Raw genomic sequence first — 115343 nt, 5'->3', positions numbered from 1 at the left:
TTGAGCTGTGGAGGTTCGAGGGCGACCACCTGGAACTCCCTGTGGAGAACTCCCTGACCCGCCGCACCATGTTGCGTCAGGACGCGGTGCGAGGCACGGTTCAGAGGCATGGCCTGTCTTGGCCCACTATCGAAAACATGTTCGCGGACCACGCCAGCGACATCGATTTCGACATCGACATCGTTTTCTCGTGGGTGGACGGCAGCGACCCCGAGTACATCGCCAGGAGGCGCGCACAGCAAGCCGACGCCGTCCTCGGCGAGGGCGATGACCACGAAGCCCGTTTCCGGCAAATCAACGAGCTGAAGTACGCGCTGCGCTCAGTGCATATGTTCGCTCCGTGGATCCGGCGGATCTTCATCGCAACGGACTCCCCCGCACCGGAATGGCTGGCCGACCACCCTTCGGTGACCATCGTCCGGAGCGAGGAATTCTTTGCCGACCCCTCAGTTCTGCCTACCCACAATTCCCAGGCCGTGGAATGCCAGCTGCACCACATCAAGGACCTCTCGGAGCACTTCCTGTACTCCAACGACGACATGTTCTTTGGCCGTCCCGTGGGTCCTGACATGTTCTTCACGCCCGGCGGCATCACCAAGTTCATCGAGGCCGACACCCGGATCGGCCTGGGTGAGAACGACGCCGAACGCAGCGGTTTTGAGAACGCAGCCCGTGTGAACCGCAAGTTGCTGTGGGAGCGCTTTGGCCGAATCACCACCCGGCACCTTGAGCACACGGCCGCGCCGCTGCGCAGGAGTGTGGTGGCACAAATGGAGAAGGAATTCCCGGCCGAGTTCGCGAAGACCGCAGGTAGCCGGTTCCGGGCCGCGGACAACATTTCCGTGACCAACTCGTTCTATCACTACTACGCCCTGCTCACGGGCCGCGCCGTCACGCAGACCAGCGCAAAGGTCAGGTATGTGGACTCCACCATGTGGGCCGGGCTGCACTATCTGCCCAAGCTCCTGGCAAAGCGCCACATGGACTTCTTCTGCCTCAACGACGGCAGCTTCCCCGAGGTTGAAGCAAACGAGCGCGCAGACCTGGTGACCGACTTCCTGGAGAAGTACTTCCCGGTTAAGGCGCCTTGGGAGAAGTAGGGCCGGAGGAAACCATCGGAAGCGAAGAGGTGTGCGTGCCCGGCGATGTGTGAGCCCCTACCCGGGACTCGTACGGAATGCGGATACCGGCTTCGGCCAAGCGCCGCTGAACCTCGTCGGCATCCACTGGCTCACCTACAGTGACTCCTCCGGACATCGGGACCACTGAATGCACGATCGTGTGCTCGTAAACATGGATCATGTTGTACGACTGCGCTCCGTCGCGCCCGCGCTGTCCGCCGGCACGCACCGCCAGGTCCTGGGTGTAACACGTAGCTGAGGCGACCGATACCGGGATGCCGGCGAAGCTCGCCGTCGTCGAGTAATGCAGGTGACCGCCAAGGATGGCGCGGACGTCAGTATTACGCACGACGGCGGCCAGTGCGGCTTGGCCACGCAGCTCCACCAGGACGGCGAGGTCCTGCACGCACGGGACGGGCGGGTGGTGGAGGGCCAGGATGGTGCCGTCCGGGGCCGGCGTTGCCAATTCAGCTTCCAACCACTCTAGCTGCGATTCCGACAGTTCGCCGTAGTGGTGGCCGGGGACCGTGGTGTCCAGGGTAATGATGCGGAGCCCGTTGACGAAGTAGCTGCGGTCCACGGGGTCCTGGGGCTTGCTGGCTGCAGAGGCGTCGGCGAATGCTGAACGGAAGTTTGCCCGGTTGTCATGGTTGCCCATGGCCCAAATAGCTTTGGCTCCAAGTGACGCACACAGGGGTTCAATCATTTCGCGGAGGTGCTCGTAAGCTTCCAACTCACCTTTGTCGGCAAGGTCTCCGGTGAAAATGATGGCCTCGGGCCGGATCCTTGAGGCGATGATTTGCTCACAGATCTCCCGGAGCCTGGCTGAGCTGTCCACCGAGCCGTGGAGCGTGCCCGGACCACCCACCAGGTGAAGATCGCTCAGGTGCAAAAGCACATGACCTGGTTTGGGGTATTCGGCCTCGATGAGCTCCATAGCTTCGCCTTAGCGTTTGGTGGGAGACGGCTTCTCCCGTATCAATCCAGTAGTCCCAATCCAACCAGACAACAAGCCAACAACTGGCTAACATCCGGCGGAATGTTGGAAAATTACTTTTCTCCCTTCTGGATCAGCGGCGTCTATGCCAGCGCCTCTTCCACTGCTTTCATGAGGTATTCGGAGTCGGGCTCCACTGCGGATGGGAACCTTGCTACAAGTTCTCCCTTGCGGTTTATGACGAACTTCTCGAAGTTCCACTTGACCTTGGCCGACTGCCCATCCTCGTCCCGGGTCAGCTCCGCGAACAAGGGATGTTGCTGCTTTCCCAGGACGTTGGCTTTGCTGGTCAACGGGAAGGACACACCGAAGTTCCGTTCGCAGAATTCAGCGATCTCGTGGTCCGCGCCGGGCTCCTGCCCGCCAAACTGGTTGCAAGGCACCCCCAGGATCTCCAAGCCCTGGCCGCGGTACTTGCCGTACAACTCCTCGAGGCCTGCGTACTGGCGCGTGAAGCCACACTCTGAAGCGACGTTTACCACCAGGACCGCCTGGCCTTCGAACCGGCCGAAGTCTGCTTCGGTGCCATCGTTGAAGGTGAGGGGAATGCTGTACAGGCTGGTCATGGGATTCGCTTCCTGACGACGTCGTCTGGCGGTATTGCCGCCATCGAGCTTACGGGAGCCGGCTTGGGTGGCGAAACCTAGGGCGTGGGAAGGATGAGCGAGGACAACGGCACCAGCACACCGTCCGGCCGCTGGACCAGGTCCGGGGCGATCAGGATGTATCCGGGCGGAAGGACTACTGCCGGCAGCGACGTCGGGAGGACTGCAACAGGCGAGGGTGCCGGAGCCACGGGAGGCGCCGGAGCCACTGGAGCAACGGCTTGGCTCACCACCGGCGCGGGTGCAACATGTACTGGCGCCACAACCACCGGCGCGGGTTCCACCACAACAGGCGCTACGGGGGCCGGTGCAGCCGGAGCGGGTGCTACCAGAGCCGGCGCCACAGGAGCCGGCGGGACTATGTTGGTTTCCGGCGCGCTGGTTGACGGCGATGGTGTTGTGGAGGCAGTCGGCGTCGGTGTCGCAGTGGTGGTCGGCGTCGGTGTCACTGTAGCCGTAGGGGTCGGCGTGGGGGTGGCGGTCGGAGTCGGAGTAGCCGTCACGGAAGGTGAGGGCGTCGGCGTCGTGGTTTGAACCGGCGTCGTGGTTTGAACCGGCGTCGTGGTTTGAACCGGCGTCGTGGTGGCAGGCGGGGTGGTCTGGGTAACGCCAGGGCTGCTGGGTGGGTTGGTGGCAGGCGGGGTGGTGCCCGAGGGAGCTGCGGGGGGAACCGGAAGCGGTTCGTCGTTTTCGTGCTCTCCGCCGATGACGGCCCGGGTGGTGCCATCCGATACGGGAACGGCCCACTGCGGTGTTGCCGAGGTGCCGGTGCCAACACCGGGCTGGTAGTTCACCATGGCGATGGTTTGCAGCGCATCAACCTGCCGGATGGGCAACAGCGTCCAGTTGGCGGGATCAGTGTGAAGGCCGTTGACGATCGTCTCGAAGTGGAGATGGCAGCCGGTGGACCATCCGGTGGTCCCAACCTCCGCAATGACCTCGCCCACCCGCACTGATTGGCCTTGAGTGACGCCGATCGCCTGGAGGTGGTTGTAGGTGGTGACCAGGCCGTTGCCGTGCTCGATTTCAACCCGGTTCCCACCGCCCCATACGTGCCACCCGACAGCCCGCACCACGCCGGCGTCGGCAGCGTACACACGCGTACCGCAGGCGGCTGCGTAATCCTGGCCCCAGTGGAATTCTCCGGCCAGGCCCGTCAAGGGGCTATAGCGGTAGCCGTAGGACGAACTCTTGTTGAGGACCTCAAGCGGCGAGTAGAGGCTCCCTGCAGGGGGTCGTGACAGCCCTGCGGAGGCAACGGTCAGGCCTGTGGAGCCGTCTTTGCTGACTGTGCGGATCATGGCGCGGTCGAAGTAGACCATGGGCGTACCGGCAACCTGCTGGGGTGGTTCCATGGTGGGGTCGATGACCAGGGTTTCGGCTTCCGGCGGCACCAGGGTGCCCAGGGCTGTCGGTTCCACCACCCCCTGCGCCAGTGCTCCGCCCACGGAACTGCTGGAGACAGCGTTCAAGGGTTGGAAGCCAAACGCGAAGAAGGCGAGGACCGCGAGGCTCCCTGCGATCAGAACGCGGTGGAAACCTACGGTGCGGATCAGTTCTACTGCCCGGTCTGATTCATGATGCTTGCCCACAAAACACTCCCCAAAGCCAGCGGCACCAAACCCCAGCCTGGCGTGCAAGCACCATTGTTGCGGGTATCAGGGGAGAAATAAAGGCTTCCCGGGTCCCTTCTACCGAAAGGTTGCCTCAGTTTTGGCTCAAGAATCTTGAGCTTGGACTTCTGCGGCTAGGAGCCCAGGTTTTCCTTGAGCAGGGCGCGGTGTTCGACGGCGGCAGTGGCGTGAAGTGCGCGGCCCGCCTCGGTCAATTCCAGGAAGAGGGACCGGCGATCGTCGGCGCAGGTTTCGCGGGACACCAGGCCCGCTTTTTCCAGGCGATCCACCACCTTTGACACAGCACTCTGGGTCATGGGGGTGCGCTCCCCCAAGGCCTTCATGCGGCACGCGGACTCTTCGCTCTCGGCCACCAGGTCCAGGATTTCGAACTCGTTGAGGCCAATGTCGAACTTGGCTTCGAGCGCGCGGTCGATCGCTCCGGCGGTACGGAAGTAGGAGTTCTGGATGCTGCGCCACTGCTCCACCAATTGGCGGTCCTGCAGGTGACGGTCACGCGTCGTTGCCATGCTGCCCTCCATCGGGCAGGAACTCAATCTCGGAACCGACTCCCTGCAGTGGATCGTCTCCGCCTACGTCCTTGGTTACGGGAGCCTCCTGCTCCTGGGCGGCCGACTCGCGGACCTGTTGGGCCGCCGTCGAATCTTCCTTATCGCTTTGGCCGTCTTCGCCGCGGCATCCTTGCTGGGCGGGCTGGTTGACGACCCCGCCATCCTGATCGCTACCCGGTTCATCAAGGGACTGGCCGCCGCGTTCACTGCACCCACGGGGTTCTCCATCATCACCACCAACTTCGCCGAAGGCCGCGAGCGCAACAAAGCGCTGTCCATCTTCACCACGTTCGGCGCCAGCGGTTTCTCACTGGGCCTGGTGGTGGGCGGCCTCATGACCAGCCTGAGCTGGCGTTGGACGTTCCTGGTCTCGGTTCCCATCGCGGTGGTGGTTGTCCTCCTGGGCATGAAATTCATCCCCAAGGACAAGCCCTCAGCGGAGAACAGCGGGCACGATATCTGGGGTGCCGTTACCCTCGCACTGGGCATGCTTGGCCTGGTCTACACCTTGGTTTCAGCACCGGAGCAGGGCTGGGGATCTGTGGCAACAATCGCCGGATTCGCAGTGTCCATCGCCGTGCTGGCAGCCTTCGCGGTGATCGAAAACAAGGTCAAGCATCCGCTGATCCGCTTCAGCATCCTCAAGGAAGGCTGGGTGGCCAGGGCAAACCTCAGCGCCTTGGGGCTGTTCGGCTCCTACCTCAGCTTCCAGTTCATCGTCACCATGTACCTGCAGTCGGTGCTGGGCTGGACACCGCTGGGAATGGCGCTTGCCCTGCTGCCGGCAGGTTTGCTGGTCATGGGCAGCGCGCCGTTCGCGGACCGCCTCATTGAAAAGTTCGGTGCCACACAACTGATTCTCAGGCGACTACCGGCATTCGCGATTCCGAGCAGGGGCTGGCTGCCGGGCTGATACAAACGAGCACCCAAGTGGGCGCCGCACTGGTTTTGGCAGTCACCACAGCCCTCGTCAGCGGACACGGTCAGGCCGCCGGAACCGTCAGCGCCCAAGCCATGCTTGAACAGTACCGTCCGGGCCTGATCCTTAGTGCCGCCGTCGCCATCGCCGCGCTCTTGGTGGCGGCAGCACCGAAACGGCGACGCGTGCGCAGCTGATCTCCCCTGTACAGGCGAGCCAAAGCGAGGTCTCATGGGATCTATGAGGAATTACCTCACGGAGTATAGGCATGAGCTGCAGCGCACGTTCACAGGGACGTCGGGCACGCCTCCGGAGTGGGTACCGCGCCTTGCTGAAGGGAACGACGCCGGCTATCACCTTCCGGGATCGGCGGTCTGGGCGGTGCATGGTCATGTGGCTACCATTGTGGCCGGGATCAGGGTCCTGCTGATGCAGGCCCTGCATCCCGGCGCTCTGGCAGGGGTTTATGAGCACTCGGGATTTCAGAAGGACCCTCTTGGCCGGTTGGCAAACACTGTCCGCTGGATTTTTACGGTGACGTACGGTTCCACGGAGGCCGCCGAGGCAGCCACCGCCCGTGTGCGGAAGATCCATGAGCGCGTCCGGGGGACGTACGTGGACGGCAACGGGGTCACGCGCGGGTATGCCGCCAACGATCCCGAGCTTCTCCGCTGGGTTCACGTCACCTACGCGGATTCCTTCATCACCGCCAACCGCATCTGGGGAAGGCCCATCCCGGGCGGTCCTGATGCCTACGTTCGTGAATGGGCGGCCGCGGGGAGGCTCATGGGAGTTGTAGACCCGCCGCTCACTGAGGCTCAGGTCCGTGACGAACTCGAACAGTGGTACGCCTCCGGGATACTCAGGGCCGACGAGCGGCTCGCCCAGACGGTGTCCTTTATCCGCTATCCGCCCCTAAGCCCACTCCTCAAGCCCGGCTACACCATCCTGTTCGCGGCCGCCGTCGCAAGCCTTGAACCCAAGTACCGCGAGATGCTCGGCATCCGCCGCCCCGAGGTGGGTCCGGTTCCCTTGCCCGTCATCACCGCCGCCCGGGCAGTGCTGGGCATGGTCCGCTTTGCCTTGGGCTCCCACGGGCCCAGTGAGCTGGCCGCCCGGCGAAGGTTGCAGAGGCTGGGATACGCGGAGGCTTAAAGCCGAAAGCCAACCCCTCCGCGCAAGTGAGTATCGCAGAGGGGTTGGCTTTCAACCTGTTCTCGCGTGCTAGATCAGGTGGTCCGAGAGGTGGTTCGGGGTGCCGAAACGGTGCGCGGTGATGGAAACGGCCTGCTCGCGGAGGAACGGCAGCATCTCGATCCGGCCGGCCTGGGTCACAGCGCCGTGGTAGACCGCCACGTCCGGACGGCCACCCATGGCTGCGCTCAGCGCGGCGAAGTCGCCACCGATCAAGCGGATCCGGCCGGCGTCGAACCGTGCCGCCCGGGCCAGCCAGGCGGCGTCGTCCTCGATCCGGACGCTGACGCCCAGGTTCGCGAACACGCTCACCACAGCATCAGGAAGTACGACGGCGGAGCTCACCGTCAGCTTCGAGCCAGCCACTGCACCGGCTGCCACGACGCGGAGCAACTCAGCGAGTCGCTCGCCTTCGGAGAGGCGGACCGTGACGGGGAGGGAACGGTAGCGGAAGACGTTGCGCTCAGCCGACAGGGCGGAAACATCCTTCGCGGTGCCGAACTCGGATTCCCACGCTGCTGCGTCGCTGAAGAGTGACTGCTGGAGGGTGTGGAGTTCCTCGGCGGTCACCTCAGCAGACTTGGCTGCAGTCAGGATCTGTGCGGCAGCGCCCTGAAGCACGGTGCCGCGCTTGGCCTTGGCCTCGGCGGGGAGCCAGCTGCCCAGGCCGATCAGGTAGTTCGGTCCACCGGCCTTGGTTCCGGCACCGACGGCCGACTTCTTCCATCCCCCGAATGGCTGGCGCTGGACGATCGCACCGGTGATGCCGCGGTTGACGTACAGGTTTCCGGCCTGGATGGTGTCCAACCAGACGCCCATTTCAGCGGAGTCCAGGGAGTGCAGTCCGGCGGTGAGGCCGTACTCGATCTCGTTCTGGATGGCGATGGCTTCCTCGAGAGTCTCGGCGGTCATGACACCGAGCACCGGGCCGAAGAACTCGGTCAGGTGGAAGTAGGAGCCACGCTTGACGCCCGAACGGATGCCCGGGGACCACAAACGGCCGGTTTCGTCGAGGCGCTCGGGCTTGACGGCCCACGTTTCGCCGTCGCCCAGGGTGGTGAGGGCGTTGAGGAGCTTGCCGTTGGCCGGTTCGATGATGGGCCCCATCTGCGTGGTGGCGTTCTCCGGGTAGCCGACGGACAGCGAACGGGCAGCGTCGATCAGCTGATTGTGGAAGCGGGCGCTCTTGGCCACCGAGCCCACCAGGATCACCAGCGAGGCAGCCGAGCACTTCTGGCCTGCGTGGCCGAATGCCGAGTAGACGACGTCCTTGGCAGCGAGGTCCAGATCGGCACTCGGGGTGACGATGATGGCGTTCTTGCCCGAGGTCTCCGCGAGCAGCGGGAGGTCCTGGCGGAAGGAACGGAACAGCTCAGCCGTTTCGTAGCCGCCGGTGAGGATCACGCGGTCAACGCTGGGGTGCGAGACCAGCTGGGTGCCAAGCTCACGCTCTTCGAGCTGAACCAGTGCCAGCACTTCACGGGGCACACCGGCTTCCCAGAGGGCATCCACCATGACAGAACCGGAGCGGCGGGCCTGCTTTGCAGGCTTGATCACGACGGCGGAGCCTGAGGCGAGAGCTGCGAGAGTGGAGCCTGCGGGGATCGCCACCGGGAAGTTCCACGGGGGTGTCACCACGGTGAGGTTGGCTGGGACGAACGTGGCGCCGTCCACCGTTTCCAGGTCTTTGGCACGCTCGGCGTAGTAGTGCGCGAAGTCGATTGCTTCGCTGACCTCGGGGTCGCCTTGGTCGATGGTCTTGCCGGTTTCGGACGCCATGACCTCGAGGAGTTCGGCGCGGCGGGCTTCGAGGACCTCGCCGGCGCGGTGCAGGATGGCTGCGCGCTCGGCGGCGGGGCGGGCGCCCCAGGCCTTGCCGTGGTCTACGGCGGTGGCGATGATCCGATCCAGCTGGGCAGCGTCGGAGACCTTGGTGGACTCTACGATCTTGTTGCCGGCGGTGGAACCGGGGATGCGCTTGAGGATGTCGCGGCCCCAGGCACGGTTTGCCGGGAGGGCAGGGTCCGTGTCAGGGGTGTTGCTGAAGCCCTCAAGCGGTGCCGGGTCCGCGGGGAGGCGACGGTCCTGCTGGCGGTTGGGCCCGGGAACCTCGTCCGTCATTCCGGCCAGGGAGTCCAGGAAGCGCTGCTGCTCGCGCTTGAACAGCGCTTCATTTTCGCTGAGTTCAAAGACTGCGGACATGAAGTTTTCCTGGCTGGCGCCCTCTTCGAGGCGGCGGATCAGGTAAGCGATGGCGACGTCGAACTCACCCGGGTGAACCACGGGTGTGTAGAGCAGGAGGCTGCCAACGTCCTTGCGGACCGCGGTGGCCTGGCCCGTTGCCATGCCCAGGAGCATTTCGAATTCAATGCCCTTCGTTACGCCTCGTTCCTTGGCGAGTAGCCAGGCGAAGGCTACGTCGAACAGGTTGTGGCCGGCGACGCCGATGCGAACAGCATCGATGTGCTCGGGGGTGAGGGCGTAGTTGATGACGTTCTTGTAGCTGGTGTCCGAGTCCTGCTTGGTGCCCCAGGTAGCCAACGGCCAATCGTGCAGGGATGCTTCAACCTGCTCCATGGGAAGGTTGGCACCCTTGACCACGCGGACCTTGATGGGAGCGCCACCCTGGGCACGTCGGGCAGACGCCCACTCCTGCAGTTCCTGCATGGCACCGAGAGCATCAGGCAGGTAGGCCTGCAGGACGATGCCGGCCTCGAGGTTCTTGAATTCGGGCATGTCAAGGATTCGCTTGAACACCGCGATGGTCATGCTGAGGTCCTTGTATTCCTCCATGTCCAGGTTGATGAACTTGGGCTTGGGGAAGGAGGCAGCGAGGCGGTAGAGCGGGGTGAGCTTCTCCACGACGTGATCCACGGCTTCGTCGAAAGCCCACGGGGAGTGCGGTGCCACGGTGGAGGATTCCTTGATGGAAACGTAGTCCACATCTTCACGAGCAAGGAGCTTCAACGTGCCATCCAGGCGGCGCTGGGCTTCGTGCTCGCCCAAAACTGCTTCGCCCAGGAGGTTCACGTTGAGGTGAACACCGTCCTGGCGGATCTTGGCGATGGCCGGGCCAAGCTTGGCGTCGGTGGCGTCAACGATCAGGTGGCCCACCATTTCGCGGAGCACGCGGCGGGCGATCGGGATGACAAGCTGCGGGACGATCGGAGCCATGACGCCACCCACGCGGACAGCGCTGCGCATGTACCACGGGAGGAACTTCGGCACCTTCGGAGCCAGCTCGGCCAGCTTCCGGCCGGCGACGGACAGGTCCTCGGGGCGGATGACGCCGTCGACGAATCCGACAGTGAAGTCAAGGCCGTTCGGGTCCTTCAAGACGCCGGCGAGGCGCTGCGCGGACACGTCCACGGGGATCTTGCTGGCTTCGGTAAGCCAGTGGCGGACCAAGGCAATGGCTTCCTGAGCCAAAGCATCGAACTGCCCGGAATCCTGGGTGCGCGGGGCGGTGGCATCCGGGAGGGTGCTGGTCATGGGGGCTCCTTCTGAGGCGGAGAAGTTTGTTTGTTTCCATCAGTATGGATCTACAATCACGTTAGGAAAAGCGATCTTTTCTGATGAATATTCATTACTCATCCCGAATCTTTGGAGGCTGCCGTGCTGGACGTCCGCAGGCTGCGTTTGCTGCACGAATTGAAGATCCGCGGAACCCTCGCCGAGGTAGCCGATGCGATGCAGTACAGCCCCTCTTCGGTGTCGCAGCAGCTGACGCTATTGGAGAAGGAAGCGGGGGTGGAACTGCTGCGAAAAGCGGGGCGTCGGGTGCAGTTGACTCCGCAGGCGGAGATCCTGGTGGCCCACACCGCTGCGCTGCTGGAAACCTTGGAGCGAGCCGAAACTGAGCTCGCGGCATCGCTGTCCACGGTGACCGGGACCGTGCGCCTGGCGGTGTTCCAGTCCGCGGCACTGGCGTTGCTGCCTGAGTTCCTCACCATCATGCGCCAGGAGTATCCCGAGGTACGCGTGGAGATGACACAGCGCGAACCGGAGACCGCACTCTACGAAACGTGGGCGCGGGACTTCGACCTTGTGGTGGCCGAGCAATACCCGGGCCACGCGGCCCCGCACCATAGCGGCCTGGACCGGGTTACCCTTACCAGCGACGCCATCCGGCTGGCCACTCCCCCCGTAGGACTTGGCGGCGAAACCGTAGCCACCCTCGCTGACACGGCGTCCATGCCGTGGGTCATGGAACCCCGCGGCGCAGCATCCCGGCATTGGGCAGAGCAGGCCTGCCGGTCCGCGGGATTCGAGCCGGACGTGCGCTACGAAACAGCCGACCTCCAAGCCCAAATCCGGCTCATCGAATCCGGGAACGCCGTGGCACTCATGCCGGACCTCGTGTGGACCGGCCGCAGCCGCACAGTCCAACTCCTGGACCTTCCCGGCCTGCCGGAGCGAACCGTGTTCACCTCCACCAGGACGGCCGGCCGGATCCACCCGGCAATTCTGGCCTGCCGGGAAGTGCTGGAACGGGTGGCCGCCGCTCAGCAGAAAGATACCGAGCAGCAGGCTGACGGCTAACCCACAAGCCAGCGGCGGAGCGGCGACCGGAGCACCAGTAAGGCGAGAGCAAAGGGCACCGCCAAAGCTACAACGGCGTCCAAGATCGCTCCCGACGCAGGCGTGTTGAGCAGGTAGAGGAAAAATGCGTGGGTGAGAACAACCACCAGCCCGGCGGAGGCCAGCTGGATCGTCAGGCGATTCACTGCCGGGCCAACCCCGCGGTACAGCGCTGCGAAGACAAGAATCAGCCCCAGGCTCATTGCTGATGCGTTGACCACGCTCAACGCGACCGTGCCGAAGTCGCCGTCTTTCATGTTCAGCGGCCGCACCGCACCGCCCACCGTCAGGGCAACGCCGGCAAGTACCAGACCCACGCCCACGGCGGTTCTATAGCGAACGCGTGGGACCATGGCAGGCAAAGCGCGACCGACGAGGACGAACACCAGGCACGGCACTGCCAAAGCTATTCCCAGCGGCGTCCTTGCCATCACCTCCCCCGCAATAACGCTTGCTGCCAGCCCCATTCCAGCGATGATCCACGCAACCCACGCCGGAAAGCGTTCCAGCCAGCGGCACAGCACAGCCGTGAAAAAGAGGACCGGTACAAACCAGAATGCGGAGTATGGTCGCACCGCGAAAGCTCCGCCGTAGACTGCATTTCGGAGTGCTTCGACGGGTAGGGATCCGCCGCGCAGGTACTCCACGGAAGCGAACGCGACACTGATGACGGCCAGCCAAGCAACGTACGGGACCAGGAGCGTCTTGGAGCGGCGGGTGATCTCATCGCGCACCGTCCGGCCCGGTTTCCATAGATAGCCCGTCAGGATGAAAAATACGGGGACATGCCACGCGAACAGGGCGTCAGTGAACGGCCCGGCCGTCCAGACATGCCCAACCACTACGGCAGCGATTCCGATAAGCCTGATTGCGTCCAGGTCCGCCGCCCGAGCCCGACTCGGCAGGGCCGCACTAAGGTCCGACACCGGATCCCCTCTGGTTGCGAACAAGTCCACGCAATCCTAGGAGGGCATAGAGGTCCGGCAAAGCGCGTCATAGGACAAATGGCGTGCTCGGAATGTGCGGACCTTATGCCGGAAAACCATCATGGCGGGAGCCGAATTTTGGGCAAAGAGAAAGGCTCCGGGATCACGTGGATCCCGGAGCCTTTTTCGGCGGAGAATGGGGGATTTGAACCCCCGAGGGCGTTAACCCAACACGCGTTCCAGGCGTGCGCCATAGGCCGCTAGGCGAATTCTCCTTGCTTCCGATTCGAAAGCAGATACTACTGTACCTGAGAATTTCGGCATCGTGTAATCGGGCTGATTTGCCACGTCCAAGCACCCTCGAAGGAGGGCTCGTTAACGGAAAAATGGACGCCCCCAACGCGCCCATTCTTGCGGTACAACGTTGAGCTGCCGGGTCCGGCCCCTCGCTCCCAGGCCCCGCAGCTCACAATCTTGAGATTGCCCCAATCGGTGTACATACCCATGGTCCGCTGAGGCCGGGTGATTTGCAATGGTTGAGACCTGTTTGTAGCCGAAGTTTGTTGACAGGATGTCCCCATGACGCAGCTCCACGCCTTGGTGGTTTACGTACCAGAGACCCACAGTGAAGAGGTCCTCCTGGCCATCGGCGACGCCGGCGGGGGCCGAATAGGGAACTACTCGCACTGCGCCTTCACCGCACCGGGCACGGGGCGCTTCACGCCTCTGCCGGGAGCACGGCCCGCTATCGGCGAGGTTGGGATTGAGGAGCAGGTGCCCGAAGTACGTGTTGAGTGCGTGGTCGAGGAGGACAGGCTCGACGGCGTGGTGCTGGCTCTGCGGGCGGCGCACCCTTACGAGGAGCCGGCTTTCATGACGTGGCCGGTGAATGGGTGGCGGTGATTTACGCATCCTAACCACCCGCCGTCGAGCCTTATCCACAGCCCTTCGAGCCGATTCGAACCCCAACCCAAGTTCGGGTAAGCTTGTCGACGGCCCCTCATGTGGCGTCATCCTGTTGAACTCCCCCAGGACCGGAAGGTAGCAAGGGTAGATGGGCTCTGGCGGGTGCATGAGGGGTCACTTATTTAAATGTCAGTCTCTATAGGTAGGTTTCACTTGTGACTGTTACAACTGCCCTGTATCGAAGGTATCGCCCGGACTCTTTCGCGGACGTTATCGGGCAGGAACACGTCACGGAGCCGCTGATGACGGCGCTCCGCAAGAACCGTGTGAACCACGCCTACCTCTTCTCCGGCCCCCGCGGCTGCGGCAAGACCACGTCCGCACGCATCCTGGCCCGCTGCCTTAACTGCGCCGAGGGACCCACCGACACCCCCTGCGGCCTGTGCCCCAGTTGCATCGAACTCGCACGCGGCGGCTCCGGCTCGCTGGATGTCATCGAGATCGATGCCGCCAGCCACGGTGGCGTTGACGACGCCCGCGATCTCCGCGAACGCGCAACGTTCGCCCCGGTTCGTGACCGCTACAAGATCTTCATCATTGACGAGGCCCACATGGTCACGTCGGCCGGCTTCAACGCACTGCTCAAGATCGTCGAAGAGCCGCCGGAACACATCAAGTTCATCTTCGCCACCACGGAGCCGGACAAGGTCATCGGGACCATTCGCTCCCGCACGCACCACTACCCCTTCCGGCTGGTGCCACCCGAGCCGCTCATGCAGTACCTCGAACTCCTTTGCCAGCAGGAGAATGTTCCTGTCGCTCCCGGCGTTCTTTCGCTGGTCATCCGCGCAGGCGGCGGTTCCGTTCGCGACACCTTGTCCGTCCTGGACCAGCTCATGGCCGGCGCCGGACCAAACGGCCTGGATTACGAGCTCGCTGTTGCCCTGCTCGGCTACACGCACGCTTCCTTGCTGGATGACATCGTGGACGCCGTCGCAGCGTCCGACGCCGCAGTGGTCTTCAAAGCCGTGGACCGCGTCATCCAAACCGGCCACGATCCCCGGCGCTTCGTTGAAGACCTTCTGGAGCGTTTCCGCGACCTCATCATTGTCCAAGCGATGCCCGAGAGCGCGCAGGCCATCCTCCGCGGTATGCCGGCGGACCAGATCGCCCGGATGCGCAACCAGGCAACCAACCTTGGGGCAGCCGAGCTGTCCCGGGCTGCAGACGTCACCAATACCGCGCTCACGGAAATGACCGGGGCCACATCGCCGCGCCTCCACCTTGAGCTGTTGTGTGCCCGCATCCTCCTGCCCAGTTCCGAGCAGACGGAGCGGGGTATCGCGGCCCGCATCGACCGCGTGGAACGGCGCCTGAATTACGCGGGCGACGCCGGCGCACCGGCTGTCGCTGCCGGCCCACCCGCAGCTGCGGCTACCTCGCAGGCAGCTGCGCCGCTCGCCCCGGCAACTCCGGTAACTCCGGCGCCAGCGGAAGCCCCTGCCGCCGCGGCCCCCGCCGCTCCCGAGCCGTCAACCAGTAGTGGATCACGCGACGCCATTACAGCACCGCGAGTATCCACCAGCGATTGGCCCATCGAAGATCGTCCGGCTGCTGAACGATCTTCCCGGGCTGCTGCACCGGAAGCTGCTGCGGCCCAAGCCGCTCCTGTCCCGGCACCAGCACACCAAACCCCACCTGTTCAAGCTCTCACCCCTCCCCCGTCGCAGGCAGCTCCGCAGGTTCAGCGGGCAGCCCCGGCGCAGGCAACGGCGACGCACCAGGCAGCGCCGCAGCCTGCCGTTCAGGCGCCAGCTCCGGCTCCAGCTCCGGCGCAGGCCCCAGCACCAGCTCCAGCTCCGGCGCAGGCCCAGGCTCCGACCCCAGGTGGCAGCGGCGACGTGGAGGCTCTGCGCCGTGCATGGCCGGACGTTCTTCAGACGCTGACCAAGATCAAGCGCAGTACCTGGGCTCTCGTGGAACCGAATGCCCAAGTGGCCCAATTCGACGGCCAGGTGCTGACGTTGGCATTCACCACGGGCGGTCTTGCTGGTGCGTTCGGGCGTGCGGATCACTCCGAGAACCTTCGGCAGGCGATTCATAAGACCATCGGCATCGACTGCCAGATCGTCGCGGTCGCTGGCGGCAACAGCTCAGCGAGCTCTGAGCCAAACCCAAAAGCACCTACTAGCCGGGACATTCCGGCTGCTGCGGCACCAGCAAGCGCCCAGGCGTCGGCTGGTGCCGGGTCCCCTGTGGAAACAGCAGCAGATGTTACGTCAGCCACCGCGGACGCAGCCTCGACGCCGGCGCCGGTGTCAGCTGTCGACTCCGCCTGGGGTCTCGCACCCGCTTCGGCGACGGCGGCATCCGCACCGGCCGCCACGCCAGTAGCTCCCCCACAGGCTGCTGCACCGGCAGCTGCAGTGGCACCGGAAGCCGTCCCGGCCCCGGCTCCCGAGCCCTCCGGCGATTACTCGTACCCTGACGACGATTGGGGTCCGCCGCTGGACGAAGACGCGCCGCCTCTGGATGAAGAGCCTCCTGCGGATTGGGAGCCGCCTTCGGGCTACGGCCGTACCAGCACGCAATCGGCTGCCCCCGCAGCGGCCAGCCCGTCCCAGGCAGCACGTGGCAACGCGTCCGAGGATCCGTGGTCCCGTGCAGTCGAGCAAGCGCCTGGGACGTGGGTTGTAGGCACCGAGTCCAATGTGGGCAGGAAACCCGCCGAAGCGGCCCAAGATGTCGCCCCGGCAACGGACGCCCCTGACTACGAACCCGCCGCAGCGCAGGTGCCGGAAGCAGCCACCGCTGCCTACGGCCATCCCACCAACGCGGAGCAGAACCCGAGCTCCAGCTGGGACGTCGCACCGGCGTCGAGCTGGCCCGCGACCCAATCGATGCCCGCCCCGGCAAGTAGCGCCGCCCCGTCTGCCAGCAACGCACCGGCAACCTGGCCATCCTTGGCGACGCAACCCGAGGAAGCGCACGGTTCGGTAGCCACACTGGAGGAGGCCGCGCCGTCGGGAAGTCCGAATGGTCGCCAGAGCCTGTACCAGCGGTTGACCAACAGCCCCGAAGCCCAAGCGGGCCGTGTTCAGGCACCCGCACGGACCCAGGCAGCCCCCGCCTCCGTGACGGAGGACATTCCCAGTCCGGAAGACGAAACCATCGAAGAATCCCGTGTCTTTGGGCGGGCTGCCGTGGAGCGTATTCTGGGCGGGAAGCTGATTGAAGAGCGCGCCTTGGACGGTTCTCCCCTGCAGCCCCGCTGACTCCAGCATTGATTTCAACCTAACGAGGACATTGTGTACGAAGGTGCAGTTCAAGAGCTGATTGATGAGCTCGGCCGGCTTCCCGGTGTGGGCCCCAAATCAGCGCAGCGCCTGGCGTTCCACATTCTTGAGGCCGATCCTGAGGATATGAAGCGCCTGGTCACGGCCATCACCACGGTCAAGGAACGGGTGAAGTTCTGCACCGTGTGCTTTAACGTGACCGAGCAGGAAACGTGCAATATCTGCCGCGACCAGCGTCGTGATCCGTCGGTCATCTGCGTCGTGGAAGAGTCCAAGGACGTCCTGGCCGTTGAGCGCACGCGGTCCTTCCGCGGCCGTTATCACGTGCTGGGCGGGGCAATTAATCCCATCGCAGGCGTCGGTCCGGAGCAGTTGCGCATTCGTGAACTCCTCACGCGCCTCAACGACGGCGCCATCCAGGAAATCATCATCGCCACGGACCCCAACCTTGAGGGCGAAGCTACAGCCACTTACCTTGCCCGCATGCTCAAGTCGATAGGCATCACCGTGACTCGGCTGGCCTCCGGCCTTCCCGTAGGCGGGGACCTGGAGTACGCGGACGAAGTCACGCTCGGCAGGGCGTTCGAGGGCAGGCGCAACGCGCTGTTGTAGTCTCGCAGTCACAACATCAACCGTGATTGGGGTCCCGTGCGAGAACTTGTGTACTACGTTGCTGTGAGCCTGGACGGCTATATTGCCGGCCCTGGAGGCGAGTTTGACGCGTTTCCGGTGGAGGGCGACCACATGGCCGCCTTGAATGCGCGGTTCTCAGATGCCATTCCCACTGCGATTGCCGACGCCTTTGGCATCGAACGCACCGGGACCATGTTCGACACCGTGGTGATGGGCTGGAATACCTACGCGGTGGGCCTGCCGGTGGGCATGACAAGCCCGTATCAGCATCTGCAGCAGGTGGTTTTCTCGCGGACCCGGACTGGGGCAGACATTCCTGGCGAGCACCCGAACCTGACGTTGACGTCCGAGGACCCGGTGGAAGTGGTGCGCCGGTTGAAATCCGGGCCGGGCAACTCCATCTGGCTGTGCGGCGGTGGCACGTTGGCCACCCGGCTTTCCGGGGAGATCGACAGGCTGGTGCTCAAACGCAACCCGCTCCTCTTTGGCGACGGCATCCCACTGTTTGCGCCCGGCGCCTATCAGCCCAGCGCCTTCGATGAGGTTTCGACGACGGCGTTCGGCTCGGGCGTGGTGGTTTCCGAGTACGTGCGACGGGGCTAGCCGGAACGCGGACTAGTTCGCAGCCTCCTCGCAGCCAGCCAGCGTCCCGGAACCAGCACCAGCGCGGCCGTGAGTGCCTGCAGCACCAAGCCTGTCAGCGCCACTGGCATGGACGGCGCACGGCTGGTGCTTGATTCTCCGCGGAGGCACGGCACTTCTCGTGATGGACCGTCGGCTGCAGACTGCAGCCCGGCCAGGACCCAGCCCAGTTCGTTGTCGTTGGAGACAAAGTCCGCCCCGATGCTGCCCAGGAGCAGGGCGGGATTCGCGGCAGAGATCCATGCCACCCGTTCGGTGTGGGATACCTCCACAGGCCGGAGCTCGCCCACACATTCGTAGGCAATGACCCGCCCCGCACCGTCCCGCTCCACATTCACCGGTACTGACGCCTGGTCCATTCCGGTGGTGCCAGGAAGCAGCAGGGCCGTGACAACAACGTTGCCTAAGCAGAGGAATGCCACCACTACGGCGGCCAACGCCGCACCCGGCGCCGCTGTGGCAAAGCACGTCCGTGCACCTGCACCGATCAGCCCGAACAGGGCTACTTCGAGGACAATCACCACGACGGCGGCACCGGTCAGCGCGGTCGGCCCACCCACACTGCTGCCCACCCCGAGCAGGAAACAACCGGCCAGTGCAGCCAACGCCATCCCTCGCATGGCGCCTGACAGCAGAAGAACGGGTATGCGCCCATGGGAATGACGGAAGCCCCACATCGCGCCTAACACGGCGGCGGCAAGTGCCAGGAACACCGCCGTGATCAGGTAGATGGCGCTTGGAACCCTGACGTCGAACCACCCGTTGGCTTCCCCTACCGCAATCACAGCGGCAGCTGATCCCCAAGCGGCCGCAATCCCCAAGGCGCAGGCCACCCAGAACCTCCACGAGGTAAAAGATGTCCGGGCGCTGTGCCATGCAACGGCCACGGCTGTCCCGAACTGCGGGGCGGGTCTGCCCGGAGACCCAGTCCTTGGACTGGTGCGATCAAAGCCGGAGGGCTGATCGTCGATCACGCCGCCGATCACTTCGTATTCGGGTTCATGGGTTGGACCCGGACCGCGTGGGCGGTCAGGAACGCCGGCCATCGCCACTCGCACTCCTCATGAATGGATGGTACGCCGGGCACGCTGCCACGGATACGCCCAAAACTTCACGGGGAGATCCCAGCCAAGCGTGCCACTATGGGACATGGTCTCCAGTGGCAGAGTTTCCGGCGTCTTCCGGCGCCCCCGTCCCATCAAGCCGGCCCCCGGTCAGGAATCGGTGTGGGACTATCCGCGCCCGCCCCGGGTTGAGCCGCGTGCCGAGCGGGTTGTGGTGCGGCTGGGAGGTCAGGTGATCGTAGACACCACCGATGCTGTGAGGGTGTTGGAAACCAGCCATCCTCCTGTCTATTACGTGCCGTTGGATGCCTTCCCGGAAGGTGTTCTTATTCCTGTTGGGGGCACCACATTCTGCGAATTCAAGGGGCAGGCGAGCTATTTCACTATCGCTGCCGGCGGGACGGTTGTTGAGCGCGGCGGTTGGACGTACCCACACCCGACCCGGGGCTTCGAGGCCCTGAGCACACGGGTGGCCCTGTATCCGGAAAACATGGAAGCCTGCACGGTGGACGGTGAGCAGGTGACGTTCCAGGAAGGCGGCTTTTATGGCGGCTGGATCACCCGGCAGATTGTGGGCCCGTTCAAGGGCGGTCCGGGCACGGCCGGATGGTAGAGGGATGGGGTGGCCGCTATGTGGTCACAATTCCTACCAGCCCTGCACACGGCGATAAACTGGGCAAATAAGCTACGCAGGCGTGCTCAAATTTGGATTTGGCACGCCGCGTTCGAACCCTATTGATGCAGTGAGGGTGCGCGCATGACTATGCCCACTACCGAAGTGAAGATCGACGAGCTCTCCAACGAGGCTGCCATTACCAAGCAGCTGATCGTTCAAAAGTTCGGCGGTTCCTCGGTTGCCGATGCTGATGGCATCAAGCGGGTCGCTCAGCGCGTCGTGGATGCGCAGAAGGCCGGCAACGAGGTTGTGGTTGTTGTTTCCGCAATGGGCGACACCACTGATGAACTCCTGGACCTTGCAAGCCAGGTCACCGACTCGGCTCCAGCCCGTGAAATGGACATGCTGTTGTCCGCCGGTGAGCGAATTTCCATGGCCTTGCTCGCCATGGCCATCAACAAGTTCGGCGCCTCAGCGCAATCGTTTACAGGCTCCCAGGCCGGCATGATTACCGACGGCATCCACGGCAAGGCCCGGATTATTGATGTCGATCCTCACCGCATCCGCACCGCTCTGGACAAGGGTCACATTGCGATTGTGGCAGGTTTCCAGGGCATGAGCCGCATCACCAACGAGATCACCACCTTGGGCCGCGGTGGCTCGGACACTACCGCTGTTGCCTTGGCTGCGGCTCTCGAAGCTGACGTCTGCGAAATCTACACGGACGTGGACGGCATTTACACCGCCGACCCCCGCGTCGTCAGCAGCGCCCAGAAGATCGAACGTATCTCCAGCGAGGAAATGCTGGAGTTGGCCGCTTCCGGTGCCAAGATCCTGCACCTGCGTTGCGTGGAGTACGCCCGCCGTTTCGGTGTGCCCCTGCACGTCCGCTCGTCATTCAGCCAGAACGAAGGCACCTGGGTCATCCCCGGCGCCGACGAAAAGTTCACTATTCAAGAGGGAGTTGCCTTGGAGCAGCCAATCATCTCCGGCGTTGCACACGACCGGTCCGAAGCCAAGGTCACTGTGGTGGGCGTACCGGACATCCCCGGCAAGGCAGCTGCAATCTTCCAGGTGATCGCAGATGCGCACTCGAACATCGACATGATCGTCCAGAACGTCTCCACCCACGGCACCGGCCGCACGGACATCTCGTTCACCCTTCCCATTGTTGAAGGTGCGGACGCCCTGGCCGCCCTGCGCGCCGCCGAGGGCCAGATCGGCTTCGAGAGCATCGAGTACAACGAGCACGTGGGCAAGCTCTCCCTCATCGGAGCAGGCATGCGCTCACACCCCGGCGTTTCGGCCACGTTCTTCAAGGCCCTCTCTGACGCCGGCATCAACATTGACATGATCTCCACCTCGGAAATCCGTATCTCCGTGGTTACCAGCGCTGACGCCTTGGATGATGCCGTGCGCGCCATCCACAATGCGTTCGAGCTCGACGGCGACGCTGAGGCTACCGTCTACGGCGGCACCGGCCGCTAGGGAACCACGGTAACGCCCCCCAGTACGTAGCAGATAAGGCCGTTCTGAGCTCTCAGAACGGCCTTATCTGTCACTCAGTTGGGTGGGTGGGCGCCAGCAGGACATCCACCAACTGGGTCAGCCCTTGGGCCATATCCACGGATTTGTCATAGAGCCACTGCAGCTGCAGGCCGTCAAAGGCGGCCACTGTCAGCCTGGCCAGCATCACGGCGTCGACGTCGGTGCGTACCTCGCCGGCCTTCTGCCGCCGCTCAATGTCAGCAGCTACGTCCCGAATCACGGTCTCGTAACGGTCCTTGAAGTACGCGTGGGAGTCGTGCCCTGGGTCATTGGCAGTTGCCGAGGCAACCGCGTAGAGGGTAGTCAGCCCCGGCTCCCGCTCGTTCCGCTCGGCGATGCCCGGCATAAGGGCCAGCCCCACCTCGGATTCGCCGCCAAGGGCCAGGGAGCGACGATCCCGTTCGGCCAGGACCGCAGTGAGAAGTTCCTGCTTCCCTTTGAAGTAGTGGAACAGCGTTGCTTCCTTAACGCCCACCAGCTCGGCGACGCGTTTGAGGGCTGTTCCCTCAAATCCTTCGGTTGCGAAGACGTCGGTGGCGGTCTGGATGATCTGTTCGCGGCGTTCCGCTCCCTTGGCGTATTGGCCGCGGGCCCTCGAAGTTGGCATTGGCTCAGTCTATTTCAGGGGCACTTGAGCTAAAAACCTAGTCACACTAGATTTTAGCGGTTAGAGTTCTAGGTAGACCCAACGACGGGCATAGAAGGAGCAGCCACCCATGAATCCCACACTCGCAGCTGCCGTCACGGCACCGCAGGCCGGATCCCCGGACGCCGAAGCGAAGATCCGTGAACTCGCCACGAGTCTGTCCCTTGAGCAGCAGGTCCAATTGCTGACCGGAGCGGACGTCTGGTCCACCCACGCCATCCCGGAGATCGGCCTGTCCCGCATTGTGATGTCTGACGGCCCGGCAGGCGTCCGCGGCGAAGACTTCGATGAGCGCCACGACTCAGTCTCCTTGCCGTCGTCGTCCGCCTTGTCCGCCACCTGGAGCGTGGAAACCGCCCACCGCTACGGCCAAATCCTGGGCCAGGAGGCCCGCCGCAAAGGCGTCCACGCCGTCCTGGGCCCCACCATCAACCTGCACCGCTCCCCGCTGGGCGGCCGCCATTTCGAATGCATGAGCGAGGACCCCCGGCTCACCGCCACCATGGCTGCCGGCTACGTTGCCGGCGTCCAGTCCATGGGTGTGGGCGCCACCCCCAAGCACTACCTCGCCAACGAGGCTGAGACCGAGCGCTTCACCGCAGACTCCATAGTGGACGAGCGCCCGCTCCGCGAGCTGTACCTAGCCGCCTTCGAGGACGCGATCACCGAGGCCCGCGCCTGGTTGGTGATGAGTTCGTACAACTCCATCAACGGCACCACCGCCAGCGAGAACAAGCTGCTGGAAACGCCACTGTCCACCGAATGGGACTTCGACGGCGTGGTGGTGTCCGACTGGACCGGCGTCCGCTCGATCGACGCAGCCAACGCCCACCAGGACCTGGAAATGCCGGGACCGGTAGGCCACTGGGGACCCAAGCTGCTGGCCGCCGTCAATGATGGCCGCGTGAGCCGTGACGCCATCCTGGAGAAGGTCACCCGCATCCTGCGCCTGGCGGCCCGTGTCGGTTCACTCGAGGGATTCGCGCCCGCAGTCACCCAGCTCCCCACACAACTTGACGGTGCCGCCGTCGCGCGTGAAGTAGCCGTCCGCGGCGCCGTGCTGGTCCGCAATAAGGGGCTCCTGCCTCTGGATGCCAAAATGCTAAGCAGCGTGGCCGTGATCGGCCACAACGCTGACGAAGCCCGCACCCAGGGCGGCGGCAGCGCCACGGTGATGCCCAAGTACACCGTCTCGCCGTTGGAGGGGCTGCGGAAGGCACTGCCCGACGACGTCACGGTCGCCTACGCGCGCGGCGCCAAGTTTGCCGAGGGCATCCAGGCGTTCCCCCGCGCCTCCCTGCACAATCCGGTCTCCGACGTCCCCGGAATCCGCGTGACCTTCCTAGCGGAAGACGGCTCGGAGATTTCCGGCGAAGACCGTTTGGCTTCGCACTTGATCTGGTTCGGCATCGGAATTCCCGACGGCGCGGCCTCCATCCGCATGGAAGCGGACTGGACAGCAGAAACAGCAGGTGTCCACCACCTTGGCGTCGGCACAGTGGGCCAGATCCGCTTTGTCCTGGACGGCACGGAAGTCTTCAACAGCGAGCTTGAGGACGATACCGAAGTCCTGGGTGCGGCGCTGTTCGATCCGCCCAAAACCGTTCACGCGATCGAAACCACGGCGGGCCAGACGGTCCGCATCGAAGCCGAGTACCAACTGCCAGCCGAACAGATCATCCCGTTCACTGCCATCCTGCTGGGCGAGGAAACCATCGTCACGGACCCGCAGGCGGAAATCGACGCCGCCGTTGAAGCGGCCCGCACGTCCGACGTCGCCGTGGTGGTGGTGGGCACCAACGCCGCCATCGAATCCGAAGGCTTCGACCGCAAAGACCTGAACCTTCCGGGTTACCAAAACCAATTGGTCGACGCCGTTGCCGCAGCCAACCCGCGCACTGTTGTGGTGGTCAACTCGGGCTCCCCGGTACTGATGCCCTGGCTGGACAAGGTGGACGCGGTCCTGCTGGGCTGGTTTGGAGGGCAGGAATTCGGCAACGCAATCGCGGACATCCTCCTGGGTGCCCAAGAGCCGGGAGGACGTCTGCCCACCACCTGGCCTGCCGCATTGGAAGATGTCCCCGTCCTGAACACCACGCCAGTTGCGGGAAAGGTGGTCTATTCCGAGGGCATCCACATCGGTTACCGGGCATGGTTGAAGCAGGAAGCCGAAGGCGGGGCCGCTCCGGCACTCCCGTTCGGTTATGGCCTTGGCTACACGACGTTCGAGTTCGGCAAAGCCCACGCACCCCAGGCGGTGACCGCCGGTAAGGACGTCGTAGTGCACGTCCCCGTCAAGAACACCGGCACCCGCACCGGGCGGGAAGTAGTCCAGGTTTACCTGGAACGCCCCGAATCCGGCGTGGAGAGGCCTGTGCGCTGGCTTGCCGGTTACGCCGGAACCCACCTGGCAGCTAACGGAACCGAGAGTGTGGAAATAAGCATCCCGGCCAAGGCGTTTGCACATTACGACGCCGGCTGGCAGTTTGAGCGGGGTACGTTCCGGTTGTTGGTCGGTCGCCACGCGGCGGACCAATTCCAATCATTGGACATCGAACTCCGGTAACAGATGGGCGAAATCACGCTTGGTGGCGGGTTTTTCTGCCCGTCACCCACGTGGTTTTCGCCACAAGCCGCATAACTGGGGTATGGTATGGAATTTTCGTGGCATGCTGTACGTTGCATACCCGGTAACCCCCTAACACGAAGAGGCATTAAAAAGTGGCAGCCGATTACGACGAACTCCGTACCGATGTAAAAGAGAACCAGGAGCAGTCCCTCCAGGCTCTCCAGTCCGCCAGCGCTCCCACGGCCAAGAGTGTCGTGCTTGAACTGGACGAAACCGATGGCCTCGACGCCAGCGGCCCCGGCGGCGAAATCGTCGCCGAAGAACTGGTCATCCAGGTCATCCCGCAGGCAAATGACGAGTTCACTTGTCACTCCTGCTTCCTGGTTCGCCACCGCTCGCAGATCGCCCGCGAAAAAGATGGCGTCGCCTACTGCACTGACTGCGAAGGCTAAGACGACCCACCACCCCGGCGGACCTAGAGCGTCAGGGAGTGCCGCCGTCGGGATTAAATTGCGGAAGGACCGGAGCAAGCGCTCCGGTCCTTCCGCAGTTCATGGGGTGCTTCCACTGTCCCCCTACAGGCTGTAGTCAGTGGTGGTTGGGCCGGGATCATTGTTCCGGACTGCGTAGTGATGGCCCTCAGAGTCGGTCTCGACGTCGAAGTTCTTCAGATCCGCCTCGGAAGCGGTCTCGAAATCATCGTGCCTGTGCACCACGGGGCTGTCCGTATCGCCGTGGGTTGCCGGTCCAAAAACGGACTGCAGCCGCTCGGTCACGTGGACGAAGCCTTCCATTCTGCGTCCCATGTTTTCCACCTCCTTTCTTACCGGAGAGCGAAAAAGCGGCAGGGCTGGTGCGTGCCGTTCAGTGAGGCAATTTTACGCCCAAAATCCCCGTCGCGGGCGTTACCGCAGGGACTTGTCTTCCGGATTGCGGGGTACCACGTAGGTGCTGCCATCGGGACGGCGGAGGGTTTCCCATTGCTGCGTCTCGGCTTGGCGCTGGGCGAGCAACTTCCGGTTGTCCTCGGTCATCTCATGGTCGAGGGAGCTGCTGTGCGCGGGGCCGAAAATTACCCGGAACTTCCCTGTCGCGCGCATGAATTTCCGTGTAAAGGATTCCTGGGCCACGCGGATCGACTCCTCTTTTAGGCGGTTCAATAAGCACATAGTACGCTAATCATTAGTGCACTAACTAATTGATCTGTGTGCGCTATAGATCTGGCAGCAAGCACAGGAGTCAGCCATGACAGCCACAAAAGAGCCCACCCAGGAGACCGACGACCTCCTCCTCGAACGCCAGCTGTGTTTTGCCCTGACCGTGGCCTCGCGAAGTGTTGTGGGCGTCTACAAGCCTGTGCTGGAACGGCTCGGGCTCACCCATCCCCAGTACTTGGTAATGCTTGCCCTCTGGGAGCGGAGCCCACGGACGCTGAAAGACATCAGCGACAGCCTCCTCCACGACCCCGCCACCCTCTCCCCGCTGCTTCGCCGCCTGGAGGAAGCCGAACTCATTACCCGCGAGCGCGTTCCGGGCAACGAGCGGGCATTGGCCGTCAAGCTGACAGATAAAGGCGCTGCACTCCGCGATCAGGCCACAGCAGTTCCGGGCGAGATCCGTGAGCGCCTGCAACTCAGCCGCGAAGAAGTGGCTGAGCTCCACCAGGCCATGACGGGTTTGATCGCCGCCACCCAACGGCATAACTCGCTTTAACAAACCCGCGCGGCCACTAGCCAAGCACGCTCCCCCGGTGGTCTTCTTGAAGCGAACACGGAAACAGGCACCACTAGTGCCACGTAAAATGAACGCAACCTAGGAGATTCCATGCGCATGCGATTTGTTCGGCCCCTGTTGGCAGTACTGGCCGTCGCCGGCCTCGCCGCATGCTCGGGCACCCCGACACCAGGTTCCACAGGCAGCGCAAGCCAGGCACCGTCGTCGTCGGCCCCCTCCAGCAGCAGCCCCGGCAAGACCGCAACTCCCAGCGCGTCAGCAGCCGCCGGCGCGGGCAACGCCGAGCTGTCCATCACGCTCGTCGAAACCCCGGAGTCCGCTCCCCAAACATTTACGCTCGTCTGTAAGGATGGCGCACCGGCGGCCGAAAGCAGCCACCCATCAGGAGCCGAGGCCTGCAGCACCCTCAAGAGCGGCCCCTCCATCCTGAGCCCGGCCCCCACCCGGACGGACCAAGCCTGCACCATGCAGTACGGCGGCCCGGCAACAGCCAAGGTGACCGGTTCAGTGGACGGCAAGGAAGTCAACGCGTCCTTCAAACGCACGGACGGCTGCCAGATCGCCCTGTGGGACGCCGCGAAGAGCGTCCTCGGATCAGATGGCGGCCTCTAGGCTGCGGCACCTCCCCCAAGAGCAATGGCTCGGGCTGGAGGCAGCCCACCATGCTCGCGTCGCGCAGTACGCCGATCCGTATCTGGCCAGGCGTTCGGCCGGCAAGAAGCACCCCGTGGAGGATTTCCTCTTCACTTACTACACGCAGAAGCCGGGGCAGTTGCAGCGCTGGCACCCCGGACACGGCGTGGTCCTTAGCGGCGAACGCGCCCTTGACCGTGTGACCTGGAAGTTCTACCGAACGCTCGACGACGGCGAACTCGCCTCAGTGGGGCTGGCTCCAGGCACGCCGGCGGTCACCTTTGACCGCGGCGGCTTCCTGGCCGACCGCGCCGAAGCTGTCCGCTTCGCGGGAATCATCCTCTCGGGAACGGCCAAGCGACCGGCACAATTCGGGTGCTTTGGGCTGCACGAGTGGGCCATGGTGTACCGGCAGGAAAAGTTCGAGCTACGGCACGAATACCTGAAGCTGAGGCTCGGCGGCGAGGGCACTGACTCCGTTGTTGAAGAGAACCGCATCCGGTGCTCGCACTTTGACGCTTTCCGCTTCTACACACCGGACGCCACCGCGTTGAATGAGCTCACGCCCACCCGGGAGAACCAGCGCACCATGGAACAGCCAGGTTGCCTGCACGCCAACATGGACCTCTATAAATGGGCGTACAAGTTGACGCCTGCCCTGCCCAGCGAGCTGGTGATGGACGCTTTCGAGTTGTCGTGGCGGATCCGGGCGATGGATATGCAGGCCTCACCCTACGATCTTGAAGAATGGGGCTACCCACCCATCAGGATTGAGACACCGCAGGGCAAGTCCGAGTACGTTGAATACCAGCGGGCTTTCGCGGCCGAATCCCAGGAGCTGCGGGCCCGTGTGCTCCAGGCAGTAGGGCCTCTCTTGGACGAGCTGAGCGGCTTGGCTGCCTGAGCACCCGCCGCCACCAGCGAAAGGTAACCATGGTTTCCGCTAAAGAGAACGACTCCGCCACCAGCGACCCAAACGACAAAGAATACGACGTCGACCTGACTGTCACGCTGACAGAGGCACCTGATGCTGAGCCGCGGGAGTTCCGCCTGCGTTCGATGAACGGTGTGCTGTCCGCGAACGCCGATTCCGTTGATTCAAACCTGCCCGACGCCACGGCAGCGCTGGCCGCCGTGGAGCAGTTCGGCGAGGAAATCTTCTTCCCCGAGCCCCGCCCGGACCGAATCTGCACGCAGCAGTACGGTGGGCCGCAGGTAGCGGTTGTGACGGGCTGGTTCCGTGGCCGGAAGGTCCACAGCCAGTTCAGCAGGACCGATGGCTGCGAGATCGCACGTTGGAAGACGATGGCGTCGCTGTTGGGGAACACCGGTGGTTCTACGGGGGCAAGCTAAGCCCAGTAATAACGGCAGTGGCCGGTGGGAAACCCCACCGGCCACTGCCGTTATTGGATCAAGCGGGAACTAGCCGGCGTTGTTGCTCTGCGTCGGCTCGTCAGCGCGGATCTTGCCGCGGGGCTTCTTGTCCTTTTTGTCCTTCTTGGGGTCTTCTTCATCCGGGACCACGACGGTGCCGCCCGGGTTAACCAGGACGGTGACGAAGCTTGGCTCGCTGGTCCCTGCGAAGGTCAGGCGGCCAATGTAGGAGCCGGGCTCCAGGTTCTTCCAGTTCAGCGAGATCTGACCGGTCTTGCCGTTGGCGAGGCGGATCGGATTCGGCGTCACGGTGGCGTTGCCCTGGTTGGCTCCCAGGACTGCAGCGTCAACAGTGGCCTTGGTGGGCTGGTTGTTGGGGCTCGCGTACAGGTTGGCGTAGACGTAGTAGTCGCCGGCTGCCGGGTTGGGGACGGACAGGGTTTCGCTGGCAGAGGCCGTGGCGGCAGGCAGTTGCTGACCGGAAGGCGTCACCACCAGCATGTCGAAGTCCGCGGCCTCGTTGGAGGAGATAACCGAGAACTTGGCCAGCGCGCTGTTGGCGCCAACGGTCACCTTCTTCACGTAGTTGGACGCGTTGGTTTCGCCGGCAAACGGACCAGGAACCAGCTCGACTGCCGAGGAATCCGCCTTGGACAAGCCATCAATGGTCACACCCACCGGCAGGTTGGTGCCGGAGGTGATGTTGATGGTTGCCGAGCCATTGGGGCCCGTTCCGGTGAAGGCGAGCGCCTTGTCCGCAATGACGGATTGCGGCCGGACGGCGATCGGCGAGGTGACGGTCTTGTTGGCACCCTGCCAGTTCAGCGAACCCATGGCGAACTTGCCCAGCTCGGCGTTCTTGTTTTCGAACTGAACCTTGAACGTCTTCTTCTCACCGGGAGCACCGAACGTCAGTACGGACGGTGTGACCTTGACGTTGACACCCGGGACGTTGGCTGTTGCCCGGTAGGTTCCCGCCGTCAGCGCCGTGAGGGTACGCGTGACTTCGATCTTCCCGGCCAGGTTGCCCAGGGCGAAGGAAGGTACGTTCATGTCGCGGGCAGCTGTGGTGCCGAGCCCCTCCATGCCCAGGTCCATGCCCGTGCCTTGGATGAACTTGAGATAGTCCTCGGTGGTGGCGTCGTACACGAGGCCCGGTGAAAGGACCTTGGCCGGATCAACCTGCCCCGCGCCGGTGGCGAAGACGTCCTTGTTGACGGCGCCGTTGGCCAGCTTGACCGGGCCTGCGGTGGTCATCATGGCGGACTTCACCGTGGCCGGGGACCACTGCGGGTTCTTACCCAGAATCAGTGCGCCGAAACCGGCTACGTGGGGTGAAGCCATGGACGTTCCGGACAGGAAGCCGAAGTTGTCTCCACCGGTTCCGATCGGCGAGACGCCCGCGAGGATGGCGACGCCGGGAGCGGACACGTCAGGCTTCAACAGGTCAGAATCCGTAGCAAGCAGCGGTCCACGGGAGGAGAATCCGGCGATCTGCGGCTGCGCTTCAGCAGGCAGTCCCGTGGTGTCGCGGTTCAGCAGGGACACGGTGACGCCCGGGTTGGCCGTGACCTTGTCCTTGATGGTCTGCGTTGCAGGCGGGTTCACGTGGACGGTGGGGATGACGTGCTTGTCAGTGTCCAGCGAGGATTCCGTGAGGTTCACCAGGATCATGCCCACGCCACCGCCGCGCAGGACCTCGGCGCTCTTGGCCGTTCGGTCAACAACACCACGGTCGCAGACAACAACCTTGCCGGCTACCTTGGCCGGGTCCAGTGAGCCCGGAGCACACAGGGCCGCATTTCCTTGGCCGCTTGCAGCGCTGGTGGACAGCACGACGCCGGCCCCGGTCACCTCGCGGTTCATGATGGACGCTCCGCGGAACTTGCTGCCATCGGAGAACTCAACAGTGCCCTGGAGCTCCTGCGAGAAGGAGGTGGCGGCTACCGTGGTCAGCCACGGCGCTCCGTGGTTCACGGTGCTGGCGGTCGGACCGGAGTTACCGGCCGAGGTTGCCACGAAGATCCCTGCGGAAGCTGCTGAGAGGAACGCCAAGGAAACCGGATCCGTGGTGGTGGTGGTTGAACCCGAAATGGAGTAGTTCAGCACGTCCACGCCGTCCAGGATGGCCTGCTCGATCGCGTCAACTGAAGCGGAGCCGTAGCAACCACCGGTGGCGGGATCGGTGTCTTCCCAGCAGACCTTGTAGACGGCGAGTTTGGCGGCGGGTGCGATCCCGCTGGTGGTTCCGAAGCTGCGGCCATCCACTACGGCGTCAACGTTGGCGTTGCCCGCTGCCGTGCTTGCCGTGTGGGTGCCGTGGCTGTCCACGTCCACAGGAGAGATGACTTCCTCGGAAGCGCGGTTTTCCGGTGGGACTGTTTCCAGGAAGGCGTCCGCGAAGTAGTGGGTGCTGAGGACCTTGGAGTTGCAGGCGCTGCCATCGTAATCCGCGCCGGTATCGGTACCGGGCTGGCATTCGCCCACGAAAGTATCGCCGTCGGCCTTAAGCATGGCGATCTTGCCGTCAGCGGTGCGGTACGGAACCCCTACCTGGGGGTTCCCCACCAGCGGACCAACGGGCTCCCCGGCGAAGAACGGGTTGGAGGGGGTGTACCCGGTATCGATCACGCCAACCACGGTGCCCTTGCCGGCGTTGTCCTGGCCGCCGTATTGGGTAGCCCAGGTCCCGTTGGGGCCGCTGAGCTTGAGGAAGTCGGTGGTGGAGTAGTCCGGAGCGTACTGCGTGTCCGGTGCAACCATGAGGACCTTGGGGTCCTTGGCAAGGTTGATGGCCTGGTCCGCCGTGAGGTTGGCACTGAAGCCGTTGACGGCGGTAGTGAAGTCACGCTTGATGGTGACGTTTTCCTGCTGGGCGACTTCCTGCTGCTTTTGCTGGAGGTGCTGCTGGTATTCCTTTACCTCGGCGCTGTCTGCGTCGAGCTTCTTGCCTTCCTCCGGCTTGGTGGGCGCGAGGCCTGCCGTGCCGCCGTCGTAAGTAGCTGCAGGTTTCTCGGCCAGGACCACCATGTAGCGGCCGTCCTTATAGGCGCTGGGGTCAAGGTTCTTCTTGGCCACGCCTGCACCATTCCCGGGCGCCTCCGGCGCGGGAGCGGCCTGGGCGGGCATCGCCATGGACGAGAGCAACAACGGCAGGCCGACGGCGAGCGCCGCAGCCTTCCGGAGTCCCCCGCTTCTGACGAAGCTCTTTCCTTGTGATTTCACGAGTGGTTGCACCTTTCACTGAGGGAGGACCGGGCTCCATCGCCCAGGCCTGTCAACTTTAAGTTGGTTGAACCTTTGACAGTTCTTGTCAAAGCAGCGCAACCAGCCGAGTCACAGAGTACCTAGTGAGAGCCGAATATGACATACAGCACATTTCAAGATTTTTGTCTTGTCACAGCGAGGGTGATTCGTCAGGGAATGACAAACGGCGGACCGCTGCAGAGTACTGCGGTCCGCCGCTTACTTCCGAGCCAATGAGCTAGCCCTTCGGTGTCACCTGCATCCGGTCAAAGGAGACCTGGACGCCGTTCTGATCCAGGACCACCACGTCATCCCGGCCGTTCTTCACGTCGGCGGGAAGCGTGAACTTCACCGTGTTATCCGCCCCCGGAAAGTTCCAGCCAAGGCGGTAGCCCGTTTTGTTCAGGTACAGGTAGTACCACTGACCATGGTCAAGGCCGTTCAAGACCACTTCCTGGCCCGTCCGGTATTTCTCTGCCGTACCCAGGTCGAACGCCGGCGTGCCGAGTTCCTGGCGCGCGATGGCCGGTTCCGTGTCCGGTTTGGTCCTCAGCTCTACCGGGTCACCATTCACGGTGATGATCTTGGTGGTCTGCCCCGCCGAGCTGACTTCCCAGGTGGTCTTTGGAATGAAGAACCCCTGCTCAGCTTCTTCGGCAGTGACGGTGTGGCGCGGGGTGGCGCACTGGTAGCTCTGGCCGGCCGGCAGCACGCTGTAGCGGCAGTTGCCCGGCCCTTCCGGCAGGAACGGGCTGAAGTTGCCGGCGGTGGGGACCACCTTCTCCACCAGCGGGCTCGTGTTCTTCACCGTGAAGGTGTACGGGACCTGGTCACCTGCCGCGTAGGGCTGGGCTGCAAGGTCACGTCCGACGTCGGCACGCGCCCCGCTGATATCGGCTGTCAGCAGTCCGTCGCGCAAGGCGACCGCAGCGCCGGTAAACGGCACCGTTTTGGTGAGCGACGGCGTCGTGCTGGCTGTGATGCTGAAGCCCGCCTCGGGCACGAAGTAACCGCGCTCAATATCGGCCGCCGTGATCACGTGCTTGGCCGTGGTGCAGGTGTAATTCGCACCTGCAGCCAGGTTGTTGTACCGGCAGTTGGGGGCCGACGGCGGAAGGAACCCGGAGTCAAAGCTCCCGGAAACCGGGACCGCGTTGGCCGTGACGTTGGCGGTGCTCTTGACGTTGAGCGAGTAGCTGAGGACGTCGCCTGCTTGGTAGGGACTGGCCACGACGTCACGGGCCGGTGCCGTTCCCGTGATGCTCAGGCCCACCTGCGGGGCAACCGGCACGGTGGCGGTGAAGGTGAACTGCGATACCCGGCCATCCGCCGTCGTGAATGCTGCATTGAGGTTCTGCGGACCGCTGGCGTTGGCCGGTGCCGTCAGGGCAACATTGACGGTCACCGAAGCGCCGGGGGCGACGTCGGGAACCGGCACCGTGGTGGCAGACCAGCCGCCGGGTGTGTAGACGGTGGCCGTTGCGCCGGACAACGTGCCGGCCTCTTGGTTGGTGACGGTGACAGGCACCTGCTGCGTAGCGCCCGGCGCAGTGGTGACAGCCGGGACGGACAGCGGCGCGCAAACGTAGTTCAGCCAGGCGTCGTCGAACTTCGCGAACGGCATGTTGTCCGTGTAGTTGCCCTCGTACAGAACGCCAAATTTGCCCTCTTCCAGACGGGTCACCGTGGAGTACGCGGAGAAGCCGGAACGGATGGTGCGGACGCCGGGCCAGGTGGCGCCGTCGTCGCAGGAGACGCGGGCCGAGACGTTTTCGCGGCCGGTTTTGGAGTTGGCGTTGGTAAAGATGAGCTTCTTTGCATCAGCTGAGCCCTGCGCCGCGTTGGGGAACATACGTGCGATGGCACCGTTGTTGGCGGGATCCGGGAGCTCGGTGTCCTGGGTGACCGGACCGTACGTAGCGCCGCCGTCCGTGGAGATGGCCACTTTGCGGTAGCCCTGGTTGGCGTTGTCCCGGGAGTTCAGGAGAACGCGGCCGTCGGAGAGTTCCACGGTCTTGTTCTCGTCCATGCGGTCCCCGACGTTGGCGCCCTTGTGCCAGGTGGCGCCGTGGTCATCGGAGTAGACGGAGTAGGCCTGGATCTTGTTGGTGCCATCTGCTTGGCGGACATCGCCGGCGTATTGCTGAATCAGGCGCCCTTTGTACTGGCCATATTTGAGTTGGATACCTTCCCCGGAGGAGGCGAAGTTGGACCTGATGTCGCCGGCTACAGGGTTCGTCTTGCTGGTGCCCGGCTTGGTGACGTTGGTGATAAGCCGTGGCTGGCTCCATGTGACGCCGGCGTCCGAGGACTCGATGACGGCGGAGGAGATCACGGTCCTATCGGCGTCATTGTTGCCGAATTGGCTGCCGCCGAAGCCTTGGTCTTTGGAGTAGACAAAGAACGCGAATACCTTGCCCGCTTCAGCGTCATAGATGTAGGACGGATCGCTGTAACCATATTTCGGCCCACTGGCATCGCCGGGGTGCCCCGCGGCAATGACCGTGACCGGACCCCACGTCCGGCCGCCATCGGTGCTGCGACGCTGGACGATCGAGTTGGGATTGGGAGCGTCCGCCGCTGAACCCGGACGTCCGTCCCAAGCAGCAAGGACCACGTTGTTGCCCAGGTAGGTCAGGGCGGGAATCCGGTAGAAGAAGTTGGCTGCGGTACGATCCGCGCCGATGTTGGCCTCGGTGAACGTGCCCGGGGCTGCTGCGGGGTTGTTGGGCGGAATCGGGGCGGCTGTGGCCGGAAGAGCGAGCCCGGCCAGGAGGGCGGCGCTGAGGGCGCCGGCGGCTGCTGTTCGCGCAAAGGATGAAGATCTCAAATCGAGGGTCCTTTCGAGTGGGTGCTACGTGCTACGTCGAACGTCCTACAACCTAGAGACGTCCTCATACCCTAAGGTGTTCAGCGTCACATTGCCAGAGATGAAGCGCAGAAGGCTTCGTTTGGCGGCGAAGCGGTAGCCTCGAAAGCGAAACCGAACATCGCTTGAGCCACTGGAGTTGCCGTGAAAATCCTCGTCCCGGACACCATCGAGCTGGACCTCTCCGCCCTCGAGGACCAGGTCTTCGTCTATCAGGTGGACCAGCCGATCCCCGCAGAACACCGGGACGCCGAGGTCCTGGTTGTCTGGCGGAACACTTCGGACAATCTGTCCGACGCCGCCCGCTCGATGCCCCATCTCAGGTTGGTGCAGACACTCGCGGCCGGCCCCGACTCCGTTCTCTCCGCCGGCTTTGCGGACGGCGTTGCGGTGACGTCCGGCCGATCCCTCCACGACGGCCCCGTGGCCGAACATGCGCTGGCATTGATCCTGTCCGCTGTCCGCCGCTTGGACGTGCTGCTCGATTCCCAGAAGTCAGCCACCTGGAACGCTCCCTACAACGCGGAACAGTCCAACCCCGCTACCCAACAGCTGTACACGCTCGACGGCGCCAAGGTCACCATCTGGGGCTTCGGCTCCATCGCAGGGCGGCTCGCTCCCCTGCTGGCCGCACTGGGCGCGACGGTCATCGGCGTCGCCAACTCCGCGGGCGAACGCTATGGCTTCCCCGTGGTCTCAACCGAAGAACTGCAGGATGTCCTCGCTACAACCGATGTCCTGATCTCCATACTGCCCGCCACCCCGGAAACCGCCGACTCCCTGAACAAAGAGATCCTCGCCGCCCTGCCGTCCACGGCAGTCTTTGTGAACGTTGGGCGCGGTGCCACCGTTGACGAAGAAGCTCTTCTCGCAGCTCTTACCGAGGGCCGCCTGCGCGTAGCGGCACTGGACGTGACCAAGATTGAGCCCCTCCCCTCCAACTCCCCACTGTGGAACGCCCCGAACCTGATCATCACGCCGCACGTTGCAGGCAACCGACCCAAAGGCTCGGCTCGCCTGGTCACAGAGAACGTCACCGCACTAAAGGAAGGCAAGCCGCTCACCAACCAAGTGGCCGGCTAGATCCCACCCCTTTTCCTCACGGGATCCAATTCCTCACAGGATTTCGTTGCCTCCGAATAGTAAGCATGCTTATGGTATGTGAGTCCGGGGTGGCCAGCAGAGGGTTTCCATCCCACACGGAGCATGAGACAACGTGAGGAAACGTATGTACCTGCACACCCAGCTTCTCATCAATGAAATCGCCGCCGACGAGCCGGATCCTGCAGCCGCCAATGCCCTCCAGGAAGGCCTGGGCGGCCAGTTCGGCGAGATGCGCACCATGATGCAATACCTGTTCCAGAGCATGAATTTCCGGGGTGACGCGGCATCGAAACCGTACAAGGATCTACTGCAGGGCATCGGCACTGAAGAGATCAGCCATGTGGAGCTCATCGGAACCACCATTTCCCAGCTCCTTGACGGCTCACCCCGCTATCAGGGCGAGAAGTCCGATCCCGTGGACCAGCCGGGCGCAGGGGGATCTACTCCCTTGAAGATCGCACTGGACACCAGCAACATCCACCACTACTTGGTGGGTGCTCAAGGTGCCTTGCCCGTGGATGCCGCCGGTAACCCGTGGAGCGGCTCGTACGTCTACAACAGCGGCAACCTGGTGCTGGACCTGCTCTACAACCTGATGTTGGAGTCAACGGGCAGGCTGCAAAAGTGCCGAATCTACGAAATGACAGACAACAAGACCGCGCGTTCCACCATCGCGTACCTGATTGTCCGGGACCAGGCGCACGAGAATGCTTATGCCAAGGCATTGGAGAGTCTGGGCGTTAACTGGGGCAAGCTGCTGCCCATACCCAAGACCAACGCCGAGCAGTTCCCGGAGGTGAAGAAGCTCCTGGACAAGGGACTGCAGAGCATCCAGTACACCTTCAGCGCTGACAATCTCAGCGAAGCAGGCAAACTCTACCGGGGAGCTTCTCCGTCAAACGACGGAACCGAGTTGAGCACCGACGTCATGCCCGACGGGTTCCCCATGACCGTCTCACCGGAACGCAAGGAAGAATTTGCGCCCGGCCTTGATCCGGAATTGATGGCCCTGATCCAAGCCACGGCAGAACAGGAAATGAAGGACGCGGACAGCCCCAAGGAAGCCAAGTCCACGTCGGCCAAGAAGAAATAACGAACCACAAAAAGGGTCCCCGCCTTAACCGAGGCGGGGACCCTTTTGGTAGGTGGTAGAGATCAGGAGTGCTCGTACGTCAGGCAGTCGGCAGCTTCGCGGCCGGGACCCACCTTGACGTCATGTGCCTCGCACATGAGGTTGTTGTTGTGGACGCACTCGGAGCGCTGGCAGGCACCAACGTGGGCGAGGACCTTGGGAAGGCCACCCATGGCATTGGTGTCAATGAACGTGGCGCAGGAAGCGTGGTCCTGGCTGCCACCAATGGTGATGCCAAAGGCTGTGCAGCCGTCATGGTTGAATCCGCAGCTGCCAACGCTACAGGCGGATACTTCGGCAATGTGTTCGGTCATTGTTCCTCCTGGTTGGATCCTGAATAATACTGAGGCTAAACCCCGCGTGTATTACCCAAGCTACGCCCGAATCACGCCCTTTAACCTCTTCGAATAGCGCATTTGTATGTGCGCTAATGCCCGGAGGATTATCGGGGAGTTCGCAGGGCATCACTGATTTTGGCACGTGTTTCGGCGTCCAGAGGCGCCGTCACGCGATTGTCTCTCGCCACCCGATCCGCCCTGATCTTCTGGATGACCATCCGGCCCAAACCAGCAAAAACGGCTGCGGCCACAACGCCCAGCACCATCGATTTCGGTTTCTCAGCCATGCCGCAATCCTAGTGACGCCCGGCACCTGGCGAAAGTGCCGCCGTCGGGCCCTCATCTGGTCCAATTTCCTCCGCCGCGGCGGGGTGTCCTCGCGCAATCCGGCTGAATAGGGTATGTGCGCCGCTCCCGGTAGAATAGGTGTGCAAGCTCGCGGAGCGCCCCCCATGCCGTTCAAACATTGCAGTTCACCACCGTGTTTAACCCTGTGTTCAAGACGCTGTTTGAATGCGGCTGAACGGCGTGAGACGGCACCTCCGCGGCAGCCTTATTTAAGGTTCACCCAACTCACGCACAGGAGTTACCGGATGCCCCGGATCGTCGTTGACGTCATGCCCAAGCCCGAGATTCTGGACCCCCAGGGGAAAGCCATCGTGGGTGCACTGCCCCGCCTCGGCTTCAACAGCTTCAGCGCAGTCCGCCAGGGCAAGCGTTTCGAACTGACCGTCGACGGCGAGGTGACCGACGCTATCCTGGCCCAGGCCCGCGAAGCTGCCGAGACCCTCCTGTCCAACCCGGTGATCGAGGATGTTGTCAACGTCGAGGTCGTCGAGGCCTGATATGACGTCGATCCCCCTGATTGGCGAGGCTGTGGCCGTCGCCGCAGAACCCCGCTTGGCCGGCGCCAAGATCGGCGTCGTCACCTTCCCCGGCACCTTGGACGACCGCGACGCCGCACGTGCAGTGCGCCTCGCAGGCGGCACCGCCGTTTCGCTCTGGCATGCAGACACCGAACTGGGCGATGTTGACGCTGTCATCATCCCCGGCGGTTTCTCCTACGGCGACTACCTCCGCGCCGGTGCCATCTCGCGCTTCGCTCCGTTGATGTCCAAGATCATTGACGCCGCGAACTCCGACGCAAAGCTCCCGGTTTTGGGTATTTGCAATGGTTTCCAGATCCTGACCGAGTCGCACCTGCTGCCCGGCTCCATGATCAAGAACGACCACCTGAAGTTCATTTGCCGCGACCAGACGTTGCGCGTGGAAAACGCCAACACTGCGTGGACCGTGGACTACACCGACGGCCAGGAAATCATTGTGCCGTTGAAGAACCAGGACGGCCAGTACATCGCCGACGAAAAGACCCTGGATGCCCTCGAGGCTGAGGGCCGCGTGGTGTTCCGCTACGTGGGCTTCAACCCGAACGGCTCCCGCCGCGACATCGCGGGCATCTCCAACGCCGCGGGCAACGTGGTGGGCCTCATGCCGCACCCCGAGCACGCTGTGGAGACCGGCTTCGGCCCGGAGTCCCTAGATGGGGCTCCCCGCGACACCGACGGCCTGGGCTTCTTCACCTCCGTACTGACCAAGATTGTGGGAGGCGACAAGTGACCACGGAAACCACCAAGAAGTTCAACATCGACACCGTTGAGCACGCTGCCAAGACCCCGGACACGGAACTCCCGTGGGCCGAGTTGGGCTTGAAGCAGAACGAATTCGACGAGATCGTCAAGGTTCTCGGCCGCCGCCCCACCGGTGCCGAGCTGGCCATGTACTCCGTCATGTGGAGCGAGCACTGCTCCTACAAGTCCTCCAAGAACCACCTCCGCCAGTTCGGCGAGAAGGTCACCGAGGAAATGAAGAAGGACATGCTGGTTGGCATCGGCGAGAACGCCGGCGTCACCAATTTGGGCGACGGCTGGGCCGTGACGTTCAAGATCGAGTCCCACAACTCTCCGTCGTTCGTTGAGCCTTACCAGGGTGCCGCTACCGGCATCGGCGGCATCGTCCGCGACATCATCTCCATGGGCGCACGCCCGGTTGCCGTGATGGACCCGCTGCGTTTCGGCGCGATCGACCACCCGGACACCGCCCGCGTCATGCACGGTGCTGTTGCCGGCATCGGCGGCTACGGCAACTGCCTGGGCCTGCCGAACATCGGCGGCGAAATGGTGTTCGACTCCGTATACCAGGGCAACCCGCTGGTGAACGCACTCGCCGTAGGCGTCATGCGCCACGAGGACATCCGCCTGGCCAACGCATCCGGCAAGGGCAACAAGGTTGTCCTGTTCGGCGCGCGCACCGGCGGCGACGGAATCGGCGGCGCTTCGGTGCTGGCCTCGGAGTCCTTCGATGACACCAAGCCCTCCAAGCGTCCGGCCGTCCAGGTGGGCGACCCCTTCGCTGAGAAGGTCCTCATTGAGTGCTGCCTGGAGCTCTTCAAGGGCTCGCTGGTTGAAGGCATCCAGGACCTCGGCGCTGCAGGAATATCCTGCGCCACGTCCGAGCTCGCGTCCAACGGTGATGGCGGCATGGAAGTGGAGCTGACTTCGGTCCTGCTCCGCGACCCCACACTGACCCCGGGCGAGATCCTTATGTCCGAGTCGCAGGAACGCATGATGGCCGTGGTCACCCCGGAGAACATCGCAGCGTTCGAAGCTGTGATGGACAAGTGGGCCGTGGAGTACTCCTGGTTGGGTGAGGTCACCGATACCGGCCGCCTCATCATCACCTGGGAAGGCGAAGTAATCGTCGACGTCGATCCCCGCACCGTTGCGCACGACGGCCCGGTCTACGACCGTCCGTTCGCCCGCCCGGAGTGGCAGGACTCTGTGCAGGCCAACGCCTTCACCGGTTCCGTGGAGGACGCAGGCCGTCCGTCGGCTCCCACCGAGCTGGCTGCAGCCGTCACCGAACTCGTTGCGTCACCGAACATGTGCAGCAAGGCCTGGATCACCAAGCAGTATGACCGCTACGTTGGCGGCAACACTGCCATGGCGTTCCCGGATGATGCCGGCGTGGTCCGCGTTGACGAGGAAACCGGCCTGGGCGTTGCCTTGGCCACCGACGCCAACGGCCGCTACACCTACCTCGAGCCCTACCAGGGTGCACAGCTCGCACTGGCTGAGGCCTACCGCAACGTGGCCACCTCCGGCGCCGTTCCGATGGCCGTCAGCGACTGCCTGAACTTCGGTTCCCCCGAGGATCCGGATGTCATGTGGCAGCTGGCCGAAGCCATCCGTGGCCTCTCCGACGCCTGCATGGAGCTGGGTATCCCGGTAACCGGCGGCAACGTCTCGCTTTACAACCAGACCGGCACCACGCCCATCCACCCCTCCCCTGTGGTGGCAGTCCTGGGCAAGCTGGACGACGTCGCCCGCCGCACGCCGTCGGGCTGGCGCGAGGACGGCCAGGCCATCTACCTGCTGGGCACCACCGCAGCAGAGTTGGACGGTTCCGAGTGGTCCAACCTCCGCGGACACCTTGGTGGCCTGCCGCCGAAGGTTGACCTCGCAGCCGAGCGTGCATTGGGCGAAATCCTGATCAACGCTTCCCGTGACGGCATGGTTGACGCAGCACACGACCTCTCCGAAGGTGGCCTCGCGGCTGCCTTGGTGGAGTCCTCGCTGCGCTACGGCGTCGGCGCACGCATCGCCCTTGAAGAGCTCATGGAGCGCGACGGCGTGGACCTGTTCACAGCACTCTTCTCCGAAACGCAGGCCCGGGCCATCGTGTCCGTACCGCGCTCCGAGGAAGTCCGCTTCAAGGACATGTGCACGGCCCGTGGCTTCGCCCACCTCCGGATCGGCGTTGTTGACGCTGCCGGTGGAAAGCTGGAGATCAACGGCGTGGACGAGCTCTCCTTGGACGCTCTCCGCGAAGCACACGAAGGCACCCTGCCGAAGTACTTCGGCTAAGGACAGCTAACGTCGCAAGGCCCCGGCGCTCGGAGAGTGCCGGGGCCTTGCGCGTTTCCGAGGGGGTTTAGGCAGGCCAGGTCCGCAGCAACATCAGCTGTTCGGTGAACTCGGCCTCCGGCAACGGCCTGCCAAAGTAGTAGCCCTGCCCGCTCGCGCAGCCTATGCTCCGGAGCGCTTCTGCTTGTTCGGAGGTCTCAATCCCCTCCCACACACCCTCCAAGCCGCAGGAGCGGATGACCTGCTGTATTGCGGCCAGGAAGTCCAGCTGTGAAGGATCTTTGCCCAGGTCCTTCACGAACTGTCGGTCCACCTTCACCCGGTCTACGGGCAGTTTCCTCAGGTATCCCATGGACGAGTAGCCGGCCCCGAAGTCGTCGATCTCAAGCCCCACACCGAGCCTGTGCAGGCTCGCCAGGGTGTAACGGTCAAGCTCGTTGTTGTGGATGATGGCACTCTCGGTGAGCTCCAGCACCAGTGATTCCGGGGCCACGCCTTGCCCCGCCAATGCCTGACTGACGTCGTCCACGAATTCCAGGCTTTGGAGATCGGCAGCAGAGACATTGATCCTCATGGAGAAGTCCTGGTGTGCGGTGGCCGGGGCATCCCGCCACCGCCGCAACTGGCCCACGGCCGTCCGCAGGACCCATCTGCCCAACTCCGCGATCAGGCCGGTGGCCTCGGCAACGGGGATGAACTGGTCCGGCATGATCAGGCCATGGACGGGGTGTTTCCACCGGACCAAAGCCTCGCAGCCCTCGATCCTGCCGGTGGCGAGCTCCACGATCGGCTGGTAGTAAAGGACCAGCTGGTCCGAACGGATGGCTTCGCGGAGTTCGCCCACGATCTGCCGCTGCAGCAGCCGTGCATGCAGGGTTGCGGGATCGAACACTTTGAGTTTGTTCCGGCCCTCATTCTTGGACTCTTCCATGGCCAGATCGGCCTCTTGGAGAAGGTCCTCGATGCTGTGATGCGGCTCCGCGGTGCGCAGGCCGACGCTGGCGCCGCAGCGGATGCTGTTGTTCCCGAGGTCTATGTTCGGTTCCAGCGCGGCCAGGATGCGGTTCCCGACGGCGGTGGCCCGGCTGTGCGCGGTGGCGGGCAACAGCACAGCGAATTCGTCCCCACCCAGGCGGGTGACGACGTCGTCCTCCCGCACGGCTGACCGGATGCGCATGGCGACGGTGATCAGAATCTGGTCCGCCGCGGCATGGCCTGCGGAGTTCTTCAGTGCCCTGAAACCGTCCAGATTCATGAGGAGCAGGGCAGGGGGTACGGCACCCTTGGCAGCAGCTGCCTGGGCTTCGGAGAAAGCATTCTCCAAGGCCTGGCGGTTGCCGAGCCCGGTGAGTGGATCGGTAAGAGCGTCCCGGCGCTGTTCGTACCGGGCAAGATGGAGTTCCGTCATCAGGGCCTGGACGTGTAACTCCAGTTTCTGGATCCGCGAATCGACGGAGAGAAGCTTGTGGGGCTTCGTGGCACTCACGACTCTTCCAGGCGTCGCAACGTTGAGTCGGCAACAGCCTGGGGCTTGGTGACGGGGTTGCGGCGTTCGTCCAGGAAGAGCCGGTAAGAGGCAACATCCAACCTTCCATCCGGCTCAACTTTGTTGCCGGCACGGTAGACGTGGGGGATCCAGGCCCCTCCGACGATGGCCTCGATCCAGGCATCGCATTCGGCGAGCGGGAGGTGCACCCGGGTGCCGGTGTTCCTGCGGTGGCCCGCAATCGATACTGTGATGCAGCTGCCCAGGAGTCCTTTGTCCGCGGTGAACCAGGCCAGGCCTTCGACGTCGGCCACTATGGTGAGGTTCGCGTTGCTGTCCTCCACCGACTGCACGGGGCCCATCCTGACGGAGCGGCGGTCAGCGTTCAGCGTGGTAGCTGTCCCGGCTTTATAGGGGGCACTGGTGATGCTCTGGCGGAAGACGGACAGCTCCTGGGTGTGCTGAATCTGAATCCGGGTGGTGAGTTCGTTTAGGGTCATGATCGTGCCTCATCCGCTATAGTGGCCGCCTCCGGGCGGTCGGCTCCTACAATCCTGTTTCTCCCTTGCGCTTTTGCGCTGTAAAGGGCTGCGTCAGCTACCTCGATCATGAAATTGAGGTCAGCGGACGCGGGAATGCTTGACGTCACTCCGTAGCTGATGGTGGGAAACACCACGCCGCCAGGGGCTGGAAATTCTGCCATTCGGCGGCTGATTTCGGTGGCGATGTTCTCTGCTCGGTCCTGTGTTGCCCCCGGCAGGAAGAGAACGAATTCTTCCCCGCCATAGCGTCCGATGAGGTCCGTGGACCGCACCGAGGCTGAGCATGCTTCGGCGAAGGCGCGCAAGGCCACATCCCCGGCTCCGTGGCCGTGTTCATCGTTAACGGCCTTGAAGTGATCCAGATCGGCCAGGATAACAGCTGCCCCGGAACCCGTTGAATGCAAGCGGTCAAGTTCGGTGGTGGCAAGGTCAAGGAAGGCTCCGCGGTTGAGGAGCCCTGTCAGGTGGTCGCGGGTAGCACGTTCGCGAAGGCCTTTGATGAGTTGGTCGCTGGTCAGGGCCGTCATGCTGAAGGAAACGGTGACCAGGAGGACCATGGAGATGAGGGCTGAAGGTCCAGGCCCAAAGTACGTGCGGAACGTGTAACTGGCCGGTCCTTCCAACGCATAAACCACCCAGCGTCCCAGGTAGTAGGCGGCCAGCAGGCCTGCGGCTATGGAGAGGGCTCTGTGGACTTGGGAGTGGGAAGACTTGATGAACCACAGGTCATAGGCGGCCAAGGCTATGCCCACGGTCATCATGGCCAGATAGACAAAACCACCGGACCAGACGTTGTTCCCGGGGCTTTCCAGAAAGGATGCGATAGCGGTGACGGCAGGACCAACAGCCAGCTGCCACAGCTTGGCCTTCCGGTCCCGGAGGGTCTTCGCTCCGGCCCACACGCTGAAGGCGCCTGCCACCACGAGGACGTTGCCCACGGGGTTTGCCCACACCTGATGGGAGGTTCCATTGAGGAGGAAGGCGGCGTTGCCCGCCATGAACTCGAGCAAGGCCAGGCTCCACCAGCCTGCGTACGGCGAGCGGGTTCGGTGGAAGGAAGTACAGAACAGCATCAGGAGCGTCACGGTGACCACGCCCAGAGCTACTCTTACCGAGAATGCATCGAGCTCCATGCCAACCCCCTCAGCTGGTCATCCTGTGCCTTTGAGTTTCAGTGTCGCCGGGCTTCCTCAACCTGCATGCTGTGTTTGCTCAAGATTTGCTCAAGATACGGTGTGGTCCCTCACCCAACCCAGTGACCGTCGTCGTGATATGCCGAGCAACGCGAAGATCGCAATCCGCCATCCGTGGCGACGCAAGGTAGCCAGGCCGGAGACGATGATCATCATGGCGTTGCCGAACAGCAGGGACACCGCCCCACCCACCACCAGCGGGTAGGCCAGGACGACGATTGGAGGGCTGCTCCTTCAGTGGGCGCCGCGGCCTGAGTTGGCTCAAGATTCCACTAACTCCACAGTGGTCCACCGCCCTGACCTGCGGCGATAATGAATTCATGTGGATCGGTTGGATTGAGTTCGACGTCCTTTTGGGCGATGTCCATAGCCTCAAGGAGAAGCGCTCGCTGCTGCGGCCCCTGGTAGCCGAGCTGAAGCGGCGCTTCGAGGTCTCTGCTGCCGAAACCGGGCTTCAGGACCAGCATCGTCGGGCGCTGGTTGGAGCCGCTGTGGTGGCCCCGGATCACGCGCATCTCCAACAAGTGCTCGACGCCGTTGAACGCTTCGTGGCCGCCCGGCCTGAGTTCGAGCTGCTCAGCGCACGGCAGCGGGAGCTGCACAGCGAGGATTAGCGAGCCCAGCGGCCCAGCCCCTACGCGATGGTGAGCTCACCCATGCGGTCCCAGCCGCTGCCTTCGAACTGGCGGCTGATAATGTGCGGGGTCTCCACGAGAGCCTGCGGCATGTCCGCCATGGCTTTCTTGAAGTGATCGCTGTTGACGTGCGCCTCGGCAGCGTCGTCCTGGAAGGCTTCCACCAGGACAAACTCGTTGGGGTTATCCACACTGCGGGACCAGTCGAACCACAGGTTGCCCGGCTCTTCGCGGGTCGCCTTGGTGAAGTCGGCCACCAAATCCAGCCACCGTTCGGACCACTCGGGCTTGACGTTGAACTTGACCACAATAAAGATCACGGGCTGCTGCCTTTCGTTGCACTACAGATCCGTTCCATCCTTTCAGATTTAACGCCCGACGGCGGCCCGCACCTTGAGGTGAGGACCGCCGTCGAACGCTGTCTGCTGCGTGGAGCTACTACTTTGAGGTGCCCTGTGACACGGAGCCCTGCAGCTGGCGCTGGAAGATCACATAGACAATAAGCACCGGAATGACCGTGACACTGACGGCTGCGAACAGCGCGCCGTAGTCCACCGCATAGCCCATCTGGCCGGCGAAGGCCGCGAGTTCCTGCGACAGGACGCGCGGACCGGCGGCGTTGATGGATACCGGAATCAGGAACTGGTTCCACAGGCCCAGGAAGTTGAAGATGGCAACCGAGGCGAGGCCCGGCTTGGCCATCGGCAACATGACCTGGAAGAACGTCCGCCACTCCCCTGCGCCGTCCAGGGCCGCTGCTTCAGTGATTTCGTGAGGCAGTGACTTGAAGAAGGAGAAGAGGAAGAACACCGTGAACGGAAGCGCGAAGCCCACGTACACCAGGATGAGTCCCGGCAATGTGTTCAGGAGCCCCATGTTCTTCAAGACGAAGAACAACGGAACCATGGCAAGGAAGATCGGGAACGTCAGGCCGGCGAGCATCAGGTAGTAGATGGCCCTGCTGCCCGGGAAGGTGTAGCGGGCCAGCACATAGGCACACATCGCACCGAGGACCATCACGATCACCAGGGCTGCGGCCACAACGATGATGGAGTTCAGGAAGGCGCTGCCGATCCCGGCATCGCTCCAAGCCTTGACGTAGTTGTCCAGTTTCCATTCACCCGGCAAGGCGAACGGCGAAGCAAAGATCTCGCTGGAGGTCTTGAAGGAGGACATGAACGTCCACAGGAGTGGAAGGATGACGATCAGTGTCCAAATGGTCAGCGCGGTGTGCGACACCGCTCCCACCACTTTGTCACCCGGCGTGGTTCCCGGAGTCCGCGGTTGGAAGTGCAACGACTTCATTTCCGGAGATGAGACTTTGGTTGTCATTACTGGCTCACATCCTTATCGCCGCCGGTGAGCCGGTTAACCATGAACACCAAGCCGGAGAAGATCAGCGTGGCAATGGCCAGCACAACGCCCATGGCACTGGCGAGGCCGAACTGCCCCTTGCTGAACGCGGTGAAGAACAATTGTTGCGCCATGACCAGCGTGGAGTTGTCGGGACCACCGCCGGAGTTGAGGGCAGCCATGTAGACGAAAGCATCCAACGCCAGAATGCCCATGTAGATGTAGGCGGTCTGGATGTTGTCGCGGATCAAGGGGATGGTGATGGATACGGCGGTCCGGAAACGTCCGGCGCCATCAATCCTGGCAGCCTCGAAAAGCTCGGCAGGAATGCCCTTGATGCCAGCTACAAACAGGACCATGTAGAAGCCAACGAAGCCCCACACAATGACGAACATGGTGGCGATCATGGCCGTGTTCTTATCACCCAGCCAAGCGAAGTCCTTGAACTGGTCCAGGCCGAGGCCCGTCAGGATGCCGTTGAGCAGACCGCCCGAAGGATCGTAGATCTGCCCCCACATGATGCCGATTGCTACAGCGGGAATGGTGTAGGGGAAGAACGACACTACGCGGTAGAAGCTGGAATTGCGCAAACCCTTGATCTGGCCTTTACTGCTTCCGCCTACAGTCACCAGCGAGGCAAGCACCAGGCTCAAGATGATGGTGATGATGGGAAGGAAGATGACCAGGACGATGTTGTTGGACATCGCCTTCATGAAGATGTCGTCAGTAAAGATCTTCACGTAGTTTTCGAGGCCGATGAAGTTCTGGTTGGGCGAGAAACCGGACCAGTCCGTCAGCGAATACCCGAATGCCTGAATAAACGGCCAAATCACGAACAACAGGTAGATCGCCAACGGCAGTCCGAGGAACACCGCAAAGAAACTGACCTTGTCCCACGTCAATGGCTTACGCCGTCGCCTCACCACTTGCAGTGGGGCCTTCGCCGGAACGACGGCGGCCAGGCCGTCGTCGTTCCGGCTCTGCTGAGTTTTCACTGAAGTCACTTCACTTCGATCTTCTTGACCGAGCTGTCGTTACGAACCTTATCGGTGATGTTCTGCAGTGCGGAGGTGAGGGTTGCAACGTCCGACTTACCGTCCAGGAAGGTGTTCCAGACAACCAGTTGGTCCTTGTTGGTGCCGTACAGGTCAATGAAGTTCCAGGAGTAGACGTTGTCGCCGGCATCGCTGAGCATCTTGGTCTGCGAAACCAGAGCCGTGGAACCGAAACCATCGGCCGGGACGGTGTCCTTGACGATGGTCGGCGCCAGTTTGGTCTTGGCGAAGTTGGTGGCAGCTTCCTTGGAGAGCATGATCCGGAGCAGTTCCTTGCCACCGGCAGCGTTCTTGCCCTGCGACGGGACAATGAACGGCTCACCTGCAGCACTGTGAAGTGCCGTCTGGGGCATCTTGGGGCTGGCGGTGACAGACGGGGCCGGGGTACCCATCATGTTGAAGCCGGCCTTGGTCTGGTCCTTCATTTCGTTTTCGATCCAGGAGCCCGAGGGGTAGAACACGGCTTCCTGGGCGTTGCTCCACTGTGCCTGTGCTGCCGTGAACTGGGTGCCTGAGCCGCCCGGCTTGAAGAAGCCGGCCTTGACGATCTTGTCCATGGCCGCGAAGACGGACTGGATGGCCGGGTGCGACCAGCAATCGGCTTTGAGGTTTTCAAGGCCGAGGCGGACGTCGTCACCGCCTTCCTTGATGGCGGATGCAATGGCCAGTTCCTGGTAGTACGTGGCCGCTTCCTTGCCCCAGACGAAGAGGTACTTGCCCTTGGCTTTGGCTTGCTCGCCCAGTGCGTACATTTCATCCCAGGTCTTGGGAACAGTCCAGCCGTTTTCCTTGAGCAGGGAGTCGGAGTACCACACAGCGAAGACGGTCAACACGTAGTTCAAGGCGGCAAGCTTGCCGTCGAAAGTACCTGGAGCCAGTACGCCGGTGTACAGGGTGTCCTTGATGACCTTGCCTTCAAGATTCTTGGCCTCCACGACGCTGGTGAGGTCTTCAAGCTGGGCAAGGATGGTGCTGAAGCCGATGGCCTTCGCGCCGGAGTTATCGATCAGGTCCGGCGGGTTGCCACCGACGAAGCGCGGCTGAAGTTCCTGCGCAATGTCCGTGGACGGTGAGATCTTTGCAGTGGAGCCCTCGTGTGTCTTCTCGAAGATCTTTCCGGCGAACTCGACGTAGTCGATGCCGTAGCCACCCTTGAAGATCACGGCGTCCAGGGCGGCCTTGTCAGCCATGCCGAACGGGTTGGTGTCGGAAACGGTGCCCGTGGGACCGGTTGTGGTGGTGCCGCCGCCTGCGGCACAGGAAGCGATGGTTCCCCCCATGGGCACGAGCACGGCTGCTGCGAGTGCTCCGCGCAGGAATCCACGGCGACCGACGGACTGGTGCTGAACGTTCATTTCTAAACCCTCCAGTGACTCGTAGTGTCCGGACTGTTGCGGCGGGAAAGCCGTTCAGCCAGACAGTCTGGGCTGGCGCTCTGGCAGCACCAACCTTCTGTGACATAATTCACCAGGAATGATCGAAAATCAATCTTTCTTGGTACTTTCGATCAACATTTGTCAAAGCGTGATCTTTCTACGGGCCACCGGCGAGGGCCTTTCCGCACTCGGCGATCGCCTGGCGGGCCGTCACCCTTTGCCTCCCAGTTCCCAGTGGTACCGGGCATTGTTGGGCAAAACGGGACTCCGCCAGGCCTGGGGTGAGCACCTCTTTACCAGGCGGAAACGAGCCAAAGCTTGCGCGCAAAGCAATCATCCAGCTATGCACTATCAATCTAGTCCCATGTCAGTGCCGTGGGGAGGGGTTTGCGGGCGTGTCAGGTGCCCTGCGGTTTTGCGAGCCTGGCCCAGCCGAGCTGTTCCTGTTGTTTGCGGCTCAGCGTGGCCACCACGAGGTCGTAGGAGTCCTCCACCATGTCCCGGATCACCTCATCAGAAAGGTTCCCGTCCAGTCGGACCCCGTTCCAATGGGTCTTGTTCATGTGCCATGCGCCGGTGATTTCGGGGTTTGCTGCCCGGAGCTGTTCAGCCAGGGCGGGCTCGCATTTGAGGCTCACGGACCAGTTGTCCGGATCCATGGATGACAACGCGAACATCTTAGCTTGGTGCCTGGCCCCTCCAGTGACGGCTGCACGCACCTTGAACACTGAGGTTTCGGGGCCGAATGGGAAGTCTTCGAACGCGCCGGGGAAGCTGAGGCAAATTTCGCGGAGGGCGGGAACATCCATGGAGAGAGCCTACTGGCGGTCCGGGCCGGCGACCACGCCCCTCACCGGGCAGCGCCTTACGCCACGCCCAGGAAGTCCTCCAGCAGCACCACTTCCAGCCCTGCTGCCAACTGGGCGGCGCGGAATGCGGCGAGGTCGGCGGCAAACTCCGCCCGGAAGTGCATGAGCACAATATCGCCGGGACGAAGCGAGTTGCCCACCTGGTAGTCCATCTTCCCGGCGTTTGCCTTGGCCTCCCACGTAACAATCGCCTTCATCCCTGCATCGGCAACGGCTTGGCGCATCACGTTGGAGTATGCGCCTCCCGGGGGTCGGAAAAGCGTGGGACGTCGTCCGTAGTGCTGAAATGCGTACTCCTGCATTCCCACCATGTCATTGAACTGCTGCTGATAGCCCCACTGCCGCACCATGTTGATGTTGTGGGTGACCGTGTGGTTCTCGATCAGGCTGCCCTGGGCTTTGAACGCGTTGAAGAACGCCGGGTTGTCCGCCACGGTGTCCTTGGTGAGGAAGAGCGAGGCAGGATAGTCGTACTCTGTCATGAGCCTGATCGACTCCGGCGTTTTGATGTTGCCGTCATCGATGGTCAGGAATACCACCGGGTGCTTGGTGTCGATCTTGGTAATCACGGGCGCAAGGCCGCCGACAATAGGTGGGAGTTGATAGTCCGGGATGAACGTCCGCCGGATGCGCTTGGTGGCGGTCGCTGTCGGTGTGGCTGTCGGAGAAGCGGACGACGTCGGAACCTCGCCTGCAACGGCCATGGCGCCGTTCGGTCCCGGCACCTCGGGTGAGGCGGCAGCGCCACTGGGCGTCTGCACCGGCGTCGAACTCTCAGCGGCATTGCAGGCCGTCAGGCCGGCCACCATGGAAGCGCCCAAAACACTGAAGACGGCCCGCCTGCTGGGAGTGGAAAAAGGCACCGCAGAATGACTGCCGAACATGGTTGTCCCCCAAAGACTCAAAAAGTGATTCAGCTGCAATCTAGCAGAGGAATCGGCACGGCCATCACAGGCCGTAATGCCAGCCTTCACGTGCCGGGCAGGAGTTAACCACTACATCCAGTCCCGCATCATGTGCCCGCTGTACGGCGTCGTCGTCAAAGACTCCCAGCTGAAGCCAAACGGCCTTGGCACCAATAGCTATCGCCTGATCAATGACCGCCCCAACACGTTGGGAGTTGACGAAGCAATCAACAACATCAATGGGGTACCTGGCCTCGGGGATCTCCGCCAGGGATTTGTACCCTTTTTCTCCGTGCACTTCCTCGCCTTTGAGGTTGACGGGGATGATCTCCATGCCCATCTTGTCCCGCACGTACAGCGAGACGTCATAGGCGGAGCGCCATTCATTGGTGCTCAAGCCAACAATTGCCCAGGTGCCCTTTGTTCGCATCAACCGCTCGACGACGGCGGGATCGTTGACATGCATCATGACCCAAGCTTACTTAGGCCACTGCTTCCAGGTGTCCACGGACGCGGGTAATTGCTCGTCATTGCGCTCGTCGCTGAGCGCGGTGTGCCGATATCCGGGTTTGGTTCGTTCCGCAGACTTAGCGGCTTGCTGCTTGTCCTCCTTGTCTGACTTCTCCTCCTTGCCTGACTTGTCCTCCTTGCCTGACCTGTCCTCCTTGCCAGAGTCCGGATTGGGCTGCGGGCTCAGGGGTAGATTCGGCGCAGTCTTGGTTTGTGGAGGTTCAACCGGTACGGCACTGCCCGGGACAGCACCGCTTGGAGGGGTGCTGTTGTGGGCGGGCGCTTCAACCACGCCAGGGGCCGCCGGCTGCGCGGGTACTTGCGCCTGCGCCTGGGTCTGTGCAGGAATTTCGGCAGGCGCACCGCTACCGGGCACCGGCACGGATCCGGCAGCTGGGGTGGTCGGAAGCGCAGCTGGATCCACCGCCGGAGCGGGTTCGGTCATAACGCGCGGGGCGTCGGGACTGGGCAGCGCGGGGGCTGCGACTGCCGGCTGCGGCCGGACGTTTCCCAGAAGCTCATCCATGAACGAAGGGTTCCGGGTAAACCCGGAACTTGCGGCTGCAACGCCACTGACGCCCAGACCCATCGCTGCTACCACGGCGACGCCGACCACGGCGGTGCGGTGCTTGCGCCTCCAGCGGCGGTTGCTGACTTCATCGTGAGGGCCGGACAGCATGGCGGAAAGCTCGGCACCCGGAGTTGGGGCCGCAAGATTGGCGAAGGACCCCAAGGAGAGGAGCGCACGCCGGACGTCAGCTGAGTCGGCCGCATCGGCGTCGAGCAACAGCTCCTCCGCGATCACTTCACGTTCACTATCTCTGTATGTCATGGCGACACGTATTCCTTTACTGCCGAATGCTCACGGAGCGTTATTAGTGCCCGCCGCTGCAGCTGTTTCACTGCCCCGGCGGATTTCCCCATGATGTCGGCAACCTGCTCCACGGTCAGGCCCGCCACGATGCGAAGGGTCAAGACCTCCCGCTGCTCGTCGCCGAGGTAGTCCAGGAGCTTCATGACCTCCTTGGGCGCCAAAAGTCCCAAAGCTTCCGCCTCTGCGGAACTCACTTCCCGGGTGTCCCGGTCCGGCTCGAACTCGTGCTGTTCCGGCGACCTGCTTTGCTTCCGATGCTCATCCACCATGCGGGCATGAGCCACCGAGAAAATGAAGGTTCGGAGGCCATGAGCCCCACCGCTGATGTCATCCAGCCTGGGCAGGATGGCCAGGAACACGTCCTGCGTAACTGCCTCCGGATCCGGTACACCTTTGGCCGTCAGATAACCGAGGACCTGGCCGGCGTACGCCTGGTAGACGGCGCCGAACAATTCCGCGTTATTGCCCTTGAGTGCAAGTAGCGCTTCATCGGTCAATGCGTCGGTCACAGGATTGAGGCTTTCGATCGGCGGCAGGTCCGTTGCTTGGGCCTGGACGTCCGCCATGTCACCAACGGACGACCCCACCAAGGGTAACCGCTCCACCTGGCCTTCCATGGAATGACCCGCTGCCTTATCAGGCAGGCTCTCGACCGAACTCCGCAGAGAGCGACTCCCTTGAGAGCAAACCGCCGCAGACAAGGAACCGCCGGAGACAAGGAAGAGCCGAGCTGGAACATGATGGGGGACAAATTCCAGCTCGGCCCTTTCAAAGACGTAATCGTCAGGGCACGCCAAAGGGTTACGCGCGGGTAGAAACTTTTTTGAAATTCTTTTGGAAGGCGCGTTTGAGACCGCCAGCGTCCCTGGACAGTGTCTAGATTCTGGCGGGGTGGTGCCCGGGTAGGGGTGGAGCCTTTGATTGGTAGGTGTGACCGGTGGGGGTGCGGATTTCCAAGGTATGGACGCTGTAGTTTTCGCCGGGCAGGGATGTAGTGGTCCAACCGGGGTGTTCCTTGGTGTGATTGCACGCCTCGCACAACCCCGCGGCGTTGCTAAGGTTCGTTTTCCCTCCTGAACGCCACGAAACCACATGGTCGATATGCCGGATGGGCGCATCACAATACGGCGTCCGGCAGGTATCGTCGCGAGTCTCAACGAACCGCCGTAACCTGCCGGTGAAGAGCCGGGCCTTGGAATCGGTGGCAAGGAGTTCTCCAGTGCCCGGCGCGGTGTAAAGCCGGCGGAGCCACACATCAAACTCTGTGTCCGGCGGTGCCTGTGCTGCCTGTCCTGCCCGTGCCTGTGGTTCGGCCACTGCCCGCCCGGAACCGGGCCGCGGACTTGGGCTTCCGGCCGGTCCCAACCCCAGCAGTTCCCTCCCCCACTCTGCCGGGACGATTCCGTACCCCTTGAGCCGGGCCGGTTCACTGTCCCCTTGAAAGAGCGTGCGGTCGGTCATGACCAGATCCAGGTTGATCCCCGAAAACCCGCCCGGAGTGCCGGTGACGCGTTCAACCAATGTGTCGGCCATGACCTGGCCACGGGTCGGGGCTACTCCACCAGACCCGCCACCCCCACCAGTGCCAGCACCACCTGTGGAGCGGGCAGTATCAGCAGCCCGGGACAACGCAGCATAAACCGCCACCCCCTGAGCCACCGGCAACAGCGCCGTCAAATACGTCATGGTGTCCGGCGCCGGACGCAAACTCACCGTCCGCTCAGCAGCGGCACGACTGGCACGACCCACCACCGACCGCGGATCACGCCGATACGCAGCAGCCTTCACCGCCGCAATGATCGCTTTATCGCCCTTCCCCTCAAAAGTGCCGGCGTCGGGAGCTAGCTCCTCGTCTACAGCGGCCCGATCCTCAACAGACAAACACGCCGTTTCCCTCACCAGCAACGTGGCGCGCCATTCATTCAACTGCCCCGACCGCAGAGCCGCCAACGTCCGCGGCATCTCCAACACCAACGCCTTCGCAAAACCCAGCAAACGCGACCCCCGGTTCGGGGACTCCCGCCTCGCCAACGCCACCTGAGCCCCCACCCCCTGACCACGCTCGGACGCGGGAACACCAGCCTCGGCCTGCTCAGCACGCTGAGCCAGATCAAAAGCCACCACAACCCGCGCCTGCAACGCGGTGATAGCCGACTTCATCTCCTCCAACACCCGCAACTGCTCAATCAGATCCCCATTGACCGAGCCCCCAGGAACAGCGCCGGGCTGAGCAGAAACCCGCGGCGACAGGCCACCAGACGAGGCACGAACAAGCGCGTTCGAGGTCACCGCACCTGCTCGACTTTCCCGAATCCGCTCCATGTCATAACTCTGTCAGCAGGCACCGACATTTTTAGCTTGGGCCACATGGTGACGGTGGCGGACAGGCCGGACAGTGCACGGGGAAGAACTACTCGGGCGCCACCGTGGGGGCTTCATACCCTTCGGGGATTGCTGGAACATCAGCATCCAAAGCGCCGGTGAAAACCCGCGCCGAGAGCAGGCGGGCGCCCTCGCCTGACAACTTCACGTGCAGCTCTGATGCGGTGACAACCGGCAATTGGTGGATTCGGCGGCAACCCACGGTCATCCCGTCAATAAGGTTCGCGCCTTCGGAGGACACCACGTGACGGGTGATCCGCTGCCCCGCGTTCAAGTCCTCAACTAACTCCAGGTGGTTGAACGTAACCGCAGCGGGGAAACCCAGCGTCACTCCGCCGTCGTGATGTCCCAGCGTCGCCTCAACCACGCCGGAGAGGCGACGATCCAATTCCGCCTTCCACTCCTTCAGAACCAGAATGTCGCGGTCAGGAATGAGACCACGGGTATCGGGTGGCACATTCAGCAAGAGGTTGGCACCCATTCCCACCGATTGGTAATAGATGGCGAGCAGGTGCTCAACGGATTTCGGTTGGTCATCCGGATGCCAGAACCAGCCGCGGCGGATGGAGACATCGCATTCGGGCGGCAGGTAGTGTTCGGCGAGCAGCCCCGAGCTGGTCTCTGTGTACTGGGTATCGGACGTGCGGTCCACAACATAGGTGACGGGGTCCGATGCCAGTCCATTCTCGTTACCCACCCAGCGAATGGTGGGCTGACCCATGTTGAAGATCATGGCATCGGGCTGGTGTTCCTTAACGACGGCGATGATCCTGTCCCAGTCGTATTTTCTACCCACCGAACCCGCGCCATCGAACCACAATTCCATGAGCGGACCGTAGCCTGTGCAGAGTTCGGTGAGTTGACGGACGTAGAAATCGTCATATGCGGCGGGGTTGTTGTAGCAGTCAGCGTTGCGGTCCCACGGCGACAAGTAGAGCCCCAGGCCGATCCCCTGTTCCTTGCAGGCTTCGGCGACTTCCCTGACAACATCACCTGTGCCGCCCCGCCACGGCGATGACGCAACGGAGTAATCGGTGGTGGCCGTCGGCCACAGGCAGAATCCGTCGTGGTGCTTTGCTGTGAGGATGAGGTACCGGGCACCTGCCGTTTTTGCCGCGCGGACCCAGCTGCCGGCGTCGAGTTCGGTCGGGTTGAAACTTGACGCCGAGACGGTACCGTCACTCCACTCCTTGCCGGCGAAAGTGTTGATGCCAAAGTGGATGAAGACACCGAGCTCGAGCTCCTGCCAACGGAGTTGGGCCGGAGTGGGCACTAACTGAGTCACCGGGCGGGCTCCTGTCCGTGGATCAACGATTGCGCCGCGCTGATAATGGATCCGTCTCCGTGCTCTGTCCGGAGGCCGGCAATATCCGAGCGTGTGACGGCCGCCCCCTCGAAGAGGCTCACGATCGCGGCAGCAACGCCGGCGAGTTCCGGCTCCGACAACTCTGGCCTACCGCGCCGCACCACGCTGCTGACGTGCGCTGCATACTGCCCATAGAAGCTCCTCAGCGCAGCCGCCGCTTGCTGGTCTGCTGAGGCCAGGGCCCAGATCTCCAGGTGCATCTTCACGTCTTCAAGCGCTGAGTGTTCGTGCAGCAGCGCCGTCAGGAGTCGATGGGAATCCTCCCGGGTCAGGCCTCCGGACGCACCGGCACCAAGGTCCAGCCCGGCCTCTTCCGAAAGCCTCTGCAGTGAGCGTTCAAGGCTTCGCTCAAGGACAGCGCGGATCAGGTCCGCCCGCGTAGGAAAGTAGTGCTGCAGGTGTCCGATGCGCACCCCGGCCGCGGCGGCGAAGTCCCGCATGGCAGCATTGGCGTTGCCCTTGGTGACCAGAACTTGTTGAGCAGCGTCAAGGAGCGCCGCCTTCCGCAGGGCGCCCTTGCTTTCGGTCATGACCTCAATATTGTCACACCGTGTGATTCAAGTTCCGCCAGCCGGGACGCTGGATCCGGTGTGGATTCGGGGAAGGTAACACCGGGCCCGGCGCCCTCCGCGAGAACACTTCGCAGCCCCAGCAAACCGCCCAAAGCGGTGAGGTGTGCCTGCCCTTGCGGATCGGATATGACGGCAGTTCGCGTTCCGGCCGGACCTTTCACATCGATGCGGATATGTGCCGTGCCACCTGAGCCGGGCGAGTAGAGGAAGGACCTTCGCAGCGGCGCCCACCGTGCCCCGCTACCCCAGCGGAAGAGTCCCACCGCACGTGCGGCGAGCAACGCCGTCGTGGACGCGTTGGAACTGAAGCCGATCCGGGTGGACACCGATCCGGCACCAAGGGTGAGCGGCATCGTGAACTGTTCAGGTGTGTCGAGCCGCGCCACTTTGGTGCGATGCCCGGCAATGTCCACCCAGCGCGTGTCAGTCAGGGGGCGTACGACGGCGGCCTGACCGCCTTTGCGTACTTCGAAGTCCAGTCCCAGCCGATCCATGAAGTCCACTGAATCGGCTCCGGCTTGGTCATTGATGTCGTATCGGATGGCGACGTCGATCTTGTCACCGCCGCCCACATCCTGGGCCAAAGCTGCTGCCACGATGTTGGTGACCCCTCCCATCCAGCCTGAGCTCAGTGAGACAGGAGCCGTTGGCCGCAGAAGGGTAGCCAGCGTGAGTGCCCTGGTGACGCGGCTGGTCCAACGGGTGACGTCGACGTACGGAATTCCGGCGGCGACGGCTGCGCGAAGCACCCTGTCATGGGGATCGTTGACGGTACTGATGACCGCCCTGACCTTGGCGGCGAATGGCTCCGCTTGGTTGAGGTCCCATTTCTGTACTGACACTTTCTTTACTGTCACTTTTCGTTGCTCACCGGGAACGCTGCTGCTAGTCAAATGGCTGCCGCGCTCCGGGTTCCGGCCCGTGATGAGCAAGGGCCATTCGGCTGCGGCGAGCCGGGTCAGCGCTGTGCCGACGGTGCCGTACCCGCCGACGATCAGCACGGGACCTGCGGTATCAAGTTCAAGGAAATCGGTCATGAGTTTAATTCTAGGTCATATGACCTAAAAATGTTTTACCGCGGTAATCAGCATTGCGGTCCGCTTCTGTCCGCTAACTGTGAAGGACACCCTGTGGCCGAGTGGAAACCGGGAGTAGGCTGCAGTTATCTGCCGGAGCAATACCCTTCAGTGCGCAAAGGAGAGATCGTGACATTGCCTCCACACCACGAGCCCGAGCCATTTCCTCCAGATCCCGGACCCGTACCACCACCCCCGGATCCCACCACGCCGTTTCCGCCGAGCCCCATTCCTGACCCGAATCCAACCCCCCGCCCGTCTCCGGCTCCCGATCCCGGCCAGGTACCTCCACACCCTGATCCGACGCACTAGCAGGGCGATGCCAGCAGGTACGCCACCACATCGGGGAATAATCAGTAGGCTTATGTCTGATCTCATCGGCTGACCGATGCGAACGAACAGGAGCCACCATGACGGAACCCCAGGAAACCGCCCACTTTTCCGTCCGCAAGCCATCCAAGCCGGATCTCTGGAAGGACTCACTTGGCCGGACAGCTGTCCGGGCAAGCCAGATACTGCTCATCCTGACCCTGACAGTGGTGGCGATCTTCGGACTCCTGCAGATCCGTCTGCTGGTCATTCCGGTGCTCATCGCGCTCATTCTGGCCGCAGCCATTGGCCCCTTCGTGAATATGCTGCGGCGTCGGGGATGGCGCGGGGGCCTGGCAACGGGTGTCGCGTTCCTGGGCTTATTGATAGTGCTCGGCGGAGTCATCACTGTCATCGTGTTTTCTGTCCGCAGCCAGTGGGACGAATTGATCAGTCAGGCGGCACGTGGGCTGGACGAACTTGAGAACTTCCTGCTGACAGGACCGCTCCCCCTTGAACGGGAGCAACTGAACCAAGCGCGCGAAGCCGTGGTGGAGTTCGCACAGAGCAGCCAGGTACGCTCCGGAGCAGTGACCGGATTGTCAGTGGTCACGGAGTTCCTGGCAGGCGCCAGCCTGGTGGTCATCATCCTTTTCTTCTTCCTCAAGGACGGCGCCAAAATATGGGACTTCTTCCTGCGCCCCTTCAAAGGCGTGCGGGAAGCCAAGCTTCGCCGTGTTGGCAAGCGGACCATGGAGGTCCTTGGCGGCTACGTCCGGGGAACAGCGATCGTTGCCTTGGTGGACACGGTGGCCATCGGCGCGGCGCTACTCATCATGCAGGTTCCACTCGCCATTCCTTTGGCGATCATCGTTTTCATCGGCGCGTTCATCCCCTTGGTGGGTGCCACCGTTGCCGGCATCCTGGCCGCTTTGGTGGCACTGGTTGCCAACGGCCCCATCGTGGCGTTGATCGTGGTGATCGTTGTGATCGCCGTCAATCAGCTCGAAGGTGATCTCCTCCAGCCGATCGTCATGGGCAAGTCCCTGAAGCTCCACGCGCTGGTTATCCTCATGGCTTTGACGGCCGGCACCATCCTGGCCGGAATCATCGGCGCAGTCCTGGCCGTACCCATCGCGGCCGTAACATGGGCCATCATCCAGGTGTGGACGGCAGAAGACCCGAACCTGGAAGACATGAACCCGGACTTGCCGCCCGCCAACAGTCAGCCGACGTAGTAGATCCCCCTACCCCAACGCCCTCCTAATGAGTTCGACGATCCGCGCTTCAACCTCGGGGGTGATTTCCGTGACGGCGAAGGACGTGGGCCACATGGCTCCATCATCCAGCTTCGCGTTCTCCTCAAAGCCGAGCGTGGCATACCGCGCCTTGAACTTGTGGGAGCTCTGGAAGAAGACAATATTCTTCCCGCCTCTGGCATCTCAGCGATCTTGGCCATGACATCAGCCTCGCCGTCCGCTTTGGATGCCTTCTTGCGCGGCGCCTTCTTGAGTTCTTGCGCGCGCTCTTTCATGGCGGCGCGCTCCTCTTCCGTGAAGCCGTCGTAGGACTTTTCCTTAGTTGCCGTCTTGTCCGTATCCGTCATGGTGTTCGCTCCCCTTGGTCTTATGAACTGATACCCCTAACGCTAAGTTGCCCGCGGATCCGCGGCTTCTCCGAAACTGCTCGATTCTGCTGCGGAGTGTGTTGCGGGAGTCTTGAGGTTTTCCTGAGGAAGTGTTGCGGGTATGCAGGATTTGTTCTTGATCCGGGCCCGGCACAGTAGTTCTTGTCAGCCACACAGGCTGGAAACGAACGGCCGGCCGGTCTCACGGTGGCCTCCCGAAAGGAAACTGATCCCCATGGCCATCAGCCTCAAGACCACCTCCGGCAAGATCCTCGCTTCCGTCGCACTGGTCGGCACCGCAGCCGCCGTCGCCGGCATGGGAACCTACGGCGCGTTCACCTCTTCGACCTCCGCCTCCCAAGCCGTCACCGCAGGAACGGTCACCATCGCCCTGGGCGCACCCGGCCCGGCGAACACCCTTAACGTCCCGGTCGCTGGACTGCTGCCCGGTGACAAGGTCGAAAAACTCGTCACCCTGGCCAACACCGGCAACTCGGACCTGAACAACGTCACCCTCACCACCAACGCCGGCACCACCGCATCCCTGCTCACCACGGACGTGACCAACGGCCTGCAGCTGACCATCGAAAACTGCTCCGTGGCCTGGACCGGCGCCGCAGCCCCCTACAACTGCACCGGGACCAAGACCACCGTCCTGGCCTCCGGACCGGTCATCGCAGCGAACAAGGTCCTGAACAACCTCACCTCGCTGACCTCGGCCAAGACCGACAACCTCAAAGTCACCACCGCGTTCCCCACCACCGCGAACAACGACTTCCAAGGCGCCACCTCCACCATCGCCTTCGCCTTCACCGGCACCCAACGCACCGAAACCACCAAGTAAACAACACCACCAGCCCCGCCGGGCCTGGTCGGGCGCCCCCCTGCCCGATCAGGCCCGGCGAGTATCCCGTCAAGCACAGCCACTTCACCAGAACGGAGAACCATCACCATGACACCGCGGAACAGTTTCCTCCGTGCCTTGGTGATCGTCGCCGTCGTCGTTCTTGGCCTGATAGCCGGGCCTACGGCCGCTCTTGCTGCCTTCACCGACAGTGAGCGCGCTACCCCACAGTTCTCAGCCGCGATCATTCCCGCTCCGGCCACCGCCAACGTCACCATGCGATGCACCTTCGGCCTGCAAACCGTAGTTACCGTGAATTCTTACGGAGCGGTGGCCAATGCCAATCACTACGAGGTGAAGGTCTATGACCGCTCCGGCAACCTCGAGTTCACGGGAGACCTCAGCCAGGCCTCTGGAAGGACGTACAGTTCGGGCATCGAGATCATCGGCACCTGGAGCTACGAAGTCCGCGGGTTCTACAAGGTTCCCGGCTCCAACAATTTCTGGACGGGCAAGCCCTTCAAGGGCACCATGACCTGCTGATCAGGTCACCTTAAACTCCAATGGCCCCGACACGTTAAGCAGATGGCGTATCGGGGCCATTGGCCTGTCTAAGTGGGCTCTAGGAGAATCGGCCCGGGCGGAACGTGGACAGCATGGGGTGCTTCTGGCCGCTCAGGATCTCACCGGACAAAAGCTCACCGGCGATGAGGCCGAGCGTGGCACCTGAATGCGTGAAGGCCACGAAGCAGCCCGGCACTTGGCCGAGTTCACCGAAGACTGGTTCGCCGTCGCCGGGGATGGGCTTGTAGCCGATCTTCCACGAGGCAGGCTTGAGCTCGGGATTGCCCGCAATGAGCTTGGAGGACTCGTCCGCCAGCTCCTGGACAACGTCATCCGGGATGCTGAAAGTACCGTCGGAGTGCTCCGTAATCTGGTGCTCGTACCAGTCGTGATCCAAGGCAAATGTGTTGCCGGGATTCGGCCGAACAGCTGCCCGCGGTGTATTCATCACTGCCGTGACGCCGTGTTCCACCGGTTTGGTGACCACCAGCATGGAAACCGGTGAACCGTTGGGAATCTCCACGCCCAGCGGCTTGACGACGGCGGGTGTTGCGGCACCGCAGGCAACCAGCACGGCATCAGCGGTGTACGTTTCACCGCCGACAGTTTCGACGCCGGTGGCCCGTCCGTCGTGCACCGTCACTGAGGCCTTTCCGGCGTTAAGGACCAGCTGGCCGCCCAAGGCGTGGAATTCCTCCATCAGGAAGTTCACCAGATCCGGGAGACTGACCCATCCTTCGCCGGGGTTGAAAATGGCGTTGTCGGGGACCGCACTGGCATCGATACCGGGCGTCACCGAGGCAATCTCTTCAGGGGCCAACAGCTTGGAGTCATAGCCAATGGACTTCTCGTAGGCGTGACGGGCTTCTGTAACCTCACTCTGCCCCGCGGCGTTCCACATGAGTCCGCCCCCGAACTGCAGCCATTCACGGCTGGGGTCCGCGGCGAAGAGCGTGCGGTACCGGTCAACGCCTGCCACCCGCAGCTGGTGATACGGCGTGGAGCGTTCGCCCGCCGAGTTGAGCCAGGACAGCGAGCGGCCGGTGGCTTCGCTGGCCAGGCCCTGCTCGGTCAGCAGGGTTACCGAGGCGCCTTGACGGAGAAGGTGTACGGCGGTGGAAACGCCCAGGATGCCGCCTCCAATGACGGCAACGTGCTTGGTGGAGGACATGCGTGATCTCTCTTTCGGGTTCTGAATTCTGAAATGCGCCTGGCTTAGGCGACGTGCTGCCTACGCGAACGCGTGGATTTTTTCGATGATCTTGAGGGTTTCCAGAGCCTCGGCCGCTTGCACGGGAAGCGATCCGTGCCCGCGGAGCGAGGAGGCCAGTTCCCGGTAGAACTGCGGGTAGTCACCCTTCTCCGCCGGTACAGGCGTTGCTGATCCGGCTACTCCCAGAAGCCCCCAAGACTCCTGGGGTTCGGTGCCGTAAGCAGCGTCCGACGGCGTGATGCCGGCTGCGAGCGCTGGTTCCTGGCTGTCGAGTCCCCACTTGGTGTAGCCGGCATTTGAGCCGAGTACGTGGAAGCGCGGGCCCACTTGGGCGGCCATTCCGTTCATCCACAGCCGTGTCCGGACCCCGGATTCATGACGCAGCGACACGAAAGCTTCGGTATCTGCAGCATCTGTGCGCGGGCCGTGGTTGGCGGTCTCGCCGTAGCTGTCCTCCACAGGGCCGAACAGTTGGATCGCTTGGTCTATCAGATGGGCGCCGAGATCGTGGAGGATGCCGCCACCTTCGGCCAACGTGGCCGAGTCGCGCCAATTCCCGAAGCCTTCAGGACGCCACCATTCAAAACGCGACTCGAAGGTCCGCACCTCGCCCAAGGCGCCGTCCCGCAGCAGCCTTCGCAGCGTCAGGAAGTCGGCATCCCACCGGCGGTTCTGGAAGACCGTGAGCTGCACACCGGCGTCGGACGCTCGCTCGGCAAGCTCCTCACCGTGGGCGACGGTAGTGACGAATGGCTTGTCCACCACAACGTTGAGCCCGTGGGCGATGGCCGTGGAACCGAGCTCAAGGTGCGTGAGCGGCGGTGTTCCGAGGACAACGAGGTCCAGCTTCCCGGCAAGGGTGAACATATCCTCCGGCGTCGGCACGATAGTTGCCTGCGGATAGAGCCGCCGGGCTTCGGCCTGTCGTTGCGGGTCGGCCGTCACGATGACGTCCAGGGAATAGTCCGGGTCCGCGTGGATCAGCGGCGCATGGAACACCTTGCCCGAGACGCCAAACCCGACGACGGCGGTCCGGATGGGTGCCGCTGTTGCCTTGCCCAGTGGGGGCCGGCCCATCACAGCACTTCCGAAAGAAAGCGCTGCAGGCGTTCGCTGCGTGGGTTGTCAAAGAGCTGGGTGGGCGTTCCGATTTCCACTACTTCGCCTTCGTCCATGAAGACCACCTGGTCCGCAACTTTTCGGGCAAAGCCCATTTCGTGGGTGACAACCAGCATGGTCATCCCGCGGCTGCCGAGGCCGGCCATGAGATTGAGGACGCCTTTGACGAGTTCGGGGTCCAGTGCGCTGGTGGCTTCGTCGAAGAGCATGACCTCGGGCTCCATGGCCAGTGCGCGGGCAATGGCGACGCGTTGCTGCTGCCCGCCGGAGAGATCCCGTGGCCGGTGATCGGCGCGTTCGGCGAGGCCTACTTCGGCGAGGCGGCGCCGGGCGCGTTCCCGGGCCTCGGATTTGGACATTCCTTTGACGCTCCACAGGGCCAGCGCCACGTTTTCCAAGGCGGTGTGGTCCGGGAAGAGGTTGAAGTGCTGGAACACCATACCGATCCGTGCACGGAGAATGTCCGGCTTGACCTTGAGGGCACTTTCACCGGCCAGCAGTACATCGCCGCTCTTGGGTTCATGCAGACGGTTGACTCCGCGCAGGAGCGTGGATTTGCCTGAGCCGGATGGGCCGATGATGCAGGTGGTGGTTCCCGGAGCCACGTTGAGGCTGACGTTGCGGAGCACATCGACGTCCCCGTAAGCCATGGTCAGGTTCTGAAGTTCCAAGCTGGAGCCGTGGAACTTTTCGATGTCCTGGGTCTTGCTGGTGCTGGTGGCACTGTTGCTTGGTGCGCTGCTGCTTGTGAGGTTCACGTGTTGCTCCCGGTGATGAGCGGCGAGGCCGCATCGAGTTCCTTGACTTCCTTCAGCCCACTGGTGGGTGCCGTGGGACGACGGCGGCCGGTGCGGAACTTGTTGTCGAAGTAGTTGACCAGATGGGTCAGCGGCACTGTGATGATCAGGTAGAAGATGCCTGCCATGACCAGCGGTGAGAGGTTGCCGGACAATACTGCTGCGTCCTGGCCCACCCGGAACAGTTCACGCTCGCTGACCAGGAGTCCAAGGAAGTAGACCAAGGAAGAGTCCTTGACGATGGCAATGAACTGGTTCACCAGGGCCGGCAGGACCCTGCGGATCCCTTGCGGCACCACCACCAGGGCCATGGATTTGGAATAGCTCATGCCCAAAGCGCGGCAAGCCTCCCCTTGGCCCTTGTCCACGCTCTGGATGCCGGCCCGGAAGATCTCTCCGATGTAAGCGCTGGCGATGAGGCTTAGCGCGATGATTCCCAGCGGGTACGGTGATGGCCCGAAGACAGACTGGCTCAACCGTGCAAAACCCTGGCCGATCAGCAGGATGGTGAGGATGGCGGGCAGGCCACGGAAGAGATCCGTGTAGATCCGTGCCGGGATGCGCAGCCACTTGGACCGCGAGATTCCCATGACCGCCACCACCATGCCCATCACTACGCCGAGGATGGTTGCTGCGATGGAGATGATCAGGGTGTTGAGGAGGCCAACTCCGAGGAGCTGGGGCAGTACTTCGACCATGGCGTCAAAGTCGAAGAACGTGCGGCTGATGGTATTGAGCCAATCCATTGAAATGCTCTCAGACGTTAGGTGTTGGGTGGCTTACTTACTGGCTTACTTACTTGCCGTCGGGGAAGGGCTGGAGGTCCGCTCGGCCTTCGGGAGGTACTGTTCCGGCATCGGCGAACCCGGGAACCACTTTTCGTAGAGCTTCTTCCACGTGCCGTCCTCCATTGCTTCGGCCAGGCCCTTGTTCAGGGCTTCCTTGAAGGCGGGCTTGTCCTTGGCTATTGCGAAACCTGCCGGAGCATCGAAGGACGGAATGTCCGCGGCGCTGACCAGTCCAAACTGCTCCTGGTATTCCTTGGCGGCCTCGTAGTCCAGGAAGTGGGCGTCCACGGAACCGCTGTTGACTGCTGAAATGGCGGTGTTGTTGTCCGGGAAGCGGACCAACTGCGCCGAGGTGAAGTTCTTCACGGCGTAGGCTTCCTGCAGGGTGCCTTGGACAACGCCCAGGCGCTTGCCGTTCAGGCCGTCGGCGTCGTTGATGCCGGAGTTCTTGGTGGTGATGACTGTCAGGTATCCGGCGAGGTAGCCGTCGGAGAAGTCCACAGTTTCCTTGCGCTTGTCCGTGATGCCGATGGCCGCCACGCCCACGTCGAACTGGCCGTTGGCTACCGCTGCCAGAAGTCCGGAGAAGTCCTGTCCGGTGAAGACGACTTTGTCTACGCCGGCCCGTTGGGCCACGTCCTTGAAGAGTTCCACGTCAAAGCCAGTGAAGTTACCCGCGGCGTCGGTGAAGGTGTAGGGCTTGGAATCGCCGAGGCTGGCGACGCGGATGGTGCCGGGCTCGATCAGGCCGTAGGGGTTATCGGCTGAGGGCGAGGAGCTGGCGGAGGATCCGCCGCATCCCGAGAGGGCGAGGATGGCCGCCAGAGCCGCTGCTGCGAGGGCTGCCGGGCGGAAGTTCAGTTTGAACACAGCGTTGTCCAATCGTGGGAGGGAGAGCGGTGCTGTCAGGAGCCGCAAAGTGTTATTGCTCGATGCGGGGTCTTGTTGAGTCCGGTCTCAGACCCTAGGATTGAGACCGGACTCACATCGATTGATTAGAATGTAGCGGAAGTCACAAAGCCGCGTCAACACCCCACGTGAAAGGTGAACATGAGCACTGAAGGATCCCGACGGCGGGACGTAACGGTTGCCGACGTCGCCAAGGCCGCGCAAGTGTCCAAGGCCCAAGCAGCCCGCGCACTGGGCAACTACGGGGCGGTCAGCGACGACGTCCGCGAGCGCGTCCTGGCCGCGGCCGAAAAGCTCGAGTACCGGCCCAACGAGCTGGCGCGCAGCATGAACACGGGCAAATCGAACACCATTGGCGTTGTGGTGGGCGATATCGAAAACCCGCATTTCGGGCTCGCCACCAGGGGCATCACGGACACCGCCAAGAAGAGCGGCTTCAACGTCATCCTCATTAACACTGACGAGGAACAAACCGCCGAGGTGGACGCCGTCCGCGTGCTGTTGGACAAGCGGGTTGATGGGCTCATTGTGGCGCCAGCCTCGTCCGTGGAGACCTCGCATTTGCGGCAGGTCCGCGATTCCGGTCGTCCACTTGTTTTGTTGGACCGTGGAGCCGAAGGTCTGGACGTTGAGACCTTCGCCGTGGACATGGGCGGCATCTCCTATGAATCCACCAAGTACTTGATCGAGGCCGGACACCGGCGCATCGCTTTCGTTTCCACCCTCAAGGCAGACCGACCCTACCAGGACGGGATGGCTTTGGACTCCTCGCAGATCTCGGACCGTCTTGACGGGATCCGCCGAGCCTTCGACGACCAGGGTCTCAGCTTCCCGGCAGACCTGGTTCGGCTCAACGCCGGAGACGCCGAATCCACCAAGGAGATCACCCGCCAGCTTCTTAGTGGGCCGGACGCAGCCACAGCGATCATCGCCTCGGACGGCCTGATTGCCCTGAGCGTGGTGGAAGCTATCCAGGAATCCGGGCTTGCCATCCCGGACGACGTCTCATTCCTCATGTACGACGATTTCGCGTGGACGCGCCTCACCACTCCCCCGCTCACCGTGATCGCACAGCCCGTCTACGACATGGGAATTGCAGCCGCTTCGGCATTGATCCGGCAAATTGAGGGCAGGAGATCGTCAGCGCCTGCTCGCGAGTTGGTGGCCACCTTGATCCACCGGGGATCCGTCGGAGCACCCAGAGAGGCGGACGTACTCAGCCAGGCCGGCGGCTAAGAGGGTAACGGCGCAGAGATCGCTGGAATCCTGCCGGATCGCCGGTAGTTTGGGCCCGCTTCGACGTTTGTCGACGTCGCGTAGTGACTACTCCGAGGCTGCTTGAACGTCGCCTTCCTCTGGATCGTCGGCGGAGCGGACCTCGTTCCGGATGACGCCCAGCTCTTCGAGCCTGGCAGACATTCCCGCCCCATCCGGCGCGTAGATCCAAGGAACCCCGGGGGTTGGTTGGCCGCCTGACTTGGAGCGACCACCCGCCAGCACCGCTTCACCGGCCGAGAGTTGGCGGATGGCGATGGCCCTGACATTGGCGGGATGACGGTGGGCGAACTCGGAGTAAATCGCTTCGTCGTGCTGGCCGTCGTCGCCCACCAACAGCCACTTGATGTTGGGGAATTCCTCCGCGAGGCGTTCCAACGAGGTCCGTTTGTGCTCTTGCCCGCTGCGGAACCAACGGTCAGGAGTGGGACCCCAGTCGGTCAAAAGCTTGGGCCCGGCGGGGTACAGATTGCGGGACAGGAATCTGGACAGCGTCGGTGCTACGTTCCAGGCCCCGGTGGACAGATACAGCACTGGAGCCGAAGGCGCCGTCCGGGCAATCCGTTCGTACAACACCGCCATGCCCGGCGTGGGGGTTCTGGCGTGCTCGTTGAGGACAAAAGTGTTCCACGCTGCCAGGAAAGGACGCGGCAGTGCCGTGACCATCACGGTGTCGTCGATGTCAGATACCACGCCGAACTCTGCATCATCCGCGACGATCTCCACAGGAGCCTCTACGGTTTCGGATTCCCCCGACTGAAGGGTGATGGTGTGCCACCCGGCGTCCAGGGCTACTGGAATACGCGCATCCACCACTCCGCCGCGGTCAGCCTTCACATCGAAAACCGTGCCGGCAATGGTCACGTTCACACGAGCATTTGCCACGGGCGCACTGGTGAAGTTGCGCCACCCGCGCATGCTTTCCTGTAATGGACGGGCGTGACCCGCGGCGTCCCGGGGGTCACTGCGGACAACCCGCGCAAGGACCCGCACCCAGGAGGTGCTCCCGTACCCGGTGTAAGGGATGACGGTTTCCACCCGGCCACGCCGGATGGCGAGGCGCGTCTGAAAACCAAGCCACGCGTCGTCGAGCCTCATAGCGAGGTGACGGCGCCCTTTACTCAGCGGCCTGGGGCCATCATTGTCAACGGCGTCGGACTGGGGGCGCGGTTTCATGGGACGGGGAGACATGCCACCAGTCTTCCATGGCCCGGTCTCCTTCCGCAGGGAGCCCGTCCACTGTGAAGTGGGCGCCGGTCACACGTTCGCACGCTAAACAGCGGTTGTCGGCGCCCGGCCTTCGTCGCCATGCTGCTCGCGAGCCGCGGCCAGCCGCAGCCGATCCAGCCGGTTCATCAGCGGTGCAGTGGTGGCCCCGTGCACCACGATGGACAGCGCCACCACCAGCGCAATAAAGGCCCAAAGCTTCTCCGACTCGGCGTCGAAGTTCCCATGGGTCAGGGCGTATCCCACGTAATACAGTGAGCCGATCCCGCGGATGCCGAAGTAGGAGATGGCCAGGCGTTCCCGTGGCCCGGTCTTGCCACCCATCAACCCGAGCCATCCTGCCAACGGACGGACCAACAAAAGGAACACCAAAGCTACCAGCACCTCCGTCCACCCGATCCCATCCAAGAGACCGCGGGCAATGGCGCCTCCAAGGAGCACCAGGATCACCACAGTCATGAGGCGCTCGAGCTGCTCAACATAACCGTGCAGCACCTGGTGGTACGAGTGGTGGCGTTCAGCAGAACGGATAGTCACGGCGCAGATGAAGACGGCGACGAACCCGTAGCCTTCCACCAATTCGGCCACGCCGTAAGCCAGGAAGGTGGCCGCGAGCGCCACGAAACCTTCAGAGTGATCCGATAACCGGAAGCTCTTTCCTTTGGCGGCAAAGAAAATCAGGCTCAGGAGTTTGCCGGTACCGAAACCGAGCAGCACGCCAACAGCTATTCGCCACAGAACATCCAGGCCAACCCACTCCCCCAACCATGCGCTGGGAGATGCCCCCACCAAGCTGATGAGGATGGCCAGATATACAAACGGGAAGGCCAGGCCATCATTCAAACCGGCCTCTGAGGTCAAGGCGAAGCGGACCTCATCCTCATCCGGGTCCTCTTCCGTGTCTGCGGGTTTTCCTACTTGGACCTCGGAGGCCAACACCGGGTCGGTGGGTGCAATCGCGGCCCCAACGAGGATGGCGGCGGCCAGACCCAGCCCCAACACCCACAAGCCCATCAGCGTCATCGCAAGTATGCACAACGGCATGACGATCCCCAGCAAACGCCAGGTAGTGGACCAACCCCGCCAATGGAAGGGCCTGTCCAGGGCCAGTCCCGCACCCATGAGTGAAATGATGACGCACACTTCCGTCAAATGCATCGCGAAGTCCGCATGGAGAATAGGGTCCGGGTCCGGCAAATCAGGAAGCAAGGTGAATGCCAGAATGCCGCTACCCAGGAAGACCATGGGCATTGAGAGAGGCATGTGGCGCAACAATTTTGGCAGGACAGCGGCGGCCAACACCGCAAAGCCTGCCGAGAGGAACAAGATGCTGGGGACTTCAAACACGAATGGTCTACTTCCTGACGAGCCGTTCGACTCGTCTCAGAAGCCTAGTTGGAAGTCAGCGCTGCGTCGATCAGAACTTCGGCCGCTTGACGCGCCTGCCCCGCGGCATCGGATGTCCCCGCGATGGCCGCCGTGGTCTGGGCGCCCTCGGCGAGAATGGCGAGCTGGGGCGCCAAATACGGTGGGGCGCCGGCTTCTACCGCCAGGCGTGCAACATACTCCTGGAATGATTCCTTGTGTTTCCGTGCATATTCGGCCACCTCGGGGCTGATGGCACCGAGTTCAGCAAAGCTGTTGATGAAGCCGCACCCCCGGAACGAGTCCTGGCAGAACCATCCCGCAAGGTAGTCAAAAATGGCGAGGAGCCGCGTTTTGGGCGTCCCGGCTTGTTGCACTGTGGCGTCCAGCCCTTCGGTCCAGGACTGATGCCGATGCTCCAGCACGGCCATGACGATGCTGCTCTTTGAGGGAAATTCCCCGTAGAGCTTCTTCAAAGACACTCCTGCCGCCGAGCGGAGTTCGTCCATCCCGACGGCCTGGATTCCCTTGGAGTTGTAGAGCCCGTCGGCGGTGGCAACGATGCGTTCTCGAACCTCGGAAGAATTCATGTACCCATTCTACTTGCATTGAGAACGAACGTTCTCTACTATGGAAAACACCAAGGGAGAACGATCGTTCTCCACTTCGAGAAAAGGGACAAATCATGGGCTTCATCAAGGTTGGCACCGAGAACACCACGGACATTGAGCTCTACTACGAAGACCACGGAACAGGTCAGCCCGTAGTCCTCATCCACGGCTACCCCTTGGACGGCGGCTCCTGGGAGAAGCAGACCGCAGCCCTCCTCAACGCCGGATACCGTGTGATCACCTACGACCGCCGCGGCTTCGGCAAATCCAGCAAGCCGACCACCGGCTACGACTACGACACGTTCGCAGCAGATCTGAACACCGTGCTTGAAACCTTGGACCTTCAGGACGCCGTGCTGGTAGGTTTCTCGATGGGCACCGGCGAAGTGGGACGCTACCTCGGCACCTACGGTGAAGCCCGCATCGCCAAGGCCGCATTCCTGGCCTCCCTCGAACCCTTCCTCCTCCAGACTGACGACAACCCCACCGGCGTTCCGTCATCAGTCTTCGACGGCATCCGTAACGCCGCCATCGAGGACCGCTACGCCTGGTTCACCAACTTCTACAACGACTTCTTCAACACCGATAACTTCCTGGGCAACCGCCTCAGCGAAGAAGCCCTGAAGAATTCCTGGAATGTGGCCGCAGGCTCGTCCTGGTACGCGTCCTTCGCAGTGGTGGATTCCTGGCTCACCGACTTCCGCTCCGACATTGAGAAGGTCACCGTCCCTTCACTGATCGTCCACGGCACCGACGACCGCATCCTGCCAATCGATGCAACGGGACGCGAATTCACCAAGCGCCTCCCTTCGGCCGAGTACGTGGAAATCGAAGACGCACCGCACGGCATGCTCTGGACGCATGGCGCCGAAATCAACGAGGTCCTGCTCCGCTTCCTGGCGAAGTAAAGAACTCACGACGGCGGCAACTCGCCGCCCGTTCCACCTGAATCGCCGGAAGGGCTCCAGTTCGCTGGGCCCGTCCGGCGATTTCGCGTTGTTCCAGCGGTTTCGTGTTTGTTCCGGCGATGTCGCAATGAGTCGTTGGCCGGCTCTGTGGCACGATGACTTACAGCTTGCAAAGTCCATCGGATACGTCAGAACAGCAAGGAGAACCACACGTGAGAACGCCCATCAAGATCGCTGTGACCGGCGCAGCTGGCCAGATCGGCTACAGCCTCCTCTTCCGGATCGCCAGTGGTGCCTTGTTCGGTCCCGATACTCAGGTGCAACTCAGGCTCCTGGAGATCACCCCCGCGTTAAAGGCACTTGAGGGTGTTGTGATGGAGCTGGACGATTGCGCTTTTCCCACCCTGGACTCGGTGGAGATCGGCGACGACGCCGACCATATTTTCGACGCCGTGAATCTGGCCCTCCTCGTTGGCGCACGGCCGCGGACCAAAGGCATGGAACGCGGCGAGCTACTCAGTGCCAATGGTGCGATCTTCACCGCGCAAGGCCAGGCCCTCAACAGGGTCGCGGCCGACGACGTTCGGATCGGCGTAACGGGAAATCCGGCCAACACCAACGCTTTGATTGCCATGACCAACGCCCCGGACATCCCCGCAGAACGGTTCAGCGCGCTGACCCGGTTGGATCACAACCGCGCCCTTGGACAGCTCGCCAGGAAGACCGGTGTCCGGGTTGGGGACATCCGCAGGATGACCGTGTGGGGCAATCACTCCGCAACACAGTATCCGGACATCTTCCATGCCGAAGTCGCTGGCCGGAACGCGGCCGAGGTGGTGAACGATCAGGACTGGATTGAGAACCACTTCATCCCCACGGTTGCCCAGCGAGGAGCAGCGATCATCGACGCCCGGGGCGCCTCTTCTGCGGCATCGGCAGCTTCAGCCACCGTGGACGCAGCCCGCGATTGGCTCCTTGGCACACCCGAGGACGATTGGGTATCGATGGCCGTAGCCTCCGACGGTTCATACGGGGTGCCCGAGGGACTTATTTACTCATACCCGGTGACTACTTCGGACGGAAACTGGGAAATTGTTCAAGGACTGGAAGTGAACGACTTTAGCCGCGGGAAGATGGATGCTACAGCCAGTGAGCTTTTGGACGAGCGGGCTGCCGTGGCTGAACTCGGCTTGATCTGACATACGTCAGCGGCGCTGAGTTGGCGTGACCAGGCGTGCAAGCTCAGTGCCTGGCGCGGCAAGCCGGTCCACCGTGGTGAAGATAAAGTCCTGCATTGCTGCCGTGGCTGCCGAAGGAGCGATGTCGTTGCGTCGGGCCAGGTTGACGGTCCGTGTCAGCGACGGGTTGACCAAACGGGCACTACGCAGCCCAGGCCGGCCGATGACAACCATTGCCGGCACCACCGCCACGCCCAGTCCCCGTTCCACGAACCGCAGCACGGCGTCCATCTCTGCGCCTTCGACGGCGATCAGCGGTTCCAATCCTCTGGCGGAAAAGGCCGCCTCGGTGGCCACCCTCAGGTCATAACTTCTGTTGAAGGCCACCTGCGGAATGTTCGCCAGTTCTTCCAGGGTGAGCTCTTCGCGCTGCGCAGATCCAGCGGCCGACACAACCACCAGCTCCTCGGTCAGCAGCGGAATCAATTCCGTGCCGTGCACGGCGGGATCCGATCCACGGGTTACCACCAAGGCCAGGTCCAGCGCGCTTTCGTTCAGGGCATCAACCAGGAATCGCGAACCGCCTTCGGTGATGTGCAGTTCGACTCCGGGGTGCGCGCTTCGGAAGGCGGCCAGTACATCGGCCACCAGTGAGACGCACAAGGTAGGTGGGGCGCCCAGGCGAATGCGGCCCCGGCGCAATCCCGCTAGCTCGTTCATCTGCTCCCGCGCAGTCTCTGCGTCTCCAAGCATGCGCCGGGCTATGGGCAGGAGGAGCTCTCCCGCAGTCGTCAGAGTTGCTCCCGAGGGTCCGCGATGGAACAGGGCCATTCCAAGATCGGCCTCAAGTGCTGCGATCTGCCGGCTAAGAGAAGGTTGCGCAAGATACAACTGCTCCGCCGCGCGTGTGAAGTGCCCCACTCGGGCGATGGCCTCGAAGGAGCGTAACTGCTCTAGCTTCATTCTCATAGCATAAATGCATCGTGGTGACTCAAATAATTCATTGGATACATGACGTACGGCCATTTAGCGTGATAGTCATGAACCTCAACACCACTCCAGAACGACTTTTGTCCACTTCGGTGCTCGTTATCGGCACCGGAGGCGCCGGTCTGCGCGCTTCCATTGAACTCGCCCAGCGCGGGGTCCAGGTGTTGGCGGTGGGTAAGCGTCGCAAACACGACGCCCACACGAGCCTGGCCGCCGGGGGCATCAACGCCGCGCTGGGCACCATGGACCCTGAGGACAGCTGGCAGCAGCACGCCGCTGATACCTTGCGGGAGTCCTACTTCCTAGCCGATCCCTCAATCGTGGAGACCGTAGCCCGCAACGCGGCACGAGGTATCGAGGACCTTGAACGGTGGGGTATGCCGTTCGCCCGGGAGGCGGATGGACGAATTTCCCAGCGATTCTTTGGCGCCCACAAGTATCGGCGTACCGCCTACGCCGGGGACTACACCGGGTTGGAAATCCAGCGCACCCTGATGCGCCGGGCGGCAGAGTTGAACGTCCCCATCATCGACACCGTCTACATCACGAGGTTGCTTGTTGCCGACGGCACCGTCTTTGGAGCCTACGGATTCGACGTCGTAGACGGTACCCCCGTGCAGATCCACGCTGATGCGGTCATCCTGGCCGCGGGCGGGCACACACGCATCTGGCGTCACACCTCTTCCCGACGCGATGAGAACACCGGGGATTCCTTCCGTCTGGCTGCGCTGGCCGGAGCCAGGATCCGCGACGCCGAGCTGGTCCAGTTCCACCCTTCCGGCCTCTTGGAGCCAGACGACGCCGCCGGCACCCTGGTCTCCGAGGCGGCGCGCGGAGAGGGAGGCATCCTCACCAACGCTCTGGGTGAGCGCTTTATGGAACGCTACGATCCCGAGCGCATGGAACTGTCCACCCGTGACCGGGTTGCGCTGGCCGCATTCACGGAGGTGGCCGAAGGTCGCGGGACCGAGAAGGGCGGCGTCTACCTGGACGTCTCCCACCTGCCTCGGGAAACCATCATGGAAAAGCTGCCCCGGGTCTACCGCACCATGATCGACCTGCAGATGCTGGACATCACCACCACCAAAATCGAAATTGCGCCCACCGCTCATTACTCAATGGGCGGGGTGTGGGTTGCACCGGAGGACCACGGAACGGGAGTGAACGGCCTTTATGCGATCGGTGAGGCATCCTCCGGGCTTCACGGCGCCAACCGTCTCGGCGGCAATTCATTGATTGAGTTACTCGTCTACGGTCGTATCACCGGCGAACACGTGGCCCACTACGTTCATTCGCGCACCCACATTGTCCGGGATCCCGGGGCGATCGGAATAGCCCGCGGGGAAATGCAGACACTCCTCGGCGAACGTGGAACAGAGTCCGCCCGCAGGCTGCAGCGTGAACTACGCAACCTCATGACCGAACACGCCGGAGTTGTGCGGACGGAACAAGGACTGGAACGAGGACTGGAGAAATTGACCGCCTTGGAGGAACGTGCCCAACTGGTCACAGCCCACCCGGACATCGCAGGCTTCGATGATCTGGCCCACGCCTATGACCTCCTCGGCTCCCTGCTGGCAGCACGAGCCACCCTTGAGTGCGCGCTCGAACGCCGCGAAACCCGCGGAGCCCACAACCGGGCTGACTACCCAACGGCAGATCCCGCGCTGCAAGGGAACTTTGTCTGGTCCACAGATGAGGGCGTCAGTTTCGAAAGCCTGTCTCCGGCTCCGGATTCCTTCCGGGCGCTCGCCGAGGCCAACGCGGACGATTCGGTCGCCGGTAAGCTCGTGGAGTAAGAAGCCTGATTGGGCGGAGCTTGGGGTTAGGGAACTGTGACCACTATCTTCCCGCGCGTATGCCCTTCCATGTTGAGCCGGAAAGCATCAGCTGCCTTAGCCAATGGAAGGGCTTGCGCCACCTCCACCCGGATCTTGTGCTCGTCCACCAAGTCAGCGAGCTGCTGCAGCTCAGCTCCCACGGGATTGACCCACATCCAGGTACCGCCGTGGGCTTCCACCTCGCTGTCGGCGATGGAGGCGTGCCGGCCGTTCCCGGCCAGGACCTCCAAGGTTGTGTCAAGATTGCCACCCACGAAGTCGGCCACCACCTCCACGCCTTCGGGACGCAACGCCTTCACCTTTTCGGCAAGTCCGTCACCGTAGGCAACGGCCTCAGCGCCCAGGGACCGCAGGAAGTCATGGTTCTTTTCCGACGCCGTGGCGATCACCTTGGCGCCGCGCGCGACGGCGATCTGAATACCCAGGGAGCCCACTCCTCCGGAGCCGCCGTGGATCAGCACAGTCTCTCCCGACGTCAGACCCAATCGGTTAAGGACCTGAAGGGCTGTAAGTCCGGCCAAGGGGAGCCCGGCAGACTCGTTCCATTCCAAGGATTGTGGCTTTCGGGCGAGCAGCCGCTCGGGGAGGGCAATATACTCTGCAAAGCTTCCCCCGTGGACGTAGTCCTTACGGCCGTAGGAAATCACTTCGTCACCAGGTTTGAAGTGCGGAGCATCAATTCCGACAGCTTCGACAACGCCGGCTACGTCCCAGCCGGGGATCGCCGGGAATTGAAGGTCCATGAACGAGTCCAAGTACCCGGCCATGATCTTCCAGTCCACGGGATTGACCGAGGTGGCCTTCACTTTAACCAAGACCACGCCCGGCCCAACCTTGGGCATGGGCTGGTCCGTTAGTTCAAGGACTTCCGGGCTTCCATATCGCTGGTAAGTGATCGCCTTCATGCCCGCCTCCTAGTCGAAGAAACCCACGATGTAGCCGATGAAGAACAGGAGAGTGAGCAGCACACCGGCACCGATGGCTCCCAGCCACAGGACCTGCGTACCTTTCCTGGGGCCGCCTTCGTCGTGGCCTTGGGGGCCGGCTGTTGAAGATTCGCCGGGAGGTGTTTCGCCAGGGGGCACTCCCCCGCCAGGCTCCAAGCCGGTAATCTTGTCCTCATACGGGTCGGGGTTGCTTCCGGACACATTCACTCCCTCGATCGCAGTGCTGGTGCTGTGTTCAGGGTATCGGGCGGAGCCGGGCAAGCCTAGCGGTCAGTGTGTAGGTGTGCGTCCCTCGTGGAAGTACGCAGCCGGTACAGGGCCGTGGTGGCCGTGATGTAGAGATCTGCACCGTCGGCCCCTCCAAAGCAGAGATTGGAAACCGTTTCAGGAACCTCGACGGCGGCCAGCAGCGCACCGTTGGGGGCGTAGACACGAACTGACGAGCCCGCTGACGTCCATACCCGGCCCTCGACGTCTACGCGGAATCCGTCCGAGGCCGCGTCGTCTTCGAGCTCAACGAACGTGCTGCCCGTCCCGCACGAGCCACCCACCACCGGGTAGACGGCAATGCGGAACGGTACTCCGTGGCCAGGGCCCGCCGTGTCCGCAACGTAGAGAAGCGATTCATCCGGGGAGAACGCGAGGCCGTTGGGATGCACCAAATCAGTGACCACAGGAGTCAGTTCGTCCCTGGCGGGGTCGAAGCGGAACACGTAGCAACCGCCGTATTCCTGCTCGCCCTCATGTCCTTCCACCGTCCCGGGCAGGATTCCGTAAGGAGGATCGGTAAACCAGACCGTCCCATCCCCTGCCACCACAACATCGTTGGGCGAGTTGAGCCGATACTCACCGAACGCATCAACGATCGGCGTCACCACGCCGTCGTGGTCCTTCTCGACGCGCCTGCGGCCGTGGCTGCACTGCACCACGCTGCCGTCGTGGTGGAGCGTTCGCCCGTTGGTGTACTCCACGCCGGTGGCGTATTCGCGCGTCGCGCCGGTGCCGGGAGAGAACTCGAGAATCCTGTTGTTGGGGATATCGCTCCAGCGAAGGGTCTGCGACGTCGGAATCCATAGTGGGCCCTCAGCCCAGACGGTTCCTTCAAACAACTTTTCCAGGGTTCCGGTGATCAGTTCATCCATGGGTTCGAGACTAATCGTTCGCAGGTTCCGAGCTGGGCTTGCGTGTCCGTTCCCTGGCGCTGAGCTTTCCGTCGGCGGGCATCACCAGAACCGCCACTACAGTGAGGGCGGCACTGACGAGTACCGCCAGGAAAACGGCTGATGAGGCTTGCACGGTGGTTTGCGGATCCGGGCCACCATGGGGACCGTTGGCATAGATGGCGTTGGCAATGGCACCGAAAACGGCCACACCAATGGAGCTGCCAATTGAACGTGCAAAGAGGTTGGTGCCGGTGACTACGCCGCGTTCATTCCATTCAACACTGGTTTGCGCGGCAATAAGGCTCGGCGTTGCCACCAGCCCAAGCCCGAGCCCGACGATGAAGCAAGCCGCCGCCACGAGCAGGATATTGGGGGTGGGGGCCGTGAGGGCTAGGACGGCAGCTCCGATCACTGTGATCGCTATGCCGATGAGGGCCGTGTTCCGAAAGCCGATGCGGAGGTAGAACCTGCCGGCTTGGGACGCGCTGATGGGCCAGCCAATGGTCAAGGCCGCCAAGGCGAGCCCGGCCAGCAGGGGTGAGGTCTTCAGTGACCCTTCCAGGAACGTTGGGACGTAGCTGGTAAGCCCGAGCATGACGGCACCAACGCCGAAAGAGATCATGGCCGTGGTCGCCAGCAGCCTGCGGGAGACAACCCACGGTGGGAGGACAGGTTCAGCGGCCCTCCTTTCCACCAGGAGAAACACAAGGAACAACACCGCTCCGCCGGCAAAAACCGAGATGCTGATCGCGGAGTCCCAAGGCCACGCTTGACCACCCTGAAGGGCTCCGAGGATGAGCAGGCTCAACGAAATCGTCAGCAGTCCGGCACCCAGGTAGTCAATGCGGTGCTTGGTCCGCTCCACGTTCTCGTGGAAAGTACGCAGGAGCATCCAACCAGCCAGCAGGCACAGCGGGATGTTGATCAGGAAGATCCAGCGCCAGATTCCCAGAGATGCGAAGACCCCTCCAAGAGTGGGTCCCACAACGGAAGAAACCGCCCAGACACTCGCCAAATAGCCCTGGACCTTGGCCCGTTCCGCCAAGGTATAGATATCGCCCGCAATGGTGATAGCAACGGGCTGGACCGCGCCGGCCCCAAGCCCCTGGAGCACACGGAACGCAATGAGCGCCGGCATGCTCCAGGCCAGCCCGCAGAGAATCGAGCCAAGCAGGAACAGGCCAATCCCGCCCAAAATCATTGGCTTTCGGCCTACGACGTCCGAGAGTTTGGCGTACACGGGCACGGACACTGCCTGCGCCAACAGATACGCGGAAAACAGCCAAGGAAACGAGGAAAAACCGCCGATGTCCGCCACGATTGACGGCACCGCCGTGGCAACTATGGTGGCATCGATCGCTACCAGGCCCGTGGCCAACATCAGCGCAATCAGGATGGGTCCCCGTTGGGAGCGGAATCCGACGCCGTCACTTGCCGTTGTTGTCATGTGGTCTCGTTTCGTCCGCATCGCCAGGAAGGCGCTCACCGTATCCAGTCCCATGGCGTAACCGCCACCGCGGCGGATTTAGTCCCGCGAGCCAACACCGATCCTCCTCAGGACACGCGGAGCTCCACAAGCTGGGTGTGGTCCAGGCCTCCGCCCACATGGACTTCAAAGGACCCGGCCTCTACTGCGTAGTGATCCTGGTTGTCCCAGAAACCGAGGTCCTTCCAGCCCAGCTCGAAAGTCAGTGTTGCGGACTGGCCCGGCCCCAGCGTTGACCTGGTGAAGGAGCGCAGCCGGCGGACAGGCTGGGACAGCGACGCCACCAGGTCCCGGATGAACACCATGGTGACCTCGTCCCCTGCCACGGCCCCGGTGTTCGTGACAGAGACCGACACCTGGACTGATCCGCCTGCCCGGAGGTCCTCCACGGAGATACTGGCCGGTGTCACACTGGGTGCGCCGTACTGGAAGGTGGTGTAACTGAGTCCGTGTCCAAAGGGGAACTGCGGTCCAAGTTCAAGGTCCCTGTACTTGGACGTGTAATGGTCATCCGTGTTCCCTGGACCCATCAACCCAACGTCGTGGGCGCCGCCGTCGATCGTTCCGGAAACTGTGGCCGGACGCCCCGTGTTTTCGTGGTCGTAGTAGATGGGTACCTGGCTGGAAGACCGTGGGAACGTCATAGGCAACCGCCCGCCCGGGTTCACGGCGCCGCTCAGGGCACGGGCCACGGCACGCGGACCCTCCAGCCCCGAGTGCCACGCCTCCAGAAACGCCGGCACGGCATCAATCCACGCAGCGGTCACCAAGGGCCGCCCGTTGAACATGACAACGGCCGACGGCGTACCGGTGGCAGCCACAGCAAGAATCAACTCTTCCTGGGCGCCGGGAAGCCGGAGGTCGCTGCGGGAGTTTGCCTCCCCTGACAACGCCGAGGGTTCTCCGACGGCAACCACGATCGCGTCGAAGTCAGCGGCATCAGCCACGGCCTGGACTATCGATCCGGGGTCGCCGCCAAAAAAGCCCGTGGCGTCCCGCACTGTCAGTTGCCATTCCGGGCACTCTTGCCGGATTGCCTCGGCCAGGGAACCGGCTGGTTCGGCAAAGGACTGGACCCACGCACCGAGGTGGTCGGTGCTGTTGGCATACGGCCCCACAAGGAGTACCCGCTGGCGAGACGGGCCGAGCGGCAGGACGGACTGGTTCTTGAGCAGAACCAGCCCTTTCTCCGCAGTAGCCAGGGCAGCAATCCGGCTCTCGGGAGACGGTGCCGTCACCTCTTGTTCAGGGGCCTTGAAGGGATCGCTAAACAATCCCAGCGCAAGTTTCAGGCGCAAAACCCGCCGGACGGCGTCGTCCACACGGGCCAACGGCACGTCATCCGGCCCAAGGCGGGCGCCGCCGTCGGCCGTTGTCACGTTGCCGCCCATTTCAACGTCCAGGCCAGCAGCAAACGACTGCCCCAGCGCGTCATCAAGGTCATCGGCAATGCCGTGGTCCAGCAGATTGACCACGCCGTCGGCGTCACCCACCACCACACCCTGGAATCCGAACTCCTCTTTCAAAATGGAGGTCAGCAGGTGGTGGTTGGCGTGCGCGGGCCGCCCGGAAACCGTGTTGAATGCCGCCATGACCGTGGCCACGCCGGCGTCGACAGCAGTCCTGAACGGTTCCAGATAGACGTTCCTAAGCCGCTGGCCGGACACATCAACGGTGTTGTAGTCCCGTCCACCCTCCGCCTGCCCGTAGGCCACGAAGTGTTTGGCACACGCCAGCAGGGAGCCAGGATCACCCAACGATTCCCCTTGGTAGCCGCGCACCTTGGCCGCGCCGAACACGCTGTTGACGTAGGTGTCTTCTCCAAAGCCCTCAACCACACGGCCCCAGCGGGGGTCCCGGGAAACATCGATCATGGGCGAGAACGTCCAGTTGACTCCCCCGGAAGCCGCCTCCTGCGCCGTGATGCGGGCATCCAGCTCTGCGGTGGCCGGGTCAAAGCTGGCCGCCTGGGCAAGGGGTACCGGAAAAGTGGTCCGTTGTCCGTGGATCACATCCAACCCCACCAGCAGTGGGATGCCGTGGGGAGTTTCCTCGCGGGCAATTCTCTGCAGCTCATTGGTGGCAGCGGCACTGCGGGGCCAAAAGATGGCACCGATTCCGCCGCGAACCAGCTCCGCAGCATCCTCCAGCCGCGGACGGAAAGCTATTTGAAGTTGGGCAAGCTTCTGTTCCCACGTCATGGATTCCATGAGGCTTTCCAGAAGCTCGTGCTGTGCCGGCGCCAATGTCACCGTGATCCTTTCATTGGTGGTGGACATTGCGCCGGCCACGGCGGTCAGTCCTGGAGTGTTAGTACCTTTTGATCGGCCCCGCCGCCCGGAACGGGCATATAGGAGATCCTCAACCGCTCACGGACAGCCACGGAGTGCTCGCCCAAGCCCAGTCCGCCGGGCTTGTCCACAGCCACTGTTGCGATCTCGCCCATTTCCCAGCGGTCATCAAAGACCCCTGGAAGGTCTGTCAGTTTGTACGTGTTTCCGTGGACGGTCAGGGATACCGCAGAGGCGGGGGCTGTCTCGCCGTCGACCGTGACCTGTACGTCCTCCACCATGGAAAGCCCCAAGCCGCGGTAGTACGGAAGCCGAACGCCAAGCTGGAAGCCGGTGACGTCGTCGCCCTTCACCACGTTGCGGAGCGTGTCTTCAACGATCATGTACTTATCGAACACTGTGACCTCCCTGGGTTGAGGCGCCCGCGGCGACCCCCGCATTTTCAGTGGGCGAGCCTTCGCCGAGCAGGCGCTCAAACATCCGGTGCTGCCGGCGGACCTGCTCCACGCTGTCCACCTCAAAAATGTCCTGGATGTGTCTGTTGCCCTCGTACTCGCTGGAGAGGTAACCCTGGTAGCCACCTTCAATCAGCACCGGAATGATCTTTTCGTAAGGAATGCTGTACTCCACACCCTCATCGGTCATCTCGTAAAACTTGGCCTGGATGTGGTGGATCAGCGGCAGGTGCTCCAACATCCCGCGCGGATCATTCCAGGTGAGGAACGTGGAGAGACGGGCAATGCCCTGCTCCACCGGGTTGGCACCCATGTAGTTGAAGGTGTCCATCAGTCCATGGACATCCCCACGGCTGTTGTACGTTTCCACCGCTAGCTCCACAAAGTGGGGGCGGGCCCCATCACGCAACGCCCGGTCCGACATGACCCGGGGGAAACGTTCAACGAATGTACCCATGTCCGGCATGAACCCCAGGGCCGGAGACTGCAACCGGTGCATGACTTCCAAGTGCCGGATCACCCAAGGGTGCTCGTAGTGAAAGGGCGCGTGTACTTCCAAAAGCAACTTCAGGCCCAGCTTCTCAGCGTAGGAAGCGCAGGCCTCCATGACTTCCGGTGGCGTGTTGATGATGGCGCGGACATTCCGGGCGCCCATCCTCTTGGCGATGTCCAAGTCCTTGCGGACAGACGCCGTCATCTCATCCAGGGTCATGACCCGGCCGGGGTACCGCTTGGTGTCCAGGAAAAGATCCGTGGCCACCGTGGTGGTGCCGTACTGCTGCATCCAGCCATCCCACGTGCGGTAGAAGGCTTCGCCGGGATCCGGATATCCCGTGATGGACTGCTCCGGGATAACCTCGAGTCCTAAAGCGCCTATGGAGGCGGCCTCGCTGACACAGTCCTCCAGGGACATCTTCTTCAGGAAGCATTCTTCCTGGTAGCTGTAGAAACTGACTCCACGCTTGATCTGATGGGCGATATTCAACACCCAGCTCCTCGTGTTTGGCGCGCACTGGTCGCGACATTTCGCACCGACCTACGACGGGCGTAGTCCAACGCTACTGTCGGCTTGCGGCAAATGGCAGTGGAGGCCGGATCAGGAACGCCAATGCCGCTTATCCACAGATCGAATGCCCCACAGGATGTTCCCGGGCACCTGCACCAGCTAGCGTTTCCACCAGGTGCCTGCATCGCCCACCGCGCGCACTGTGCGCTGATGCTCCCGGGCACCGTGCTGCAGGTTCACACGCCGGGCACTGAGTGATCCGCAAAGGATTCCCGTGAAAACCCCACCCATTGAATACGACGTCGTCATTGTTGGCAGCGGTCCCACCGGCTCCGCGTATGCCCGCATCCTCCACGAGGAGGCTCCGCGGCTGCGGGTCCTCATGGTCGAAGCCGGCCCGTCGCTGTCCGAACAACCGGGCCTGCACGTCAAGAACCTGCAGGATCCGCAGGAAAGGGCAGCCGCGCAACTGGCATCGCAAGGACCGGTCACCTCCCTCAGCCCGGAGTCCCCCGTCCCCGGACCGGGACGGCCAGGAACGTTCCTGTTGCGCCCGGACGAGTTCGCTCCCTTAGCGGGAATGCCGGCCGCTGCGATGTCCAGCAACGTTGGTGGCATGGGTGCCCACTGGACCTGCGCTTGCCCCCGACCCGGCGCATCCGAGCGCATCTTTTTCCTGGATGACGGCACGCTGGACGCAGCACTTACCGAGGCCGAACGGCTCCTGTCCGTCACCGCCGGGGCATTCATTGACGCCCCCTTCTCCGCCGAAGTGCGGCGCCTGCTGGAGCATGCGTTTGACCGCACGGGTGCGACCGCCATCCAGCCCATGCCGCTTGCCGTGCAAAAGTATCCGGATGGCACCATCACGTGGTCCGGGACCGACGTCGTTCTTGGCCCGCTGGCTGAACCCGCTACCCGCAGCGACTCCTTTGAGCTCCTTGACCAGACACTGTGCCAACGCGTAACGCTCGACGCCGGACGCGTCACCGGAGTGGAACTGAAGGACCTCACCACCGGAGCCGTCACCCAGGTCCGCGCGCCCGCAGTGGTGGTAGCCGCCGATGCCCTCCGCACACCGCAGCTCCTGTTCGCTTCGGGTGTGCGGCCGCGAGCACTGGGCCGGTACTTGAATGACCAGCCGCAGGTTATCAGCGCTGTCCGTTTGCCGGCCGATGTTGTGGCCGAAGGGGCCCACGCTGCCGGCACCGGGGCTGCCCTGCACAGTGGCGTGTCCTGGGTTCCCTACACGGACGATGAGCCTTTCCACGGCCAGGTGATGCAGCTTGATGCCTCGCCCGTACCACTGGCTGACGACGATCCGGTAGTGCCCGGATCCGTCGTAGGCCTGGGCTGGTTCTGCGCCACGGAAACCGTGGAAGAGAACAGGGTGGAATTCGATGACACCAGCCTGGACCACTACGGAATGCCGCGCATGAGCATCAACTACAACCTCACCTGGAACGACCTGCGGGTCATTGATGAGGCCAAGGACGCCGTGACCCGCGCGGGTAAAGCCCTGGGAACCTTCCTGGACGACAGGCCGCCGTTCCTCCTCCCCGCCGGTTCCTCGCTGCACTACCAGGGCTCGGTGCGGATGGGACAGCACGACGACGGCCGGTCCGTGTGCGGTCCGGACAGCCAGGTCTGGGGTACTGAGGGGCTGTACGTAGCAGGCAATGGCGTGATCCCGACGTCCACCGCCTGCAATCCAACCCTGACGTCCGTGGCGCTCGCAGTCCTGGGAGCACGGTCGCTGGCCCGGTCGCTGGCACGGAGCAGTCAATAGCCGCCGCAGTCAATAGCCGCCGCAGTCAATAGCAATCCAAACCGCACGGCACGTCGTAAGCCGGACCTGGAAAGGCGGGTCCACCATGATTGGTGGGCCCGCCTTTTGTAACTTTGTGGTGGAACGTCAGTCTTCAAGCGCCCGGTAGTGGAAGTTCCTGAACCGCACGTGGCCGGAGCCCGTGGCAAACAGGGCAGGCCGCAGGCTCAGAAGCTCGCCGGCGGTATTGGTGTTGTAGCCGGACATCTCGTACCGCAGCCCGTGGCGGGTCCAGTTGACCCCATCGGTGCTGTAATACTGCGTGACGATGTGTGAATCGTTGACAATGCGGAAGTGGATGGTTGACGACGCCGGAGCCGGTTCCCGCCAATAGGGAATGTTCTTTCCGGCGCGGTAGCTCCGGAGCCGTTCCCCATCATGGCCCATCCCGCAGAACAGCCGGTCACTGTAATAGAGCAGCAGTCCACCTTCGGCGCCACCGGAAAACTCCGCTTCAACGGTGACCTCGTAGCGCCTGTCCCCCACAATGCAGGTCAGCGGAGAACTGTTGGATGGGTCGCTGCCGCTGGCGGCGAGAACCAGGCCGTCGTCCAATGAAACCCGCGAATACTCGTTCTTGCCAGGGGCATGGAACGACCATTGGATACCGAACCGGTCCTCTGCGAAATCGTCCGAAAGCTGAATCCCATGGCTGGTACCGCCTGCGGATGACGTGCTTGGAACAGGTGCCTGCAACGGCCGGGACAGATCCCCGCCCGCCGCCCGGGGCCACCCTTCGCTGTCCCATTCGATGGGCTCCACCAGAGTCTGGCGCCCCAAGGTGCTGAAGCCGTTTTCATAGGCATGGTAAATACTCCACCATTGACCGCGCGGGCCCTCGAAAATCGTGGCGTGCCCTTTGCTCCACCACGGTTCAGAGGCATCCCAGGTACGGATGATGGGGTTGGCAGGGCAGTCTTCCCACGGTCCGTGAATCGAACGGGAGCGGGCCACGGTGACCATGTGCCCTGTGGGCGGACCGGAGGTGCCGCCCACCGCCGTCGTCAGGTAAAACCATTCGCCGCGTCTGGTGAGTTTGGGTCCTTCCAGTGCGTAAGCCTCAGTCACCCAATCATCCGGGTAACGCCAGCCATCGTAGACATGCTCCAGGGGGCCGTCCGTGGACAAGCCGTCCGCACTCAGGCGCACGCGGCTCACGCCACTCAGGAACAGATAGCGGTGGCCGTCCTCCCCCACCACGTGCCCGGGATCGATGTGCCCGTTGATTCCCAGGTTCACCGGTTCGCTCCATGGTCCGGCCATGGATTCGGCGTGAATGACGTAGATCTGGGCTGGAGCGGCCGGATCCGGCGACACGGACGTGGAAATAACGGGAACGTAGATGTAGTACCGGCCATCAACCTTGCACATGTCAGCTGCAAAGACGTTGCCAATGGGGGTGGGCAACGCGGGGCCCAGGGGCCGCCAGTTGAGGAGATCCGTGGAGTGCCAGATGATCAACCCCGGCGTGGACTCAAACGAGGAGAAAGTGAGGTAGTAGTCATCACCGTCCCGAAGGAGGGTGGGATCCGGGTGGTCACCGGCGAACACCGGGTTGATGTAGGTCCCGTCTCCCAAATCAGCGCGGCGTTGACCTTCTGTGACAACTTCGAGCGGGCTCAAGATTTAACCCCTCCAGTAAAGCCTTGGATGAATTTCTTCTGGGCCACCAGGAAGAACGCCAGGATGGGGATCATGGAGATGATGATGGCTGCGAAGATCACGTTCCATTGGGAAACGCTCTCGCCGACGAAGTTGTAGATCACCACCGGCAGGGTAACGGCATCCGAACCGTTGAGGAAGATCAGGCCCGTGAAGAAGTCGTTCCAGACGATGAGTCCGGTGAAGATCGCCACCGTACCTGTGGCTGGCGACAGCAGGGGAAAGATGATCTTCCGGAAAACCGTGAAGCGGGAGGCCCCATCGATTTGGGCAGCTTCCTCATAATCCCTGGCGATGCCGTTGGTGAATCCCATGTACAAAAAGATGGAGATGGGCAGCAGGGCACCGGCGTACATGATGATGGTCCCTGCGTGGGTGCCCACCAGGCCAACGTTCCGCATGCCCACGTAGATGGGGATGATGGCAGCTTGGGCCGGCAAAACCATGGTGACCAGGATCAGTCCCATGGCAGCTTTGCTCAGCTTGCCCGTCCTGCGGCTCAACGTGTAAGCCGAGATTGATCCCACGGCCACCAGCACCAGAACGCTGCCGGCGGTGATGATGATGCTGTTGAGCATTCCATCCATCAACGTTGCCTGGCGACCGCCACGAATGGCTTGTCCAAACGCGTCAAGGGTGGGGTTGGTGACCAGCTGCATGGCCGACGTCGTCAGGGCGTCGTTGCCGTTTTTCAATGCCAGATTGATGAGGAAATAGAACGGCAGCAGGAAGATCAGGGCAACCAGGATCAGCAGTGCCTCGCGGAGCAAGGTCTTCTTCGTATAACGGAACATGATCGGTCAGCCTTTGGAACTCGTACGGAGGAGGAGGCGCTGGGCCACCGTGAGGATGATAATGATCACGGACATGACCAATGCGAGTGCGGCACCGAAGCCGAACCGGCCCATCACGAACGTCTCTTTATAGATGGTGACGGCGAGGGTTTCCGAGGCACCGTAAGGCCCGCCACCGGTGAGGGCCTGGATCTGGTCAAAGACACGCAGTCCATTGATCAGCATGAGAGTCATGGCAATCACCACGGACGGCATGATGGCCGGCAGGACCACGTAGTTGAACCTCTGCCACAGGCTGGCTCCATCAAGGGAGGCTGCCTCTTCGAGTTCAGGGGAAACCGTTGCCAGGCCGGCCAGGTACATGACCATGACCAGACCAACGTTCTGCCACACCATGACGATGATGATCGCCGGCAGCACCGTGGTCGGGTCACCCAGCCATGTCCGTTGCAGGGACTCCAATCCGACCGAACGGAGGACTTCGTTCATGGGGCCGTCTTGTTCAAAGATGAACTTCCAAATATAGGAAGTTGCCAGTGAACTGAGCACCACTGGGGCGAAAATCAACGTGCGGATGACATTGCGCGACTTCACCGTCCGGTTAAGGCCCAGTGCAAGCAGCAAGCCCAGGACATTTGTGAGAACCACAAACGAGATACCGATGATGAAAGTGTTGATCAACGCCGCAGTGGTGGGTCCTCCATCGGCTATTGCCGCGAAGTTCTCCCAGCCCACAAACTTCCACTTTCCCAAGCCTTTCCAGTTGGTGAAGGCAAAGAAGCCTCCAATGGCGCTGGGGGCGTAGTGGATGAGCACCAGTGCCAGGAGTGCGGGGGTGAACCACCACCACGTTGCGAAGCGACGCTCGGTGTTGCGGTCACCTTTGCGGCTGTTCTGTTTGCTGGGGCGGGGCTGGCGCCCGGTGACCCGGGCGCTCTCCGCTTTCTGCTCAAGTTGTGCGGTCATGGGAGGTTCTTCCAATCAGGGTTCGACGCCGTGGGCTAGGCGCCGCGGTCGTACTGCTCGTCCATGGTCTTCAGAACCTGGTCAGGGGTTGCCTGCCCGGTCAAGAGTCCCTGGATACCGGTGCCGAGCGAGTCGTAAACGCCGCTGTTGGGCCAGAGGTAGTTGGGCTGGGAGACGATCTTCTTCTCCGGCTCCGAGAAGTACGGTTCCAACGTTGGGAACTGTTCAGGTACCGTACTGGAAATCGCCGAGGTAACGGAAACGTTTCCGTTGGCCTTGGCCAATGCGTCCTGGTTGGCAGGCTGGGCCAGGAATTCAAGGAATTTGAGGGTGGAACCCTTGTGCTTGCCGGCGGCATTGACGGCCAGGGCGTTGCCAGGGCTTGCGATCAACCGGCTGTCCTCGGCCTTCTCACCCGGGAGAACGGCTACATCGAAAGAACCGTCCTTGACCTGGGCCCGGAGTGCAGCAACAGCACCTGCCGGAGCGAACGCTGCGGCTACCTTGCCCTGGGCTACCGACGGGAAGAGCTGGTCAAAGCCAGCACCCGCTGCGCCGTCCTGGTAGCAACCGGCGTCCTTGAACTTCACAATCTGCTCCAGCACCTTCTTCCAATCGGAGTCGGCGAAGGTGGTTTCCTTCTTGGCGCGCTTGGCGTCCCACTGCGGATCCTTGGCGTAAACAAGTGAGGCAGCAAGCTGCATCGCCTGCAGGCCAGTATTGGCTCCCGAAGTTCCTGCTACTGCAAAGTACGACTTGCCGGCTGCCCGTACGGTTTTGCACTGGGTGACCAGCTCATCCAGGGTTGTGGGTTCCTGGAGGCCGAGCTGCTTCAAAACGCCCGTGTTCTGCAACATGGTGATAGGTGCGAGGTCGGCAGGAACGGCAAAGACCTTGTCGTCGTCGTAGTACAGGTTCTTGGCCGAAGCGGGAATCGCATCCGCGGCCCACTTCTGGTCCGTCAGGTCCTGCAGGTAGCCGGCCTCGGCCAGCGACGCGAACGACTGGTTGTTGCCACGTCCTGCCGTGACGTAGAAGATGTCAGGAGCATTGCCTGCCTGGAGTTGGGTCCGCATGGTCTGCCCATGCTGGTCGTTGGGCGACTCAACCAGTTTGACCGTGATGTTCGGGTTCTTCGCTTTGAAGGCGTCAATCAATGTCAGGTAAGGATTTCCTGCGCCGCCACCGGTGAAGGCGGGGGTCGCGAGGGTGATCTCAACCGGGCCGGTCTCTTCTGCGATGGGTGCGTTGCTGTTCGCATCGCCCCCACCGCAGGCGCTCAGCGCCAATGCGGTGACGGATGCCAGCGCTGCAACGGAGAGGAACCTCCGGCCAGCGGGACTTGGTGTTTTCTTCACGATGGGGCCTTTCATGACGTCGTTGTCCTGACCATCAAAAATGATCAGTGGATTCGAGCCTTGCGTCAGTTTGTGTTTCCTGGATCACAAGCTGGCTCCTGTCATTCAAGGTAGGTCAGGTCAGAGCGGCCATGGAAATAGTTATCGTCTATGCTCACCATCTTCTCTCTGCATGCCTGTTTCCTCCCACAGGTAATCAGCCGCCTCTAGGCTGAAACAGCACGCTCCGGCCCAAGCCGGTTCCTCAACCCACCTAAGGATGTTTCCGTGAGCGACGACGCCACGCCCGCCCAACCTGCCACCGATTCCCTCTTTGCCGGATTTGTTGATCCGCCCCGTTCCGCACGCGCCAGGGTGTGGTGGCATTGGATGGACGGGAACATCGACCCGGCGGGGATCGTCAAGGACCTGGAGTGGCTTGCAGCATCCGGCGCCGGCGGGGTCCAGGCCTTCACAGGTTCCATGGGGATCCCCCAGTACACCCGGGAGCGCGTGACTTTCCGTTCCCCGGAATGGCAGGCAGCCATCTCCTGCGCGGCTTCCACTTCCACCAGTCTGGGGCTGGAGTTGGCGGTGGCTACCTCCGCGGGTTGGAGTGCCACGGGTGGGCCTTGGGTGGCTCCGCACGCCGGCATGAAAAAGCTCGTCTGGAGCACCACCGGGGTGACCGCCGGTCAGCCGGACCTCCCAAGGTTGGCTGAACCGCCGTCGACGTCCGGCCCCTTCCAGGACGTGCCTTTCGGAGCCATCCGCAATGATCCCGTGGGCGTTCCGGACTTCTACGACGACGTCGCGGTGCTGGCTTTTCCACGCAGGGACGGCCACTTCCCACTGAAGCCCACGCGCATCCGCGCCAGTGGTAGCGCGGCCGGTGGCCGGACTCCGGAATCACTGGCCGACGGAAGTTTCTGGCCAACTGCGACCATTGACGCCAGCTCGGGCGCCGCCTGGGTGATGGCTGAATTCGAGCAGCCAACACCCGTTTCCTCCGTCCGGGTGGGCCTGCCGGCCTCGCGGGGTTTCGCTGCTGCTCCGGCACCAAAGGCTTACCTGGAAGCCAGCCCTGACGGCATCACGTTCAGCAAGGTGTCCGATCTTCCAGCCTCCGGGTCGCCTGTCCGGTCCGCGAGTTTCCCCACCATCACGGCACGCTTCTTCCGGCTGGTTCTGGGGACCGGGAAAGGCCGCGAATTCCCTCTGACGTCAGGAATCAGGCCGCTGCCGTTGGCCCTTCCCGGAGACACTGAGACATTCAGGATCTCGGCATTCCAACTGTTTGCCGGAGCGCGCGTGGCCAGGTCGGAGGAAAAGGCCGGTTACGCTCCGGTACCGGACTTTTACGCGCTCGACGGCGGCATTTGCGAGACGTCCGACGCCGTCCAGCCGCAGGACATCATTGATGTCTCCGAGTTCCTTGGGCCCGACGGCGTTCTGGACTGGCGGCCGGACAGCGGGGAATGGACCCTTCTGCGATTCGGTTATTCGCTGACCGGCCACCTCAACGCCCCCGCACCCGTTGACGCCACCGGTTTGGAAGTGGACAAGCTGGACGCGGACTTGGTGGACGGCTATTTCAGCGATTACCTGGGCTTCTTCGAAGAAGCCCTGGGCAGCAACTTGGCAGGGGTCTCGGCGCTGCTCAGTGACAGCATCGAATCAGGCCCACAGAACTGGACGCGGGCCATGCGGGCCGAGTTCATGAAGCACCGCGGCTACGATCTGCTCCCGTGGCTTCCTGCCGTGAGCGGCATCATTGTGGGCAGCCCGGAACAAAGCGACGCTTTCCTGTGGGACCTCCGGAAGACCATTTCCGATCTCCTCGCCGAAAACCACTACAGAACCATCGCGGGAATCGCCCGGGAGCGCGGCCTGAAATACTACGCCGAAGCCTTGGAGGACCACCGTCCGCAGCTTGGCGACGACGTCGAAATGCGTTCCCATGCCGATGTCCCCATGGGTGCCATGTGGTGCTACGAGCCGGACGACGGGCCGCAGGCCACCTACGTTGCCGATCTCCGGGGCGCCGCGTCCGTTTCCCACGTGTATGGAAAGGCTGCCACGGGGGCTGAGTCCATGAGCGCCTTCGGCAAGCCCTTCAGGTTCACGCCGCGAACTCTCAAGCCCATTGTGGACATGGAGTTTGCGTTGGGGGTCAACCTCCTGAACATCCATACCTCACCCCATCAGCCCGAAGCCGTTCCCAAGCCCGGAATCACGTTGTCCCCATACCTGGGGCAGTCCTTCACGCGGAACGAAACCTGGGCGCACGCGGCGAAGCCCTGGCTCGATTACCTTGGCCGGTGCAGCTACCTGTTGCAGCAGGGTACCTACGCGGCGGACATCGCCTATTTCTACGGTGAGGAAGCACCCGTCACCGGCATCTTTGGCGATGCCGCCCCGGAAGTCCCGGACGGGTACGGCTTCGATTTCATCAATCTGGACGGGTTGCTGAACCACCTCACAGTGAACCCCGACGGCGGCCTGCTCACCACGGGCGGCACCACCTACCGCCTGCTGTATCTCGGAGGGTCCAGCCACCGGATGACACTTCGGGCTGTTCGGCGACTTACAGAACTGCTCGACGACGGAGCCCTCGTGGCCGGATGGCGTCCCGAACGCTCTCCCAGTCAAAGCGACGATCCCGCCGAGTGGAGTGCCGCCGTCGAGCGTCTTTGGGGTGGGCATCCTGGATTGATTGACCTCGCAGGGATGGCTGCAGCGGATGGTCTGTCCACTGCCCTGGCCCGGGCAGGGGTGGAGCCCGACTGGGTTCTGGTGGCCGCGGCTTCGGCGAACCTGCCCGTCATCCACCGGCAGTTGCCGGATGCAGAACTGTATTTCATCAGCAACCAGCGCGAGCGTCCCGAACACGTCAGCGCTTCCTTTAGGGGTGAGGCAACTGCAGCGGAATGGTGGGACCCTGTGAGTGCCTCCCGAACGCCCCTCGTTTTGAGGTCGGAGGCCGGAAGGAGCGCGGTGGACCTTCACTTGGAAGCGTTCGGCTCGGCGTTCATTCTGCTGCACAGGACCGGCGGCGGTTCGGAAGGCACCCCTGCACGGCGCAGTGACATTGCCGCTGCCCATGCGCTGGAGGGCCCTTGGGATCTGACCTTCGACGGCGATGGCCAGGCTCCGGCGAGTCTCGTTTTGCCGGCGGCCGCGCCGTGGGCAGGACCCGGCTCGGGCACCCATGACGCCGACGTGTCCCGCTTTTCCGGGACAGGAACGTACCGCCACGAATTCACGTCAGACGGATTGCTGCCTACTCCGGACACTCGCCTGGTCCTGGACTTGGGCGGGGTGAGTGAACTGGCTGAGGTCAGGGTCAACGGCAGTGCCGTGGGCACCCTGTGGACCTATCCGTTCCGCCTTGACGTGACGGACGCGATCCGGGCCGGCCGCAATGTGGTTGAAATAGCAGTGACCAACACGTGGTGGAACAGGCTGGCCGGCGACGCCGCCGAAGGGGCTTACACCCGCCCTGCGGCATCCATTTTCGAGCCGGATGCACCCACCATTCCTGCTGGCCTTCGCGGGCCGGTGCGATTGCTGGTCTTGGACGACTGACCCGGCAAGGCCAAAGGAACGCCCGTTACCCCGCCGCTCAAAGTGGCGGAGTAACGGGCGCTGCTATTTCAGGTCCTTATGATCTGCCAAACGTTGCTCCGGCATGAAGACGGACAGCAACACACCGACGGCGAAGATGCAGGCCAGCAATCCGAAAATCGGCAGGAACGCATCGGTGTAGATGACCGCCACCCCGGACTGCAGCGCAGCCGGCAACTGCTGGACGGACTGTGGATCAGTAACGGTGGACGGCGGTAAGCCCAGCGTGTTCTCTGCCGCGCCCCGCGCCAGCATGGTTGCGAAGAGACCGCCGAACACCGCCGTGCCCACGGTGACGCCGAGTTCACGAAGGTAGCCGAGTGAGGCGGTGACGCTGCCCACCACGGAGTGCGGCATGGCATTTTGTGCCGCCACAACGGTGATCTGCATGAAGCTGCCCACGGCCAATCCCAACAGTACCAACAGGAGCCCCACCACCGGCAGCGGGGTGCCGGGCTGCAGGAGCCTGAGGCCAATGGCAGCTGCAACGGCCAGTGCCGAACCGGCCAGCGGAAAGATCTTGTACCTCCCTGTGCGGCTGACAAGCCATCCGGTGAGATTGGTTGACACCATCATTCCCAGGACCATGGGCAGGAGAATCATTCCGGCCACGGAAGCCGAGGTGGAGTACACCATCTGCACGTAGCTGGGGAGGTAGGCCACCACGCTGAACAAGCCGGCCCCAATAACCAGGCCCAGGCCTGCCGCGTTGACGACGGGCCAGCTCTTGAACATTTTCATAGGGATCAGCGGGTGCTTGGATCTGATCTCCACCACCACAAAGAGCACACCGGAAACGGCCGCCACGGCACCGATCGCCCAGAGAATCCCCGCAGCGATATCCGGCTCCGTACCCAGTGAAATCACCGCTACCAATGAACAGGTGAAGACCACCATCAGGAGGGTGCCGGGCCAATCCACACCGCCCGAGCCCCGGACGGTCTTCAGGCGCCGAAGCGAGAACGCCATAGCCAGGGCCAACAAGCCTACGGGGAGGTTGATCCAGAACACCCAGCGCCACCCAACAGTGTCAGTAATGGCGCCGCCAACCAAAGGGCTGATCACTGTGGCAATACCAAAAACCGAGCCCAGGGGGCCGAGGAATTTGGCTCTCTGCCGTGGCGGGACAAGGTCGGCGATGATGGCCGGCGGAAGCACTCCGAGCCCGGCTCCCCCCAAACCCTGGATGCCGCGGAACAGGGAGAGTTGGACCATGTCCTGCGCGAAACCGCACAGGACGGAAGCCCCCAGGAAAATGGTGAGGGCCACCATCAGGAGGATCGGCCGGCCGTACCTGTCCCCCAAGCGGCCGTAGACGGGCATGCCAACGGTCATGGCCAGGGTGTAGGCAGTGATGATCCACGCCATGTGGCGCGCTCCGTCCAACTCGCCCACCACGGTGGGCAGGGCCGTGGCCACTATGGTGTGGTCCAGGGCTCCCAGCAACACGATGATCAGCAATGCGGCGTAGAGCGGTCCGATCCGGACCTTGGATGGCTCCGGGGCTGCGGCATCAGGGGCAACTGCATCAGGGGCAGGAGAAACCCCCACATCCTCCGGGCTGATGGGTGGGGACAAGTGTGAACGGCGCACCGCAACCTCGTTCTGGGAGAGCCAGCAAAGGTGGCTCGATACCGGCCAAATGCGCGCCCGGGAGAACGTTGACCCCCAACCGACGGGCCCAAAGGGCCCCGGTACCGCAACGAATCTATCACCGCCGCTGACCGCAATGCCTGGGCCTGCAGCATTGGAATTCGCGATACTCCGCATACCCCGGAACTATTTCCGCACCCGCCCGTCCCCCGCGTTTACTGGAGGAAATCTCAACGAAGAGGAGAGCAAAGAGATGGCACAGAGCATCCGCGCTTCCACCGCAGAAAACCAGGACACCAGCCCCGAAAACGCGGCGTGGTTCCGCTACGTCCTGGGCCAGTATCCCACCGGCGTCACCTTGATCACCGCCGCACCCGAGGACGAGCAGCCGGCGGGAATGGTGGTGGGCACGTTCAGCTCCGTCTCTCTGGATCCCCCGTTGGTGGCGTTCATGCCTGACGTCCGTTCCACGAGTTGGCCCAAGATCCGCGAGACGGGCTCTTTCTGCGCCAACGTCCTGACCGCCGGACAGCAGGACGTTTGCCGTGCGTTCTCCCGCAAAGCGGAGGATCGTTTCACGGCCAACCAGTGGGGCGATACTCCTTCCGGCAGCCCACGGCTTGAAGGAGCGGCGGCTTGGATCGATTGCGACATTGAGGACGTCATCCGTTCCGGAGACCACGACATCGTGATCGGCCGCGTCAAGGCATTGGGGGTTGGATCTTCCAAAGAACTGCCCCTCCTTTTCCTCCGGGGTGGGTACGGCTCGTTCACCATCCCCTCCATCGTTTCGCCGGCCACTGCGCTGACCCGGCACGTCAAGGCCGCGGATGCTGCGCGTCCGGTCATCGAAGCCTTGGCGGATGCTTTGAAGCTTGAGGTCCTGGTGAGCGGAGTTGTTGACGATTCCGTCGTTGTCCTGACGGCCGCCGGGGTTGACAGCTCACCCGGTGGTTCACCTTCACGGGTGGGAGTCTCCTTTGGCCTGGCCGCTCCGCTGGCTCCGCTGCATGTGGCCTGGGCGGGGGACGCTGCGGAAAAGCGTTGGATCGACAACGCCCGTGACGTGGTGGGTGAGGTTGATGCCACCCTTGCGCATGCCGAGCTGGAGCAAGTCCGTTCCCTGGGCTATGCCGTCTCCGTGGATGTAGGCGCCGCAGCTGAGTTTGAACGAATTGTCCACGTGCCCAGCGACACCGCGGCACCCGATCTCAGCGGCGTGCTTCCCCTTCTGATCGAAAGGGCAGCATCTTCCGGGCCTGCTGCTTTGGATGATCCTGCGGGGGTCACGTCCCTGCACGCCCCCGTCTTCGATACGGATGGGCAAGTGGCAGTGACGCTTACTGTCAACGGATTCACGGGCAGTGAACCACTATCACGCCTGGAAGAATGCCGCGATCACTTGATCACGGCGGCACAGTCGATCACCGATGCGATCGGAGGTGTTCACCCGGCCCAGGTTTCCTAGACCGGAGGCAGCTATTGACCTTGGATGTGACGCGCCTCATAATTAGTATCAGTATTCTAATTCGGATTAGGAGAATCCCATGGTCAACCTACTGACTGCCGATCTCAACCTTTTGGTTGCCCTCGACGCTTTGCTGATGGAGCGAAACGTCACCCGGGCGGGGGCCAGGATCGGCATCAGCCAACCGGCCATGAGCTCGTCCCTGCAGAGGCTGCGCCGGCAATTTGATGATCAGCTGCTAACGCGGATCGGCTCGGCATATGAGCTCACTCCCCTGGCACAGGTCCTCAAGGAGGACGTTTCGCAGATCCTCCGGATGGTTGAACGCACCTTTGATGCGCAGGCCGTCTTTGACCCGGCACTCTCAACCCGCAGCTTCCGGATCGTGACGTCCGACTATTGCCTGACGGCTTTGTCCGGGACGTTGATGAACATGCTCCAAAAGGAGGCGCCGGGGGTGCAAGTGCATTTCGATGCCGTCACACCCCAAGCCGTGGAACGCATCAAGGAGACCCTTCAGACGGCGGATCTCATGCTCATACCCAAAGGGCACTTTTCCGGTTTCCCGCACACGGAGTTGTTCACGGACAACTGGGTGTGCGTCACGGGAGACACCTCGGCGGAAGAGACTCTGACGGTTGAAGAAATGCGTGACGCACGCTGGGCCAGGTTATTCGGCACCGAAGTTGACTCAACGCTGGCTGATCGCCGGGTCTATGACCTTCAGCTGGGGGAAAAGACGGACATCATTGTTGACAGCTTCCTCATGCTGCCTTTTGCAGTAGCAGGGACGTCACGGCTTGCCTTGGTTCAGGAACGGCTCGCCCGGATGCTCGCTTCGGTGGCCGGCGTCAAGATCATGCAGCTTCCCATCAGCCTCCCCACTTTGGTGGAGTGCGCCTGGTGGCATCCCTCCAAGTCCCCGGACCCGGGGCACCAGTGGTTCCGCCGGCTTGTTGCCCGGGCGGCCGCAGAGCTGGACGGCCCTATGGAGCCGGCCGCCCCGGGGCCCATTCATATCTCAGAACCATCCGAGGCAGAACGCACTGGGCCGCTGACGGCCCAACGCATTTCCGCCTGACACACTCAAACACTTCAGGAGTTCCCATGCATTTCTCCCTGTTCCTCACCTCCCGTTCCCGCGGTCCGGAAGAAGACCGTGCCGTGATGCAGGCAATGGTGGAGCACGCCACCGATGCCGAGCAGAAGGGCTTTGATGCCGTCTTCCTTCCCGACCACCACTTCACCGGTTACGCTCCCCCCGCAAGCGATCCCTTCGTTTTCGCCGCGTACCTGGCAGGCAAACTCGAACGCATGCACTTCGGCTTTTCCGTCCAGACCCTGGCCTTGCACCACCCGGTCCGTTTCGCCGAGCGGCTCGCTTTGCTGGACCAACTGACGGACGGCAAGCTCCTGGTGGGCGTTGGCAGCGGAACCACGCCTGAGGAAATGATCGGTTTTGGCGTGAACTACCAGGACAGCTCACGGTTGGCCAATGAGAACCTGGAGATCGCTGAACGCCTCTGGGCCAAGCAGCCCGGCGACGAGCCCGTAACGTTCGACAACGGCCATTACCGCGGCGCAGTGGTGTCCCGGATCGTGCCTTCGCCTTACACCAAGCCGGAACCCCGCGTCATGTCCGTGGCAGCGAGGCCTTCCAGCGTTGAGCGCGCAGCCAAAAAGGCCCAGCCCGCCTTCATCCTTGCCTTCACCCCGCCCATCATCGACAGCGGAAATGCGTATGAAGAAGTGAAGAAGAACTTCGGCATATACCGCAGCGCCCTCGAAGCCGCGGGCCATTCGGAAGAGGCCGTCCGTGCCGCCCTGGAATGGACCACGCACTCCTACCAGCACGTGCACATCGCCGAAACCGATGAGCAGGCCGCAGCCGAGATGGACATCATCCTCGAGCAGTACCAAGAGACTGTTGAGCGCGAATATGCTGCCAACAAAGCAGCGGAAACCATCAGCGGCGTTGACTTGCGCCCCACACCCGATGCCCGGACCGAAGGCTACAAGGGAACCTGGTGCCTTTACGGCAGCCCGGAAACCGTGGCCGCCGAACTTCAGAAATACGCAGACCTGGGTATCGGAAACGTTCTCATGGCTGCAATGGGTGGCCCCCTGACGGAAGAACGCCGCCGCTTCACGGCCCAGACCATGCGACTCTTCGCAGAGCGCGTTCAGCCCCTGCTGCGTTCCAACGAAGCTGCCGTGGAGGCAGACAAGGTTGCAGCCCTGTGACAACTACCAGCGAACACACTGACGCCGTTCCCCACGGGACGGAGATCGTTGGAGCAGAGCTCACCGGCGGCCTGAACGGCTGGAGCACTACAGCAAGCGCGGCCGCCGGGGTTGAAGAAATGGTCCTGCTGGACGGTCCCTTGGGAATCGTCAGCAAGGCCATGGATGAGCGCGACACCTCCCTGATCATGCCTTCAGGAACGGCCCTGGGTGCCACGTGGAATCCGGAACTCGTCCGCGAAATAGGCCAGGTGATTGGTCAGCAAGGCGTTGAACGTGGCGTCTCCGCCATTCTTGGCCCCAACCTGAACATGCCCCGTTCACCCCTCACGGGCCGGGGTTTCGAGATGTTCTCGGAAGACCCCTACCTGACCGGCACGTTGGGCGCAGCATGGGTGGAAGGACTCCAATCACAAGGCGTTGGTTCCTGCACCAAGCACGTGGTGGCTAACGACACGGAAACAGAACGACGCCGGATGAACTCCAGCGTGGAACAGTCCACCTTGCGGGAGACATACCTGTTGCCGTTTGAGCTAACGGTGCGCGCTGCCAACCCGTGGATGTTGATGATGGCCTACAACCGGGTCAACGGCACCCATTGCTCCCAGAACGCGGACCTCATCAGCGTCCTGAAGGACGAATGGCAGTACGACGGCGTAGTGGTGTCCGACTGGTACGGCGTGGATGACACCGTGGCGGCCGCCAATGCAGGCCTGGATCTGGAGATGCCCGGGCCAGCTAACTACCTTGGCGCCCGTTTCGCCGAGGCCGTGGCTTCCGGCGCGGTGGCACCGGAGCGTTTGGGCGACGCCGTGGAACGGGTCATAAGGCTCGCTGACCGGACCGGCCGCCGCACCGGAACTGCACTGCCGGCACCATCCCGCCTGCGCAGCCGGGATGAGCAGCTGAAGGTACTCCGCGAGGCCGCAGCCCAGTCTTTCGTGCTGCTCGAAAACAAGGACGCTGTCCTGCCCCTGGACATGTCCAAGGTGAAAACGTTGGCAGTGGTGGGACACAATGCTGCCAAACCCTGTTTCCAAGGCGGAACCTTCGCCACCGTCCGTCCCGAAGGCCGGGTAGCCACACCTCTGGACGCCATCCGCGAGGCAGCAGGTCCCGGCGTCGAGGTTCTTTACCAGCCCGGCGCCGCGCCGGAGTCGGCGTTGTCCCTGACGGAACTCGGCAGTACGGCACCGGACGGAACGCCTGGCGTTCTTTTGGAAGTCCTGCCGGCCGGTGACTCCGGGGACGTCCTGTACAGCGAGGTCCGTAAATCCTCCGCGTTCGTATGGTTCGGACCTGTACCGGGCCTGGGCGCGGGCGTTCCCGGCCGTGCACGCATCACGGCTCATGTGCACCTGGCCGATCCCGCACGATGGATGGTGGGTGCCGGCGGAACCGGAGTCAGTTCACTCCGCATTGATGGCCAGGAGGTGCTGGTGGTTCCTCCGCCCGCGCCGGATGACGTCATGGGCGTGGTGGCCCGCGCAGACACGCAGGAGATTCCCGTGGACCTGCCGGCAGGGACGGTGGAACTGGTGATCGACATGGCGTTCCAGCCGGGACGCGTGCAAGCGATCACCGCGGTTGCCACACCTGAACAAGTGACCGATCCGCTGTCCGCCGCGGTTGAGCTCGCGGCGCAAGCTGACGCGGTGGTGGTGGTCATCGGTGACCAGCAAGGGTCATCCCGTGAAAGTGCGGACCGCACGACGGCGGCACTTGACCCGGCGAGCGACCGGCTGGTTGAGGCTGTTGCCGGGGTGGCGGCCAACACCATTGTGGTGGTCAATGCTTCCCGCGCAGTGCTCCTGCCGTGGGCGGATAAGGTCAAAGCTGTGCTGATGGCATGGTTCCCCGGGCAGGAGTTCGGTCCGGCACTGGCTGGAGTCCTCACCGGCAGTACCGCCCCCGCAGGCCGGCTGCCGGTGTCCTTCCCCCGCCGTGATGAAGATACCCCTGGCTGGGGAACAGGGTTGGATGCTGATCTCACGCTGGACTACTCAGCCAGCGAACCCATGGGATACCGGCACTTCCACAGCACGGGACTACAACCGCGGTACCCCTTCGGATACGGCCTGGGGTACACCTCCTTTGAGCTGGTTGACGCCGTAGCTTCGGCAGGCTCTTCAGTTTCGGCTGGATCCCGGGATGGTGTCCAGGGTGTCTCGGTGAGGGCAACGGTCACCAATACTGGTGCCTCCGAAGGCCGCGACGTGGTTCAGGCGTACCTCCGGGCACCGCATGAGACGGACTTCCGGATGGCCGGTTTTGCGGGCGTTGACCTTGACGCCGGCGAAGGCCGCGAGGTGGAGATCCCGCTGGAGCCGCTGGGCTTCCGGCGGTGGGATACCGCCTCTGCAGATTGGGTTGTCCCGTCCGGGGAATGGGAAATCCGGGTATCCCAGAACGCTTCGGCTGACGGAATCCTCTGTAGGATCACAGTGTGACTCTTCCGGAGACCAAGTCCCGCGAACCAAAGCAGGCCAGGAGCCGCCAGTCGTTTGAAAAGACGATCGAGGCGGCCCTGGCCCTGCTGGAAGAGCGCGGGAACGACGAATTCACCTTGGCCGATGTCAGTGCCCGTTCAGGCGTATCCATCGGTTCCATCTACGCGCGGTTTGAAGGCAAAGATGACCTGGTCAGCGTGGCGCACGGCCGCAAGATGGATGACATCGACGCCGTGTCCAACTACCTGTTTGAATCGCTGCCAACCCGGCCTGAGGACGGCCTCCAGTCGATAGCCCGTGAGGCCATGGACAAGACCATCGAGGTCTTGCGGCAATACGCCGATATCCTCCGGCCCTTCATGCTCAGGGCCACCAACGATGAAACTATTTCCCAACGGGGCGCCGCCTCCCACGCCGTCCTTGCAAGCAATTTCGCCAAAGTCCTGCGCTCCTGGCCGGACGGCTACCTGGGCCAGGACGAAATCGATTGGTGTTTCAACGTCTCCTACAGCGTGATCGCCCGAAGGCTCGGCCTGGGCAGCACCATGGAAGGCAGCGGTAAGTTCGAGTGGCCCGAGATTTCGGAGAAGCTCGCGGGCATGGTGGCTTCATACCTGATGGACACCACACGGGACCCATCGGCATAACTGCCAGCGATACCGGCTATCCAAAAGCTCGTCTTCCTGACGCTTCCTGCGCCTCGGCATAGTGGAACCAGCCACATACTGTCGAACGAAAGGAACTGCCGTGCACGTTCGCGTCAGCCCCGGATCCGTAGCTCTGGACGAACCTGATGACTGCACCAGCTTCAAGGTCCTGCTCTCCGAGGAAGCCAGGGAGAACCTGCCCGGGTTGCTCAAAACCACCGCCGCTGGACGGATGGACAAGGAAGACGTCCTGGTATCAGTGGACTGGATACGCGGCGAATGCGCCGGACGGATCGGCATGGGCTGGAACTACCGCTTCGCCAACATGCTGGTGTACGCCGCCGGCAAAGGCTGGCTGAGCGATGACGGAAGCCTGGTCCGCGCCCACATCGAGGCGTACTGAAACAGCCGCCGCGGGTGCACTCCGGCGTTGCGACCGTCCCCGGCAGGTAAGCCGGGGGCGGTCCGCCGTCGTCGAGCTCTAAGTCAGTCGTTGATCAGGTCGTGGACAACGATCGTCTGGTCGCGGTCCGGACCGACGCCGATGGCCGAGAAGCGCGTACCGGAGAGCTTCTCCAGTGCCAGCACGTAGTTGCGGGCGTTCTCCGGGAGATCCTCCAGGGTGCGGGCCGTGGTGATGTCCTCGGTCCAGCCGTCGAAGTACTCGAAGATGGGGACTGCGTGGTGGAACTCGGTCTGCGTCATGGGCATCTCGTCGTGACGCACGCCGTCAACCTCGTAGGCAACACAGACCGGGATCTGCTCGATGCCCGTGAGGACGTCCAGCTTGGTGACGAAGTAGTCCGTGAAACCGTTGACGCGGGAAGCGTGGCGGGCCAGGACGGCGTCGTACCAGCCGCAGCGGCGGGGACGGCCGGTGTTGACACCGAACTCGCCGCCGGTCTTCTGCAGGTAAACACCCATGTCGTCGAACAGTTCCGTGGGGAACGGGCCGGCGCCAACACGGGTGGTGTAGGCCTTGATGATGCCGATGGACCGCGAGATGCGGGTGGGACCAATGCCCGAGCCTACGGACGCGCCGCCGGCGGTGGGGTTGGATGAGGTGACGAACGGGTAGGTGCCGTGGTCAACGTCCAGGAACGTTGCCTGGCCGCCTTCCATGAGCACAACCTTGCCCTCATCCAGGGCGTTGTTGAGGACCAGTGTGCTGTCGATGACCAACGGGCGCAGGCGCTCAGCGAAGGACAGGAAGTACTCCACGATCTCGTCCACCACGATGTCGCGGCGGTTGTACACCTTGACCAGGAGCTCGTTCTTCTGGCGCAGCGAGCCTTCCACCTTCTGGCGGAGGATGGATTCGTCAAAGACGTCTTGGACGCGGATGCCGAGGCGGGCCACCTTGTCCATATACGCCGGACCGATGCCGCGCCCGGTGGTACCGATTGCCCGGCTGCCAAGGAAGCGCTCAGTGACCTTGTCCAGGACTTGGTGGTAGGGCGCAACAAGGTGGGCGTTGGCCGAAACACGGAGGCGGGACGTGTCTGCACCGCGGGCTTCAAGGCCGTCGATTTCCTGGAAGAGGGCCTCCAGGTTCACCACGCAGCCATTGCCGATAATAGGGATTGCGTTGGGGCTCAGGATGCCCGCGGGAAGGAGCTTCAGCTCATACTTCTCACCGCCAACAACCACGGTGTGCCCGGCGTTGTTACCGCCGTTGGGCTTGACCACATAGTCAACACGGCCACCGAGCAGATCGGTTGCTTTGCCTTTACCTTCGTCGCCCCACTGGGCTCCGACGATCACGATAGCGGGCATGGGATCCTCCCCCATTCTTTCGGGCTTGCTCCGGTTGGATCACCAGAGTCAGGCGCCGTACATGAGAATGCCCCGACGTAGCTGGTGCAGCCGGACCAAAGGCACGGCATGCGCAAGAGTTTCGGGGCTCTTACCAGCCAAGTTTAGCCGATGACAACAGTTTCTCTGGTGTTTGGCCGGCGTTGGGGTGCCGTTGTGGATAAGTCAAGGAACGGCGAGCGCCACAGGACCAGCCGAGGAACTGCCCAGTTGCAGGCTCAGCAAGCCGGCACTGTCCACCAGCCCCACTCTGATGGCCGAGACCTTGTACTCCCCCGCCGCTGCCGTAACATCCGCCGGTTTGGTCCCGGGCCAGTTCTTGTCCGGTTGAACGTTGACGTTGATGGCCACCAAGGTCCGGACTGCCGTCAGGACAGGCCCGACGGTGGTTTCACAGTCATTATCTGCGTGAGAAAAGCCTCCTCGGGCTGGACTGCACTTTAGGGTTAAGAGTGATGACGCCGCACACACTTCCAGGCAACACGCCGCTCCGCATTCAGAGGGCGCGCCGAAGCGGGCCCCGTTCACGCCCATAGTCCGGTAAGGTTAGTTAGCCCCCAACAGCACCCTTTGAGGTTCGGCTGCGGCATGCCCGCGGCACCTCGGAACGGTGCGCTGTAACACCTAGGAGACCTAACCCCTGATGCAAGAACTGGCGACTGAATCACCCGAAGAAATCCTCTGGAACCGCCGCTACGAACCGCACATCGCCGAGGTCAACGAGCTGTGCGACTCCATCAAGGTCCAGAAGCCGGGCAGTGAGGTCCTTTACATCGACCCCGCCCACAGCATGGATGATTGCCGCATCGTCAGCCTTTTCTCCAATCAGCGCACCAACACTGGCGAAGGGTTCATCAACCCGGGTGACGAGGAAGCCACCACCCGCATGCTCGGCATGCAGTGGCAGCTGGGCCTCCGTCCCGAGCTCATGATGCCTTGGAACGCCTACCCGTGGATTGAACCCAATGAGGAACCGGGCAAGCTCACGCCGGCCAACATCACCGAGGGCCTCAAGCCGCTCCTGCGGCTTCTGCAGCTCCTTCCGCGCACCTCTGCGCTGGTGGCGCACGGCAACGAGGCACACCGCCTTGCCGATCAGCTCATGAAGGCCGCACCGGCCAGCATCGCCCGCCGCGGCTTCAAGACCTTCAAGGTCCGCTCGCTCGGTGGCCGCTCCTTCGCCGGCACCCCGGCCCGCCAGCAGGAATACCTGGATGCCATCCACGGCGCCTACGCCGAGGCCATGGCACGCACGGGAATTCCCCGCAAGGCTTAGCAGCCTCGCAACACATATACGACGGCGACCCCCACCTTTCGGTGAGGGTCGCCGTTGTTATGTGCTTGAATCCCTAGCGGGCTTCGAGCGCCGCCTTGGCCTTCGGGTCCGAGTCGTTCAGGAACTTCTCGATCCGCTCCGGCTCCTCAGCTTCGCCAATTGCCGACGCTGCCCGGCCCAACGCGTACAGAGCACGCAGGAAGCCCTGGTTGGGCTCGTGCTCCCACGGGATGGGTCCGACGCCGCGCCAACCGTTGCGGCGCAGGGAATCCAGGCCGCGGTGGTAGCCAACGCGGGCGTAGGCATAGGACTCGATGGTCCGGCCTTCGGCCCAGGCTTCCTCCGCAAGGATGGCCCACAGAAGAGACGACGTGGGGTTCTTCGCCACCAGGTCCAGTGCTTCGTGGCCGAGTGCCAGATGCTGGTAGATCTCGGATTCGGCGGGCAGGAGCGTGGGCTCCGGCCCCATCAGGTTCTTCCGGAATTCGTCGGACATTAGAAGGTCTTGCCAACCGATCCGAGCTGCTGGGCGGCTTCGACGATGCGCGCGGCCATGCCGGCCTCGGCGGACGCGCCCCAGACGCGGGGGTCGTAGGTCTTCTTGTTGCCCATCTCGCCGTCGACCTTCAGGACGCCGTCGTAGTTGGAGAACATGTGGCCGGCAACCGGGCGGGTGAACGCGTACTGGGTGTCGGTGTCGATGTTCATCTTGATCACACCGTAGGAAACGGCGTCAGCGATTTCCTGCTCGGTGGAACCGGAGCCGCCGTGGAACACGAGGTCGAACGGGTTTTCCTTGCCGATCTTGGCGCCAACCTCGGACTGGATCTGCTTGAGCAGTTCCGGACGGAGCTTGACGTTGCCCGGCTTGTACACGCCGTGGACGTTGCCGAAAGTCAGGGCTGTGAGGTAACGGCCGTTTTCGCCGGCTCCGAGGGCCTCAATCGTGGCGAGGGCGTCTTCGGTGGTGGTGTAGAGCTTCTCGTTGATTTCGTTCTCAACGCCGTCTTCCTCGCCACCAACAGTGCCGATTTCAACTTCGAGGATGATCTTCGCGGCCGCAGCGCGTTCAAGCAGTTCGCGGCCGATGCGCAGGTTCTCGGAGAGCGTCTCGTGCGAGCCGTCCCACATGTGCGAGTTGAAGATCGGGTCCTTGCCGGCCTTGACTGCTTCCTCTGAAGCGGAAAGCAGCGGGAGGACGAAGTCTGCCAACTTGTCCTGCGGGCAGTGGTCCGTGTGCAAGGCGATGTTGACGTTGTAGTTCTTGGCAACTTCGCGGGCAAACGCGGCGAAACCGAGGGAACCGGCAACCATGTCCTTGACCGAGGCGCCGGACCAGTAGGCTGCGCCACCGGTGGAAACCTGGATGATGCCATCGGATTCTGCCTCGGCGAAACCGCGTATCGCAGCGTTCAGAGTCTGCGACGACGTGACGTTGACTGCGGGGAAAGCGAATCCGCCAGCCTTTGCGCGGTCGATCATCTCGGAGTAAATCTCTGGGGTTGCAATGGGCATGGTGACTCCTATGCTGAATTCGTCTGTGGGTTGGTAACCCTGGAGTAGACCGCTTACGGCTAGCACCCATCCTAGCGATATCCGCCGGGACGCCGTGTTTCGGGTCACTGGGGGCTCTTAACACTTCCGCCGAGTCGGCGTTCAGCACGGCAACCCCGATTCATCCACACGATGGATATACTTCTCGGATGGAGAACCCCTCGAACGCCAACAACGAACCGCGCCCCATGTCGGCCCCATCCGGCCCGCCTCCTCCCCCGGCCTACGGCGCCTACCAGCATCCAAACGGCCCTTACCAGCAGCCGGGCACCTTCCCACCTCAGCCGAAACGCACACTGAGCCGTACGGTGATCATTGCCATCGCAGCCGGAGCAGCGGTAGTCCTGGCGGCCGCCACAGTCGGGCTGGTCTTCCTGTTTACGCCGGCTAAAGACGGTGGCACGGCTGCTACTACGTACTTCCAGGCCCTTGTAGACGGGGATGCCAAGAAGGCGTTGAGCGTATCGGATCCGGGTGTCCCGGAGAATGAGGCGGTTCTCCTGCAGGACAACGTCTACAAGGAAGCGGGCCAGCACATTGACGGCTTCCGGATCCTTGAGTCAAAGGGCGAGTACGTCAGGGCCGAGGTAACCCAGAACGGCCGAAAGCAGGAGAACATCCTGATGATGACCAAGTCACCTGACGGCGAATGGAAGGTAGGGGCCAAGAACTTCCAGAAAATCCGGCTCAGTTCCAACCGCCCAGTGAAGACGTTCACCGTTAACGGCGTAGACGTAGCGGCCCCTGAGTCAGGAAGCTCACTGACGGGTTCCCAGCTGCTCCTGCCGGCTTTTCCCGGTGAGTACAAACTCGGTATATCCGGTGACAAATACACAACAGTTGAAGAGAAGAAAGCCTTGGTCAGCATCGACCGGAGGATTTCCGACACTTCCGAAACCCTGAAGGTACTGCCCAGCCAGCTCCTCCTGGACGAGACAAAGGCCCTTCTCCAAAAGAAGCGGGATGCATGCATCGCGTCAGCTCCGGCTACTACCACACAGTCGTTCAGCAGCGGTTGTTCCGGATTCAATCTGTACCAGTCCCGCCCCACCCGCAATGTTAAGTGGACCATCGACCAAGAGCCCACCTTCACGCTCTCCCTGTCCAAGGACGTTTGGTACATCCAGTCAGAGGATAAGGGCAAAGCTACGGTTAGCTACGAAGTAAACCGCGGCAACGAGGCCACCCCCAAATGGGAGCCCCATGTTGAGGTGAGGGAAGCCCGCGTCTCAGGTGAGATCCAGATCGTCGACGGAAAAGCGACTCTCAAAGACAATTAGGACCGCAGCTGCCCGGGGCGATACTGACAGCTCGGCTAGCTGACGGGCTGCTGGAACACGTGCCGGCGGACCCACGCGTGCATGGCAATGGCCGCGGCGGAAGCCGCATTCATGGAGCGGGTAGAGCCGAACTGCTCGATGGACAGCGTGGCGACGGCGGCATCGTGCACCTCGGGCGTCAGCCCCGGGCCTTCCTGTCCGAACACCAGCACACAGTTCCTGGGAAGGTCGTAGGTTTCCAGCGGCACCGAATCCGGGAAGATGTCGATGCCGATGACCGCCAGGCCCTCCGCCTCAGCCCACTGGACAAAGTCCTCAACAGTGGGGTGATGGCGGACGTGCTGGTAGCGGTCGGTGACCATGGCGCCGCGACGATTCCACCGGCGTCGACCAATAATGTGTACTTCTTTGGCGAGGAAGGCGTTAGCGGTTCGCACCACTGTGCCGATGTTGAGGTCGTGCTGCCAGTTCTCGATCGCAATGTGGAAATCGTGGCGCTTGGAATCCAAATCCGCCACGATCGCCTCGTGCTTCCAGTAGCGATACTGGTCCACCACGTTGCGGCGGTCACCATCCCTCAACAGGTCCGGGTCCCAGTGCTCGCCTTCCGGCCATTCACCCTCCCAAGGCCCGACGCCGACCTCGGCTTTCGGTTCTGCCTCACCTTCCGGTGCGCTCTCCGGAGGAGACACGGCAGGCGTGGGCAGGGCTGAGTTGGGGGGAAGGTCAGTCACCCCTCAACTTTAGCCCTGCCCGGTTGCCTGCCTGAGCGCGCGGAGTTGGACGGCCCTTAGACCATCTTCCACTTGTTGATGCGGTAGGAGTTGCCCAGCTGCTCAAAGAGTCCGGGGTGGGCGTCCCAGTATTCCTTGTGCCCGCTGACGCCGAGCATCTGCGGGGTTCCCCACGGTGTCACGGAGAACAGGTTCACGGCCTGAATCGCTTCGCCGCGGGCATTGGTGCAGGTGAAGCCAATTACTACGGCTGCACCGCGCCGGAACTCCCGGATTTCCGGCATGCTGGTCTTGAAGTCGGCCGTGCACTTATGGCCCACCAGGTTCTGGGGCAGCTCGCTTGCGGTCATCCCCTTGAAGCGGGCTTCGATGTCCTGGATGGCCTTCTTGACCTCTGCGGGATCCTTGCCGTACTTGCCTTCTTCTGACTCAGCGAAGAACGCGTAGGCGAGCGCAATCCCGTCCCCGTCAGCTTCCACGGTCCCTTGTGCTTTCTTCTGGATCTCCTCACCGGTAGTGGGGTCCTTGGTGATGCCGAACGACTCGTCGTGGGTCCACTCGGCCAAGTACTGGAAGGACGATTCGCCTGTGACCCACTTGCTGAACAGCGGATCACCGTCTGCCGGAACGTTGCTGGGTCCGGCAAGTTCGTTCCAAACTTCAGGCAGGGGGATGGCGTCAGCGGGGATTTCAGAGGAAGCGGAGGCTTCGCCGGAAGGTTCGGCAGAAGGCTCCGCTGCCGCCTCGGACGCCTCGTCGGAGGAAGTCACCGACGGCACCGGACTATCCACCGCCGTGGGCTTGGTCATGGACGGAACCAGCCACGTGAACGTCACCACCAGGGCAATGATCACGACGACGGCCACACCACCCAGGATGAGGAACAACGACTTCCTGTTGTGGTCGCCCGGGTTCTGGCCGGGTCCGCCGGATCCACCAGGTCCGCCGGGTCCGCCAGGTCCGCCGGATCCACCAGGTCCACCGGATCCACCAGGTCCACCCGGGTATCCCGGCTGGCCCGGGTAGCCGCCGCCCGGCGGCGGGAAGCCCGGCTGACCTGGATAACCTCGCTGCCCCTGCTGCCCCTGCTGCCCTTGCGGATAGCGGTGCACGGTTTCGGCGTACTCGCCGTCGGGGTGTTGCCCGGGCTGGTTCTGTGGCTGCTGCGCCGGGAATGCCTGTGTGGCGGCAGGTTGCGTCGGGAACGCCTCAGTCTGGGCTTCCGGTTGGTACATGGGCTGCGTCTGGCCCGGCTGGTACTGGCTGTACTGATCCTTGCCGGTCTCGTAGCGCGGCTGCGGCACACCGTCCGGGTTATAGGGAGGCTGCGGTGCTCCGTTGTTGTTGCTCATGACAGGCCCTTTCACATGCGGTAAGTGGGGACCTGCGGGAGCGCGGCGACATGCTAATCCACCATGTCGATCCCCCGACCCAAGGTGGTGGCACACCAGCGCCGCAACCAGCGTAGACCAGCCCAACGCGCACGACACAAGTCAAAAGAGTTATCCACATGGGCAGAACTTCCCACATAAGGGGGCTTTCAGGATGGTGGGGCAGCAGATTGATGGAAGACTGGGTGGCAGTGCATGAACAATCCCAGCCGGAGGCAAATATGGCAGAAGAAACCACGTCCACATCGGTGTACCGGAATGGCCACGAAATCGAATGCTGGCTCACGGACATGGACGGCGTCCTGGTTCACGAAAACCAGGCGATTCCCGGTGCCGCTGAGCTCATCCAGCGCTGGGTGGACACGTCCAAGCGCTTCCTGGTTCTGACCAACAACTCCATCTTCACGCCTCGCGACCTCGCAGCCCGCCTTCGCGCGTCCGGCCTGGAAGTCCCTGAGGAAAACATCTGGACCTCTGCGCTGGCCACCGCACAGTTCCTGAAGGACCAGGTCCAGTCCTCGGACTCGGGCAACCGCGCCTACACCATCGGCGAAGCCGGTCTTACAACTGCCCTTCACGAGGCCGGGTTCATCCTCACTGACACCGATCCCGATTTCGTGGTGCTCGGCGAGACCCGCACCTACTCGTTCGAAGCAATCACCATGGCCGTCCGCCATATCTTGGCCGGCGCCCGTTTCATCGCCACCAACCCGGACGCCACCGGCCCCTCCAAGGACGGCCCCATGCCGGCCACCGGTGCCATAGCGGCCATGATCACCAAGGCCACGGGCCGCGAGCCCTACATTGTGGGCAAGCCGAACCCCATGATGTTCCGCTCCGCCATGAACCAGATCGACGCCCATTCCGAGACCACGGCCATGATCGGCGACCGCATGGACACGGACATCGTGGCAGGCATGGAAGCGGGCCTGCACACGGTTTTGGTGCTCAGCGGCATCACGCAGCGCGAAGAAATCGTGTCCTTCCCGTTCCGGCCCAACCAGATCCTGAACTCTGTGGCCGACCTGAAGAGCCAAATCTAAGAGGACAGAACCATGGCTGTACTCAATCTGCGTCCCATAGCCGGTGGCCGGATGCTCAGGGGTAGCCAGCCTTTCGGCTTGGATGCCGCTGCAACGTCGGGCTTCCTGACGGAGCACGGCATCCAGGCAATCGTGGACCTGCGGAGTGAGCTTGAGCGATCGTTGGTTCCATGGCTGGTTCAGGACGACGACGGAGGCGCGGGTGCCGCCGCGGCCCCGCCCGCCGTCGAGCTCATCCATAACCCGCTGGACCCGAACGCCATTGCCGGGTCGCTCCAATCCGTGGAAACAGCGGAGGACCTCGGCGACTTGTATTTGGGCTGGGTCCGGCTGCGGCCCGAATGGGTGGGCGATGCACTGCGACCCGTCGCACGTGGCAAGCGCACGCTGGTTCACTGTTCGTTGGGAAAGGACAGGACCGGCGTGGTGTCAGCGATAGCTCTTCTGGCATCCGGTGGAACCGAGGACCAGGTAGTGGCGGATTATGCCGCCACCACAGCCAACTTGCCGGACGTCCTGGAAGTTATGGCAGAAACGTGGCGGCTCAGCGTTCCCGCAACACCGGCAGAGTACTTCAGCCCCGAGCTGATGATCCTGCAGAGCCCGGAAGCTGCCATGCAGCACTTCCTGGCCGGCTTTGCGCAGGAGTTCGGCGACGCGCGGAGCTTCCTGCGTGAGGCGGGACTTACCGCCGTCGAGGTTGAATCGCTGGCTCTGTAATACTTGGGTGGATGAGTAGGACGAACTGGCTCGCTGACGTCAAACCCCTGCCCGGAGGGTGGGTTCTTCGCTCGGCTATCGTCCTGGCAACCATACTTTTCCTGGTGTTGGGGATCCGCTGGCAACAGCACGATCTTTCGTCGTTCCAGGGCTGGTTGGAGCTGGTAGTCCCGTACCTGCCGCTCCTGGCGCTCCTCCTTGGCGCCGTGCAATCCGCTGTTGCCTGGTGTCTGGCTCTGGCCGTCATCACGGTGCTGGGCGGGGACGCGTCCCTTGTGGTGGCCATGATCTTCCCCACCATGGTGGTGGTGGCCTTCTGTTCCTTCCTTCTTCCGTGGAAGCTTGCCATCAATTTCTCGCTGTTCGTGCCCAGTGTCTTGCTGGGTTTGTACATATCAACTCCGGAGATGGCTGACCAACCGGCGGTTCTGCTGGCGCTGGTGGTCTTCCTTGCGGCCGCGGCATGGCGCAGCGTCAACGTCTACCGGCACCGCTATGAGCAAAGCACACACCATATCCGTGATTTGCAGGAGCAACAGGCGCTAGTCCGGAGTGAGGAACGGACCCGCCTCGCCCACGAGCTTCATGACATCGTGGCCCACGACGTGACCATCATCGCCATGCAGGCGCGGCGCGCCGAGTTCGTGAACGACCCAGCCAAGACATCCCAAATCCTGGAAGGCATAGGGACTGCAGCGCAGCAGACCCTTCAGGATCTGCGTAGCCTGGTGACCCTCCTCAAGGACGAAGAAAGGGACGAGCCGGGAGGCCTCCCACAGATACCGGGCAGTGAAGGACAAACCGCTGGGTTTCTGGACGCTCCTGCCATGTCCGGTGAAACCACTACTGCGGTTGGCTTGGTTCACGATCTGGACGGAGTTGTGGAAGCACTGGACCGTGCGGGCTTCCAGGTTAGTTTGGTGGTCGAAGGTGAAGTAGCCCGCATCCCGGCCAGCCTGCGCCAGGCGCTTCGCCGGACGGTACGGGAAATGGGGACCAACGTGCTTAAACACGCGGACCCGTCCGGGGTGGTGGACCTGCGGTTGGCCGTAGGGGCTGATCGTGTGCAGCTCACATCGGAGAATACAGTTTCCAAAGCCGAGCCGATCATGTCTTCCCGGACTGGGCTTGAGGCGATGAGTGCCCGCTGCGAAGTGTTTGGCGGGTTCATGGACGTGGGCCTTAGCGAGGAGCGCTGGACCACCGCGGTGTCCATCCCGTTGGAAGGATTAGCCTCTTCGAATGCATGATCACATCTGTGGGAAGATGGGCTCCGTGACTGACATTGGGGGATCAGTATGACGCGGGTTTTGTTGGTGGATGATGAGCTGTTGGCCCGGGAGATCCTGCGGGACTATCTCTCGTCCGACCCGTCCATCGAGGTTGTCGGCGAGGCATCTGATGGGCGCGTGGCCGTGGTCCAGGCAGCTGCGCTTCGTCCGGACGTGATTCTGATGGATATGCAGATGCCGGTCATGGATGGCGTGGCTGCAACAGCGCAAATTCATGCAGAATTCCCGGAAATTGCCATCCTGGGGTTGAGCACCTTCTCCACCGATCGCTACGTGGTGGATTTACTGCGTGCCGGAGCGTCGGGTTACCTCGTCAAGGACACGCTGCCCAAAGAAATTACCGCCGCCATCCATAATGTGATGGCAGGTGAGTCCGTATTGTCCTCCAAAGTGACACGGCATGTGGTGACAGGGCTGGCGGAGTCCGTCCCTGCCGAAGTTGTTCCGGACCCCAAGCTCGTGGACGCGCTGACCAAGAAGGAGTTGGAGGTAATCCAGCTGCTTGGACGGGGAATGAGTAACCGCGAGATGGCTGCGGAGCTCTTCGTGACCGAATCCACCATCAAAGCACGGTTCGTGAACGTCATGGAGAAGCTCGGCGTGCGGGACCGGGTACAGATTCTTGTTGCGGCCGTTGAGGGCGGGCTGGTGGACCTTAGCCCCGGTTCGCGGTCAAGGCTGGATTCCTGAGGATCACCACGCACTAGCTGCGTCCAAGGACCTCCTTAATGGGCCGAACCAAGCCCTCGACTGCCTTTTCGATGGCAGCGGAACGCACCCCATCGAGGGACGTATCCGGGTTGCGGATAAGCTCGCCACCCCACCCCATCACCTCGTAGTGGGCGAGGGACCGTGCCAGTTCAAGCGGGGACTGCCACGCCCGGTTCAGATTTGTCCGCGCAAACTCCCTTGCCTGCTCCACTGCTTCCCAGTGGTCCGCAATCCTGTAGTCCGCCACTGCGGAAAGCGCTGTGTCCAGAATGGCCGTACTGTTGGGCCGGGACGTGATGACCTGCCACATCACTGTCGGTGTGGAGGCCTGCAGCCCCCGGCTGGCTTGGAGTACAGCCTGGTGCCCGGACTGTTGAATCGCGTTTGGCAGCAAGGTTCCCGGTCCTCCGGCCACCAGGCAGATGGCAAGAAAAGTAGCAGCGAACCCAACGTCGCCTGCGGGATCCTGCCCAATGACAAAGGTCTGCTCGAATCCCTGGGCCGTTGTCTGCCTCATGGTGCTCCGGAAGGCAGGCTGCGGGATTGGAGGCCCTTCTCCCTCCCGCTCCAACACGCTGTCCTCAAGCTCTTCCAGAACGCCGGAAGAACCCACCACAGCAAGCACGGGATCACCCACTTCCCCTCTTCCCGGGGGTTCGGTATTGATGACATGGTCAATCCAGCTCCCTACCGCAGCCTCCGGCAGGGTGGCAGTCATGACCACGGCCCCATCGCCGGGCGTCCACGTCAAGGCAACCGGCTGCTGGGCCGGCCCGCAGCGTTCACCTGCCGTGGAAACGGCGCTACGCAGGTGCGGGACGCCGTCGGAAGCGGTTCGCCAGCCCATCGACACCGTGGTGAAGCGGGAACGCCGGTCAACCTGGGCCAGATAGCGGCGAGTGATGATCATCGGAGAACCTCCTCGGAAGGCTGGACGATGACTGACACGGACTCCTGCTCGGCGAGACGCCATGCCGCGGCGGTGACCAACGGCCTGAGCCGCGTGGCGTCGTCGGATATGTTGGCGAGTGTATCCGCCAGCTCAACGGCGAACGTCGGCGTCCCCCTCAGAAGCACGTCGCGGGTGACGGTCCGGGCGAGCCGTTGGTCATCGTGCGTGAACCTTTCCATCCGGAGAACGGCGCGACGGGCCGCAAGGATCATCACCGCATCATCGGCGATCGCGAGCGCCCGGAATCTCTCGGAAGGGTCTATGGCCTGTCCGGTGTCGTCCACCAGGACGAATAGATCATCCCGGGTCAGGTCCCCCGGGCCAAACAAGCCGGCGCTGGCGTCCAGGCCATCCTGCTGGGACAGCAGCTCAGCTGCCACAAGGTCACCGAGGAGATCCGGGCCTGCGGAGTGACCCAACGCTGCAGCCGTGGCGGAAAGTAAACGAGTGGAGGTGGCTCCGCCGGAACAGATCCTGGACGCCGAACCACCCCTGCGCACGGACTCCTGCACCACAGGGACGACGGGCGCTTGGTCTGAAATTCCAGAGAACGGTGCCGCCAGAAACCGGAGCGTCTTCAGAGGGTCTTCAGATGTCACGGCCGTCAAAACCGCCCCCGAGGGACGATAAAGACGGCGATGAAGTGCGTGTAGCTTTTCACTGGTGACCCGGGATGCCAGATCACGATCTCCGGTGCCGTCATGACCGTTGGCGTGGTCCGCCCAATATTGCGCCGTCAGGTGCGGCCAGGGCAGGATGCCCCCGGGTGCCGGAGCCAAACGCTGCGCCCGTTCTGTGGCCACGGCGTCTATCTGCTCCGCAATCTGCTCCTGGGTCAGTGCGGGCTGGAAGACTTGCTCAACCAAGCGACGTGAGATCTGTTCGAGGTGTCCCGTGGGACCGGACTCGTAAAATTCGGAGTAGTCCATGTGAGTGTTCCCGCCCAGGATTCCGCCGGCTTTCTGAACCGAAGCCTGCCGTTCGGACCCCGTGGTGTTCTCACTGTCTTGGTAGACCATGTGTTCGAGGAGGTGCAGCATGCCTTCCTCCCCCGGCCTTTCATGGCGCATTCCCGCTGGCACGCCCAGACTGACGGAGAGGATGCGCGCGGAAGGATCGTGAACCGCGATCAGCTGTGTTCCCCTGTCCAGCTGCATGCCGTGCACGGCCCGGCCGTCCAATGTGCCAAGAATCGTAGGGGTAGTCATCGCATCTCCGGGGTGGTGTCCGCAGCCGGGCTGGCCAGGTACCAGCCAGCCAAGTGAAGCAGCGCCTTCGCCTGGGCCTCTCCTGCGCCGGCATAGTGGTGCCAGTCGTAGGCATGCTGGGCGATCCTGAAGGCCAATGCCGGGCCGATCTCGGACGGTCCGGGAGCTTTCCCGCAGGTCTCAAGGAACCCTGCGCGCAGTTCTTCAAGGGCTGGACGCAGCACAGGGTGGAATGCATGCAGCTCCGCCATCTCCCCCAGCACCCAAGCAATGTCATATTCCGGGTGGGCAAACCCCACGTCCTCGCCGGTGAGGAGCGACCCCGTTGCACCATCAGGGGTCACCACCCAATGGGCCATCCCCGGGTATCCGTGAGCTATAACTTGGCGGGGGCCGGAAAGTACGCGTTTGATCCATCGACGGATCTCTTGCAGGCCGGGGTCGCCCAAAACTTCGCGGGCCGGCTCCCATGCACCTCCCAGCCATACCTCCGCCCGCTGGACGGTTCGTGGAGTACTTCCCGGAAAGTCGATGAGGGAAGCATTTTCATGGAGAACGCTCAAGGCAGTGCCCCATGCCCGCCCTGCCGCCCGGAGGTTTGCGGGCACCCCCGCCGTGATGAGGTCGAAGACCGTTGACCCTGCCGGCGTCGAGTATGAACGGTGGCGATCACCCCCGATGCCTACCACCAAGAGGTCAGCGCCGGGCGCGGGATCGATGCTGATGGGCAGGGACGAGAAAGGGATGGGCGCTCCGACGCCCAGGCTGTGGACCCATTCATAAGCCCCGCCTGCCTCGTATACACCGGTGGACAGCAACTCGGTCCGGGTGGAGCGGATGACT

General features: G+C 62.8%; 106 protein-coding genes, 1 tRNA gene, 1 other RNA gene and 1 pseudogene (2 of these 109 cut by a window edge). 46 read left to right on the top strand and 63 right to left on the bottom strand.

What is annotated here, in order from left to right; all coding sequences use genetic code 11:
* Positions 1–1100, top strand: partial view of a stealth family protein gene (locus tag LDN70_RS03280; protein ID WP_142937104.1) — the 3' portion only. Its footprint begins 316 nt before the window's first position; the window shows 1100 of its 1416 coding nt (coding positions 317–1416); the start codon falls outside the window, past its left edge; its stop codon occupies positions 1098–1100.
* On the opposite strand, the gene LDN70_RS03275 is transcribed toward LDN70_RS03280, so the two are convergent.
* The 4 genes from LDN70_RS03275 to LDN70_RS03260 form a co-directional block, all read right to left on the bottom strand.
* A complete protein-coding gene (locus LDN70_RS03275; RefSeq protein ID WP_223941716.1) occupies positions 1078–2058 on the bottom strand; it encodes a phosphodiesterase in 981 nt (326 codons plus the stop codon). The genes LDN70_RS03280 and LDN70_RS03275 overlap by 23 nt on opposite strands.
* A 143-nt stretch (positions 2059–2201) precedes the next feature.
* Positions 2202–2684 (bottom strand): glutathione peroxidase, encoded by a 483-nt coding sequence (locus LDN70_RS03270; RefSeq protein WP_166841323.1) that lies wholly within the window; start codon positions 2682–2684, stop codon positions 2202–2204.
* A 77-nt stretch (positions 2685–2761) separates the two neighbouring features.
* On the bottom strand, positions 2762–4315 hold the full coding sequence (locus LDN70_RS03265; RefSeq protein WP_223941715.1) for a M23 family metallopeptidase: 1554 nt from the start codon (positions 4313–4315) through the stop codon (positions 2762–2764).
* 155 nt (positions 4316–4470) lie between these two features.
* The gene (locus tag LDN70_RS03260) at positions 4471–4866 is read right to left on the bottom strand and encodes a MarR family winged helix-turn-helix transcriptional regulator (RefSeq protein ID WP_166841321.1); all 396 of its coding nucleotides are present in this window, start codon (positions 4864–4866) and stop codon (positions 4471–4473) included.
* Here LDN70_RS03260 and LDN70_RS03255 point away from each other — a divergent pair.
* The 3 genes from LDN70_RS03255 to LDN70_RS03245 are packed head-to-tail and all read left to right on the top strand — an operon-like array spanning position 4865 to position 6982.
* Positions 4865–5821: an MFS transporter gene (locus tag LDN70_RS03255; protein WP_223941714.1), complete on the top strand. Its 957-nt coding sequence runs from the start codon at positions 4865–4867 to the stop codon at positions 5819–5821. The two genes, LDN70_RS03260 and LDN70_RS03255, sit on opposite strands and share 2 nt — an antisense overlap.
* A 17-nt stretch (positions 5822–5838) precedes the next feature.
* Positions 5839–6024, top strand: coding sequence for a hypothetical protein (locus LDN70_RS03250; protein WP_223941713.1), 186 nt, complete (start codon positions 5839–5841; stop codon positions 6022–6024).
* A 34-nt stretch (positions 6025–6058) separates the two neighbouring features.
* Entirely contained in the window at positions 6059–6982 is a 924-nt protein-coding gene (locus LDN70_RS03245) for an oxygenase MpaB family protein (protein ID WP_223941712.1), read from the top strand.
* A gap of 69 nt (positions 6983–7051) precedes the next feature.
* On the opposite strand, the gene LDN70_RS03240 is transcribed toward LDN70_RS03245, so the two are convergent.
* On the bottom strand, positions 7052–10513 hold the full coding sequence (locus LDN70_RS03240; protein WP_223941711.1) for a bifunctional proline dehydrogenase/L-glutamate gamma-semialdehyde dehydrogenase: 3462 nt from the start codon (positions 10511–10513) through the stop codon (positions 7052–7054).
* 123 nt (positions 10514–10636) lie between these two features.
* Between LDN70_RS03240 and LDN70_RS03235 the strand changes: the two genes are divergently transcribed.
* Positions 10637–11563 carry a LysR family transcriptional regulator gene (locus LDN70_RS03235; protein WP_166841318.1) on the top strand — a complete coding sequence of 309 codons (927 nt, stop codon included), beginning with the start codon at positions 10637–10639 and terminating at the stop codon, positions 11561–11563.
* On the opposite strand, the gene LDN70_RS03230 is transcribed toward LDN70_RS03235, so the two are convergent.
* Positions 11560–12528 (bottom strand): acyltransferase family protein, encoded by a 969-nt coding sequence (locus LDN70_RS03230; RefSeq protein WP_223941710.1) that lies wholly within the window; start codon positions 12526–12528, stop codon positions 11560–11562. The two genes, LDN70_RS03235 and LDN70_RS03230, sit on opposite strands and share 4 nt — an antisense overlap.
* 190 nt (positions 12529–12718) lie before the next feature.
* A tRNA-Ser gene (locus LDN70_RS03225) sits at positions 12719–12803 on the bottom strand.
* 304 nt (positions 12804–13107) lie between these two features.
* Here LDN70_RS03225 and LDN70_RS03220 point away from each other — a divergent pair.
* From LDN70_RS03220 to LDN70_RS03200, 5 genes are all read left to right on the top strand, one after another.
* The gene (locus tag LDN70_RS03220) at positions 13108–13431 is read left to right on the top strand and encodes a YqfO family protein (protein WP_223941709.1); all 324 of its coding nucleotides are present in this window, start codon (positions 13108–13110) and stop codon (positions 13429–13431) included.
* An 88-nt stretch (positions 13432–13519) separates the two neighbouring features.
* Positions 13520–13616, top strand: an RNA gene (gene ffs / locus LDN70_RS03215) — signal recognition particle sRNA small type.
* A 33-nt stretch (positions 13617–13649) separates the two neighbouring features.
* Positions 13650–16709, top strand: a complete 3060-nt coding sequence (locus LDN70_RS03210; protein WP_223941708.1) for a DNA polymerase III subunit gamma and tau — start codon at positions 13650–13652, stop codon at positions 16707–16709.
* Positions 16710–16742: 33 nt separating this feature from the next.
* Positions 16743–17342: a recombination mediator RecR gene (recR, locus tag LDN70_RS03205; RefSeq protein WP_142936756.1), complete on the top strand. Its 600-nt coding sequence runs from the start codon at positions 16743–16745 to the stop codon at positions 17340–17342.
* A 36-nt stretch (positions 17343–17378) separates the two neighbouring features.
* Positions 17379–17966 carry a dihydrofolate reductase family protein gene (locus tag LDN70_RS03200; protein ID WP_223941707.1) on the top strand — a complete coding sequence of 196 codons (588 nt, stop codon included), beginning with the start codon at positions 17379–17381 and terminating at the stop codon, positions 17964–17966.
* Here LDN70_RS03200 and LDN70_RS03195 read toward each other — a convergent pair.
* Positions 17963–19051: a hypothetical protein gene (locus tag LDN70_RS03195; protein ID WP_223942583.1), complete on the bottom strand. Its 1089-nt coding sequence runs from the start codon at positions 19049–19051 to the stop codon at positions 17963–17965. The genes LDN70_RS03200 and LDN70_RS03195 overlap by 4 nt on opposite strands.
* A gap of 103 nt (positions 19052–19154) precedes the next feature.
* Here LDN70_RS03195 and LDN70_RS03190 point away from each other — a divergent pair, with 103 nt between their 5' ends.
* Both LDN70_RS03190 and LDN70_RS03185 read left to right on the top strand, forming a co-directional pair.
* Positions 19155–19682, top strand: coding sequence for a DUF427 domain-containing protein (locus tag LDN70_RS03190; RefSeq protein WP_223941706.1), 528 nt, complete (start codon positions 19155–19157; stop codon positions 19680–19682).
* A 144-nt stretch (positions 19683–19826) separates the two neighbouring features.
* A complete protein-coding gene (locus LDN70_RS03185; protein WP_142936760.1) occupies positions 19827–21173 on the top strand; it encodes an aspartate kinase in 1347 nt (448 codons plus the stop codon).
* A 70-nt stretch (positions 21174–21243) separates the two neighbouring features.
* On the opposite strand, the gene LDN70_RS03180 is transcribed toward LDN70_RS03185, so the two are convergent.
* Positions 21244–21840, bottom strand: a complete 597-nt coding sequence (locus LDN70_RS03180; protein ID WP_223941705.1) for a TetR/AcrR family transcriptional regulator — start codon at positions 21838–21840, stop codon at positions 21244–21246.
* Positions 21841–21949: 109 nt separating this feature from the next.
* On the opposite strand from LDN70_RS03180, the gene LDN70_RS03175 reads away from it, so the two are divergent.
* On the top strand, positions 21950–24445 hold the full coding sequence (locus tag LDN70_RS03175; RefSeq protein WP_223941704.1) for a beta-glucosidase family protein: 2496 nt from the start codon (positions 21950–21952) through the stop codon (positions 24443–24445).
* A 155-nt stretch (positions 24446–24600) separates the two neighbouring features.
* Positions 24601–24900 carry a DUF4193 domain-containing protein gene (locus tag LDN70_RS03170; RefSeq protein ID WP_142936764.1) on the top strand — a complete coding sequence of 100 codons (300 nt, stop codon included), beginning with the start codon at positions 24601–24603 and terminating at the stop codon, positions 24898–24900.
* A 123-nt stretch (positions 24901–25023) separates the two neighbouring features.
* On the opposite strand, the gene LDN70_RS03165 is transcribed toward LDN70_RS03170, so the two are convergent.
* Both LDN70_RS03165 and LDN70_RS03160 read right to left on the bottom strand, forming a co-directional pair.
* On the bottom strand, positions 25024–25254 hold the full coding sequence (locus LDN70_RS03165; RefSeq protein WP_166841310.1) for a hypothetical protein: 231 nt from the start codon (positions 25252–25254) through the stop codon (positions 25024–25026).
* A gap of 99 nt (positions 25255–25353) precedes the next feature.
* Positions 25354–25548 carry a hypothetical protein gene (locus LDN70_RS03160; RefSeq protein WP_374206957.1) on the bottom strand — a complete coding sequence of 65 codons (195 nt, stop codon included), beginning with the start codon at positions 25546–25548 and terminating at the stop codon, positions 25354–25356.
* A 145-nt stretch (positions 25549–25693) separates the two neighbouring features.
* On the opposite strand from LDN70_RS03160, the gene LDN70_RS03155 reads away from it, so the two are divergent.
* The 4 genes from LDN70_RS03155 (at position 25694) to LDN70_RS03140 (ending at position 28168) form a co-directional block, all read left to right on the top strand.
* Positions 25694–26161, top strand: a complete 468-nt coding sequence (locus LDN70_RS03155; protein WP_223941703.1) for a MarR family winged helix-turn-helix transcriptional regulator — start codon at positions 25694–25696, stop codon at positions 26159–26161.
* Positions 26162–26272: 111 nt separating this feature from the next.
* Positions 26273–26794 (top strand): SSI family serine proteinase inhibitor, encoded by a 522-nt coding sequence (locus LDN70_RS03150; protein WP_142936768.1) that lies wholly within the window; start codon positions 26273–26275, stop codon positions 26792–26794.
* Positions 26781–27719 carry a 3-methyladenine DNA glycosylase gene (locus LDN70_RS03145; RefSeq protein ID WP_142936769.1) on the top strand — a complete coding sequence of 313 codons (939 nt, stop codon included), beginning with the start codon at positions 26781–26783 and terminating at the stop codon, positions 27717–27719. The genes LDN70_RS03150 and LDN70_RS03145 overlap by 14 nt, the downstream gene beginning before the upstream one ends.
* Before the next feature lie 29 nt (positions 27720–27748).
* The gene (locus LDN70_RS03140; RefSeq protein ID WP_223941702.1) at positions 27749–28168 is read left to right on the top strand and encodes a serine protease inhibitor; all 420 of its coding nucleotides are present in this window, start codon (positions 27749–27751) and stop codon (positions 28166–28168) included.
* A gap of 69 nt (positions 28169–28237) precedes the next feature.
* Here the strand turns inward: LDN70_RS03140 and LDN70_RS03135 are convergent, their stop codons facing one another.
* Positions 28238–31414, bottom strand: coding sequence for a S8 family serine peptidase (locus LDN70_RS03135; protein ID WP_502773759.1), 3177 nt, complete (start codon positions 31412–31414; stop codon positions 28238–28240).
* A gap of 259 nt (positions 31415–31673) precedes the next feature.
* Positions 31674–34265: an exo-alpha-sialidase gene (locus tag LDN70_RS03130; RefSeq protein WP_223941701.1), complete on the bottom strand. Its 2592-nt coding sequence runs from the start codon at positions 34263–34265 to the stop codon at positions 31674–31676.
* A gap of 183 nt (positions 34266–34448) precedes the next feature.
* On the opposite strand from LDN70_RS03130, the gene LDN70_RS03125 reads away from it, so the two are divergent.
* Both LDN70_RS03125 and LDN70_RS03120 read left to right on the top strand, forming a co-directional pair.
* The gene (locus tag LDN70_RS03125; RefSeq protein WP_223941700.1) at positions 34449–35387 is read left to right on the top strand and encodes an NAD(P)-dependent oxidoreductase; all 939 of its coding nucleotides are present in this window, start codon (positions 34449–34451) and stop codon (positions 35385–35387) included.
* Between the two features lie 145 nt (positions 35388–35532).
* Entirely contained in the window at positions 35533–36501 is a 969-nt protein-coding gene (locus LDN70_RS03120) for a manganese catalase family protein (RefSeq protein WP_223941699.1), read from the top strand.
* A gap of 62 nt (positions 36502–36563) precedes the next feature.
* Here the strand turns inward: LDN70_RS03120 and LDN70_RS03115 are convergent, their stop codons facing one another.
* Both LDN70_RS03115 and LDN70_RS03110 read right to left on the bottom strand, forming a co-directional pair.
* Positions 36564–36854, bottom strand: coding sequence for a DUF1540 domain-containing protein (locus LDN70_RS03115; RefSeq protein ID WP_142936774.1), 291 nt, complete (start codon positions 36852–36854; stop codon positions 36564–36566).
* A 128-nt stretch (positions 36855–36982) separates the two neighbouring features.
* Positions 36983–37165, bottom strand: coding sequence for a hypothetical protein (locus tag LDN70_RS03110; protein WP_142936775.1), 183 nt, complete (start codon positions 37163–37165; stop codon positions 36983–36985).
* A 306-nt stretch (positions 37166–37471) separates the two neighbouring features.
* On the opposite strand from LDN70_RS03110, the gene purS reads away from it, so the two are divergent.
* From purS to purL, 3 genes are read left to right on the top strand one after another with little or no spacing between them, the layout of a single operon-like run.
* Positions 37472–37723 (top strand): phosphoribosylformylglycinamidine synthase subunit PurS, encoded by a 252-nt coding sequence (purS, locus tag LDN70_RS03105; RefSeq protein WP_011773385.1) that lies wholly within the window; start codon positions 37472–37474, stop codon positions 37721–37723.
* A 1-nt stretch (position 37724) separates the two neighbouring features.
* Positions 37725–38495 (top strand): phosphoribosylformylglycinamidine synthase subunit PurQ, encoded by a 771-nt coding sequence (gene purQ / locus LDN70_RS03100; RefSeq protein ID WP_141283287.1) that lies wholly within the window; start codon positions 37725–37727, stop codon positions 38493–38495.
* On the top strand, positions 38492–40801 hold the full coding sequence (gene purL, locus LDN70_RS03095) for a phosphoribosylformylglycinamidine synthase subunit PurL (protein ID WP_166841281.1): 2310 nt from the start codon (positions 38492–38494) through the stop codon (positions 40799–40801). Before purQ ends, purL begins: the two co-directional genes overlap by 4 nt.
* Positions 40802–40868: 67 nt before the next feature.
* Here the strand turns inward: purL and LDN70_RS03090 are convergent, their stop codons facing one another.
* The 4 genes from LDN70_RS03090 to LDN70_RS03075 all read right to left on the bottom strand — a co-directional run bounded on the left by LDN70_RS03090 (position 40869) and on the right by LDN70_RS03075 (position 44202).
* On the bottom strand, positions 40869–42287 hold the full coding sequence (locus LDN70_RS03090; RefSeq protein ID WP_223941698.1) for a putative bifunctional diguanylate cyclase/phosphodiesterase: 1419 nt from the start codon (positions 42285–42287) through the stop codon (positions 40869–40871).
* The gene (locus tag LDN70_RS03085; protein ID WP_223941697.1) at positions 42284–42787 is read right to left on the bottom strand and encodes a hypothetical protein; all 504 of its coding nucleotides are present in this window, start codon (positions 42785–42787) and stop codon (positions 42284–42286) included. Before LDN70_RS03085 ends, LDN70_RS03090 begins: the two co-directional genes overlap by 4 nt.
* Positions 42784–43962 carry a GGDEF domain-containing protein gene (locus LDN70_RS03080; RefSeq protein WP_223941696.1) on the bottom strand — a complete coding sequence of 393 codons (1179 nt, stop codon included), beginning with the start codon at positions 43960–43962 and terminating at the stop codon, positions 42784–42786. The genes LDN70_RS03085 and LDN70_RS03080 overlap by 4 nt, the downstream gene beginning before the upstream one ends.
* Positions 43963–44052: 90 nt before the next feature.
* A complete protein-coding gene (locus LDN70_RS03075; RefSeq protein WP_223941695.1) occupies positions 44053–44202 on the bottom strand; it encodes a hypothetical protein in 150 nt (49 codons plus the stop codon).
* 140 nt (positions 44203–44342) lie between these two features.
* Here LDN70_RS03075 and LDN70_RS03070 point away from each other — a divergent pair, with 140 nt between their 5' ends.
* Positions 44343–44636 carry a DUF503 domain-containing protein gene (locus LDN70_RS03070; RefSeq protein WP_142936781.1) on the top strand — a complete coding sequence of 98 codons (294 nt, stop codon included), beginning with the start codon at positions 44343–44345 and terminating at the stop codon, positions 44634–44636.
* Between the two features lie 20 nt (positions 44637–44656).
* Here LDN70_RS03070 and LDN70_RS03065 read toward each other — a convergent pair whose 3' ends face one another.
* From LDN70_RS03065 to LDN70_RS03040, 6 genes are all read right to left on the bottom strand, one after another.
* The gene (locus tag LDN70_RS03065; protein ID WP_166841277.1) at positions 44657–44977 is read right to left on the bottom strand and encodes a putative quinol monooxygenase; all 321 of its coding nucleotides are present in this window, start codon (positions 44975–44977) and stop codon (positions 44657–44659) included.
* 118 nt (positions 44978–45095) lie between these two features.
* A complete protein-coding gene (locus tag LDN70_RS03060; protein ID WP_142936790.1) occupies positions 45096–45989 on the bottom strand; it encodes a carbohydrate ABC transporter permease in 894 nt (297 codons plus the stop codon).
* Positions 45989–47005 carry a carbohydrate ABC transporter permease gene (locus LDN70_RS03055; RefSeq protein ID WP_166841276.1) on the bottom strand — a complete coding sequence of 339 codons (1017 nt, stop codon included), beginning with the start codon at positions 47003–47005 and terminating at the stop codon, positions 45989–45991. Before LDN70_RS03055 ends, LDN70_RS03060 begins: the two co-directional genes overlap by 1 nt.
* A gap of 5 nt (positions 47006–47010) precedes the next feature.
* Positions 47011–48420: an N-acetylglucosamine/diacetylchitobiose ABC transporter substrate-binding protein gene (ngcE, locus tag LDN70_RS03050; RefSeq protein WP_166841275.1), complete on the bottom strand. Its 1410-nt coding sequence runs from the start codon at positions 48418–48420 to the stop codon at positions 47011–47013.
* Positions 48421–48839: 419 nt separating this feature from the next.
* Complete coding sequence (locus LDN70_RS03045; protein WP_142936793.1) at positions 48840–49250, bottom strand: MmcQ/YjbR family DNA-binding protein; 411 nt, start codon at positions 49248–49250, stop codon at positions 48840–48842.
* A 56-nt stretch (positions 49251–49306) separates the two neighbouring features.
* Positions 49307–49879 carry a polysaccharide deacetylase family protein gene (locus tag LDN70_RS03040; RefSeq protein ID WP_223941694.1) on the bottom strand — a complete coding sequence of 191 codons (573 nt, stop codon included), beginning with the start codon at positions 49877–49879 and terminating at the stop codon, positions 49307–49309.
* A gap of 43 nt (positions 49880–49922) precedes the next feature.
* Here LDN70_RS03040 and LDN70_RS03035 point away from each other — a divergent pair, with 43 nt between their 5' ends.
* Entirely contained in the window at positions 49923–50183 is a 261-nt protein-coding gene (locus tag LDN70_RS03035) for a hypothetical protein (protein ID WP_223941693.1), read from the top strand.
* Between the two features lie 75 nt (positions 50184–50258).
* Here the strand turns inward: LDN70_RS03035 and LDN70_RS03030 are convergent, their stop codons facing one another.
* The 7 genes from LDN70_RS03030 to LDN70_RS03000 form a co-directional block, all read right to left on the bottom strand.
* Positions 50259–50684 (bottom strand): CoA-binding protein, encoded by a 426-nt coding sequence (locus tag LDN70_RS03030; RefSeq protein WP_142936795.1) that lies wholly within the window; start codon positions 50682–50684, stop codon positions 50259–50261.
* 9 nt (positions 50685–50693) lie between these two features.
* A complete protein-coding gene (locus tag LDN70_RS03025) occupies positions 50694–51557 on the bottom strand; it encodes a hypothetical protein (protein WP_223941692.1) in 864 nt (287 codons plus the stop codon).
* Positions 51554–52108, bottom strand: a complete 555-nt coding sequence (locus LDN70_RS03020) for an RNA polymerase sigma factor (protein WP_142937106.1) — start codon at positions 52106–52108, stop codon at positions 51554–51556. The genes LDN70_RS03025 and LDN70_RS03020 overlap by 4 nt, the downstream gene beginning before the upstream one ends.
* Before the next feature lie 367 nt (positions 52109–52475).
* The gene (locus LDN70_RS03015) at positions 52476–53921 is read right to left on the bottom strand and encodes an HNH endonuclease (protein WP_223941691.1); all 1446 of its coding nucleotides are present in this window, start codon (positions 53919–53921) and stop codon (positions 52476–52478) included.
* 88 nt (positions 53922–54009) lie between these two features.
* Positions 54010–55266, bottom strand: a complete 1257-nt coding sequence (locus LDN70_RS03010) for an alpha-L-fucosidase (RefSeq protein ID WP_223941690.1) — start codon at positions 55264–55266, stop codon at positions 54010–54012.
* Positions 55263–55877 carry a TetR/AcrR family transcriptional regulator gene (locus LDN70_RS03005; protein WP_142936799.1) on the bottom strand — a complete coding sequence of 205 codons (615 nt, stop codon included), beginning with the start codon at positions 55875–55877 and terminating at the stop codon, positions 55263–55265. The genes LDN70_RS03010 and LDN70_RS03005 overlap by 4 nt, the downstream gene beginning before the upstream one ends.
* Positions 55874–56956, bottom strand: a complete 1083-nt coding sequence (locus LDN70_RS03000; protein ID WP_223941689.1) for a saccharopine dehydrogenase NADP-binding domain-containing protein — start codon at positions 56954–56956, stop codon at positions 55874–55876. The genes LDN70_RS03005 and LDN70_RS03000 overlap by 4 nt, the downstream gene beginning before the upstream one ends.
* A gap of 449 nt (positions 56957–57405) precedes the next feature.
* Here LDN70_RS03000 and LDN70_RS02995 point away from each other — a divergent pair, with 449 nt between their 5' ends.
* Positions 57406–58542 (top strand): AI-2E family transporter, encoded by a 1137-nt coding sequence (locus tag LDN70_RS02995; RefSeq protein ID WP_142936801.1) that lies wholly within the window; start codon positions 57406–57408, stop codon positions 58540–58542.
* A gap of 9 nt (positions 58543–58551) precedes the next feature.
* Here the strand turns inward: LDN70_RS02995 and LDN70_RS02990 are convergent.
* Positions 58552–58910 (bottom strand): annotated as a pseudogene (locus LDN70_RS02990) (hypothetical protein).
* A 256-nt stretch (positions 58911–59166) separates the two neighbouring features.
* Between LDN70_RS02990 and LDN70_RS02985 the strand changes: the two are divergent.
* Together LDN70_RS02985 and LDN70_RS02980 are read left to right on the top strand one after the other, a co-directional pair.
* The gene (locus LDN70_RS02985; protein WP_142936802.1) at positions 59167–59775 is read left to right on the top strand and encodes a TasA family protein; all 609 of its coding nucleotides are present in this window, start codon (positions 59167–59169) and stop codon (positions 59773–59775) included.
* A gap of 108 nt (positions 59776–59883) precedes the next feature.
* On the top strand, positions 59884–60318 hold the full coding sequence (locus LDN70_RS02980; RefSeq protein ID WP_142936803.1) for a SipW-dependent-type signal peptide-containing protein: 435 nt from the start codon (positions 59884–59886) through the stop codon (positions 60316–60318).
* Positions 60319–60397: 79 nt separating this feature from the next.
* Here the strand turns inward: LDN70_RS02980 and LDN70_RS02975 are convergent, their stop codons facing one another.
* The 5 genes from LDN70_RS02975 to LDN70_RS02955 are packed head-to-tail and all read right to left on the bottom strand — an operon-like array spanning position 60398 to position 65126.
* Positions 60398–61510, bottom strand: a complete 1113-nt coding sequence (locus LDN70_RS02975; protein WP_223941688.1) for an NAD(P)/FAD-dependent oxidoreductase — start codon at positions 61508–61510, stop codon at positions 60398–60400.
* Positions 61511–61570: 60 nt separating this feature from the next.
* A complete protein-coding gene (locus tag LDN70_RS02970) occupies positions 61571–62629 on the bottom strand; it encodes a Gfo/Idh/MocA family protein (protein ID WP_223941687.1) in 1059 nt (352 codons plus the stop codon).
* Positions 62629–63429: an amino acid ABC transporter ATP-binding protein gene (locus LDN70_RS02965; protein ID WP_142936806.1), complete on the bottom strand. Its 801-nt coding sequence runs from the start codon at positions 63427–63429 to the stop codon at positions 62629–62631. Before LDN70_RS02965 ends, LDN70_RS02970 begins: the two co-directional genes overlap by 1 nt.
* Positions 63426–64214 carry an amino acid ABC transporter permease gene (locus tag LDN70_RS02960; protein ID WP_011773348.1) on the bottom strand — a complete coding sequence of 263 codons (789 nt, stop codon included), beginning with the start codon at positions 64212–64214 and terminating at the stop codon, positions 63426–63428. Before LDN70_RS02960 ends, LDN70_RS02965 begins: the two co-directional genes overlap by 4 nt.
* A gap of 45 nt (positions 64215–64259) precedes the next feature.
* Complete coding sequence (locus LDN70_RS02955) at positions 64260–65126, bottom strand: ABC transporter substrate-binding protein (protein WP_223941686.1); 867 nt, start codon at positions 65124–65126, stop codon at positions 64260–64262.
* Positions 65127–65306: 180 nt separating this feature from the next.
* Here LDN70_RS02955 and LDN70_RS02950 point away from each other — a divergent pair, with 180 nt between their 5' ends.
* Complete coding sequence (locus tag LDN70_RS02950; protein WP_142936808.1) at positions 65307–66401, top strand: LacI family DNA-binding transcriptional regulator; 1095 nt, start codon at positions 65307–65309, stop codon at positions 66399–66401.
* Positions 66402–66488: 87 nt separating this feature from the next.
* Here LDN70_RS02950 and LDN70_RS02945 read toward each other — a convergent pair whose 3' ends face one another.
* From LDN70_RS02945 to LDN70_RS02935, 3 genes are all read right to left on the bottom strand, one after another.
* The gene (locus LDN70_RS02945; RefSeq protein ID WP_142936809.1) at positions 66489–67631 is read right to left on the bottom strand and encodes an App1 family protein phosphatidate phosphatase; all 1143 of its coding nucleotides are present in this window, start codon (positions 67629–67631) and stop codon (positions 66489–66491) included.
* 81 nt (positions 67632–67712) lie between these two features.
* Positions 67713–69014 carry a cation:proton antiporter gene (locus LDN70_RS02940; RefSeq protein ID WP_142936810.1) on the bottom strand — a complete coding sequence of 434 codons (1302 nt, stop codon included), beginning with the start codon at positions 69012–69014 and terminating at the stop codon, positions 67713–67715.
* A 44-nt stretch (positions 69015–69058) separates the two neighbouring features.
* Positions 69059–69622, bottom strand: a complete 564-nt coding sequence (locus LDN70_RS02935) for a TetR/AcrR family transcriptional regulator (RefSeq protein ID WP_223941685.1) — start codon at positions 69620–69622, stop codon at positions 69059–69061.
* Between the two features lie 95 nt (positions 69623–69717).
* On the opposite strand from LDN70_RS02935, the gene LDN70_RS02930 reads away from it, so the two are divergent.
* Positions 69718–70551 carry an alpha/beta fold hydrolase gene (locus LDN70_RS02930; protein WP_166841260.1) on the top strand — a complete coding sequence of 278 codons (834 nt, stop codon included), beginning with the start codon at positions 69718–69720 and terminating at the stop codon, positions 70549–70551.
* A 212-nt stretch (positions 70552–70763) separates the two neighbouring features.
* The gene (locus LDN70_RS02925; protein ID WP_223941684.1) at positions 70764–71750 is read left to right on the top strand and encodes a malate dehydrogenase; all 987 of its coding nucleotides are present in this window, start codon (positions 70764–70766) and stop codon (positions 71748–71750) included.
* A 6-nt stretch (positions 71751–71756) separates the two neighbouring features.
* Here the strand turns inward: LDN70_RS02925 and LDN70_RS02920 are convergent, their stop codons facing one another.
* Complete coding sequence (locus LDN70_RS02920) at positions 71757–72698, bottom strand: LysR family transcriptional regulator (RefSeq protein WP_223941683.1); 942 nt, start codon at positions 72696–72698, stop codon at positions 71757–71759.
* Between the two features lie 71 nt (positions 72699–72769).
* Between LDN70_RS02920 and LDN70_RS02915 the strand changes: the two genes are divergently transcribed.
* Positions 72770–74518, top strand: a complete 1749-nt coding sequence (locus LDN70_RS02915; protein WP_223941682.1) for an L-aspartate oxidase — start codon at positions 72770–72772, stop codon at positions 74516–74518.
* 26 nt (positions 74519–74544) lie between these two features.
* On the opposite strand, the gene LDN70_RS02910 is transcribed toward LDN70_RS02915, so the two are convergent.
* The 7 genes from LDN70_RS02910 to LDN70_RS02880 form a co-directional block, all read right to left on the bottom strand.
* The gene (locus LDN70_RS02910) at positions 74545–75465 is read right to left on the bottom strand and encodes an NADP-dependent oxidoreductase (RefSeq protein WP_223941681.1); all 921 of its coding nucleotides are present in this window, start codon (positions 75463–75465) and stop codon (positions 74545–74547) included.
* 9 nt (positions 75466–75474) lie between these two features.
* Positions 75475–75708 (bottom strand): DUF6480 family protein, encoded by a 234-nt coding sequence (locus LDN70_RS02905; protein WP_142936817.1) that lies wholly within the window; start codon positions 75706–75708, stop codon positions 75475–75477.
* A gap of 62 nt (positions 75709–75770) precedes the next feature.
* Positions 75771–76649, bottom strand: coding sequence for an SMP-30/gluconolactonase/LRE family protein (locus LDN70_RS02900; protein WP_223941680.1), 879 nt, complete (start codon positions 76647–76649; stop codon positions 75771–75773).
* A 10-nt stretch (positions 76650–76659) separates the two neighbouring features.
* Positions 76660–78117 (bottom strand): MFS transporter, encoded by a 1458-nt coding sequence (locus LDN70_RS02895; protein ID WP_223941679.1) that lies wholly within the window; start codon positions 78115–78117, stop codon positions 76660–76662.
* A 107-nt stretch (positions 78118–78224) separates the two neighbouring features.
* Entirely contained in the window at positions 78225–80435 is a 2211-nt protein-coding gene (locus LDN70_RS02890; protein ID WP_223941678.1) for a glycoside hydrolase family 3 N-terminal domain-containing protein, read from the bottom strand.
* A gap of 17 nt (positions 80436–80452) precedes the next feature.
* Complete coding sequence (locus tag LDN70_RS02885) at positions 80453–80830, bottom strand: C-glycoside deglycosidase beta subunit domain-containing protein (protein WP_223941677.1); 378 nt, start codon at positions 80828–80830, stop codon at positions 80453–80455.
* A 4-nt stretch (positions 80831–80834) separates the two neighbouring features.
* Entirely contained in the window at positions 80835–81890 is a 1056-nt protein-coding gene (locus LDN70_RS02880) for a TIM barrel protein (protein ID WP_223941676.1), read from the bottom strand.
* A gap of 292 nt (positions 81891–82182) precedes the next feature.
* On the opposite strand from LDN70_RS02880, the gene LDN70_RS02875 reads away from it, so the two are divergent.
* Positions 82183–83697 carry a GMC oxidoreductase gene (locus LDN70_RS02875; protein WP_223941675.1) on the top strand — a complete coding sequence of 505 codons (1515 nt, stop codon included), beginning with the start codon at positions 82183–82185 and terminating at the stop codon, positions 83695–83697.
* Positions 83698–83823: 126 nt separating this feature from the next.
* Here LDN70_RS02875 and LDN70_RS02870 read toward each other — a convergent pair whose 3' ends face one another.
* Genes LDN70_RS02870 through LDN70_RS02855 form a run of 4 tightly spaced genes read right to left on the bottom strand, consistent with a single transcriptional unit; the run spans position 83824 to position 88516 of the window.
* Positions 83824–85359, bottom strand: a complete 1536-nt coding sequence (locus LDN70_RS02870; protein WP_223941674.1) for a family 43 glycosylhydrolase — start codon at positions 85357–85359, stop codon at positions 83824–83826.
* Complete coding sequence (locus LDN70_RS02865; protein ID WP_223941673.1) at positions 85356–86192, bottom strand: carbohydrate ABC transporter permease; 837 nt, start codon at positions 86190–86192, stop codon at positions 85356–85358. Before LDN70_RS02865 ends, LDN70_RS02870 begins: the two co-directional genes overlap by 4 nt.
* 6 nt (positions 86193–86198) lie before the next feature.
* The gene (locus LDN70_RS02860) at positions 86199–87158 is read right to left on the bottom strand and encodes a carbohydrate ABC transporter permease (RefSeq protein WP_223941672.1); all 960 of its coding nucleotides are present in this window, start codon (positions 87156–87158) and stop codon (positions 86199–86201) included.
* Between the two features lie 35 nt (positions 87159–87193).
* Positions 87194–88516, bottom strand: coding sequence for an ABC transporter substrate-binding protein (locus LDN70_RS02855; RefSeq protein WP_223941671.1), 1323 nt, complete (start codon positions 88514–88516; stop codon positions 87194–87196).
* 267 nt (positions 88517–88783) lie between these two features.
* Here LDN70_RS02855 and LDN70_RS02850 point away from each other — a divergent pair, with 267 nt between their 5' ends.
* Positions 88784–92083: a glycosyl hydrolase gene (locus LDN70_RS02850; RefSeq protein ID WP_223941670.1), complete on the top strand. Its 3300-nt coding sequence runs from the start codon at positions 88784–88786 to the stop codon at positions 92081–92083.
* 63 nt (positions 92084–92146) lie between these two features.
* Here the strand turns inward: LDN70_RS02850 and LDN70_RS02845 are convergent, their stop codons facing one another.
* Positions 92147–93715 (bottom strand): MFS transporter, encoded by a 1569-nt coding sequence (locus tag LDN70_RS02845; protein ID WP_223941669.1) that lies wholly within the window; start codon positions 93713–93715, stop codon positions 92147–92149.
* A gap of 253 nt (positions 93716–93968) precedes the next feature.
* Between LDN70_RS02845 and LDN70_RS02840 the strand changes: the two genes are divergently transcribed.
* From LDN70_RS02840 to LDN70_RS02815, 6 genes are all read left to right on the top strand, one after another.
* Positions 93969–95183 (top strand): flavin reductase family protein, encoded by a 1215-nt coding sequence (locus tag LDN70_RS02840; protein WP_223941668.1) that lies wholly within the window; start codon positions 93969–93971, stop codon positions 95181–95183.
* 79 nt (positions 95184–95262) lie between these two features.
* Positions 95263–96264, top strand: a complete 1002-nt coding sequence (locus LDN70_RS02835; RefSeq protein WP_223941667.1) for a LysR family transcriptional regulator — start codon at positions 95263–95265, stop codon at positions 96262–96264.
* A gap of 26 nt (positions 96265–96290) precedes the next feature.
* Positions 96291–97427: an LLM class flavin-dependent oxidoreductase gene (locus tag LDN70_RS02830; protein ID WP_223941666.1), complete on the top strand. Its 1137-nt coding sequence runs from the start codon at positions 96291–96293 to the stop codon at positions 97425–97427.
* The gene (locus tag LDN70_RS02825; RefSeq protein WP_223941665.1) at positions 97424–99877 is read left to right on the top strand and encodes a beta-glucosidase family protein; all 2454 of its coding nucleotides are present in this window, start codon (positions 97424–97426) and stop codon (positions 99875–99877) included. The genes LDN70_RS02830 and LDN70_RS02825 overlap by 4 nt, the downstream gene beginning before the upstream one ends.
* On the top strand, positions 99874–100524 hold the full coding sequence (locus LDN70_RS02820) for a TetR/AcrR family transcriptional regulator (RefSeq protein WP_223941664.1): 651 nt from the start codon (positions 99874–99876) through the stop codon (positions 100522–100524). The genes LDN70_RS02825 and LDN70_RS02820 overlap by 4 nt, the downstream gene beginning before the upstream one ends.
* Before the next feature lie 100 nt (positions 100525–100624).
* On the top strand, positions 100625–100927 hold the full coding sequence (locus tag LDN70_RS02815) for a hypothetical protein (protein WP_223941663.1): 303 nt from the start codon (positions 100625–100627) through the stop codon (positions 100925–100927).
* 83 nt (positions 100928–101010) lie between these two features.
* Here LDN70_RS02815 and LDN70_RS02810 read toward each other — a convergent pair whose 3' ends face one another.
* Positions 101011–102300, bottom strand: a complete 1290-nt coding sequence (locus LDN70_RS02810; protein WP_062069837.1) for an adenylosuccinate synthase — start codon at positions 102298–102300, stop codon at positions 101011–101013.
* A gap of 204 nt (positions 102301–102504) precedes the next feature.
* Positions 102505–102690 (bottom strand): hypothetical protein, encoded by a 186-nt coding sequence (locus tag LDN70_RS02805; protein ID WP_187697060.1) that lies wholly within the window; start codon positions 102688–102690, stop codon positions 102505–102507.
* Between the two features lie 292 nt (positions 102691–102982).
* Between LDN70_RS02805 and LDN70_RS02800 the strand changes: the two genes are divergently transcribed.
* The gene (locus LDN70_RS02800) at positions 102983–103615 is read left to right on the top strand and encodes a uracil-DNA glycosylase (RefSeq protein ID WP_142936820.1); all 633 of its coding nucleotides are present in this window, start codon (positions 102983–102985) and stop codon (positions 103613–103615) included.
* A 73-nt stretch (positions 103616–103688) separates the two neighbouring features.
* Here LDN70_RS02800 and LDN70_RS02795 read toward each other — a convergent pair whose 3' ends face one another.
* Positions 103689–104111 (bottom strand): DUF3151 domain-containing protein, encoded by a 423-nt coding sequence (locus LDN70_RS02795; RefSeq protein WP_142936821.1) that lies wholly within the window; start codon positions 104109–104111, stop codon positions 103689–103691.
* Positions 104111–105130, bottom strand: coding sequence for a class II fructose-bisphosphate aldolase (gene fbaA, locus LDN70_RS02790; RefSeq protein WP_223941662.1), 1020 nt, complete (start codon positions 105128–105130; stop codon positions 104111–104113). The genes LDN70_RS02795 and fbaA overlap by 1 nt, the downstream gene beginning before the upstream one ends.
* A 188-nt stretch (positions 105131–105318) precedes the next feature.
* Between fbaA and LDN70_RS02785 the strand changes: the two genes are divergently transcribed.
* Positions 105319–106449, top strand: a complete 1131-nt coding sequence (locus LDN70_RS02785) for a hypothetical protein (protein WP_166841252.1) — start codon at positions 105319–105321, stop codon at positions 106447–106449.
* Between the two features lie 35 nt (positions 106450–106484).
* Here LDN70_RS02785 and LDN70_RS02780 read toward each other — a convergent pair whose 3' ends face one another.
* Together LDN70_RS02780 and LDN70_RS02775 are read right to left on the bottom strand one after the other, a co-directional pair.
* Positions 106485–107183 (bottom strand): TrmH family RNA methyltransferase, encoded by a 699-nt coding sequence (locus tag LDN70_RS02780; RefSeq protein WP_502773758.1) that lies wholly within the window; start codon positions 107181–107183, stop codon positions 106485–106487.
* A gap of 56 nt (positions 107184–107239) precedes the next feature.
* Entirely contained in the window at positions 107240–108535 is a 1296-nt protein-coding gene (locus LDN70_RS02775; RefSeq protein ID WP_223941661.1) for a hypothetical protein, read from the bottom strand.
* Between the two features lie 260 nt (positions 108536–108795).
* Between LDN70_RS02775 and LDN70_RS02770 the strand changes: the two genes are divergently transcribed.
* The 4 genes from LDN70_RS02770 to LDN70_RS02755 are packed head-to-tail and all read left to right on the top strand — an operon-like array spanning position 108796 to position 112319.
* Positions 108796–109617 carry an HAD-IIA family hydrolase gene (locus LDN70_RS02770; protein ID WP_035761154.1) on the top strand — a complete coding sequence of 274 codons (822 nt, stop codon included), beginning with the start codon at positions 108796–108798 and terminating at the stop codon, positions 109615–109617.
* Between the two features lie 12 nt (positions 109618–109629).
* Positions 109630–110337: a tyrosine-protein phosphatase gene (locus tag LDN70_RS02765; RefSeq protein ID WP_166841250.1), complete on the top strand. Its 708-nt coding sequence runs from the start codon at positions 109630–109632 to the stop codon at positions 110335–110337.
* 11 nt (positions 110338–110348) lie between these two features.
* Positions 110349–111587: a sensor histidine kinase gene (locus tag LDN70_RS02760; protein WP_166841249.1), complete on the top strand. Its 1239-nt coding sequence runs from the start codon at positions 110349–110351 to the stop codon at positions 111585–111587.
* Positions 111588–111635: 48 nt separating this feature from the next.
* Complete coding sequence (locus LDN70_RS02755; RefSeq protein ID WP_166841248.1) at positions 111636–112319, top strand: response regulator; 684 nt, start codon at positions 111636–111638, stop codon at positions 112317–112319.
* Between the two features lie 13 nt (positions 112320–112332).
* Here LDN70_RS02755 and LDN70_RS02750 read toward each other — a convergent pair whose 3' ends face one another.
* The 3 genes in view from LDN70_RS02750 to LDN70_RS02740 are tightly spaced (each overlapping or abutting the next) and all read right to left on the bottom strand, a layout consistent with a single transcriptional unit that may run on beyond the window.
* Positions 112333–113250, bottom strand: a complete 918-nt coding sequence (locus LDN70_RS02750) for a hypothetical protein (protein WP_166841247.1) — start codon at positions 113248–113250, stop codon at positions 112333–112335.
* Positions 113247–114500, bottom strand: a complete 1254-nt coding sequence (locus tag LDN70_RS02745; protein WP_223941660.1) for a M16 family metallopeptidase — start codon at positions 114498–114500, stop codon at positions 113247–113249. Before LDN70_RS02745 ends, LDN70_RS02750 begins: the two co-directional genes overlap by 4 nt.
* A protein-coding gene (locus tag LDN70_RS02740; RefSeq protein ID WP_223941659.1) for a phosphotransferase family protein crosses the window boundary here: on the bottom strand, positions 114497–115343 show its 3' portion. It continues 32 nt past the right edge of the window; the window shows 847 of its 879 coding nt (coding positions 33–879); the start codon falls outside the window, past its right edge — the gene reads right to left on this strand; the stop codon is at positions 114497–114499. Before LDN70_RS02740 ends, LDN70_RS02745 begins: the two co-directional genes overlap by 4 nt.

Origin of the sequence: Arthrobacter sp. StoSoilB22 (genome assembly GCF_019977315.1) — a bacterium.
Lineage (GTDB): Bacteria > Actinomycetota > Actinomycetes > Actinomycetales > Micrococcaceae > Arthrobacter.
The sequence above is the reverse complement of the archived record's forward strand: the minus strand, read 5'-3'. Positions and strand labels throughout refer to the sequence as shown.

Excerpts from the sequence above, each read along its gene's own strand:
- LDN70_RS03275 (WP_223941716.1), bottom strand. The coding sequence starts at position 2,058 with ATGGAGCTCATCGAGGCCGAATACCCCAAACCAGGTCATGTGCTTTTG.
- LDN70_RS03270 (WP_166841323.1), bottom strand. The coding sequence starts at position 2,684 with ATGACCAGCCTGTACAGCATTCCCCTCACCTTCAACGATGGCACCGAA.
- LDN70_RS03255 (WP_223941714.1), top strand. The coding sequence starts at position 4,865 with ATGCTGCCCTCCATCGGGCAGGAACTCAATCTCGGAACCGACTCCCTG.
- LDN70_RS03260 (WP_166841321.1), bottom strand. The coding sequence starts at position 4,866 with ATGGCAACGACGCGTGACCGTCACCTGCAGGACCGCCAATTGGTGGAG.
- LDN70_RS03245 (WP_223941712.1), top strand. The coding sequence starts at position 6,059 with ATGGGATCTATGAGGAATTACCTCACGGAGTATAGGCATGAGCTGCAG.
- LDN70_RS03240 (WP_223941711.1), bottom strand. The coding sequence starts at position 10,513 with ATGACCAGCACCCTCCCGGATGCCACCGCCCCGCGCACCCAGGATTCC.
- LDN70_RS03220 (WP_223941709.1), top strand. The coding sequence starts at position 13,108 with ATGACGCAGCTCCACGCCTTGGTGGTTTACGTACCAGAGACCCACAGT.
- LDN70_RS03195 (WP_223942583.1), bottom strand. The coding sequence starts at position 19,051 with ATGGCCGGCGTTCCTGACCGCCCACGCGGTCCGGGTCCAACCCATGAA.
- LDN70_RS03190 (WP_223941706.1), top strand. The coding sequence starts at position 19,155 with ATGGTCTCCAGTGGCAGAGTTTCCGGCGTCTTCCGGCGCCCCCGTCCC.
- LDN70_RS03185 (WP_142936760.1), top strand. The coding sequence starts at position 19,827 with ATGACTATGCCCACTACCGAAGTGAAGATCGACGAGCTCTCCAACGAG.
- LDN70_RS03180 (WP_223941705.1), bottom strand. The coding sequence starts at position 21,840 with ATGCCAACTTCGAGGGCCCGCGGCCAATACGCCAAGGGAGCGGAACGC.
- LDN70_RS03175 (WP_223941704.1), top strand. The coding sequence starts at position 21,950 with ATGAATCCCACACTCGCAGCTGCCGTCACGGCACCGCAGGCCGGATCC.
- LDN70_RS03165 (WP_166841310.1), bottom strand. The coding sequence starts at position 25,254 with ATGGGACGCAGAATGGAAGGCTTCGTCCACGTGACCGAGCGGCTGCAG.
- LDN70_RS03160 (WP_374206957.1), bottom strand. The coding sequence starts at position 25,548 with ATGCGCGCGACAGGGAAGTTCCGGGTAATTTTCGGCCCCGCGCACAGC.
- LDN70_RS03155 (WP_223941703.1), top strand. The coding sequence starts at position 25,694 with ATGACAGCCACAAAAGAGCCCACCCAGGAGACCGACGACCTCCTCCTC.
- LDN70_RS03150 (WP_142936768.1), top strand. The coding sequence starts at position 26,273 with ATGCGCATGCGATTTGTTCGGCCCCTGTTGGCAGTACTGGCCGTCGCC.
- LDN70_RS03145 (WP_142936769.1), top strand. The coding sequence starts at position 26,781 with ATGGCGGCCTCTAGGCTGCGGCACCTCCCCCAAGAGCAATGGCTCGGG.
- LDN70_RS03140 (WP_223941702.1), top strand. The coding sequence starts at position 27,749 with ATGGTTTCCGCTAAAGAGAACGACTCCGCCACCAGCGACCCAAACGAC.
- LDN70_RS03120 (WP_223941699.1), top strand. The coding sequence starts at position 35,533 with ATGTACCTGCACACCCAGCTTCTCATCAATGAAATCGCCGCCGACGAG.
- LDN70_RS03115 (WP_142936774.1), bottom strand. The coding sequence starts at position 36,854 with ATGACCGAACACATTGCCGAAGTATCCGCCTGTAGCGTTGGCAGCTGC.
- LDN70_RS03110 (WP_142936775.1), bottom strand. The coding sequence starts at position 37,165 with ATGGCTGAGAAACCGAAATCGATGGTGCTGGGCGTTGTGGCCGCAGCC.
- purS (WP_011773385.1), top strand. The coding sequence starts at position 37,472 with ATGCCCCGGATCGTCGTTGACGTCATGCCCAAGCCCGAGATTCTGGAC.
- purQ (WP_141283287.1), top strand. The coding sequence starts at position 37,725 with ATGACGTCGATCCCCCTGATTGGCGAGGCTGTGGCCGTCGCCGCAGAA.
- LDN70_RS03085 (WP_223941697.1), bottom strand. The coding sequence starts at position 42,787 with ATGACCCTAAACGAACTCACCACCCGGATTCAGATTCAGCACACCCAG.
- LDN70_RS03080 (WP_223941696.1), bottom strand. The coding sequence starts at position 43,962 with ATGGAGCTCGATGCATTCTCGGTAAGAGTAGCTCTGGGCGTGGTCACC.
- LDN70_RS03070 (WP_142936781.1), top strand. The coding sequence starts at position 44,343 with ATGTGGATCGGTTGGATTGAGTTCGACGTCCTTTTGGGCGATGTCCAT.
- LDN70_RS03060 (WP_142936790.1), bottom strand. The coding sequence starts at position 45,989 with ATGACAACCAAAGTCTCATCTCCGGAAATGAAGTCGTTGCACTTCCAA.
- ngcE (WP_166841275.1), bottom strand. The coding sequence starts at position 48,420 with ATGAACGTTCAGCACCAGTCCGTCGGTCGCCGTGGATTCCTGCGCGGA.
- LDN70_RS03045 (WP_142936793.1), bottom strand. The coding sequence starts at position 49,250 with ATGGATGTTCCCGCCCTCCGCGAAATTTGCCTCAGCTTCCCCGGCGCG.
- LDN70_RS03035 (WP_223941693.1), top strand. The coding sequence starts at position 49,923 with ATGAACGTCCGCCGGATGCGCTTGGTGGCGGTCGCTGTCGGTGTGGCT.
- LDN70_RS03030 (WP_142936795.1), bottom strand. The coding sequence starts at position 50,684 with ATGATGCATGTCAACGATCCCGCCGTCGTCGAGCGGTTGATGCGAACA.
- LDN70_RS03025 (WP_223941692.1), bottom strand. The coding sequence starts at position 51,557 with ATGACATACAGAGATAGTGAACGTGAAGTGATCGCGGAGGAGCTGTTG.
- LDN70_RS03015 (WP_223941691.1), bottom strand. The coding sequence starts at position 53,921 with ATGGAGCGGATTCGGGAAAGTCGAGCAGGTGCGGTGACCTCGAACGCG.
- LDN70_RS03005 (WP_142936799.1), bottom strand. The coding sequence starts at position 55,877 with ATGACCGAAAGCAAGGGCGCCCTGCGGAAGGCGGCGCTCCTTGACGCT.
- LDN70_RS03000 (WP_223941689.1), bottom strand. The coding sequence starts at position 56,956 with ATGACCGATTTCCTTGAACTTGATACCGCAGGTCCCGTGCTGATCGTC.
- LDN70_RS02995 (WP_142936801.1), top strand. The coding sequence starts at position 57,406 with ATGACGGAACCCCAGGAAACCGCCCACTTTTCCGTCCGCAAGCCATCC.
- LDN70_RS02985 (WP_142936802.1), top strand. The coding sequence starts at position 59,167 with ATGGCCATCAGCCTCAAGACCACCTCCGGCAAGATCCTCGCTTCCGTC.
- LDN70_RS02980 (WP_142936803.1), top strand. The coding sequence starts at position 59,884 with ATGACACCGCGGAACAGTTTCCTCCGTGCCTTGGTGATCGTCGCCGTC.
- LDN70_RS02975 (WP_223941688.1), bottom strand. The coding sequence starts at position 61,510 with ATGTCCTCCACCAAGCACGTTGCCGTCATTGGAGGCGGCATCCTGGGC.
- LDN70_RS02970 (WP_223941687.1), bottom strand. The coding sequence starts at position 62,629 with ATGGGCCGGCCCCCACTGGGCAAGGCAACAGCGGCACCCATCCGGACC.
- LDN70_RS02960 (WP_011773348.1), bottom strand. The coding sequence starts at position 64,214 with ATGGATTGGCTCAATACCATCAGCCGCACGTTCTTCGACTTTGACGCC.
- LDN70_RS02950 (WP_142936808.1), top strand. The coding sequence starts at position 65,307 with ATGAGCACTGAAGGATCCCGACGGCGGGACGTAACGGTTGCCGACGTC.
- LDN70_RS02945 (WP_142936809.1), bottom strand. The coding sequence starts at position 67,631 with ATGTCTCCCCGTCCCATGAAACCGCGCCCCCAGTCCGACGCCGTTGAC.
- LDN70_RS02935 (WP_223941685.1), bottom strand. The coding sequence starts at position 69,622 with ATGAATTCTTCCGAGGTTCGAGAACGCATCGTTGCCACCGCCGACGGG.
- LDN70_RS02930 (WP_166841260.1), top strand. The coding sequence starts at position 69,718 with ATGGGCTTCATCAAGGTTGGCACCGAGAACACCACGGACATTGAGCTC.
- LDN70_RS02920 (WP_223941683.1), bottom strand. The coding sequence starts at position 72,698 with ATGAGAATGAAGCTAGAGCAGTTACGCTCCTTCGAGGCCATCGCCCGA.
- LDN70_RS02915 (WP_223941682.1), top strand. The coding sequence starts at position 72,770 with ATGAACCTCAACACCACTCCAGAACGACTTTTGTCCACTTCGGTGCTC.
- LDN70_RS02910 (WP_223941681.1), bottom strand. The coding sequence starts at position 75,465 with ATGAAGGCGATCACTTACCAGCGATATGGAAGCCCGGAAGTCCTTGAA.
- LDN70_RS02900 (WP_223941680.1), bottom strand. The coding sequence starts at position 76,649 with ATGGATGAACTGATCACCGGAACCCTGGAAAAGTTGTTTGAAGGAACC.
- LDN70_RS02895 (WP_223941679.1), bottom strand. The coding sequence starts at position 78,117 with ATGACAACAACGGCAAGTGACGGCGTCGGATTCCGCTCCCAACGGGGA.
- LDN70_RS02890 (WP_223941678.1), bottom strand. The coding sequence starts at position 80,435 with ATGTCCACCACCAATGAAAGGATCACGGTGACATTGGCGCCGGCACAG.
- LDN70_RS02885 (WP_223941677.1), bottom strand. The coding sequence starts at position 80,830 with ATGATCGTTGAAGACACGCTCCGCAACGTGGTGAAGGGCGACGACGTC.
- LDN70_RS02865 (WP_223941673.1), bottom strand. The coding sequence starts at position 86,192 with ATGTTCCGTTATACGAAGAAGACCTTGCTCCGCGAGGCACTGCTGATC.
- LDN70_RS02860 (WP_223941672.1), bottom strand. The coding sequence starts at position 87,158 with ATGACCGCACAACTTGAGCAGAAAGCGGAGAGCGCCCGGGTCACCGGG.
- LDN70_RS02840 (WP_223941668.1), top strand. The coding sequence starts at position 93,969 with ATGGCACAGAGCATCCGCGCTTCCACCGCAGAAAACCAGGACACCAGC.
- LDN70_RS02835 (WP_223941667.1), top strand. The coding sequence starts at position 95,263 with ATGGTCAACCTACTGACTGCCGATCTCAACCTTTTGGTTGCCCTCGAC.
- LDN70_RS02830 (WP_223941666.1), top strand. The coding sequence starts at position 96,291 with ATGCATTTCTCCCTGTTCCTCACCTCCCGTTCCCGCGGTCCGGAAGAA.
- LDN70_RS02810 (WP_062069837.1), bottom strand. The coding sequence starts at position 102,300 with ATGCCCGCTATCGTGATCGTCGGAGCCCAGTGGGGCGACGAAGGTAAA.
- LDN70_RS02800 (WP_142936820.1), top strand. The coding sequence starts at position 102,983 with ATGCAAGAACTGGCGACTGAATCACCCGAAGAAATCCTCTGGAACCGC.
- LDN70_RS02795 (WP_142936821.1), bottom strand. The coding sequence starts at position 104,111 with ATGTCCGACGAATTCCGGAAGAACCTGATGGGGCCGGAGCCCACGCTC.
- fbaA (WP_223941662.1), bottom strand. The coding sequence starts at position 105,130 with ATGCCCATTGCAACCCCAGAGATTTACTCCGAGATGATCGACCGCGCA.
- LDN70_RS02785 (WP_166841252.1), top strand. The coding sequence starts at position 105,319 with ATGGAGAACCCCTCGAACGCCAACAACGAACCGCGCCCCATGTCGGCC.
- LDN70_RS02775 (WP_223941661.1), bottom strand. The coding sequence starts at position 108,535 with ATGAGCAACAACAACGGAGCACCGCAGCCTCCCTATAACCCGGACGGT.
- LDN70_RS02770 (WP_035761154.1), top strand. The coding sequence starts at position 108,796 with ATGGCAGAAGAAACCACGTCCACATCGGTGTACCGGAATGGCCACGAA.
- LDN70_RS02765 (WP_166841250.1), top strand. The coding sequence starts at position 109,630 with ATGGCTGTACTCAATCTGCGTCCCATAGCCGGTGGCCGGATGCTCAGG.
- LDN70_RS02760 (WP_166841249.1), top strand. The coding sequence starts at position 110,349 with ATGAGTAGGACGAACTGGCTCGCTGACGTCAAACCCCTGCCCGGAGGG.
- LDN70_RS02755 (WP_166841248.1), top strand. The coding sequence starts at position 111,636 with ATGACGCGGGTTTTGTTGGTGGATGATGAGCTGTTGGCCCGGGAGATC.
- LDN70_RS02750 (WP_166841247.1), bottom strand. The coding sequence starts at position 113,250 with ATGATCATCACTCGCCGCTATCTGGCCCAGGTTGACCGGCGTTCCCGC.
- LDN70_RS02745 (WP_223941660.1), bottom strand. The coding sequence starts at position 114,500 with ATGACTACCCCTACGATTCTTGGCACATTGGACGGCCGGGCCGTGCAC.